116 protein-coding genes, 3 tRNA genes and 1 pseudogene (2 of these 120 cut by a window edge) are annotated in these 114140 nt (G+C 55.4%); 71 read left to right on the top strand and 49 right to left on the bottom strand.

Translation table 11 applies throughout. From position 1 onward, the window contains the following. Nucleotides 1-70, bottom strand: partial view of a serine hydrolase gene (locus tag FZF21_RS13515; RefSeq protein WP_149121290.1) — the start only. The gene continues 1226 nt to the left of window position 1, outside the view; only the first 70 of its 1296 coding nucleotides appear in the window; the start codon lies at nt 68-70; its stop codon lies beyond the left edge, outside the window. Between the two features lie 95 nt (nt 71-165). Between FZF21_RS13515 and FZF21_RS13510 the strand changes: the two genes are divergently transcribed. Next, nucleotides 166-1071 (top strand): LysR family transcriptional regulator, encoded by a 906-nt coding sequence (locus FZF21_RS13510; RefSeq protein ID WP_133982967.1) that lies wholly within the window; start codon nt 166-168, stop codon nt 1069-1071. Here FZF21_RS13510 and fumA read toward each other — a convergent pair. Then, complete coding sequence (gene fumA / locus FZF21_RS13505; protein ID WP_149121291.1) at nt 1060-2709, bottom strand: class I fumarate hydratase FumA; 1650 nt, start codon at nt 2707-2709, stop codon at nt 1060-1062. The two genes, FZF21_RS13510 and fumA, sit on opposite strands and share 12 nt — an antisense overlap. A 55-nt stretch (nt 2710-2764) precedes the next feature. Then, on the bottom strand, nt 2765-4273 hold the full coding sequence (locus FZF21_RS13500) for an anion permease (RefSeq protein WP_017383327.1): 1509 nt from the start codon (nt 4271-4273) through the stop codon (nt 2765-2767). A 607-nt stretch (nt 4274-4880) separates the two neighbouring features. On the opposite strand from FZF21_RS13500, the gene FZF21_RS13495 reads away from it, so the two are divergent. Both FZF21_RS13495 and FZF21_RS13490 read left to right on the top strand, forming a co-directional pair. Then, a complete protein-coding gene (locus FZF21_RS13495) occupies nt 4881-7661 on the top strand; it encodes a flavocytochrome c (protein WP_149121292.1) in 2781 nt (926 codons plus the stop codon). A 58-nt stretch (nt 7662-7719) separates the two neighbouring features. Then, nucleotides 7720-8682: an FAD:protein FMN transferase gene (locus FZF21_RS13490; RefSeq protein ID WP_149121293.1), complete on the top strand. Its 963-nt coding sequence runs from the start codon at nt 7720-7722 to the stop codon at nt 8680-8682. Here the strand turns inward: FZF21_RS13490 and dcuR are convergent. Together dcuR and FZF21_RS13480 are read right to left on the bottom strand one after the other, a co-directional pair. After that, the gene (dcuR, locus tag FZF21_RS13485) at nt 8663-9382 is read right to left on the bottom strand and encodes a two-component system response regulator DcuR (RefSeq protein WP_003859556.1); all 720 of its coding nucleotides are present in this window, start codon (nt 9380-9382) and stop codon (nt 8663-8665) included. The genes FZF21_RS13490 and dcuR overlap by 20 nt on opposite strands. Continuing rightward, nucleotides 9379-10995, bottom strand: a complete 1617-nt coding sequence (locus tag FZF21_RS13480; protein ID WP_023294962.1) for a sensor histidine kinase — start codon at nt 10993-10995, stop codon at nt 9379-9381. The genes dcuR and FZF21_RS13480 overlap by 4 nt, the downstream gene beginning before the upstream one ends. A 153-nt stretch (nt 10996-11148) precedes the next feature. On the opposite strand from FZF21_RS13480, the gene FZF21_RS13475 reads away from it, so the two are divergent. Then, entirely contained in the window at nt 11149-12012 is an 864-nt protein-coding gene (locus FZF21_RS13475) for an N-acetylmuramic acid 6-phosphate etherase (RefSeq protein ID WP_032671692.1), read from the top strand. A 55-nt stretch (nt 12013-12067) separates the two neighbouring features. Here the strand turns inward: FZF21_RS13475 and ompC are convergent, their stop codons facing one another. Continuing rightward, on the bottom strand, nt 12068-13231 hold the full coding sequence (gene ompC / locus FZF21_RS13470) for a porin OmpC (RefSeq protein WP_149121294.1): 1164 nt from the start codon (nt 13229-13231) through the stop codon (nt 12068-12070). Nucleotides 13232-13515: 284 nt separating this feature from the next. Here ompC and FZF21_RS13465 point away from each other — a divergent pair, with 284 nt between their 5' ends. Genes FZF21_RS13465 through FZF21_RS13455 form a run of 3 tightly spaced genes read left to right on the top strand, consistent with a single transcriptional unit; the run spans nt 13516 to nt 16166 of the window. Further along, the gene (locus FZF21_RS13465) at nt 13516-14217 is read left to right on the top strand and encodes a phosphohydrolase (protein WP_149121399.1); all 702 of its coding nucleotides are present in this window, start codon (nt 13516-13518) and stop codon (nt 14215-14217) included. Between the two features lie 43 nt (nt 14218-14260). After that, nucleotides 14261-15694: a DNA cytosine methyltransferase gene (locus tag FZF21_RS13460; RefSeq protein WP_094058366.1), complete on the top strand. Its 1434-nt coding sequence runs from the start codon at nt 14261-14263 to the stop codon at nt 15692-15694. Then, nucleotides 15675-16166 carry a very short patch repair endonuclease gene (locus FZF21_RS13455; RefSeq protein ID WP_017383335.1) on the top strand — a complete coding sequence of 164 codons (492 nt, stop codon included), beginning with the start codon at nt 15675-15677 and terminating at the stop codon, nt 16164-16166. Before FZF21_RS13460 ends, FZF21_RS13455 begins: the two co-directional genes overlap by 20 nt. Here FZF21_RS13455 and yedA read toward each other — a convergent pair. Next, a complete protein-coding gene (yedA, locus tag FZF21_RS13450; protein ID WP_149121295.1) occupies nt 16138-17052 on the bottom strand; it encodes a drug/metabolite exporter YedA in 915 nt (304 codons plus the stop codon). The two genes, FZF21_RS13455 and yedA, sit on opposite strands and share 29 nt — an antisense overlap. Before the next feature lie 178 nt (nt 17053-17230). On the opposite strand from yedA, the gene FZF21_RS13445 reads away from it, so the two are divergent. The 3 genes from FZF21_RS13445 (at nt 17231) to dgcQ (ending at nt 20187) form a co-directional block, all read left to right on the top strand. Beyond that, entirely contained in the window at nt 17231-18142 is a 912-nt protein-coding gene (locus FZF21_RS13445) for a DUF808 domain-containing protein (protein WP_017383336.1), read from the top strand. Between the two features lie 77 nt (nt 18143-18219). Further along, nucleotides 18220-18402 (top strand): DUF2158 domain-containing protein, encoded by a 183-nt coding sequence (locus FZF21_RS13440; protein ID WP_003859574.1) that lies wholly within the window; start codon nt 18220-18222, stop codon nt 18400-18402. An 84-nt stretch (nt 18403-18486) separates the two neighbouring features. Further along, the gene (gene dgcQ / locus FZF21_RS13435) at nt 18487-20187 is read left to right on the top strand and encodes a cellulose biosynthesis regulator diguanylate cyclase DgcQ (RefSeq protein WP_149121296.1); all 1701 of its coding nucleotides are present in this window, start codon (nt 18487-18489) and stop codon (nt 20185-20187) included. On the opposite strand, the gene FZF21_RS13430 is transcribed toward dgcQ, so the two are convergent. Both FZF21_RS13430 and yodD read right to left on the bottom strand, forming a co-directional pair. Further along, complete coding sequence (locus FZF21_RS13430) at nt 20172-20972, bottom strand: mannosyl-3-phosphoglycerate phosphatase-related protein (RefSeq protein WP_063946273.1); 801 nt, start codon at nt 20970-20972, stop codon at nt 20172-20174. The genes dgcQ and FZF21_RS13430 overlap by 16 nt on opposite strands. A 294-nt stretch (nt 20973-21266) precedes the next feature. Beyond that, nucleotides 21267-21494, bottom strand: a complete 228-nt coding sequence (gene yodD, locus FZF21_RS13425) for a YodD family peroxide/acid resistance protein (protein ID WP_017383339.1) — start codon at nt 21492-21494, stop codon at nt 21267-21269. 128 nt (nt 21495-21622) lie between these two features. Here yodD and dsrB point away from each other — a divergent pair, with 128 nt between their 5' ends. Further along, nucleotides 21623-21811 (top strand): protein DsrB, encoded by a 189-nt coding sequence (gene dsrB, locus FZF21_RS13420; RefSeq protein WP_003859583.1) that lies wholly within the window; start codon nt 21623-21625, stop codon nt 21809-21811. A gap of 99 nt (nt 21812-21910) precedes the next feature. Here the strand turns inward: dsrB and rcsA are convergent, their stop codons facing one another. The 14 genes from rcsA to fliF form a co-directional block, all read right to left on the bottom strand. After that, nucleotides 21911-22534, bottom strand: a complete 624-nt coding sequence (gene rcsA / locus FZF21_RS13415; RefSeq protein ID WP_017383340.1) for a transcriptional regulator RcsA — start codon at nt 22532-22534, stop codon at nt 21911-21913. A gap of 297 nt (nt 22535-22831) precedes the next feature. Next, nucleotides 22832-23617 carry a flagellar biosynthetic protein FliR gene (gene fliR / locus FZF21_RS13410; protein ID WP_017383341.1) on the bottom strand — a complete coding sequence of 262 codons (786 nt, stop codon included), beginning with the start codon at nt 23615-23617 and terminating at the stop codon, nt 22832-22834. A 6-nt stretch (nt 23618-23623) separates the two neighbouring features. Further along, a complete protein-coding gene (fliQ, locus tag FZF21_RS13405) occupies nt 23624-23893 on the bottom strand; it encodes a flagellar biosynthesis protein FliQ (RefSeq protein ID WP_003859587.1) in 270 nt (89 codons plus the stop codon). Between the two features lie 10 nt (nt 23894-23903). Beyond that, complete coding sequence (fliP, locus tag FZF21_RS13400) at nt 23904-24641, bottom strand: flagellar type III secretion system pore protein FliP (RefSeq protein ID WP_015572437.1); 738 nt, start codon at nt 24639-24641, stop codon at nt 23904-23906. Beyond that, a complete protein-coding gene (gene fliO, locus FZF21_RS13395; protein WP_149121297.1) occupies nt 24641-25015 on the bottom strand; it encodes a flagellar biosynthetic protein FliO in 375 nt (124 codons plus the stop codon). Before fliO ends, fliP begins: the two co-directional genes overlap by 1 nt. Nucleotides 25016-25017: 2 nt before the next feature. Beyond that, complete coding sequence (fliN, locus tag FZF21_RS13390) at nt 25018-25431, bottom strand: flagellar motor switch protein FliN (protein WP_003859592.1); 414 nt, start codon at nt 25429-25431, stop codon at nt 25018-25020. Next, the gene (gene fliM / locus FZF21_RS13385; RefSeq protein WP_003859594.1) at nt 25428-26432 is read right to left on the bottom strand and encodes a flagellar motor switch protein FliM; all 1005 of its coding nucleotides are present in this window, start codon (nt 26430-26432) and stop codon (nt 25428-25430) included. The genes fliN and fliM overlap by 4 nt, the downstream gene beginning before the upstream one ends. Before the next feature lie 4 nt (nt 26433-26436). After that, nucleotides 26437-26907 carry a flagellar basal body-associated protein FliL gene (fliL, locus tag FZF21_RS13380; protein WP_003859598.1) on the bottom strand — a complete coding sequence of 157 codons (471 nt, stop codon included), beginning with the start codon at nt 26905-26907 and terminating at the stop codon, nt 26437-26439. A 106-nt stretch (nt 26908-27013) separates the two neighbouring features. Then, entirely contained in the window at nt 27014-28228 is a 1215-nt protein-coding gene (gene fliK, locus FZF21_RS13375) for a flagellar hook length control protein FliK (protein WP_149121298.1), read from the bottom strand. Beyond that, nucleotides 28225-28668 (bottom strand): flagellar export protein FliJ, encoded by a 444-nt coding sequence (gene fliJ / locus FZF21_RS13370; protein ID WP_017383343.1) that lies wholly within the window; start codon nt 28666-28668, stop codon nt 28225-28227. The genes fliK and fliJ overlap by 4 nt, the downstream gene beginning before the upstream one ends. A gap of 21 nt (nt 28669-28689) precedes the next feature. Beyond that, the gene (gene fliI, locus FZF21_RS13365) at nt 28690-30060 is read right to left on the bottom strand and encodes a flagellar protein export ATPase FliI (RefSeq protein ID WP_017693144.1); all 1371 of its coding nucleotides are present in this window, start codon (nt 30058-30060) and stop codon (nt 28690-28692) included. Next, complete coding sequence (fliH, locus tag FZF21_RS13360) at nt 30060-30767, bottom strand: flagellar assembly protein FliH (protein WP_032671688.1); 708 nt, start codon at nt 30765-30767, stop codon at nt 30060-30062. Before fliH ends, fliI begins: the two co-directional genes overlap by 1 nt. After that, complete coding sequence (gene fliG, locus FZF21_RS13355; protein ID WP_003859608.1) at nt 30760-31758, bottom strand: flagellar motor switch protein FliG; 999 nt, start codon at nt 31756-31758, stop codon at nt 30760-30762. The genes fliH and fliG overlap by 8 nt, the downstream gene beginning before the upstream one ends. After that, nucleotides 31751-33433 carry a flagellar basal-body MS-ring/collar protein FliF gene (gene fliF, locus FZF21_RS13350; protein WP_023303922.1) on the bottom strand — a complete coding sequence of 561 codons (1683 nt, stop codon included), beginning with the start codon at nt 33431-33433 and terminating at the stop codon, nt 31751-31753. Before fliF ends, fliG begins: the two co-directional genes overlap by 8 nt. Before the next feature lie 228 nt (nt 33434-33661). Between fliF and fliE the strand changes: the two genes are divergently transcribed. Then, nucleotides 33662-33976 carry a flagellar hook-basal body complex protein FliE gene (gene fliE / locus FZF21_RS13345; RefSeq protein ID WP_149121299.1) on the top strand — a complete coding sequence of 105 codons (315 nt, stop codon included), beginning with the start codon at nt 33662-33664 and terminating at the stop codon, nt 33974-33976. A gap of 75 nt (nt 33977-34051) precedes the next feature. Then, nucleotides 34052-34465 carry a lipoprotein YedD gene (gene yedD / locus FZF21_RS13340; protein WP_003859613.1) on the top strand — a complete coding sequence of 138 codons (414 nt, stop codon included), beginning with the start codon at nt 34052-34054 and terminating at the stop codon, nt 34463-34465. Nucleotides 34466-34567: 102 nt separating this feature from the next. Here the strand turns inward: yedD and amyA are convergent, their stop codons facing one another. The 4 genes from amyA to fliD all read right to left on the bottom strand — a co-directional run bounded on the left by amyA (nt 34568) and on the right by fliD (nt 38378). Further along, nucleotides 34568-36055 (bottom strand): alpha-amylase, encoded by a 1488-nt coding sequence (gene amyA / locus FZF21_RS13335; RefSeq protein WP_003859614.1) that lies wholly within the window; start codon nt 36053-36055, stop codon nt 34568-34570. Between the two features lie 98 nt (nt 36056-36153). Continuing rightward, nucleotides 36154-36525 (bottom strand): flagella biosynthesis regulatory protein FliT, encoded by a 372-nt coding sequence (gene fliT, locus FZF21_RS13330; RefSeq protein WP_006811148.1) that lies wholly within the window; start codon nt 36523-36525, stop codon nt 36154-36156. Continuing rightward, on the bottom strand, nt 36525-36935 hold the full coding sequence (fliS, locus tag FZF21_RS13325; protein ID WP_006811147.1) for a flagellar export chaperone FliS: 411 nt from the start codon (nt 36933-36935) through the stop codon (nt 36525-36527). Before fliS ends, fliT begins: the two co-directional genes overlap by 1 nt. 30 nt (nt 36936-36965) lie before the next feature. After that, nucleotides 36966-38378 (bottom strand): flagellar filament capping protein FliD, encoded by a 1413-nt coding sequence (gene fliD / locus FZF21_RS13320; protein WP_006811146.1) that lies wholly within the window; start codon nt 38376-38378, stop codon nt 36966-36968. Nucleotides 38379-38646: 268 nt separating this feature from the next. Here fliD and FZF21_RS13315 point away from each other — a divergent pair, with 268 nt between their 5' ends. The 8 genes from FZF21_RS13315 to sdiA all read left to right on the top strand — a co-directional run bounded on the left by FZF21_RS13315 (nt 38647) and on the right by sdiA (nt 46135). Next, nucleotides 38647-40284, top strand: a complete 1638-nt coding sequence (locus FZF21_RS13315; RefSeq protein ID WP_040117810.1) for a FliC/FljB family flagellin — start codon at nt 38647-38649, stop codon at nt 40282-40284. A 163-nt stretch (nt 40285-40447) separates the two neighbouring features. Then, nucleotides 40448-41167, top strand: coding sequence for an RNA polymerase sigma factor FliA (locus FZF21_RS13310; protein WP_003859623.1), 720 nt, complete (start codon nt 40448-40450; stop codon nt 41165-41167). 54 nt (nt 41168-41221) lie between these two features. Further along, nucleotides 41222-41773 (top strand): flagella biosynthesis regulatory protein FliZ, encoded by a 552-nt coding sequence (gene fliZ / locus FZF21_RS13305; RefSeq protein ID WP_015570235.1) that lies wholly within the window; start codon nt 41222-41224, stop codon nt 41771-41773. Between the two features lie 86 nt (nt 41774-41859). Then, complete coding sequence (tcyJ, locus tag FZF21_RS13300; RefSeq protein ID WP_003859627.1) at nt 41860-42660, top strand: cystine ABC transporter substrate-binding protein; 801 nt, start codon at nt 41860-41862, stop codon at nt 42658-42660. 103 nt (nt 42661-42763) lie between these two features. Then, nucleotides 42764-43750, top strand: coding sequence for a D-cysteine desulfhydrase (gene dcyD, locus FZF21_RS13295; protein WP_017384480.1), 987 nt, complete (start codon nt 42764-42766; stop codon nt 43748-43750). Nucleotides 43751-43771: 21 nt separating this feature from the next. Then, a complete protein-coding gene (gene tcyL, locus FZF21_RS13290) occupies nt 43772-44440 on the top strand; it encodes a cystine ABC transporter permease (RefSeq protein WP_003859632.1) in 669 nt (222 codons plus the stop codon). Continuing rightward, the gene (gene tcyN, locus FZF21_RS13285) at nt 44437-45189 is read left to right on the top strand and encodes an L-cystine ABC transporter ATP-binding protein TcyN (RefSeq protein WP_003859634.1); all 753 of its coding nucleotides are present in this window, start codon (nt 44437-44439) and stop codon (nt 45187-45189) included. Before tcyL ends, tcyN begins: the two co-directional genes overlap by 4 nt. Before the next feature lie 223 nt (nt 45190-45412). Further along, a complete protein-coding gene (gene sdiA, locus FZF21_RS13280) occupies nt 45413-46135 on the top strand; it encodes a transcriptional regulator SdiA (RefSeq protein WP_017384479.1) in 723 nt (240 codons plus the stop codon). Nucleotides 46136-46199: 64 nt separating this feature from the next. Here the strand turns inward: sdiA and FZF21_RS13275 are convergent, their stop codons facing one another. Continuing rightward, nucleotides 46200-46424, bottom strand: a complete 225-nt coding sequence (locus FZF21_RS13275) for a DUF2594 family protein (RefSeq protein WP_003859644.1) — start codon at nt 46422-46424, stop codon at nt 46200-46202. Beyond that, a pseudogene (locus FZF21_RS22320) lies at nt 46421-46522 on the bottom strand (hypothetical protein); the annotation flags it as partial. The pseudogene FZF21_RS22320 and the gene FZF21_RS13275, both read right to left, overlap by 4 nt. Nucleotides 46523-46888: 366 nt before the next feature. Here FZF21_RS22320 and uvrY point away from each other — a divergent pair. From uvrY to FZF21_RS13230, 9 genes are all read left to right on the top strand, one after another. Further along, nucleotides 46889-47545 carry a UvrY/SirA/GacA family response regulator transcription factor gene (gene uvrY, locus FZF21_RS13270; protein ID WP_003859647.1) on the top strand — a complete coding sequence of 219 codons (657 nt, stop codon included), beginning with the start codon at nt 46889-46891 and terminating at the stop codon, nt 47543-47545. Next, nucleotides 47542-49374 carry an excinuclease ABC subunit UvrC gene (gene uvrC, locus FZF21_RS13265; protein WP_017384477.1) on the top strand — a complete coding sequence of 611 codons (1833 nt, stop codon included), beginning with the start codon at nt 47542-47544 and terminating at the stop codon, nt 49372-49374. The genes uvrY and uvrC overlap by 4 nt, the downstream gene beginning before the upstream one ends. A gap of 56 nt (nt 49375-49430) precedes the next feature. Further along, nucleotides 49431-49979 carry a CDP-diacylglycerol--glycerol-3-phosphate 3-phosphatidyltransferase gene (gene pgsA / locus FZF21_RS13260; protein WP_003859652.1) on the top strand — a complete coding sequence of 183 codons (549 nt, stop codon included), beginning with the start codon at nt 49431-49433 and terminating at the stop codon, nt 49977-49979. 163 nt (nt 49980-50142) lie between these two features. Beyond that, nucleotides 50143-50218: transfer RNA gene (locus FZF21_RS13255), tRNA-Gly, on the top strand. A 51-nt stretch (nt 50219-50269) separates the two neighbouring features. Further along, nucleotides 50270-50343, top strand: a tRNA-Cys gene (locus tag FZF21_RS13250). Nucleotides 50344-50354: 11 nt separating this feature from the next. Further along, nucleotides 50355-50441: transfer RNA gene (locus FZF21_RS13245), tRNA-Leu, on the top strand. 547 nt (nt 50442-50988) lie between these two features. After that, complete coding sequence (locus tag FZF21_RS13240; RefSeq protein WP_017384435.1) at nt 50989-51744, top strand: DUF4225 domain-containing protein; 756 nt, start codon at nt 50989-50991, stop codon at nt 51742-51744. A gap of 2 nt (nt 51745-51746) precedes the next feature. Continuing rightward, nucleotides 51747-52070 carry a hypothetical protein gene (locus tag FZF21_RS13235; protein ID WP_017384434.1) on the top strand — a complete coding sequence of 108 codons (324 nt, stop codon included), beginning with the start codon at nt 51747-51749 and terminating at the stop codon, nt 52068-52070. A gap of 29 nt (nt 52071-52099) precedes the next feature. Then, nucleotides 52100-53026, top strand: coding sequence for a LysR substrate-binding domain-containing protein (locus FZF21_RS13230; protein ID WP_045348698.1), 927 nt, complete (start codon nt 52100-52102; stop codon nt 53024-53026). 5 nt (nt 53027-53031) lie between these two features. Here FZF21_RS13230 and FZF21_RS13225 read toward each other — a convergent pair whose 3' ends face one another. The 6 genes from FZF21_RS13225 to FZF21_RS13200 all read right to left on the bottom strand — a co-directional run bounded on the left by FZF21_RS13225 (nt 53032) and on the right by FZF21_RS13200 (nt 58643). Beyond that, the gene (locus FZF21_RS13225; protein WP_045348696.1) at nt 53032-53502 is read right to left on the bottom strand and encodes a hypothetical protein; all 471 of its coding nucleotides are present in this window, start codon (nt 53500-53502) and stop codon (nt 53032-53034) included. A gap of 165 nt (nt 53503-53667) precedes the next feature. Beyond that, nucleotides 53668-54384, bottom strand: coding sequence for an ABC transporter ATP-binding protein (locus FZF21_RS13220; RefSeq protein WP_017384431.1), 717 nt, complete (start codon nt 54382-54384; stop codon nt 53668-53670). Then, nucleotides 54381-55256 carry an ATP-binding cassette domain-containing protein gene (locus FZF21_RS13215; protein ID WP_015570244.1) on the bottom strand — a complete coding sequence of 292 codons (876 nt, stop codon included), beginning with the start codon at nt 55254-55256 and terminating at the stop codon, nt 54381-54383. The genes FZF21_RS13220 and FZF21_RS13215 overlap by 4 nt, the downstream gene beginning before the upstream one ends. Further along, nucleotides 55253-56527, bottom strand: coding sequence for a high-affinity branched-chain amino acid ABC transporter permease LivM (livM, locus tag FZF21_RS13210; RefSeq protein WP_015570245.1), 1275 nt, complete (start codon nt 56525-56527; stop codon nt 55253-55255). The genes FZF21_RS13215 and livM overlap by 4 nt, the downstream gene beginning before the upstream one ends. Nucleotides 56528-56538: 11 nt before the next feature. Further along, entirely contained in the window at nt 56539-57453 is a 915-nt protein-coding gene (locus FZF21_RS13205) for a branched-chain amino acid ABC transporter permease (RefSeq protein WP_003859667.1), read from the bottom strand. A 68-nt stretch (nt 57454-57521) separates the two neighbouring features. Next, entirely contained in the window at nt 57522-58643 is a 1122-nt protein-coding gene (locus FZF21_RS13200) for a branched-chain amino acid ABC transporter substrate-binding protein (RefSeq protein ID WP_003859669.1), read from the bottom strand. 411 nt (nt 58644-59054) lie between these two features. Here FZF21_RS13200 and FZF21_RS13195 point away from each other — a divergent pair, with 411 nt between their 5' ends. Then, nucleotides 59055-59723, top strand: a complete 669-nt coding sequence (locus FZF21_RS13195; RefSeq protein ID WP_003859671.1) for a YecA family protein — start codon at nt 59055-59057, stop codon at nt 59721-59723. 316 nt (nt 59724-60039) lie between these two features. Here the strand turns inward: FZF21_RS13195 and tyrP are convergent, their stop codons facing one another. Beyond that, nucleotides 60040-61251, bottom strand: a complete 1212-nt coding sequence (gene tyrP, locus FZF21_RS13190) for a tyrosine transporter TyrP (RefSeq protein WP_047738877.1) — start codon at nt 61249-61251, stop codon at nt 60040-60042. Nucleotides 61252-61442: 191 nt separating this feature from the next. Here tyrP and FZF21_RS13185 point away from each other — a divergent pair, with 191 nt between their 5' ends. Next, nucleotides 61443-61679: a YecH family metal-binding protein gene (locus FZF21_RS13185; protein WP_003859673.1), complete on the top strand. Its 237-nt coding sequence runs from the start codon at nt 61443-61445 to the stop codon at nt 61677-61679. A gap of 36 nt (nt 61680-61715) precedes the next feature. Here FZF21_RS13185 and ftnA read toward each other — a convergent pair whose 3' ends face one another. Further along, on the bottom strand, nt 61716-62213 hold the full coding sequence (gene ftnA, locus FZF21_RS13180; RefSeq protein WP_003859676.1) for a non-heme ferritin: 498 nt from the start codon (nt 62211-62213) through the stop codon (nt 61716-61718). A gap of 200 nt (nt 62214-62413) precedes the next feature. Continuing rightward, on the bottom strand, nt 62414-62752 hold the full coding sequence (yecR, locus tag FZF21_RS13175; protein ID WP_015570249.1) for a YecR family lipoprotein: 339 nt from the start codon (nt 62750-62752) through the stop codon (nt 62414-62416). A gap of 245 nt (nt 62753-62997) precedes the next feature. On the opposite strand from yecR, the gene FZF21_RS13170 reads away from it, so the two are divergent. Next, on the top strand, nt 62998-63636 hold the full coding sequence (locus FZF21_RS13170) for an RpiB/LacA/LacB family sugar-phosphate isomerase (protein ID WP_003859680.1): 639 nt from the start codon (nt 62998-63000) through the stop codon (nt 63634-63636). Between the two features lie 42 nt (nt 63637-63678). On the opposite strand, the gene FZF21_RS13165 is transcribed toward FZF21_RS13170, so the two are convergent. Further along, complete coding sequence (locus FZF21_RS13165; RefSeq protein ID WP_047738767.1) at nt 63679-65097, bottom strand: MFS transporter; 1419 nt, start codon at nt 65095-65097, stop codon at nt 63679-63681. 214 nt (nt 65098-65311) lie between these two features. On the opposite strand from FZF21_RS13165, the gene azuC reads away from it, so the two are divergent. Continuing rightward, nucleotides 65312-65395 (top strand): stress response protein AzuC, encoded by an 84-nt coding sequence (gene azuC / locus FZF21_RS13160; RefSeq protein ID WP_003859682.1) that lies wholly within the window; start codon nt 65312-65314, stop codon nt 65393-65395. 106 nt (nt 65396-65501) lie between these two features. Further along, on the top strand, nt 65502-65753 hold the full coding sequence (locus FZF21_RS13155) for a DUF2766 family protein (RefSeq protein WP_003859683.1): 252 nt from the start codon (nt 65502-65504) through the stop codon (nt 65751-65753). An 80-nt stretch (nt 65754-65833) separates the two neighbouring features. Here FZF21_RS13155 and FZF21_RS13150 read toward each other — a convergent pair whose 3' ends face one another. After that, on the bottom strand, nt 65834-67177 hold the full coding sequence (locus tag FZF21_RS13150) for an anaerobic C4-dicarboxylate transporter (protein WP_032654011.1): 1344 nt from the start codon (nt 67175-67177) through the stop codon (nt 65834-65836). Between the two features lie 575 nt (nt 67178-67752). Continuing rightward, the gene (locus tag FZF21_RS13145) at nt 67753-68256 is read right to left on the bottom strand and encodes a non-heme ferritin-like protein (protein WP_032654009.1); all 504 of its coding nucleotides are present in this window, start codon (nt 68254-68256) and stop codon (nt 67753-67755) included. A gap of 504 nt (nt 68257-68760) precedes the next feature. Here FZF21_RS13145 and FZF21_RS13140 point away from each other — a divergent pair. The 6 genes from FZF21_RS13140 to otsA all read left to right on the top strand — a co-directional run bounded on the left by FZF21_RS13140 (nt 68761) and on the right by otsA (nt 75562). Beyond that, nucleotides 68761-69318, top strand: a complete 558-nt coding sequence (locus FZF21_RS13140; RefSeq protein WP_047738765.1) for a DJ-1/PfpI family protein — start codon at nt 68761-68763, stop codon at nt 69316-69318. 317 nt (nt 69319-69635) lie between these two features. Further along, on the top strand, nt 69636-70625 hold the full coding sequence (gene araF, locus FZF21_RS13135; protein ID WP_017384422.1) for an arabinose ABC transporter substrate-binding protein AraF: 990 nt from the start codon (nt 69636-69638) through the stop codon (nt 70623-70625). A gap of 71 nt (nt 70626-70696) precedes the next feature. Continuing rightward, nucleotides 70697-72211 (top strand): L-arabinose ABC transporter ATP-binding protein AraG, encoded by a 1515-nt coding sequence (gene araG / locus FZF21_RS13130; RefSeq protein ID WP_003859688.1) that lies wholly within the window; start codon nt 70697-70699, stop codon nt 72209-72211. 14 nt (nt 72212-72225) lie between these two features. Beyond that, on the top strand, nt 72226-73206 hold the full coding sequence (gene araH, locus FZF21_RS13125; protein ID WP_003859689.1) for an arabinose ABC transporter permease AraH: 981 nt from the start codon (nt 72226-72228) through the stop codon (nt 73204-73206). 153 nt (nt 73207-73359) lie between these two features. Further along, nucleotides 73360-74163 carry a trehalose-phosphatase gene (gene otsB, locus FZF21_RS13120; RefSeq protein WP_023303910.1) on the top strand — a complete coding sequence of 268 codons (804 nt, stop codon included), beginning with the start codon at nt 73360-73362 and terminating at the stop codon, nt 74161-74163. Continuing rightward, nucleotides 74138-75562 (top strand): alpha,alpha-trehalose-phosphate synthase, encoded by a 1425-nt coding sequence (otsA, locus tag FZF21_RS13115; RefSeq protein ID WP_015570257.1) that lies wholly within the window; start codon nt 74138-74140, stop codon nt 75560-75562. The genes otsB and otsA overlap by 26 nt, the downstream gene beginning before the upstream one ends. A gap of 15 nt (nt 75563-75577) precedes the next feature. Here otsA and uspC read toward each other — a convergent pair whose 3' ends face one another. Then, the gene (gene uspC, locus FZF21_RS13110) at nt 75578-76006 is read right to left on the bottom strand and encodes a universal stress protein UspC (protein WP_017384418.1); all 429 of its coding nucleotides are present in this window, start codon (nt 76004-76006) and stop codon (nt 75578-75580) included. A 796-nt stretch (nt 76007-76802) separates the two neighbouring features. Here uspC and flhD point away from each other — a divergent pair. From flhD to cheW, 6 genes are all read left to right on the top strand, one after another. Beyond that, nucleotides 76803-77153 (top strand): flagellar transcriptional regulator FlhD, encoded by a 351-nt coding sequence (gene flhD / locus FZF21_RS13105; RefSeq protein ID WP_003859693.1) that lies wholly within the window; start codon nt 76803-76805, stop codon nt 77151-77153. A 2-nt stretch (nt 77154-77155) separates the two neighbouring features. Next, the gene (flhC, locus tag FZF21_RS13100; protein WP_003859695.1) at nt 77156-77734 is read left to right on the top strand and encodes a flagellar transcriptional regulator FlhC; all 579 of its coding nucleotides are present in this window, start codon (nt 77156-77158) and stop codon (nt 77732-77734) included. Nucleotides 77735-77857: 123 nt separating this feature from the next. Next, complete coding sequence (gene motA, locus FZF21_RS13095; protein WP_003859696.1) at nt 77858-78745, top strand: flagellar motor stator protein MotA; 888 nt, start codon at nt 77858-77860, stop codon at nt 78743-78745. Further along, complete coding sequence (gene motB / locus FZF21_RS13090) at nt 78742-79671, top strand: flagellar motor protein MotB (RefSeq protein WP_017693230.1); 930 nt, start codon at nt 78742-78744, stop codon at nt 79669-79671. The genes motA and motB overlap by 4 nt, the downstream gene beginning before the upstream one ends. A gap of 4 nt (nt 79672-79675) precedes the next feature. Next, nucleotides 79676-81685: a chemotaxis protein CheA gene (gene cheA / locus FZF21_RS13085; protein ID WP_017384416.1), complete on the top strand. Its 2010-nt coding sequence runs from the start codon at nt 79676-79678 to the stop codon at nt 81683-81685. A gap of 19 nt (nt 81686-81704) precedes the next feature. Beyond that, nucleotides 81705-82208: a chemotaxis protein CheW gene (gene cheW / locus FZF21_RS13080; protein ID WP_003859699.1), complete on the top strand. Its 504-nt coding sequence runs from the start codon at nt 81705-81707 to the stop codon at nt 82206-82208. 96 nt (nt 82209-82304) lie between these two features. Here cheW and FZF21_RS13075 read toward each other — a convergent pair whose 3' ends face one another. Then, the gene (locus tag FZF21_RS13075; protein ID WP_017384415.1) at nt 82305-83564 is read right to left on the bottom strand and encodes a dicarboxylate/amino acid:cation symporter; all 1260 of its coding nucleotides are present in this window, start codon (nt 83562-83564) and stop codon (nt 82305-82307) included. Nucleotides 83565-83991: 427 nt separating this feature from the next. Between FZF21_RS13075 and FZF21_RS13070 the strand changes: the two genes are divergently transcribed. The 16 genes from FZF21_RS13070 (at nt 83992) to FZF21_RS12995 (ending at nt 102360) form a co-directional block, all read left to right on the top strand. Continuing rightward, complete coding sequence (locus FZF21_RS13070; protein ID WP_017693232.1) at nt 83992-84564, top strand: spore coat protein U domain-containing protein; 573 nt, start codon at nt 83992-83994, stop codon at nt 84562-84564. A 7-nt stretch (nt 84565-84571) separates the two neighbouring features. Then, on the top strand, nt 84572-85120 hold the full coding sequence (locus FZF21_RS13065; RefSeq protein ID WP_017384414.1) for a spore coat U domain-containing protein: 549 nt from the start codon (nt 84572-84574) through the stop codon (nt 85118-85120). 16 nt (nt 85121-85136) lie between these two features. After that, a complete protein-coding gene (locus FZF21_RS13060; RefSeq protein WP_015570266.1) occupies nt 85137-85898 on the top strand; it encodes a molecular chaperone in 762 nt (253 codons plus the stop codon). Beyond that, on the top strand, nt 85874-88258 hold the full coding sequence (locus tag FZF21_RS13055; protein WP_149121300.1) for a fimbria/pilus outer membrane usher protein: 2385 nt from the start codon (nt 85874-85876) through the stop codon (nt 88256-88258). The genes FZF21_RS13060 and FZF21_RS13055 overlap by 25 nt, the downstream gene beginning before the upstream one ends. Continuing rightward, nucleotides 88255-89217: a spore coat U domain-containing protein gene (locus FZF21_RS13050; RefSeq protein ID WP_047738760.1), complete on the top strand. Its 963-nt coding sequence runs from the start codon at nt 88255-88257 to the stop codon at nt 89215-89217. The genes FZF21_RS13055 and FZF21_RS13050 overlap by 4 nt, the downstream gene beginning before the upstream one ends. An 85-nt stretch (nt 89218-89302) precedes the next feature. Beyond that, nucleotides 89303-90970: a methyl-accepting chemotaxis protein II gene (gene tar, locus FZF21_RS13045; RefSeq protein ID WP_017384411.1), complete on the top strand. Its 1668-nt coding sequence runs from the start codon at nt 89303-89305 to the stop codon at nt 90968-90970. 44 nt (nt 90971-91014) lie between these two features. Next, nucleotides 91015-92616 carry a methyl-accepting chemotaxis protein IV gene (gene tap, locus FZF21_RS13040; protein ID WP_017384410.1) on the top strand — a complete coding sequence of 534 codons (1602 nt, stop codon included), beginning with the start codon at nt 91015-91017 and terminating at the stop codon, nt 92614-92616. Between the two features lie 19 nt (nt 92617-92635). Further along, nucleotides 92636-93502, top strand: a complete 867-nt coding sequence (gene cheR, locus FZF21_RS13035; RefSeq protein ID WP_017384409.1) for a protein-glutamate O-methyltransferase CheR — start codon at nt 92636-92638, stop codon at nt 93500-93502. Next, nucleotides 93499-94548, top strand: coding sequence for a chemotaxis response regulator protein-glutamate methylesterase (locus FZF21_RS13030; protein WP_014884341.1), 1050 nt, complete (start codon nt 93499-93501; stop codon nt 94546-94548). Before cheR ends, FZF21_RS13030 begins: the two co-directional genes overlap by 4 nt. A 17-nt stretch (nt 94549-94565) precedes the next feature. Further along, the gene (gene cheY / locus FZF21_RS13025; protein ID WP_000763862.1) at nt 94566-94955 is read left to right on the top strand and encodes a chemotaxis response regulator CheY; all 390 of its coding nucleotides are present in this window, start codon (nt 94566-94568) and stop codon (nt 94953-94955) included. 10 nt (nt 94956-94965) lie between these two features. Then, nucleotides 94966-95610 carry a protein phosphatase CheZ gene (gene cheZ / locus FZF21_RS13020; protein WP_003859718.1) on the top strand — a complete coding sequence of 215 codons (645 nt, stop codon included), beginning with the start codon at nt 94966-94968 and terminating at the stop codon, nt 95608-95610. Nucleotides 95611-95760: 150 nt separating this feature from the next. After that, nucleotides 95761-96909, top strand: a complete 1149-nt coding sequence (gene flhB / locus FZF21_RS13015; RefSeq protein WP_017693236.1) for a flagellar biosynthesis protein FlhB — start codon at nt 95761-95763, stop codon at nt 96907-96909. Next, a complete protein-coding gene (gene flhA / locus FZF21_RS13010; protein WP_149121301.1) occupies nt 96902-98980 on the top strand; it encodes a flagellar biosynthesis protein FlhA in 2079 nt (692 codons plus the stop codon). The genes flhB and flhA overlap by 8 nt, the downstream gene beginning before the upstream one ends. Next, complete coding sequence (locus FZF21_RS13005) at nt 98980-99372, top strand: flagellar protein FlhE (RefSeq protein WP_023303901.1); 393 nt, start codon at nt 98980-98982, stop codon at nt 99370-99372. Before flhA ends, FZF21_RS13005 begins: the two co-directional genes overlap by 1 nt. A 260-nt stretch (nt 99373-99632) precedes the next feature. Next, nucleotides 99633-101216 (top strand): MFS transporter, encoded by a 1584-nt coding sequence (locus FZF21_RS13000; RefSeq protein ID WP_045907557.1) that lies wholly within the window; start codon nt 99633-99635, stop codon nt 101214-101216. Nucleotides 101217-101220: 4 nt separating this feature from the next. Beyond that, on the top strand, nt 101221-102360 hold the full coding sequence (locus tag FZF21_RS12995) for a glycoside hydrolase family 105 protein (protein ID WP_026080697.1): 1140 nt from the start codon (nt 101221-101223) through the stop codon (nt 102358-102360). A 34-nt stretch (nt 102361-102394) separates the two neighbouring features. On the opposite strand, the gene argS is transcribed toward FZF21_RS12995, so the two are convergent. Further along, the gene (gene argS, locus FZF21_RS12990; protein ID WP_023294934.1) at nt 102395-104128 is read right to left on the bottom strand and encodes an arginine--tRNA ligase; all 1734 of its coding nucleotides are present in this window, start codon (nt 104126-104128) and stop codon (nt 102395-102397) included. A 237-nt stretch (nt 104129-104365) separates the two neighbouring features. Here argS and FZF21_RS12985 point away from each other — a divergent pair, with 237 nt between their 5' ends. Then, nucleotides 104366-104926 (top strand): VOC family protein, encoded by a 561-nt coding sequence (locus tag FZF21_RS12985; RefSeq protein WP_015570274.1) that lies wholly within the window; start codon nt 104366-104368, stop codon nt 104924-104926. A gap of 78 nt (nt 104927-105004) precedes the next feature. After that, nucleotides 105005-105748 (top strand): copper homeostasis protein CutC, encoded by a 744-nt coding sequence (cutC, locus tag FZF21_RS12980; protein WP_032669628.1) that lies wholly within the window; start codon nt 105005-105007, stop codon nt 105746-105748. Between the two features lie 174 nt (nt 105749-105922). On the opposite strand, the gene cmoB is transcribed toward cutC, so the two are convergent. Genes cmoB through FZF21_RS12955 form a run of 5 tightly spaced genes read right to left on the bottom strand, consistent with a single transcriptional unit; the run spans nt 105923 to nt 109503 of the window. Further along, on the bottom strand, nt 105923-106894 hold the full coding sequence (gene cmoB / locus FZF21_RS12975) for a tRNA 5-methoxyuridine(34)/uridine 5-oxyacetic acid(34) synthase CmoB (protein WP_015570275.1): 972 nt from the start codon (nt 106892-106894) through the stop codon (nt 105923-105925). Then, nucleotides 106891-107634: a carboxy-S-adenosyl-L-methionine synthase CmoA gene (gene cmoA, locus FZF21_RS12970; protein ID WP_003859735.1), complete on the bottom strand. Its 744-nt coding sequence runs from the start codon at nt 107632-107634 to the stop codon at nt 106891-106893. The genes cmoB and cmoA overlap by 4 nt, the downstream gene beginning before the upstream one ends. 40 nt (nt 107635-107674) lie before the next feature. Next, nucleotides 107675-108070: an MAPEG family protein gene (locus FZF21_RS12965; protein WP_003859737.1), complete on the bottom strand. Its 396-nt coding sequence runs from the start codon at nt 108068-108070 to the stop codon at nt 107675-107677. A 51-nt stretch (nt 108071-108121) separates the two neighbouring features. Next, the gene (locus FZF21_RS12960) at nt 108122-108940 is read right to left on the bottom strand and encodes a DUF72 domain-containing protein (RefSeq protein WP_040117791.1); all 819 of its coding nucleotides are present in this window, start codon (nt 108938-108940) and stop codon (nt 108122-108124) included. Then, nucleotides 108937-109503: a hydrolase gene (locus FZF21_RS12955; RefSeq protein ID WP_015570278.1), complete on the bottom strand. Its 567-nt coding sequence runs from the start codon at nt 109501-109503 to the stop codon at nt 108937-108939. The genes FZF21_RS12960 and FZF21_RS12955 overlap by 4 nt, the downstream gene beginning before the upstream one ends. Nucleotides 109504-109765: 262 nt before the next feature. Here FZF21_RS12955 and aspS point away from each other — a divergent pair, with 262 nt between their 5' ends. The 6 genes from aspS to ruvB form a co-directional block, all read left to right on the top strand. Next, nucleotides 109766-111538, top strand: a complete 1773-nt coding sequence (gene aspS / locus FZF21_RS12950) for an aspartate--tRNA ligase (RefSeq protein WP_017384352.1) — start codon at nt 109766-109768, stop codon at nt 111536-111538. A gap of 1 nt (nt 111539) precedes the next feature. After that, nucleotides 111540-111983 (top strand): dihydroneopterin triphosphate diphosphatase, encoded by a 444-nt coding sequence (nudB, locus tag FZF21_RS12945; protein ID WP_023296808.1) that lies wholly within the window; start codon nt 111540-111542, stop codon nt 111981-111983. 27 nt (nt 111984-112010) lie between these two features. Beyond that, a complete protein-coding gene (locus tag FZF21_RS12940) occupies nt 112011-112751 on the top strand; it encodes a YebC/PmpR family DNA-binding transcriptional regulator (RefSeq protein WP_003859747.1) in 741 nt (246 codons plus the stop codon). Between the two features lie 34 nt (nt 112752-112785). Further along, nucleotides 112786-113307, top strand: coding sequence for a crossover junction endodeoxyribonuclease RuvC (gene ruvC / locus FZF21_RS12935; protein ID WP_003859749.1), 522 nt, complete (start codon nt 112786-112788; stop codon nt 113305-113307). 80 nt (nt 113308-113387) lie between these two features. Then, nucleotides 113388-114002: a Holliday junction branch migration protein RuvA gene (gene ruvA / locus FZF21_RS12930; protein ID WP_003859751.1), complete on the top strand. Its 615-nt coding sequence runs from the start codon at nt 113388-113390 to the stop codon at nt 114000-114002. Nucleotides 114003-114010: 8 nt separating this feature from the next. Continuing rightward, nucleotides 114011-114140: the start of a Holliday junction branch migration DNA helicase RuvB gene (gene ruvB, locus FZF21_RS12925; RefSeq protein WP_003859753.1), read on the top strand. It continues 881 nt past the right edge of the window; the window shows 130 of its 1011 coding nt (coding positions 1-130); the start codon lies at nt 114011-114013; its stop codon lies off the right edge, out of view.

Here is a 114140-nt window from a genome sequence, read left to right as displayed (position 1 = left end):
TAACGGCGGGCGAGAGCAGGCTGCTGACAACCAGCGCCGCGAGCAGCGTGCGGTTTGTTTTGATTTTCATATTTATCTCGTTTGGCTCAGGAAGGACTTCAGTTTAAGAACCTGCGGCCTATAATAAAAAACGCGTTATGGGGGAAAATCCCCCGTAAAAATTGCGTGGAGAATGGCGTGGCATCACTGATCTATTCCTTTGCCCAGCTTGAGGCGTTCACTGCCGTCGCTGAACACGGCAGCCTGATGAAGGCGGCCAGTAAACTCGGCAAAGATCGTACTACCCTGCGGGATCTGATCGATTTCCTTGAGGATGGGCTGGGCTATGCTCTGTTCCTGCGGGAGGGGCGCAGCCTGCGCCTGACGCCGGAGGGGGAGCAGCTTCAGCGGCAGGCGCACCTGCTGATGCGCCAGGTCAAAGCGTTTGAGGCGTTTGCCAGATCGGTACCGGACAGCGCGACGCAGGACATCGCCCTCGCTTACGATCCGTTCACCCCCAGAGCTTTTTTACAGGCGCTGATTGCCACACTGGCGACGAAAAAGATCCGCCTGAGCCTGACCAGCGCATCGCGCGATGAGGCGGAAGCGATGCTGGCAAACGGTCAGGCCGATCTGGGGATCTGCCAGGCGCGCAACCGCAGCGTGGGCAATGAGATGGAGTGGCGGGCGCTGGGGGCGATCGAAATGGATTTTTACGCCGCAACGGCGCTTTTTGCGGAGGTTGCGGCGCCGGTGTCGCTGCTCGATCTCTCTCTGGTGCCACAGGTGATTATGCATCCCGCGTCAGACGAGCCGGTTGCCCGTCGCCTGCAAATTTCAGGGCACACGCTTTTCACTAACGAACTGGAGATGCTGCGCGGCCTGCTGGAACAGGGCTGCGGCTGGGGGTTTTTGCCGACCCATCTTCAGGCAACGCAGTGGAAAAATGTAAAAAGGCTGCCCACCGAAGTGGGCAGCCAGGGGATAAGCCAGACGATGGTCACTATCTGGAAGCCGGGCAGCGACAAGCGCGGGTTGATCAACGATACGCTGTCGCTGCTTCCGGCGTTATGGAAACGTTCAGCGCTGTGAGCACCCTTTGCACTGTTTATTCTGGATCTGCTGGAAGAAGTCGTTGCCTTTGTCATCCACCAGGATAAACGCCGGGAAGTTCTCCACTTCAATTTTCCAGATGGCTTCCATTCCCAGTTCAGGATACGCCACGCACTCCAGGCTCTTGATGCTGTTTTGCGCCAGCACCGCCGCCGGGCCGCCGATGCTGCCGAGGTAGAAGCCGCCGTGCTTATGGCAAGCGTCGGTGACCTGCTGGCTGCGGTTACCTTTCGCCAGCATGATCATGCTCGCGCCGTGGGATTGCAGTAAGTCCACATAGGAGTCCATACGTCCCGCAGTGGTCGGGCCGAGTGAGCCAGACGTGTAACCTTCTGGCGTTTTGGCCGGGCCTGCGTAGTAAATCGGGTGATCTTTAACGTACTGCGGCAGTTCTTCCCCGTTGTCGAGCAGCTCTTTCAGCTTCGCGTGGGCGATATCGCGCGCCACGATGATGGTGCCGTTCAGCGACAGGCGGGTGGAGACCGGGTGCGCGGAAAGCTGCGCCAGGATCTCATTCATCGGCTTGTCGAGATTGATGCTCACCACGTCGCCTTCACCCTGTTGACGCAGGGATTCAGGAATATACTGGCCCGGATTGTGCTCCAGCTTCTCAATCCAGATCCCGTCGCGGTTGATTTTCGCTTTGATATTACGGTCAGCGGAGCAGGAGACCCCCATGCCGATCGGGCAGGAGGCGCCGTGGCGCGGCAGGCGGATTACGCGAATGTCGTGGGCAAAGTATTTGCCGCCAAACTGCGCGCCCAGACCAAGGTTCTGCGCTTCCTGAAGCAGTTCCTGTTCGAGCTGAACATCACGGAACGCCTGGCCGTGTTCGTTGCCTTCGGTTGGCAGCGCATCGTAGTAGCGGGTAGAAGCCAGCTTAACGGTTTTCAGCGTGGCTTCCGCTGAGGTTCCGCCGATAACAAAGGCAATGTGGTACGGCGGGCAGGCTGCGGTACCCAGGGTGCGCATCTTCTCAACCAGGTAGTTTTTCAGCTTCGCCGGAGTGATCAGCGCTTTGGTTTCCTGGTAGAGATAGGTTTTGTTGGCAGAACCGCCGCCTTTCGCCATGCACAGGAATTTATACTCGTCGCCGTCCACGCTGTAGAGGTCAATCTGCGCGGGCAGGTTGGTGCCGGTATTCACCTCTTTATACATATCCAGCGCCGCATTCTGCGAGTAGCGCAGGTTATCTTCAATGTATGTGTTATAGACGCCCTGGCTCAGGGCCGCTTCGTCACCGCCGCCGGTCCAGACGCGCTGGCCTTTTTTGCCCATGATGATCGCGGTGCCGGTATCCTGACAGGTTGGCAGCACGCCTTTTGCGGCGATTTCAGAGTTACGCAGGAACTGGAGGGCAACGTATTTGTCGTTCTGGCTGGCTTCCGGGTCGTTGAGAATGGCGGCAACCTGCTTCTGGTGGGAAGGGCGCAGCATAAACGCGGCATCGTGGAAGGCCTGCTGTGCCAGCAGGGTCAGGGCTTCAGGCTCCACTTTCAGGACTTCCTGACCGTCGAACTCGGCAACGGAAACGTGCTCTTTGGTCAGCAGATAGTATTCGGTGTCATCGTGCGCAAGAGGGAAGGGGTTTTGGTAGATAAACGGTTTGTTTGACATAGCGTATTGCTCCACAAAAATAAAACCGCCGGAGGAGAAGTCCGGCGGTCAGGAATCAGAACATCATGGACATCCACGGATAACCAATCAGCAGCAGGGCCGCAAGGAAGATGGCACCGAAGATGGTGCCGAGGCGCCAGTAGTCTTTGGTTGGCAGGTAGCCGCTACCGTAGTAAATCGGGCTTGGACCGGTACCGTAGGGGGTAATGATCCCCATCACGCCCAGCGAGGTCACCATCAGCAGAACGAACACTTCCATATTCATGCCCGGAATGGTGGAGGCGATGGTCAGCATCGCAGGCAGCAGCGCCGTGGTGTGCGCGGTGGTGCTGGCGAACAGGTAGTGCAGCAGGTAGAACGCCAGCAGCAGCACGATGGTGGCGACACCCGGAGAGATACCGCTCATCAGCAGGCCGCCTTCTTTACCCAGCCAGCTGATAAAACCGGTGGAGGAGAGGCCATCCGCCAGCGCCACCAGGGTGGCGAACCAGACGAAGGTATTCCACGCGGCTTTGTTACCGGTGATATCGTTCCACTCCAGCACGCCGGTCCACAGCATCAGGCCAACGATCAGCAGGGCAGCCATGGCCGGTTCAATCCACGCCGCGGCGAAGATCCACATCAGCAGCGCACAGCACACGAACACCAGCAGCAGGATCTCATTGCGCGACAGTTTGCCCAGTTTTTCCAGTTCACGGGTCGCCCACAGCGGTACTTCGTTATTCACTTTTACTTCCGGCGGGTAGAACCAGTAGGCCAGCAGCGGCATGGTCAGGATCAGCAGGATGCCCAGCGGCAGGAAGGCGAGGAACCAGGTCCCCCAGGAGATATCAATTCCAACCGTGCTTTTTACCAGCGCCAGCGCCAGCAGGTTAGGTGCCAGAGCGGAAAGGAACATCGAGCTGGTGATACAGGCCGCGGTGATGGCTACCCACATCAGATACGAACCGATTTTGCGCGCGCTTGGGTCATTGGGTTTTGAACCGTACAGCGGCGGCAGGTTGGCGATGATCGGGTAGATGGTTCCGCCGCTGCGCGCGGTGTTGGACGGGGTGAACGGGGCCAGCAGCAGATCCGCAAACGTAATGGCGTAACCGAGCGTGAGGCTGCGACGGCCCAGGTACTTCACCAGAATCAGCGCCAGACGTCGGCCGAAGCGGGTTTTGTCGTAGCCTGCGGCGAACATAAAGGCACCGAAAATCAGCCAGACGGTGGAGTTACCAAACCCGCTGACCGCCCATTTAAAGGAGGCGCCCGCCAGCTTGAATTTTGGGTCAGCCAGCTGTTCCGGGCTAAAGAGTACCCACTGGCTGCACAGCGCAATCGCCACGACGCCGGTAAGACCGATCACGGCGCCCGGCAGCGGTTCGAAAATTAAGCCGACGATGACGCCGACAAAGATGGCGAAGTAGTGCCACGCATAAGGCGGCAGCCCTTCCGGAACGGGGACAAACAACAGCAGGACGGCAACAATGACGGGCAAAGCCATCATCAGCAGTCGTTTTGCTGTTCCATTTGATGCCAGATTCGCCGCAGGAGGCGTTACAGCAGTTTTTGTATTCATAGTTTCACGTCTTAAGTTGTCAAAAATTCGTCGCCCGGCGAAAACACAAATTCGATTGAAATATCCTTTTTGCTTTTTTTAGTTATTTAAGGTGCGGATTTGTGTTTTCACTAATAGCGATTTAACGCATTTTGGTTTGCGCTAAATAAAAAATGATGATGTTTTTATATTGCTCTTTTGAATGCCATAACTATTGATCGCGATCAAAAAAACGGAACTGAATGGCTATTTTTATATTTTTTATAATAACCACTCTGAGTAGTGTGGTTATTCGCTAATTTTACGCATTTTATGTATCAAAACTATAACATTTAAATTCTGGTGCTTTTGTTTATCGTTGTTTTATAGGATTTTTTGCTAGATTTGGTGTATTGGTTTGACCTTTTATAATTTAACTTTTTTAAATTCTTGTGAACGAGTGAAACATTCCCGCTAACACCAATGTGTTATTAATGTTATCGAAGGGATTAAATAGTTTATTAACTAACGTAATGACTTTAGAAACTAAAAAAAGCTTTATATTACTATCATGACATCGGCAAAAAACACGAAATAAAAAATCATCCCGATAACGAATTCTTAATTTTTAAAGTTTGGAGTTTCTATTATGAGCACTAACGAACGTATTTTAAGCCCCTTCACATTACCGAATGGTACTGAACTGAAAAACCGTTTGTTAATGGCCCCGATGACAACCTGTACCGGTTATTACGATGGCACCGTGACCAGCGAGCTGGTGGAGTACTACCGCGCCCGCGCGGGCAGCATCGGCACCATCATCGTTGAGTGCTGTTTTGTTGACGATCTCGGCCTGGCGTTCCCGGGCGCAATTGGTATTGATAACGACGAGAAAATCGCCGGGCTGGCAAAAATCGCTGACGCTATCAAGTCCAAAGGCTCCAAAGCCCTGCTGCAAATCTACCACGGCGGCCGCATGGTCGACCCAAAACTGATCGGGGGCCGCACGCCGGTTGGCCCAAGCGCCGTTGCCGCGCCGCGTGACGGTGCCGCCACGCCGGTTGCCCTGACCGCGGAAGAGGTGGAAGGCATGATCGGCAAGTTCGGCGAAGCCGTGCGCCGCGCAATTCAGGCCGGCTTCGACGGCGTCGAAATCCACGGGGCGAATACCTATCTGATCCAGCAGTTCTTCTCCCCGAACTCCAACCAGCGTGACGACGAGTGGGGCGGTAGCCGCGAAAACCGCGCGAAATTCCCGCTGGCGGTGCTGGACATTACCCACAAGATGGTGCGCCAGTACGCGGACGACGCGTTTATCATTGGCTACCGTTTCTCTCCGGAAGAGCTGGAAGTCCCGGGCATCCGCTTTGAGGACACCCTGTATCTGCTGGAAAAACTGGCCGCGCGCGGGGTGGATTATCTCCACTTCTCCCTTGGCGCCGCCCTGCGTCCTTCTATCGTCGATACTCAGGACCCGACGCCACTTATCGAAAAATACTGCGCCATGCGCTCTGACACGCTGGCGCAGGTACCGGTGATGGGCGTTGGCGGCGTGGTGAATGCCACGGATGTGAATGAAGCGCTGGATCACGGTTACGACCTGATTGCCGTTGGCCGCGCCACCATCGCCTATCCGGACTGGACCGATCGCATCGCGGCGGGCGAAAGCCTGGATCTGTTTATGGACAGTACCCGACGCGAAGAACTGAGCATCCCGGAACCGCTGTGGCGCTTCTCGCTGGTGGAAGCGATGATCCGCGACATGAGCATGGGCGAATCGAAATTCAAACCGGGCACCTTTATTGAAAAAGTGCAGGACGATGCCAACGAACTGGTGATTAACGTCAGCCTCGAAACCGACCGCATCGCCGATATCGAACTGGCCTCCGGCCCGAGTGAAGACGTCGAGTTTGTCACCAGCTTCGAAGAGATCCGCACCCGTATTCTGGACGCCAACACCCCGCACGTGGATGCTATCACCGGCGCGACCAGCCAGAGCGAGGCGGTAAAAAAAGCGGTCTCGAAGGCGATGCTGAAATCCAGCAAAGCGCTGGCGGCGGAAGAGGGCGCTGACCCGAATGAGACTAAAAGCGTGGACGTGGTAGTGGTCGGCAGCGGCGGTGCAGGGCTGGCGGCGGCGATCCAGGCGCATGACGAAGGCGCGAGTGTACTGATCGTCGAGAAAATGCCCACCATCGGCGGGAACACCATTAAAGCCTCGGCCGGGATGAACGCGGCGGAGACCCGCTTCCAGCGCGTGAAAGGTATTCAGGACAGCAAAGAGCTGTTCTACCAGGAAAGTCTGAAAGGCGGTGGCAACAAGAACAACCCTGAACTGCTGCGTCGCTTTGTCGAGAACGCGCCGCAGGCCATCGAATGGCTGGCCACGCGCGGCATTATGCTGAACGACATTACCACCACCGGCGGGATGAGCATCGACCGTACGCACCGTCCGAAAGACGGTTCCGCAGTGGGCGGGTATCTGATCAGCGGCCTGGTGCGTAACGTCAACAAGCGTAACATCGAGGTGATGCTGGATACCTCCGTGAGCGACATCATCTTCGAGAACGGCGAAGTGACCGGTGTGCGTCTGACCACCGAAGAGAACGAAACCCTCACCGTGGCAACCAAAAGCGTGATTGTGGCAACGGGCGGCTTCAGCGCCAACAGCCAGATGGTGGTGAAATACCGTCCGGATCTGGCAGGGTTCGTTACCACCAACCACAAAGGGGCGACCGGGGGCGGCATCGCGCTGCTGGAGCGTATCGGTGCGGGCACCGTGGATATGGGCGAAATTCAGATCCACCCAACCGTTGAGCAGAAAACGTCGTATCTGATTTCCGAATCCATCCGCGGCGGCGGGGCGATTCTGGTAAACCAGCAGGGCAACCGCTTCTATAACGAAATGTCGACCCGCGACAAAGTCTCGGCGCAGATCATCGCGCTGCCGGAGAAATACGCTTACATCGTCTTTGACGAGCATGTTCGCGCCAAAAACAAAGCCGCGGATGAGTACATCGCAAAAGGGTTTGTTACCAGCGCCAGCTCGCCAAAAGCCCTGGCGGAAGCGCTGGGGATGGATCACCACCAGTTCCTGGCAACGCTGGAACGCTACAACGGCTTTGTGGAGAAACAGCACGACGATGATTTCGGTCGCACCACCGCGCTGCGTGCGCCAATCAACGAAGGGCCGTTCTACGCCATTCAGATTGCACCGGGCGTTCACCACACCATGGGCGGCGTGACCATTAACACAGAAACCTGCGTGCTGGACAGCAACCACAACGTATTGCCGGGAGCGTTTGCTGCGGGTGAGGTTGTCGGGGGCATCCATGGCGGTAACCGCATCGGCGGTAACGCGGTGGCAGATATCATTATTTTTGGTACGCTTGCAGGACATCAGGCGGCTATGCGTTCGAAAACACGGTAAGGCTCCTGTTTCCCCGGCGGCGCGGTGCCTGCCGGGGCTACATCTGAGGACTCATGAAATGCCTGATAGCCAACGCGTTTACAGCTACTCCGCCGTTCTGATGGGATCGCCCATCCTCCTGAAACTCTTTTCCCATGACGAAGCGCTTGCCTCTCGCGTGTTTCGCCTGATCAAACAGTACGAAGATCTGCTTACCGTTAACCGAGCGCACTCCCAGGTAATGGACATCAACCATGCGGCCGGTCAGCATCCGGTTGCCGTCAGTCGCCCGGTGTTCGAGCTGATCCGCTGCGCGAAAGCGGCCAGCCTGCTTAAAGACAGCGCCTTTAACCTGGCGATCGGCCCGCTGGTGAAATGCTGGAAAATTGGCTTTAAGGGGGACGCTGTACCGCCCGCGGACGAGATCGCCGCCTTGCTGGGCATCACGCATCCTGCGGACGTGGTGCTGGATGAAGCCAACAGCAGCGTGTTCCTTACTCGCCAGGGAATGGAGATCGATCTGGGGGCCATTGCTAAAGGCTATATCGCCGACAGGGTGCGGGATCACCTCCTTAAAGAGGGCGTTGAACTTGGGCTGATCAACCTTGGCGGCAACGTCCAGACGTTAGGCTCGCCGGAGGGCGGCTGGCGCGTCGGCCTGAAAAAACCGTTCGCCGGTGACGCGCTGATTGGCGCCATGACGGTCGAAAACCGGTCGGTGGTGACGTCAGGCACCTATGAGCGCTACTTCGAGCTGAACGGCAAACGTTATCACCACATACTTGACCCACGCACCGGCTACCCGCTGGATAACGAACTGGACAGCGTGACGATTATTTCGCCAGACTCCCTCGACGGCGATATCTGGACCACGCTGATCTACGGCATGGGCGTGGAAAAGGGCTGCACCGCGCTGCGTTCGCGCCCCGATATTGAAGCCATCTTTGTCACCAAAACAAAAGAAGTGGTGATCTCCTCGATGCACCACTTCCGTTTTACTCTTCTGGACGACAGCTACCGAATTACTGGCAGTACTGTTTGAGTAGGCCGACCTGTTCCGGCTGCAAACGGTAGCGATATACCGGCCGGCCGGTAGCGCCGTAGTGAATGCTGGTGAACAGGATATTAATTTGCGCCAGCCAGATCAGGTATTTGCGGCAGGAGACGCGGGAAATGTTGACCGCATTCGCCAGATCGTCGGTGGAAAATTCTATCTCCGGATGGCTGTCGATCCACTGGCAAATGGTGCGCAGCGTCTGCGGCGTCAGGCCTTTCGGTAATTTTTTGCTGTCGGCCAGCTCCGGCGCGCCGCCGTGGATCAGCCTGTCGACGTCGGCCTGTTCATAATACTGATGCGATCCCATCAGGCTGCGCTTTGCCTTCCAGCCGTTCAGCGCCTCTTCAAAACGCGGGAACTGGAACGGTTTAATCAGGTAATCCACCACGCCATAGTGCATTGAGGTCTGGATCGTTGCGGCGTCGGAGGCCGACGAGATCATGATGACATCAATCGGGCGGCCCGATGCGCGGATGATGGGCAGCAGATCCAGCCCGTTATCCTGCTGCATATAGACATCCAGCAGCACCAGATCGATCGGCTGGCCTGGGTTGGCGATCAACGCCTCGGCCTGGTTGAGCGTGGAAGCGACGCCGCAGCAGCTAAAACCCTCAACGCGGTTAACATACAGACGGTTGAGGTCGGCTACCATGGCGTCATCATCGACAATTAACACATTTATCACGCGATATTCCTCTCGCTATCCCAGGGGATCTGAACAAAAAATTGGGTAAATACGCCAGGCTCCGACTCGACGGTAATATCTCCGCCCAGATTCTGGATCTGCTGACGAGCAAGGAACAGCCCAACGCCGCGGTTTTCACCTTTTGTTGAGTAGCCCTTTGTAAAAATAGCCTCCAGCCGCTCGGGATCAATGCCGGGACCGTCATCGCTGACCTCACCGCTCAGCCAGCCGTTCTGATAATGCAGCAGCAGGCCTATCTCGCCTTCCGGCTGGCCTTCCATCGCATCCAGGGCATTTTCGATTAAATTGCCCAGCACGGTGATCAGCACCGCAACCTGCTCTTCATTGGCGGTGTCGGGAAGCTGACTCTCCTCCGCCAGCGTCAGGGTCACTCCGGCCTCTTTAGCGCGGTTAATTTTACCCAGCAGGAAGCCCGCAATGACCGGCGATTTAACTTTGCGCTGTATTGCGCCGATATCCGTCTGATAATTCTGCGCGGTCTGGATGATGTACTCCTCCAGCTTATCGTAGCGCTTCATGTGCAGCAGGCCGAGGATCACGTGCAGCTTGTTCATAAACTCGTGCGTATGAGCGCGCAGGGCATCAACGTAGCTGACCATGCCATCAATACGCTGCATTAACTGGCTGATTTCGGTCTTATCGCGGAACGTGCTGATCGCCCCGATCACCTGATTCTGGCTTTTCACGGGGACCATGTTGCAGAGCAGCAGCCGCCCGTTACAGCCGATCTCCTGATCCTGGCGGGCAATGCCGGTCCTGGATACTTCGCGCAGGCTGGCCAGCAGCGGTTCACTGCTGCTTTCGGAGTGCTGGCCCGAGGTCAGGAGTAATATTTCTCTGGCGGTGTGGTTAATCATCGTCACGCGCCCGTGCATATCCACGGCCATCACGCCTTCGCGCAGGGACTGCAACATGGCCTGGCGCTGCTCAAAGAGGGCTGAGATCTCGTAAGGCTCCAGCCCAAAGAGGATACGTTTCAGAACCCGGACCAGACCCCATATCGCCACTGAGCTCATCAGAACGCTGAATAAAATGGTCCACACGGCGTTGAGCCGCCCGCGGGCAATCTGATCTTCAACTTTATTCAGCGAAATACCCACCACCACCACGCCGATCTGGTCGTGCTGGTCGTCATACACTGGCGTAAAGACGCGCAGCGCTTCCGCGAGCGCGCCGCGGTTAACGGAGACATTCTCTTTCCCTTCCAGGGCGGGCGTCAGATCGTCGCCAATAAAATGCAAACCTAACAGCGCTTCGTTTGGATGGGAATAGCGGATCCCACGCAGGTCGGTGACCACGGTAAACAGCAGGTCGTTGCGCTTCGTCACCGCCTCGGCAATCGGCTGGATGATGCCAGCCTGCGGCGATTCCATCAGGCCACGCTTGATCTCCGGGCTGTCGGCCAGCGTCCGGGCGATACCCAGCGCGGTATCTTTCACGTCATCGCGCGTGGCGCGGGTGATCTGCACAGAGTACAGCGCGAAGACCACCAGCAGCACCGAGCCGATAATCGCGCACACCATCAGCGTAACCAGCGTATTCAGCTTCATAGGGCGCTTGCGCGTCGGGGGGAAGGGCTGCAAATCGCTCATTAACACTCCGCGATGAATAAGAAAGGGCTAATTATCGCTGATGACGGGCGTTTCATAAAGCCATGTAAAGAGAGGCGTTTCGTGAGCCTCCTCTCAGGTGACCTATATAAAACACTTTATAGTGTGAGGGTACTCATAATAAGGAGGCAGTTTATGAGCATTATGCTTACCGGTACGGCCAGGGAAAGACGGCACGCCAGCACCACGAACATCGACAGATTATCGACGCTGGATATGCTTAACGTCATACACCAGGATGACGCGCAAATCTCTTCTGCACTTACCCCTCACTTAAGTATGCTGGCCCGCGTGGTGGATAACGCGGCGGCGACGCTTAGCCACGGCGGACGTCTGGTACTGACCGGCGCGGGCGCGTCCGGACGCGTGGCTGAACAGGCGGCAGAAGCGTTTGCGCCGGGAAAACATCCCGTCATTGCGATGACAGCAGGCGATCACGCCGGTAGCTACGCGCGCGGCGTTGCCGACCTTCAGACGATAGAATTTGGCGAGCATGACATGATGCTGGCGCTGTCCGTCAGCGGCAAAACCCCATGGGTATGGGGCGCGATGCGTCATGCGTGGTCTCTGGGCTCAACGGTTGCGATCATTACGGAGGATGCGCAAAGTGAAGCGGCGCAGCTGGCGAGCATGGTCATTGCTCCCGATCTGGGCGCGGATGTGGTGGCCGGGTATACCAACGCTAAAGCAGGCATTGCGCAAAGCATGATCCTGCATATGATCACCACCGGTCTGGCGGTACGTTCCGGACGGGTGTACAGCAACCTGCGCGTTGATCTGGAGGCAAGCAATACCAGATGGGCCGAACGACAAATTGCCATTGTGATGGAAGCGGGGGGATGTAGCCGGGCTCAGGCGAAGGCCGCGCTGGAAAGCTGCAACCACCAGTGCAAAACGGCGGTACTGATGGTGCTGACGGGGCTGGATGCCTGGAAAGCGCACGAATTGCTGGCGCAGAATAACGGGTTTGTTCGCCTGGCCTTGCAGGAAGCGCCATAACATTTCAGCGTCAAATAAAAAAAGCCCGCATCGCGGGCTTTAATATTGATGGGAATTAGAACTGGTAGGTCATGCCTACGCCAACGATGTCATCGGTAGCAATACCGTTGTCATTGTAGAAGGCATCATCTTCGTCCAGCAGGTTGATTTTATAATCAACGTAGGTGGAGAAGTTTTTGTTGAAGCTGTAGGTCATGCCCACGTCGATGTAGTTAACCAGATCCTGGTCTACATAGTCATAGCCATTGCCTGGGTGATAATCGTTACCGCCCAAATCGATGCCTTTAGAATAGACCCACGCCAGGGATGGACGCAGACCGAAGTCAAACTGGTACTGCGCTACGGCTTCAAAGTTCTGTGTTTTGTTGGCGATGCCATCGTTGCCGTACGGAGTCATGTTACGGGTTTCCGCATACATCATGGCCAGGTAGACATCATTAGCATCGTATTTAGCACCGATTGTCCACGCTTCCGCACGTTCACCGCCAGCATATTTGCTGAAGCGGTTATAGGTGCCAGCGCCGTAAGCGACCTGGTCGTTAGTACGGTCAGAGGAAGAATAAGCCGCACCCAGCGTCAGGCCGAAATCGAAGTCATAGGTGGTAGACATACCGAAGCCGTCGCCGTTCTGGAAACGAACGTCATCATGGCCGTTTTTGGTGCCTTCCTGATTTTCGTTTGGTCCACCTTCATTATTTCCCTGATATTGCAGCGCAAAGTTCAGGCCGTCGACCAGACCAAAGAAATCATTGTTACGGTAGGTCGCCACACCGTTAGTACGGCCAACCATATAGTTATCGGTCCAGGTGTAAGAATCTCCACCAAATACCGGCAGCATATCGGTCCAGGCTTCAACGTCATACACGACGCCGTAATTACGGCCGTAATCAAATGAGCCGTAGTCGCCATATTTCAGGCCAGCGAATGCCAGACGGTTGAAAGATTTATCCCCAGCGCCTTCGGTGTCGTTAGCGTAGGTTTTATATTCCCACTGGCCATAGCCTGTCAGGTCGTTCGTGATCTGCGTTTCGCCTTTGAAACCCACCTGTACATAGGTTTCATCACCGTCGTCGCCTGGGTTGTCGGAGAAGGTATGACGCGCATCAACCTTACCGTACAGGTCAACTTTGTTGCCATTCTTGTTATACATTTCCGCCGCATTTGCTGCGCCAGCCATTAATAACGCGGGTACGAGAATTGCCAGAACTTTTCTTTTCATTATATATTCCCTTTAAATATAAATTGTCTGAATATATGTAATTACCCTCCGTAACTACATGGCTGATACTATTCTATGGATTATTATTTAGGTTCAAAAATAAATGTAATTAAAGTGGTAAAAATATTACAAAATATTTCTTTTTATCTCTTTATTTTTCATATGAATTAATTCATTGAAAATATAGCGGGTAATTATTATTAAGTATTTCGTAATTCTATTTATAAAGGATTTTAATTCGGGTGTATTATAATTCACTCACTTTTGAGCAACAGGACAGGATGATGGAACTTGCGCAGTGGCAACACCGTTTTGAGCGCTGGCTCGACGAAAATCATTTTACTGATGATGCGGCGCACGATATCGCCCATTTTAACCGCGTCTGGATGACGGCGCAGGGTATTATGGCTGACGAGGATAGCGATCCGCTGGTTGTGCTGACCGCATGCTACTTCCATGACATTGTCAGCCTGCCGAAAAATCACCCGGAACGTAGCCACTCCTCGCGGCTGGCAGCGCGAAAAACGCGCGAGATCCTCAGTCGCGACTTTCCTGATTTTCCGCCGGATCGTTATGCAGCCGTTGAGCATGCTATTGAAGCGCACAGCTTCAGTGCCGGTATCGCGCCGCAAAGCCTGGAGGCCAAAATTGTGCAGGATGCCGACCGGCTGGAGGCGTTAGGCGCTATCGGCCTGGCGCGCGTCTTTGCCGTCTCCGGTGCGCTGGGCGCCGCGCTGTTTGATGCCGACGACCCGTTCGCCGGAACACGAGCGCTGGATGATAAAGCCTTCGCGCTCGACCACTTTCAGACCAAACTCCTGCGCCTGCCTGACACCATGCAAACCGCGCGGGGGCGCGAACTTGCGCGTCACAATGCCGATTTTCTGATCCAGTTTATGGCGAAGCTGAGTGCCGAATTACAGGGCGATTACCTCGGAACCGACAGCCAGATATTGACCCATTTCCGTCGCAGTGTGCGATCCTGAACTGTGGTACTCTGTTTTCTGTCTTTATTGTCCGGTTAAGAGAATGCAGGAAAATCGATCAGTGACTGTGCCCGCGCCTGAGCGGGTTGAGAAATCAACGGCAGCCGTGCAGGCACTCCTGCGTCAGCTGCTGGAAATGTATGATGCTAAAACGCTGGCAAACCAGCTGGTGGCCCATGGCGAGAGCCACTGGAGCCCGGCGATACTCAAGCGGCTGCTGATAAGCGACAGGGCAGGGCACCGCCTGAGCGACGGTGAGTTCCGCTATCTGCAAAATTTGCTGCCGCGTCCTCCTGCTGCGCATCCAAATTATGCCTTTCGCTTTATCGATCTCTTTGCCGGTATCGGCGGCATTCGCCATGGCTTTGAAGCTATTGGCGGGCAGTGTGTATTCACCAGTGAATGGAACAAACATGCCGTCCGTACCTATAAAGCCAACTGGTATTGCGATCCCGACGCGCACCAGTTCAACGCGGATATTCGGGATGTCACGCTGAGCCACAAAACCGGCGTCAGCGATGAAGAGGCCGCCGAACACATTCGCAATACCATTCCGGCGCACGATGTGCTGCTGGCGGGCTTTCCGTGTCAGCCGTTCTCGCTGGCAGGCGTGTCGAAGAAGAACGCGCTGGGACGCGCACACGGCTTTGCCTGCGATACGCAGGGCACACTGTTCTTTGATGTTGCCCGGATCATTGATGCCCGCCGCCCGGCAATTTTTGTCCTGGAGAACGTCAAGAATTTAAAGAGTCATGACGGCGGCAAAACCTTCCGCATTATCATGCAAACGCTGGATGAACTGGGTTATGACGTGGCGGATGCAGAGGACATGGGGCCGGACGATCCGAAAATTATCGACGGCAAACACTTCCTGCCGCAGCACCGCGAACGCATCGTGCTGGTGGGCTTCCGCCGCGATCTCAATCTGAAAGGCGATTTTACGCTGCGTGATTTGCCCTCGCTGTATCCGGCGCGCCGCCCGACGGTGGCCGATCTGCTGGAGCCCGCCGTCGATGCGAAATTCATTCTGACCCCGGTGCTGTGGAAATACCTCTATCGCTATGCCAAAAAGCATCAGGCCAAAGGCAATGGCTTTGGGTTTGGCATGGTCAATCCGCTTAATCCTGACAGCGTGACGCGTACGCTGTCGGCGCGCTATTACAAAGATGGTGCGGAAATTCTTATCGATCGCGGCTGGGATAAGGCGCTGGGCGAAAAAGATTTTGACGATCCCCAGAACCAACAGCACCGACCGCGGCGCTTAACGCCGCGCGAGTGCGCCCGCTTAATGGGCTTTGAGACGCCGCAGGGCTACAGTTTTCGCATCCCGGTGTCGGATACCCAGGCCTATCGTCAGTTTGGCAACTCGGTGGTGGTGCCAGCCTTTGCCGCGGTAGCTAAACTGCTGGCCTCACGCATCAGCAAGGCCGTTCAGCTTCGTCAGAGCGAGGCCGTCAATGGCGGACGTTCACAATAAGGCCACGCGCAGTAAAAACATGCGTGCCATCGGCACGCGTGATACCGCGATTGAAAAACGGATCGCGGGCCTTCTGACCGCCGCCGGGTTTGAATTCAGGGTTCAGGATGCCACGCTTGCCGGGCGTCCTGATTTCGTCATCGACGCGTACCAGTGCATCATCTTTACCCACGGCTGTTTCTGGCATCATCACGACTGCTATCTGTTTAAAGTCCCGGCGACACGCACCGACTTCTGGCTGGAGAAGATTGGCAGGAACGTCGAGCGTGATAAACGCGATGTTTCGCAGCTTTACGCTCAGGGCTGGCGGGTGCTGATTGTCTGGGAGTGCGCGCTGCGCGGAAGAATGAAGCTGAATGACGTGGAACTGACGGAGCGGCTGGAAGAGTGGATCTGCGGCGGCGGTCAGGCCGCGCAGATCGATACCCAGGGCATTCACCCGATCACGGTTTCTCCACCTCACACCTCGTGACAATCGGTTTCGCGGGCAGCAAATATTTACCCAGCGTGACCAGTACCACGGCAAAGACAATCACACCCAGCGCCAGCCATTCAATCGTCGACAGCACTTCGCCCGCAAAACCGGTACCCAGCAGCACGGCAACCACCGGGTTAACGTAGGCGTAGCTGGTGGCAACCGCCGGTGAGACGTTGCGAATCAGGTACATATAGGCGTTGATGGCGATAATCGAGCCAAACAGCGCCAGATACCCGACGGCCAGGAAACCTGAAAGGTCTGGCATCGCCGTCAGTTTTTCACCCGTCAACGCGGAGGCCATCAGCAGCACAATGCCCGCCGCGAGCATCTCAATCGCACCTGCCATCATCCCGGAGGGCAGCTCGATGCGTGAACCGTAGACCGAGCCGAAGCCCCAGCTCATGGAGCCGATCATGATCAGAACGGCAGCCCAGGGGTTCCCGCTCAGGTTACCGCCGCTGTTCAGCAGGATGATACCCACAAGCCCAATCGCGATGCCCAGCCATTCGAGCTTACGGGTGCGGATCCCGAAGAGGCGACTAAAGCAGAGCGTAAACAGCGGCACGGTTGCGACGACCACTGCGGCGATGCCCGACGGCACGTTCTGGTGTTCGGCGACGGTTACCGCGCCATTGCCCACCGCCAGCAGCAGCAGGCCAATCAGGGCGGCGTTAAGCAGGGGACGCCGCGGCGGTAGTCTGTGGCCGCGCAGCAATAAAAACGCCATCAGCAGCACGCCGGCCGTAAGGAAACGAATACCGGCCATCATCAGCGGGGGCCAGCTTTCCACGCCTATACGAATGACAAAATAGGTGGACCCCCAGATGATATACAGGGAAAAGAGTGCTCCAATGAGCGGTAATAAATGCCGGAAACGCATAGTCCCTCACGACGAAATAAAAAGTTCGCTCATAGTTAACGCCAAAACTATCAGCCTGGCGAGTGCTTTAATTGTGTTGTTGATGTGAAATTTTTGTTGACGCGAGGTGCCAGTTTCCGGGCGGTGAGTTTTGTTCCATACTATTCACTTAATTAGCAAAAAAAGAAGGAAAGAGATTTTGGCAGGAAGTAGCTTATTAACATTACTGGACGACATCGCCACCTTGCTGGATGACATTTCGGTTATGGGAAAACTGGCGGCGAAAAAGACCGCCGGGGTACTGGGAGATGATTTGTCGCTTAACGCGCAGCAGGTCAGCGGCGTGCGGGCGAACCGTGAGTTGCCGGTGGTGTGGGGCGTTGCGAAAGGGTCCTTTATTAACAAGGTGATCCTCGTTCCGCTGGCGCTGCTGATTAGCGCCTTTATACCCTGGGCCATTACGCCCCTGCTGATGATTGGCGGGGCGTTCCTGTGCTTCGAGGGTGCCGAAAAAGTGTTGCATATGTTCGCTGCACGCAAAGAGAAAGACACCCCGGAAATGCGCCAGCAGCGTCTGGAAGCGCTGGCCGCACAGGATCCAAAAACGTTTGAACGCGATAAGGTCAAAGGCGCGATCCGCACGGACTTCATCCTCTCAGCCGAGATTGTGGCGATTACGCTGGGGATCGTCTCAGATGCCCCTCTGATGAACCAGGTGCTGATCCTGTCCGGCATTGCGATCCTCGTGACGATAGGGGTTTATGGCCTGGTCGGGCTGATCGTCAAGCTGGACGATATCGGCTTCTGGCTGGAAAAAAAATCCAGTGCAATAGCGCGCGGCATCGGGAAAAGCCTGCTGGTGCTGGCGCCGTGGCTGATGAAAACCTTGTCGGTGGTGGGAACCCTGGCGATGTTCCTGGTCGGCGGCGGAATTATCGTGCACGGTGTTGCTTCGCTGCATCACATGATTGAACATTTTGCGTCAGGCCAGGGAGCGGTAGTTGCTGCAATTCTGCCCACACTGCTTAACCTCGTACTGGGCTTTATCGTCGGTCTGATTGTGGTAGCCGTTGTTAAGCTGGTTGAAAAAGTACGCGGGAAATCGCATTAATTATTGCTGACCCCGGATGCAAAAAGACTATTCCTCGTCTAAATTGAAAACGTTTCACCCTGATACAGGAGGCAGGTATGGTCTTTTTGATCAGTGATGAAGTTAAGCCCAAAAATGGTGGTCCAGGTATGATCGTCACCGGGTATTCCAGCGGAATGGTGGAGTGTCGGTGGCATGATGGATACGGCATTAAGCGGGAGGCTTTTCGCGAAGACGAGCTTCAGCCTGCTAATAAAAGGCAAAAACGCGACAAGGCTTAATCACACAACGCCCGGCCTTGCCGGGCGTTTTTACTGGCAGAAGACTTATCATATCGGATGGTGAGCGACAATCAGGGAGTGTGTGTGCAGCACGATACCTTTGTTGTAAAACAATCTTTTTTGCAGTGGCTGCATAAGCGTAGCAATCCCCGTTTGATTGTTAACTTCTGTTTTATCGTTGTCCTGATCTTTTCCACCCTCCTGACCTGGCGCGAGGTTGTGGTACTGGAAGATGCTTATATCTCCAGCCAGCGTAACCATCTGGAAACGGTTGCCAGTGCGCTGGACAGACAGCTTCAGTTCAGCGTCGATAAGATATTGTTTTTTCGCCACAGCATGCGTGATGCGCTGGAAACGCCGCTGGCGTTTGGCGTGCTGCATGATGCGGTAAAGCGTTTTGCGCATTTGCGCACGTCCCCCAGCTGGCAAATTGCGGTTGATAAACAGCGCACGTTACCGATCAACGGTGTTTCGGATGCCTTCGTTGAAAAGACGACCCTTCTGAACCGTGATGATGAGTACCTTGATAATGAACTGTCCGCCGCGCTTGAAGTGGGGTATTTGCTGCGTCTGGCATCCAGCCCTTCCCGCAACGAAGAGCGCGTGATTTATGTCTCTCGCGCCGGATTCTTTCTGGAAACGGATACGCCGGGAAATTCCAGCGATATCGTGCAGCGCTATTACCATCTGGTCACTCAGCCCTGGTTTACCCAACAGTCCGAGCGTGAAAACCGTGCGCGTGCCGTGCGCTGGTTTATCTCGCCGCCTTCCACCTTTGTCGGCAAAAAGCCGCTGATTACCGCCAGCGTGCCGGTTTATTACAATCACGTCTGGTATGGCGTGGTGGCGATGGATTTCACCTTTGCCACCCTGCGTCGCCTGCTGGTGGAAGCCGTGGGCGATAACCCGGAAGGGGAATACCAACTGTATGACAGTCGGCTTACTCAGCTTGCAACGTCTGAATCACCTGCTGCGGACGTTAATCATTTTGACGCGCGCGAATTAGCGCAGATAGCGCACGCGATAGAATCGGATTCCGAAGGCGGCATTCGCCTGGGGAGTCGTTTTGTCAGCTGGGAGCGTCTCGACCATTTTGATGGCATCGTCCTGCGCGTGCACACCCTGGATGAAGGGGTGCGCGGTGATTTCGGCAGCATCAGCATTGTGCTGGCATTGCTTTGGGCGCTGTTCACCGCGATGCTGCTCATCTCATGGCTGGTGATCCGGCGCATGGTCAGTAATATGTATTCGATGCAGAACTCGCTGCAATGGCAGGCCTGGCACGACCCTCTGACCCGGCTGAATAATCGTGGGTCGCTGTTCGAGCAGGCGAAAATGCTGGCGAAGCAGTGTGAACAGCAGTCGCTGCCTTTCTCGGTCATTCAGATCGATCTTGATTGCTTCAAGAGCATCAATGATCGGTTCGGGCATCAGGCGGGTGATAAGGTGTTGTCCCATGCCGCGGGTCTGATTGCCAGCACCCTCCGGACTAAAGATATTGCCGGACGCGTCGGGGGCGAAGAGTTCTGTGTGGTGCTGCCGGGCATGACGCTTGAAGAGGCGGCGGAAGTCGCAGAGCAGATCCGCGAGCGTATCGACAGCAAAGAGATCCTGATTAAGAAAAGTACCACCCTGCGCGTAAGTGCGTCGTTTGGCGTCTCTGGCGCGCAGGAGAAGAGCAATTATCACTTCGAAAATCTGCAATCCACCGCCGATGCGCGTCTGTATGAGGCGAAACAGCGCGGGCGTAACCGGGTCATCTGGCAGGATCACGTCAAAAAGTAATCAAGCCCCTCGCACCAGCCGGTCGGCCCGGTGTGCTGAGTGTGATAAACCCGGGCGGGATCGTTGTTCTTAAGGCTGACGCCCTCCCGGTTGAAGCCTTTCACCACGACGGCAAAGCCTACGCTGTCCAGCAGTGGGGCATCATTCGGGCCGTCGCCCAGGCCCAGCGTCGTCGGTTCGGAACCCTCGTGCAGGCGATACTGGTCCACAAGCCAGTGAACCGCCGCGTCTTTGCCGCAGCAGGTGTCCAGGATATGCCAGAAGCGTGCTCCCTGGACGATCTTCAGCCCCTGCCGGGCGAGTTCGACGGCAAAGCGTTCCATTTGTTCATCACTGTCACGCCAGATCAGCGTCACGGAAGCCTCGTGTTTACGCGCAAGCACTGAGCGGGGACGACTCAGCCCAGTCCATTCGGCGACCACGTGCTCATCCACGTCATCGAAGGTGGTGAATTTAAGATGCATCTCCTGGCGTACCCGGGCAATACACTGCCGGATATCGTCATGCTTCTTTTCTGAGATGAACCGTGCGGCGTTTTCCCACCGTACGTCAGGCTGGATCACCGCGCCGTTTTCCGCAATATAGGGCAACCCGCCAAGCCCCAGCTCCTGCTGGATGTCATCCATCTCGGACGCGGTTTTGCTGCTGCACAGAATGACCGGTACCTGTTCATCCATTAACTTTTCCAGCCAGGGGGCCGCAGGCTGCCAGTCGAGTGTGTGAAAATCCAACAGCGTGCCGTCGAGGTCGGTAAAAACAAGCAGAGTCTCCTCAAACGAAGGCATAACGTCTCCCGGGTGATGATTTCACCTAAGATAAATCTTAAAAAAACAGGCATTGACGCGCCGTTGAAGTGGAAACGATCCCGACAAACCCACACGCGGCGCATGTTTATACTCATAACCAAAATTCACATGTATAAAATATAATATTCGCTAAGAGAATATATGCTTGTAAGACTATTCCGTTGGGGATAATGTCTTACCTGCATCAGATTTCCTGGTGTAACGAATTTACAAGTGCTTCTTGCATAAGCAAGTTTGATCCCGGTCATCCCCATGACCGGGATTTTTTTCGCCTCAGCGGTTCGTCTCCGAGACGCTAAAGTCATGGATATCCAGCTCGAATGCTTCAGCCAGTTCACGGTAGGTATGGTAATCCCTACCATTGACCACGACACGGTCGGAATTATCCTCCGCGCGATGAACTTCGGACTCACTGATTTCATTGATGGCGGCAAGCAGGGCATCGACATCCACTTCAACCTCACGCTTAATGGTGTCGCTGTACTCTTTGTCGGTCTTCATGGCGGGTTCCTCATTTAATCGTCTCAACAGTTAAGTATAGACCGCACACAAAAACGCCATTCGCGCCAGGTGGCGATGCCAGGCAATGCAATTTGTTCTACACTGGCTCAAAACCACAGGAGGAATGTATGAAGGTCAACGATCGGGTAACCGTCAAAACGGACGGTGGGCCGCGCCGCCCGGGCGTGGTGCTGGCTATAGAAGAGTTTAATGAAGGCACAATGTATCTGGTGTCGCTGGAAGATTACCCGCTCGGCATCTGGTTCTTCAACGAACTGGGGCACCCGGATGGGATCTTTGTGGAAACGGCGGAATAGGGCGGCGTCGGGGGCATCTTCTCCCCGGCTCCGGCTACTGAAAAGCAAAATCTCTGGCCAGGCCAGAGATCAAGGTAGGGTACAACATGGCCGTGCAAATTAGCGCATATTAACGAAAATCCCATTCGTCACATTATCTGTCAGGCGTACGACATGGTATATGACTTGCTTATTATGCGTTTTAATTTTCCTTTTAATATTTCCTTTGTGTGACGATACTGTTTTTGCCTTGATATTCATCTGGTCTGAGATCTGAATTGTCCCTTGTCCAGCCATCCACATTCTTAGCATACTTGATTCAGTTCTGCTTAATGATAGGGTGGGTAAGTTAACCGCCCCTACATTCTTAACTTCTTTATTCAAATAATCGCCCAGGATATCATCAAGCGACTCTGGTTTAATCGATTTCGAACTGATTAATAAGTTTTTACGCACCAACAAATACTCATCGAAATGAATATTGGCGATCGCCATAAAAACAATAAACAGGGTCTTAGGATGCTGATTAATGATCTGCTTAATGTGCTGACTGTTAGCGGGGTCGTGAATGAAACAGTCCTCATTAATAAACACCACGCCGGGCTTGTGGGCGTCACAAGCGGCTGCGAGTTCTTCAACGGTGTGTGCATCGTTGATGTCTCTCTTTCTTACCCCTCTGCTTGCTAAGTACCCGGTTAACCCTAGCCGGGTGTAGCTGCATAAATCCATAATGATCGTTGACATGGCATACCCTCACTCAATGCGTAACGATAATTCACCACCTGCCTGAGAGCTCATAAACAGCCATACGGGATGGAAAAAATCTAATAAAACCTGTGAGCATGACAAAGACTTTCAGGCGAACTCACTATCCCGTAAAGTTACGTATAATTTGCCAGGAATCATCTTAAAGTAAAGTAAATATTAAGTATTGTGAGGTGGTTAGAAACATTTAAACCGCGTCAGATATATCCTGGTAGATGTTTTTCGAGATTATTTTTAGGAATATCCTCAGAAAGACATTGCAAACACTGCGGGTTATTATTTGCGTGGAAGTTCGCTGACAATATCCGCTAACAGATTGAATATCTCGCTGAATAAATGCTCGCAGAAGGGGGCTATAAGTGGCATCAATAATGACATTAATAAAAGGCCAACCGTCAAAGTCACCGGAAAGCCGATGACGAATACCGACAGCTGCGGAGCCATTCGGTTGAGTAAACCTAATGCGAGGTTAACGGTGAGCAGCAGGGTAATGATCGGCAGCGCCAGCATCAGCCCGTTGAGGAAGATCAGCCCGGCAGCCCGCACCAGCGCCAGAAACGCGTTGCTGTTTACCGGGTTGTCGCCAATCGGCAGCGTGTGGAAGGTGTCCACCAGCATCGAGATGAGCCACAGGTGGCCGTTGAACGAGAGAAACAACAGCATCGCCAGCAGGTCGATAATACGCGCCAGCACGGGCATATTCAGATGGCTGCCCGGGTCAACGAACGTCGCGAAAGACAGGCCCATCTGCAAACCGATAAGTTCACCCGCCGTTCGTACCGCGGCGAAGGCGAGCTGCATCGTAAACCCGACCGCCACGCCAATCATCACCTGTTGCAGGGCAATCCAGATCGCATTCGGGGAAAAGATCGGGATATCCACCGCTGGTAGGGTAGGGGCAACGATAATCGTGATAACGATGCCCAGCCCAATTTTGACGCGTTTAGGCACCGACTTTTCACTGAGTATGGGGGCGGTGGAGATCAGCGCCATGATGCGCAGCATCGGCCAGAAATAGATCCCGAGCCACTGAACAAACTGATCGCTGGTGAAATGCAGCATCGTCCGTCAGCCGATGATGTAAGGCAGATTGGTGAACAGGTTGCGCATATAGTCCAGCAGCAAATTGAGCATCCATGGCCCGGCAACGATAATCGCCACGAAGACGGCAATGATCTTCGGGATGAACGACAGGGTCATTTCGTTAATCTGCGTGGCGGCCTGGAGAATACTGATAATCAGACCGGTGACCAGCGCAACCAGCAGCAGGGGCGCGGCGACGGCAATCGCGACTTTCATCGCCTCCGTGCCCATCATCATGACCGACTCAGGCGTCATTGCGCGCTCCTCAACTGTAGAAACTCTGCGCCAGCGAGCTGACCAGCAGCTGCCAGCCGTCGACCAGCACGAACAGCATGATCTTAAAGGGCAAGGCAATGGTTGCGGGCGGGACCATCATCATCCCGAGCGCCATCAGGACGCTGGCGATCACCAGGTCAATAATCAGGAACGGAATGAAAATGGTGAAGCCAATCTGGAACGCCGTTTTCAGCTCACTGGTCACATACGCCGGGAGCAGAATACGCATCGGCACCGCTTCCGGCCCCTGTAACTCACCGGTGTTAGCGAGACGGGCAAACAGGGCCAGATCCGCTTCGCGCGTCTGGCGAAGCATAAATTCACGTAATGGCTGCGCGCCCTTTTCCAGGGCAACCTGCATGGAAATTTTATCTTCGCTGAACGGCTGGTAGGCCTCGGTGTAAATCTTGTCGATCACCGGCGACATAATGAAAAAGGTCAGGAACAGGGCTAAACCCAGCAGTACCTGATTGGGCGGCGCGGACGGCGTGCCGAGCGCGTTGCGTAGCAGGCCAAACACAATGATGATGCGGGTGAAGCTGGTCATCATTAGCAGGATCGCCGGGATAAAGGTCAGCGAGGTGATGAATACCAGCGTCTGCACGGACAGGGACCAGCTTTGCCCCCCGTTCGCCAGCGGCGTGGAAACCAGCCCCGGCAGTTGCGCATACACAGAGGGCGCGAACAGGCCCAGGCCTGTCAGCGTAAGGAATAACAAACGGCGCATCAGGATCTCCCGGGACGCTTGAGCAAACTCTTCATTACGGACTGGAAATCCGCAGGGGCCTGGGCGTTAGCTTCCACCGTGACAGGCGCAGGGGGGAGCGTGTGAAGGACGTTAATGCTGGAGGCGGTCACGCCCAGCACCAGTCGTGCATCTTCCACCTCCACAATGACCACGCGCTCGCGCGGTCCTAGCGGGGTGCTGGCGCTGACCTTCAACCCGGGGGTACCGGCCGTTTTCCCCGCCAGACCGAAACGCTTTGCCAGCCAGGCGGCGATAAGGATAAAGGCAATAATACCGAACAGCGCGCCGCTCACCTGGAGCAGCGGTGAGCCGGGTACGGCGGAGGGCGCGGACAGTGTTGCCTGGGTTTTCATACTTAACGACTCAGACGACGCATGCGTTCGGAAGGGGTAATGATGTCGGTGATACGTACGCCGTATTTATCGGCCACCACCACTACTTCGCCCTGTGCAATCAGGTAGCCGTTGATCAGAATATCCAGCGGCTCACCCGCTAAACCGTCAAGCGCCACCACGGAACCCTGCGTCAGGCGCAGCAGCTCTTTAATGGTCATGCGGGTGCGACCCAGCTCAACGGTCAGCTTGACCGGAATGTCCATAATCAGGTCGATGTCCTGCAACGTGCCGCTGACGTCGCCGCCGCCTAACTGCTGAAAGACCGCGTCTGCCGCGCTTTTCGTCGGCGTCGTTTTCTGCTCGTTTAACGCGTCAGCCCACAGATCGTCCAGTGCTCCGCTGTTTTCATCGGACGGATTGTTCATGTCACTCATTTGGGCTGTTCCTCATTCAGCGAATTCAAAATCGGGTTGATCAAGTGCTCAACGCGTAACGCATACTGGCCGTTAATCGTGCCGTACTGGCTTGTCAGCACGGGTACGCCATCCACATGGGCAATAATGCGGTCGGGTTTATCTATCGGCAAAACGTCGCCGGGTTGTAATTTCAGGATCTGCGATAACCGCATGGAGATGTCGGCGAAGTTGGCTACCAGCTCCAGCTGCGAATGCTGCACCTGACGCACCAGGTTTTCACGCCAGTTCTGATCTTCGTGACGTGAGTTCTCCAGCGGCGGGTTCACCAGCAGTTCGCGCAGCGGTTCAATCATGCTGAACGGCAGGCAGATGTTGAACTCGCCCGTCAGGTTGCCGATCTCGACGTGGAACGGGGTGTTCACGACGATGTCATTCGGGGAGGTGGTGATGTTGGTAAACTTCACCTGCATCTCGGAACGCACGTACTCCACTTCCAGCGGGTTAATCGCTTTCCACGCGTCACTGTAGGATTCCAGCGCCAGCTTCAGCATGCGGTTAATCACGCGCTGTTCGGTATGGGTAAACTCGCGGCCTTCCACTTTGGTCGGGAAACGGCCATCGCCACCGAACAGGTTATCCACCGCGATGAACACCAGGCTTGGCGAGAACACAACCAGGCCGGTACCGCGCAGCGGTTTCAGATGGATCAGGTTAAGGTTGGTTGGCACCGGCAGGTTGCGGGCAAACTCATGATACGGCTGAATGCGGATCGCACCGACGGTGATATCCGGGCTACGACGCAGCAGGTTAAACAACCCCATACGGAACTGACGTGCGAAACGCTCGTTGATGATCTCCAGCGCCTGTAAACGCTCGCGCACCACGCGACGCTGGGTATTGGGATCGTAGGGACGAATATTATCGTCGCCGGTCAGACCCGGTTTCGGTTCGTCACTTTTATCGCTGTCGCCGTTGAGCAGCGCATCGATTTCTGCCTGAGAAAGAATACTGTCGCCCATGTCGTTACCGCAGAATGAAGGCTGTATACAGAACGTCAGTGACTTCCTGCTTAGGTTGGCCGTTTACCAGCGGGGTCGCCAGCGTCTGTTTAATGGCATCGACCAGCTTTTGCTTGCCCACATCGGTGGCGAGCGCTGAGGCATCCTGACGAGAAAACAGCAGCAGCAGACGGCTACGCACTTCTGGCAGGTAGTCGTTCAGACGTGCACGGGTCGCTTCATCTTTCAGACGCAGCGTAATACCCACGTAAAGCACGCGATCCGCATCGCCCAGGTTCACGGTGAACGTATCCAGCGGGTAGAAGACCGGCGCCGGTGGAGGCGGCGCTTCAGCTTTGGCGGCCGCGCTGGAGGGTTCTTGCTGCATACGCCAGTAACTGTAGCCTGCGGTGGCGCAGGCCGCGAGGGTAATCAACACCAGCAGCGGGATCCAGATGGAACGCTTGCTTTTTTTGGTGATAGCGGAGTCTGTCATCTGATACGAGCTTCCTGTTTCGGTACAGCTTAATACGGTGATTATCCCGTGTCCGGCTTAGGTCAAAGCGTGGAAAAGACGGGGATAATCACGTTACCTCTGGCGTTTAGGCAAAGATGTCTACGGCACGGCTGCCGCGCGCGGCGGATTGCAGGGCGGCAGGGGCAGGCAATAACTCTTCACTCTCATCGTTAAACCCGCCATGCTGGCCGGAACGCGAAGCGTGCTGTTGCTGCCCGGATGAGGACTGCTGTTGCCCGGCAAAGCCCTCGCTGCCGACGCTGCTTTGGGAAAGCTGAATGCCGTTTTCCGCAAGCTGCGTGCGCAGGATCGGCAGGGCCGCTTCCAGCGCCGCGCGGACGTGGCTGTGGGGCGAAACCATCTGCAACTGCGCCTGGTTGTCATCCAGCTTAAGCGAAATTTGCACCTGACCCAGATCCTCCGGGTGCAGACGCAGCTCTGCGGTCTGCTGTCCCTGCTTTGTGAACAGGGTGATGTGCTGGCTCAGATTCTGCTGCCATTCGTGCGTGCCCAGCGGCTGGCTTAAAACCGGCGCTGTCGCAACGGTAGCGGCAGGCTGTGAAGGCGCCAGGTGACTGACGATCGGGGCCAGCGTCGCGGTTGGGCTGGCGGCAGACGACGCCGCGCTCGCTACGTCCTGCTTCTCCGCGACGGCGGCGACGGCTGGCGTAACGGCTGCCGTGGCGGGCAGCGATGTGTCGCTGTCCTGAACCGGCATTTTTTCCTGACCCGTTAACGCATGGCTAAGCGGCTGATGCTGGCCGTTGTCCGTCTGGGCTAGCGCAGAGGGGAGGGCGGCACGGGGGGCGATCTCCCCGGTGCTCGCAGGCTGCGTCGCTACCGGGATGGTGGTCTGCTGGTGCGGTAACATCGCCATCAGCGCGCTTAACCCGGCCAGCTCCTCTTCTTCAGTCGTGGTCTCGCTGTTTGTTTTCGCCTCCGGCTGGGTCAGCGCCTTCAGCGCATCCGTATTCGCGGCGGGTTTCAGGCCGGAGACGAGGCTTTGCAGGGAGACGGCGGTATCTTCACCAGTCAGGGTCTCCTGACGGGAGAGCAGTTCGGCGATTTTGGCCTGGAGCGTGGTATCACCGTTTTTTTCCTTTGCCGCTGTCGACAGCTTGTTGCCCGCCGCTTTCAGATCCGCCAGCGTCAGCGGGGCATCTTTGCCTTTGCCGGCGGTCTCGGTCAGCGCGCCCGCCAGCAGAGAGAGAAAATCTTGCGCGCCCTCAGCGCCTTTCCCGGTCAGCGTGCCGCCGGACGGGTCGCTGTCGGTCATCAGCAGTTGTTGCAGTGTGATCATTCTGGTTTCCTCATTGATGCGCGCTGGGCAAACTCATCCATTTTTTTCTGATCCAGACGGTTTTCCGCCAGGGTCGAGGCTGCAATCTGCCGGTCCTGTAAGGTTTGCCAGGCTTGCAACCGCTGTTTTTTCTCGCGCCAGAAATTCAGCGCGGTATCGACTTTTTGCGTCCACTGGTTAAGCTGCTGGCGATGCTGCTCAATCGCCTTTTCCAGCGTCTGGATAAACTGCTGATAGTTAATCCAGCGCTGGCTACCAATGCCCTGCGCCATGTCGGTGTTAAGGTTGGTGCGATATTCATGCTGATAGTCGATTAACATCTTCAACTGTTCTTCAGCCTGCTGGCACCCGCGTCGCATTGCGCCAAGCTGCAATGCGGCATCATCAACTTCTTTTTCAGCCAGATCTTTCAGCGTTGATAACGCGCTGTTCTGCGCCATGACCTTCGCCCTCCACCTGTGTTACACCTGCGGGAAAATCAGCTCCAGTGCCTGGAGGGAATCTTCCCAGTCGGCGCGTTCAAAAATACCCTGTTGCAGAAATGCCTCCAGCTGCGGCCACAGGGCAATCGCTTTATCGAGCATCGGGTCGCTGCCTTTGGCGTACGCCCCGACGCTTACCAGATCGCGGTTGCGCTGGAAGCTGGAGAGCAGTTGTTTGAAGTTACGCACGCGGGCGTAGTGTTGCTCGGTGATCAAGGCCGTCATCGCACGGCTGATCGAGGCTTCAATATCAATTGCTGGATAGTGCCCGGCTTCGGCCAGACGGCGCGACAGCACGATATGGCCGTCGAGGATCGCTCGCGCGGAGTCGGCAATCGGGTCCTGCTGGTCATCGCCTTCGGTCAGTACCGTATAGAACGCGGTGATGGAGCCGCCGCCGCTGATGCCGTTCCCCGCGCGCTCAACCAACGCCGGGAGCTTGGCGAAGACCGACGGCGGGTAGCCTTTGGTCGCGGGCGGCTCGCCGATGGCCAGCGCAATCTCACGCTGCGCCATCGCGTAGCGGGTCAGGGAGTCCATAATCAGCAGCACGTGCTGGCCCCGGTCGCGGAAATCTTCCGCAATACGCGTGGCGTAGGCGGCACCCTGCATACGCAGTAGCGGCGACACGTCCGCAGGCGCGGCGATCACCACCGAGCGGGCGCGGCCCTCCGCACCCAGAATGTTTTCGATGAAATCTTTGACTTCGCGACCACGCTCACCAATCAGGCCTACCACGATAACGTCCGCCTGGGTATAACGCGCCATCATGCCGAGCAGGACCGATTTACCCACGCCGGAGCCGGCAAACAGCCCCATACGCTGGCCGCGTCCCACGGTGAGCAGGGCGTTAATCGGCCGCACGCCGGTATCCAGTACGTGCTCGATTGGGGTGCGTTGCAGCGGGTTGAAGGGTTGGGTGATCAGCGCGCCGGTTTCGGTGGTATCAGGGGAGGGCAGGCCATCGAGCGGTTTGCCGCTTCCGTCCAGCACGCGGCCCAGCAGCGCCGGACCGAGCGGCAGCTGTTTGCCGCTTTGCAGGCCGTCACCGCTGATGTTTTTCGCGTAGACGCGGGCGCCGGGCAAAATCCCTTCCACTTCTTCAAGGGGCATCAGAAACAGGCGCTGACCGTTGAACCCGACCACTTCGCTTTCCACTTCACGCGTCTCCCCCCCGTCCTGACGCTCAATCACGCAGGTGGCGCCGAGCGGAAGTTGCAGCCCCGTGGCTTCCAGAACCAGACCGGTGGCGCGCGTCAGGCGTCCATAACGACGAACGGATGGCAGCTGCGCCATCTTCGTTTCAAAATTATCGAGCGTGTTAAGCCAGCGCGTAAGGCGAGCGGTCATCAGACGACTCCCGGTGCCGCCAGGCGGCACAGTTCCTGCCAGCGGGTCGCGACGCTGGCATCCAGATCGCCCTCATCCGCCGAGACCTTACAGCCTCCGTGATGGAGCGACGGATCGCCGCGCAGCCGCCAGCCGTGCAGGCTCAGCGTCGCGCCGAGGCTCTCTTCCACGCGCTGCAAATCATCAGGATGAACGCGCAGCTGTGGTTTGCCGCTGAACAGCGGCTCCTGCTGGAGCAGCCCCTGGATCTGCTTAATCAGCGCGGCGTTATCCACTACCGGCGTCTGGCCGATCACCTGACGGGCCGCCTCCAGCGCCATCTGCATCAGGCGCGAGGCAATCACGCTGTCGAGCGCATCCAGCGTGTGCTGAAACTCGCTCACCAGCTGCTGCATGCGGGCATGCAGCGGCGCCTGCTGCTGGCGCGCCTGCTCGATGCCCTGCTCTAAACCTTTCGCCAGCCCTTCCTGATAACCCTGTGCGTGCCCGGTCTGACGGCCTTCGTTCATCCCGGCGTTGAAGCCCTGCTCGTGCGCCTGCATTTGCATCTGGGCCAGCATCTGGGCGCGCTGTTCCTCTTCACTCAGCTCGAGGATGCCCGCCCCGGCGTCGCCCTCGTCGGACGACACAACGGCAGGGGTGAACTCTGCGGTGGGAGGGGAGAGGTCGTCAGGCGTCCAGCGCTTCCACGACAGTTCATCAGACATAGGTGTCGTCTCCGCTGCCAATCACCATCTCGCCGGTTTCTGCCAGACGACGAACAATAAGCAGGATCGCTTTCTGTTCGTTTTCCACCTGAGACAAACGCACCGGGCCACGGTTGGCCAGGTCGTCGCGCAGGATATCGGCCGCACGCTGGGACATGTTGCGCAGGAACTTCTCGCGCAGCGGCTGCTCGGCGCCTTTGAGGGCGATAAGCAGCGATTCGGAGTCCACCTCCTGGAGCAGGCGCTGGATGCTGCGATCGTCCACTTCGACCAGGTTTTCGAACAGGAACATCTCGTCGATAATTTTCTGCGCCAGCTCGCCGTCGAACTCGCGTACCGCCGTAATAACCGCCTCTTCCTGCTGCGTTTTCATCAGGTTGATGATTTCCGCTGCCGTTCTCACGCCACCCATTTTGCTGCGCTTGAGGTTCTGGCCGTCGAGCAGGTTGTTCAGCACTTCGGTCAGCTCCGCCAGCGCGGCTGGCTGGACGCCGCCGAAGGTGGCGATACGCAGCATCACGTCGTGGCGCAGGCGCTCGTCAAACAGCGCCAGAATATCGGCCGCCTGACCCCGTTTAAGGTGGACCAGAATGGTGGCGATAATCTGCGGGTGCTCGTCGCGAATAAGATCGGCGGCGCTTTGCGGCTCCATAAAGTTGAGCGTTTCGATCCCGCTGGCGGTGTCGCGCGTTTCGAGAATATCTTCCAGCAGGCTGGCGGCGCGCTCTTCGCCCAGCGCCTTAACCAGCACGGAGCGCAGGTATTCGTTGGCGTTGACGTTGAGCGCGGCAAACTGCTCGGCTTCCTGCTCAAACTCCGCCAGCACTTCTGTCAGCTGCTTGTTGGAGATCTGGCGCACGTTGGCCATCGCCGCGCTGAGGATCTGCACTTCTCGCTGGGAGAGGTGTTTAAACACTTCCGCCGCGCGATCTTCGCCAATGGTCATCAGCAGGATGACGCTCTTATCGGTGCCTGTAAGCGTATTACTCATGTTCGTTACCCATCCAACCGCGGATGACCAGCGCGACGACGCGCGGATCGTTATCTGACATTTCGCGAATGCGCTGGCTCATCACCTCTGCGCCCATACGCTGGTTAGCACGGCGCTGCTGCATCTGTTCATCTTTGCTGAGACGAACTTCAACCGCTTCTTCCTCGTCCGGACGCGCGTTCTTCTGTTCCAGCGCGGCTTTCTCGGCTTCAGCACGGCGCTGTAGCTGAGGACGAACGCCCTTACGCCACAGCAGCCACGCGACAATCAGCACCAGCAGCCAGCGGCCTGCGGACATCAGCTGATCGAAGAACGCCTGCTGTTGCCAGAACGGCAGTTCGCCACCGGTCTCATCCACCGGGTTGAACGGTGAGTTCACAACGTTGAGGGTATCGCCACGTTTTTCAGAGAAGCCCATCGCTTCGCGGGTTAAATCTTCGATCTGCTTCATCTGCTCCGCCGTGAGCGGCAGCGGTTTACTGTCCGGCAGCGTTTTGTAGTTCACCACCACGGCAACAGAGAGACGCTGAATATCGCCCGTGTTCAGTTTGGTATGGCGGATAGTCCGGTCGACTTCGTAGTTGGTCGTTTCGTTACGGCTGCTGTTACGCGGGCCGGTACTGTTCGCGGTCGAGGTCGTCTGCTGATTCGTTTGCTGACCGTTCTGCGGGTTTGCCGGCGGGGTGGAGATTGGCGCGGCGTTGGCAGGCGCAGGCTGGTTAGAGAGCGCGCCCGGCACACCGCCAGGATACTGTCCGCCGACCTGTTCCGTCTCATTGATCTGACGCGAGCGTAACACGGCGCGGGAGGCATCCCCGTTCGGAGCGTACTGCTCTTCGGTCTGTTCTTTATTCGAGAAATCAATCTGCGCGGTGACCTGCGCGTGTACGTTGCTGCTGCCGACCACCGGGCCCAGAATCGCTTCGATGCGACGCTGGAGACGGCCTTCCACATCCGCGGCGTATTTCAGCTGGGCGTCATTGAGATCGCGCCCGGCGGTGTTGGACTGCGTCAGCAGATGACCACTCTGATCCACCAGCGTAACGTTACCCGGCGGCAGGCCGGCCACCGCACTGGAGACCAGGTGCGTGACGGCGCTGATCTGCCCTTCATCCAGCGCACGGCCAGGTTCGAGGTTAACGGTCACAGAGGCCGAAGGGGACTTTTGTTCACGGACAAACAGGGACGGCTTAGGCATCGCCAGGTGCACGCGGGCACTTTTCACCGGGCCTAAGGTTTCAATCGTACGGGCCAGCTCACCTTCCAGTGCGCGCTGATAGTTAACCTGCTCGCTGAACTGACTGATGCCGAATTTTTCCTGATCCAGCAGCTCAAAACCAACCGCGCCGCCTTTTGGCAGCCCCTGCTGGGCGAGACGCAGGCGAAGCTCGTGCACTTTATCTGCCGGTACTTCAAGCGCACCACCGTTATCGGCAAAGCGATACGGGATGTTCATCTGGGTTAACTGGGTGACGATGGCACCGCCATCCTGGTCAGAAAGGTTGCTGTAGAGCGTGCGGTAATCCGGGCTTTTTGCCCATAAGACCATCGCGACAACGATCGCAATGGCGGCAGCGCCTGCCACAATCAACGGGATCTTAGGGTTGGCGCGAAGGCGGTTCATCCACTCGAGTGATTTATTCTGTGGCGCTGTCGATGCTGCTGTCGCACTCATTGCGCACCTCTTAAATCCTGGTGGTTTACGTTATTCGTGTAGAGAAACAAAACTGACTCCCGGGTCGGCAAACACGACAAAAGTTCCATACTGATGGCCCTGCCATTATTTGATGATTCGGGATTTTCTATGCGTCAAATAACCTGGTTTTTTAACGCTATTTACCGCCATTATCTTATTGACAAGCTGTTAGTCTTGACCTCGTAAAAAACCATCCAGGGGAGAGTCATGGCTATACAGGGCATTGAAGGGGTACTCAGTCAGTTACAGGCAACGGCGATGACCGCCCGTAATCAGAGCGTGGCTGACCAGCCGTCGGGCGTTAGCTTCGCCGGTCAACTGCATGCGGCGCTGGACCGGATCAGCGACAAGCAAAACGCGGCCCGTACCCAGGCTGAGAGATTTACCCTTGGCGAACCCGGCGTGGCGCTCAACGATGTGATGGCCGATCTGCAAAAAGCGTCGGTGTCATTGCAGATGGGGTTGCAGGTGCGTAACAAGCTGGTGTCGGCATACCAGGAAGTGATGGGGATGCAGGTTTAATCAATACCTATCTTACGCTGGCAGCCTGATGGCTTTAATGCCACAATATTTTTTTCTTCGCATGCAGGAAAGATGATGAAAAAAGTAGCAATTGTGGCTGCGATGCTGACGTTAGCGGGATGTGTTCAGGTAGATAACTATCAGGAAGTGATTAAGCACCCGGTACCTTCGCAACTGGCAGGTTACTGGCAGTCGAAAGGGCCGCAGAGCGCGATGGTGAGCCCGGAAGCGATCGCCACGCTGGTGGTGACGCCAGAGGGGGATACGCTGGATTGCCGTCAGTGGCAGCGCGTTATCGCGGTGCCGGGTAAGATCATGCTGCGTTCAGATGATTATTACAACGTGACGCGTAAGCTGGATGTCTATCCGCTGGAGCGTGATGGGGCGGCGCTGGAGTATGACGGTATGGAACTGTACAAGGTTGACCGTCCAACAGTGGAATGCGCAGATTACCTGAGCAAGAATCCGCTGGAGAGTAAGCTTCCGTAGCGGTAAAAGCAAAACGGCAATCATATTGCCGTTTTTAGGGTTTGCTCCCTCTCCCTGTGGGAGAGGGTCGGGGTGAGGGCATCAGGCCGCACTTTCCCAGCACTACAGCGCGTCCTCAATCACCCAGACGCTGACGCTTCCCCCGTTACAGAAGAACGTCCCTTCGCCATCCGCCGCCGTGGTCACGGTTTCCTCGCGGTTGCCTAAAAAATCACGCCAGGTCTTGTTGCCGTAATTCTCCCCGAGGCAGATCGTCTTCTCGCCGTCATCGCCATTCGACAGCACCACAACACAGCCCGGGTGTTCCTCAGTCCCGCTGCGGCTGAACGCAATGCAGTTTGGATGATCGAAAAACAGCGTCTGCACGCCGTGGGCAAAACGCTGCCGGGCGAGGATCAGCTCGTGGAGCTGTTCAATCACAGGCATATCGATGTGATACGTCTCGCCATCCCCGCCGGTGTCGTCATAGCTGGCGCCAAAAAGATCCGGGTAGAACACGCTCGGCACGCCGTTTTCACGCAGCAGGATGAGCGCGTAGGCCAGCGGTTTGAACCAGGCTTCAACCGGGGCTTCCAGCGCCTGCAAGGGTTGGGTATCGTGGTTGGCAACCAGCGTCACGGCATGGAACGGATCGGCTTCCACCAGCGTACCGGTGAAAATCTGGCTCATATCGTAGTCGCGTCCCTGGCGTGAGGCTTCGTGAAATTTCATTTGCAGTGGCGCATCAAACAGCATGGTTTTACCGTCCACCTGATTGATGTAGTGCTGCAATTTATCCACTTCGTGAGACCAGTATTCCGCCACAATAAACAGCGGCTGCGGGGCCACCTCCTGGACGTGCTCAATCCACTCTTTATAGAACCAGGCCGGGATGTGTTTTACCGCGTCCAGGCGGAAGCCGTCGCAGTGGGTTTGCTCCATCACCCAGCGCGCCCAGTATTTGATCTCCTCCGTCACCGCATGGTTGCGAAAATCGATATTTTCACCCATCAGGTAATCGAAATTGCCCATCTCGTCGTCGACCTGATCGTTCCAGCCTTCGCCGGTGTAGTCGTTCACGATTTTGAAGATACCGTCCTCATTGGGGTTTTCAATGTGGTCGATACCGCTGAAGCATTTGTAATCCCAGATGAACTGCGAATACTGCCCGGCCCGAACGGGGAAGGTGTAACGCGTCCAGGCTTCGCATTCGATGATCTCATCGCTGATTTGGGTGCGATCCTGAGCATCCACACGCTGCACGCGGACGGGTTCCTTTTCATCGGCCCCCATTTTATGGTTGACCACCACGTCCAGAAGCACCGCAATCTGGTTGCTTTTTAAGGCGTTGATGGCCTCCAGCAGCTGGGCTTTATCGCCGTATTTGGTGGCGACGCTGCCTTTCTGGTCAAACTCACCGAGGTCGAAAAGGTCATAAGAGTCATACCCGACGGAATAGCCGCCGGATGCCCCTTTGTATGCCGGCGGTAACCAGACCATATTGATGCCGATTTCGTTCAGGTTGGGGGCTAATGCCGTGACTTCTCGCCACAGTTCACCGCCGGTGGGGTAGTACCAGTGAAAACATTGTAAAAGTGTTGGGTTGCGCATGCACCATCTCCATGAGGTCGCGAAACTCAAGTATGGAGCAGGTTTGGCAGAAATGCCTGGCGAACGAAACGGTTAACGCTCGAACGCCAGTTAAATGGCTAATTAATATCGCTATTACTTTGTGGAACCAGGACATGACCGCCCTGGTTACCGTAGGTGGAGAGAACGGTTTTCTGGATGGAGGATTGCCCAACCAGCTTCGCCAGTTCATCCATTCTGGCTTGCAGCAACGTTTTTACCTGGCCTTCGTTGTCCAGGATCACCCGCAGCGTCGGGCGAAGCTGCTCCTGAATCTGCATCGAAGGTTCACTTTCCTGAGTGAGACGAGCCAGTGAGTGCACCGCATTAACATAGTCGGTTTCACAGATGATCAGATCATCCCATAGTCCCTGCCGGGCCAGTCGCAACATCAACTGGCTCTGCTCAAGGAGTTGCTGATAAAGGGCATAAAGTTGCGGTGCGTTACTCATTAGACGGCGTCCTGGACAAGAGTTGGTATACCTGCTGCCTCCTTCCAGCCATCCGCAATATTGCGCAGTAAATTTTCCACCTCTTCGATGGCACTGGCATCATTGCGAAGGTTGGCCTGAAGCAGGCGACGAACCATATAGGCATAGAGAGCGATCAGGTTTTGTGTTAACTCGTCTTTACTCTCTTCATCCAATCCGACCTTCAGGCCATTTTCGATGATATTAATCGCTTTGGAGAGCGCCAGCCCTTTTGCCTGTATATTACCGTCTGCAAGGAACAGACGTGCCCGTACCAGTGCGCTGAGGGCTCCATCAAATAGCATGATAACCAGCTGCTGCTGGCTGGCGCTCATCACCGCGCTTTCAACTTCTATCTTTGCGTAGGCTTGCGTGCCTTTTGCGCCGTACATGTTATCCCCCTCGGGTCTGATTAGCGTTTACTACTTGTTGCTGGACGTATTTTCGAACTGCTGCGTCAGGTAACTGCTGGTAGAGTTCAGCGAGTTCATCATGACGTCTAATTGCGTAAACTGTTCTTTATAACGCGCTACCATGGTGTCGATACGCTCGCTGGCCGCGTTATATTGCTTAGTTAAATTGTTCAGGGTTTTACTGACGCCATCTTTGGCAGCCTGAATGATGCCGGTGCTGGAGAGCCAACCTGTGAGGTTTGTTCCAACGGTGGTGGTGATACCGGATGTTTTCCCGTCACCGATCAGCAGGTCTTTGATACCAGCCGCGCTGTTTTTCATTGCCGCGCTAAGCTTGTCATCATCCACTTCCAGTTTACCGGTGCTTGGGTCGGTAGTGATGCCAGCTTGAGCAAGGGTCTTGATATTGGAACTGGTGTGAGGGTTATTCAGCACGCTTCTCAACTGAGTCTGAATAGTGCGTAGCGTACTGTCGCCTAATAACGCGCCGTTGCTGGTATTCTGAGCGTCTGAGCCTGCATCCACTGCTGTATATTTTGTCAGGCTGCTAAAGGTGTCTTGCAGTGAGTTATAAGCGGTAACCCAGTCGTTTATCGCTTTGGTTGCTTTGCTGGTGTCGTTGGTGATGGTTAAGGTCTGGTTGCCGCTCGTAATATCATTCAGGTTCAGCGTGATGTCTTCCAGCGCATCGCTGATGGTGTTACTGCTGTTTTCTATGTCGACGTTGTTGACTTTTAGTTTAGCGTTTTGCGCGTTAACGCTTTCTAGCATGCCGTTGCTGGCATCACCTTTCGTGCCGTTGTAACCCATAAAAGATTGCAGCGCCGAATCGCCGCTGACGCTGATGGTCATCGCATTGTCTTCGCCAGTCTCTTTAGAGGTAATGGACAGACGATACTCACCGTTACCAACGTTAATAATACTGGCGCTAACGCCTGCATCCGCTTTATTGATTGCGTCGCGGATGCCTGTCAGAGACGAGTTTGCTGCGCTGATATCAATAGTGACGGGTTTTTTATCGCCGCCCTGCTGAATGGTGATCTTGCTGTCCGCGGTTGCGATCGCCGTTTTGCTGTCGCTTTGAGTTTTTGACGTAGTCAGCGTTTGGGCCTGAGCGAGCTGCGACACACTAATGGTGTATTTACCCGCGATTGCGCTGCCGGTAGTGGTTGCGCTAAACGCCGTTGAGCTGCTAATCGTGGTGGTCGCGGTAAAGAGGTCCGCTTTACTTAACGCAGTATTTGCCGTCTGGAAGGATTCCAGTGCACTTTTCAACGTGCCGTAGGCGCTGAGTTTTGCTGTGTAGGAAGACTGCTGTTTGGTGATTGGCGTTAACTGAGCCTTCTGTGCAGCGGTAAGACTATCCAGAATGTCTCCTAACTGTAGACCTGAGCCGACTCCCAACGTAGAAATACTTGCCATATTTATTCCTTAATGTAACGACACGTAGAACGAATAGTGTGGTTATCGGCCTCAACTCAGGAAAGTTTACGGTTAGGTTCAAATTTTTAATGGCGAGAATAACGCTATTGGAGAAGAGTATTTCTGTGGCTAAAAAAAATGATGCGATCCTGAAAAAAATTCTAAAGGTTGTTTTGGACCAGACGATAACACCTTTGACGGCGATGAAGCCGAAGGGTGGAAACCCAAATCTAATCCACAGATTTGATGAACAACAGGAAACGAAATCATGGCACAAGTCATTAATACCAACAGCCTCTCGCTGATCACTCAGAACAACATCAACAAGAACCAGTCTTCAATGTCTACTGCCATTGAGCGTCTGTCATCCGGTCTGCGTATCAACAGCGCAAAAGATGACGCTGCTGGCCAGGCGATTGCTAACCGCTTCACCTCTAACATCAAAGGTCTGACCCAGGCTGCACGTAACGCCAACGACGGTATCTCCGTTGCGCAGACCACTGAAGGCGCACTGTCTGAGATTAACAACAACTTACAGCGTATCCGTGAGCTGACCGTTCAGTCCTCTACTGGTACTAACTCCCAGTCTGACCTGGACTCTATCCAGGACGAAATCAAATCCCGTCTGGATGAAATTGACCGCGTATCCGGTCAGACCCAGTTCAACGGCGTGAACGTGCTGGCAAAAGACGGCTCCATGAAAATTCAGGTTGGCGCGAACGATGGCCAGACCATCACCATCGACCTGAAACAAATCGACTCTAATACTCTGAAACTGTCCGGCTTTAACGTTAACGGTAAAGGTGGCGTAGCCAACGCAGTTGCAACTGCAGCCGATATGACCGCTGCTGGCTTTACCCTGGCTGGTAATACGTACACAGGTTCTGCAGGATTTAAAGCTGCATCTTCTGCAGATGTATTAGGTAGCCTGGCAAATGGTGACACTGTCCTCAGTGTTGGCACTGTTGCTGATGGTCTCTCAGGAGCAGCAAATACCTACACCTACGATAAAGCAAACGACAAGTTTACTTTCGGTGTAACAGGCGCTACCTCTGCTCAGGTTCTGAGCTACCTGAACCCAGCTGCGGGCGACACTACCTCAGCTACCGTTACTATCGGTACAACTAAACAAGACGTCATCATTGCTAAAGACGGTACTTTAACCGCTAAAGATGATGGTGCTGCTCTGTATCTGGATACTACCGGCAACCTGACCAAAAACAGCGCGGGTACCCCACCTGTTGCAACACTGGCTGGTCTGCAGGCTAACGGCGGTGGTACTGCGATTGCTTCTTCTATTACCACAGCATCTGGCGAAACCCTGACTCTGACAGGCGGTACGGCTGGTACTATCGATGTTGCTAATGCCTCTATCAGCGCTGACAAACTGCAGAGCGGTGCTGCTGCAGGTTATACAACATCTACCGGCTATGCCGTTGACAACGCCGGTGCGGTTAAAAGCGGTGCTGCGGATGTGTATGTTGATAACAACGCTGCATTAACCACCACAAATACAGCTACTTATTTTGTTCAGACTGATGGCTCTATCACCAATGGTTCTGGCAAGGTTGCGCACAAAGATGCGAATGGTAAGATCACCACTGACGCTCAGACTGCTACTACTGCCACTACTGACCCACTGAAAGCCTTGGACGACGCTATCAGCTCCATCGATAAATTCCGTTCTTCTCTGGGTGCGGTACAGAACCGTCTGAGCTCTGCCGTAACCAACCTGAACAACACCACTACCAACCTGTCTGAAGCGCAGTCCCGTATCCAGGACGCCGACTATGCGACCGAAGTGTCAAATATGTCTAAAGCGCAGATCATTCAGCAAGCCGGTAACTCCGTGTTGGCTAAAGCTAACCAGGTTCCTCAGCAGGTTCTGTCTCTGCTGCAAGGCTAATCGCCTGATTACGCTCAAACCCCGCTTCGGCGGGGTTTTTTCTGTCCACGTACATACGTAACCCCCCAAATAACCCCTCATTTCACCCACTATTCACCCGATTAAAACCCCTCCAGAATCGGATAATCATGCCGATAACTCAACTAACGCAGGGCTGTTTATCGTGAATTCACTCTATACCGCTGAAGGTGTAATGGATAAACACTCGCTGTGGCAGCGTTATGTTCCGCTGGTGCGTCACGAAGCATTGCGCCTCCAGGTGCGTTTGCCGGCGAGCGTGGAACTGGACGATCTGCTACAGGCGGGCGGTATCGGGTTATTGAATGCAGTTGACCGGTACGACGCTCTGCAAGGAACGGCATTTACGACTTACGCAGTGCAGCGTATTCGTGGTGCGATGCTGGACGAGCTGCGCAGCCGCGACTGGGTGCCGCGCAGCGTTCGCCGCAACGCGCGCGAAGTGGCGCATGCGATGGGGCAGCTGGAACAGGAGCTGGGGCGCAACGCAACGGAAACCGAAGTAGCGGAGCGTCTGGGCATTCCTGTTGAAGAGTATCGCCAGATGTTGCTCGATACCAATAACAGCCAACTCTTCTCTTATGATGAGTGGCGCGAAGAGCATGGCGATAGCATCGAGCTGGTGACCGATGAACACCAGCAAGAGAACCCGTTACACCATTTACTGGAAGGGAATTTACGCCAGCGCGTGATGGAAGCGATTGAAGCTTTACCGGAACGTGAGCAACTGGTGTTAACCCTCTATTACCAGGAAGAGCTCAATCTCAAAGAGATTGGCGCCGTGCTGGAGGTGGGCGAGTCACGGGTGAGCCAGCTGCACAGCCAGGCCATTAAACGCCTGCGCACAAAACTGGGTAAGTTATAGGTGAGTTATTCGCCTTGGAAATGCCGCACAACGTATTGACAACCAGGAGTTATCATGACGGTGCAGCAATCTAAAAGACGGCCTTTAAGCCGCTACCTGAAAGACTTTAAACACAGCCAGACGCATTGCGCCCACTGTAAAAAATTACTCGACCGCATCACGCTGGTTCGTCGCGGTGAAATCGTGAATAAGATTGCGATTTCCCGCCTCGACACGCTGATGGATGAAGCCGCCTGGCTTGAAGAGCAAAAAGAGTGGGTAGCGCTTTGCCGTTTCTGTGGCGATCTCCATTGCAAAGAGCAAAGCGACTTCTTCGATATTATCGGCTTCAAGCAATTCCTGTTTGAACAAACGGAGATGAGTCACGGCACCGTGCGTGAATACGTGGTTCGCCTGCGCCGCCTGGGTCAGCATTTGACCATGCAAAATATCTCCCGCGATCTGCTGACGACCGGATACCTGGATGAAAATCTGGAACCCTGGTTGCCCGCCACCAGTACCAATAATTACCGCATCGCGCTGCGAAAGTACGCGCAATATAAAGTCCAGATGCCGGGCGTCATAAAGCAGAAAGTCCGCGCCGGAACAACTTCTGATATATATTAAAAAAGAATAAGATGTAGCGCAGCCGCCTTTGACGTTGCAGGCGATTTCTCTACACTACTCAAAAATTCCACTGTATCGGGGTACTTATGAAATTAGCACTTCTGGGTCGTCAGGCGCTGATGGGGATGATGGCCGTTGCGCTGGTCGCGGGGATGAGCGTGAAAACGTTCGCGGCAGAGAATCTGCTCAACAAAGTTAAAGAGCGCGGCACGCTGCTGGTTGGGCTGGAAGGAACCTATCCTCCGTTCAGCTTCCAGGGCGACGACGGTAAACTGACCGGTTTTGAAGTGGAGTTTGCGCAGGAGCTGGCAAAACACCTCGGCGTTAAAGCCTCACTGAAACCCACCAAATGGGACGGGATGCTGGCGTCACTGGATTCCAAACGTATTGACGTGGTGATTAACCAGGTAACCATTTCTGACGAGCGTAAGAAGAAGTATGACTTCTCCACGCCGTACACCGTGTCCGGTATTCAGGCGCTGGTGAAGAAAGGTAACGAAGGCAGTATCAAATCCGCAGCGGATCTGAAAGGTAAGAAAGTCGGCGTCGGTCTGGGCACCAACTACGAAGAGTGGCTGCGCCAGAACGTGCAGGGCGTGGACATCCGTACCTACGATGATGACCCGACGAAATACCAGGATCTACGCGTAGGCCGTATTGACGCCATTCTGGTTGACCGCCTGGCAGCGCTGGATCTGGTGAAGAAAACCAACAATACCCTGGCTGTCGCGGGTGATGCGTTCTCCCGTCAGGAGTCCGGCGTGGCGGTGCGTAAAGGTAACGAGGATCTGCTGAAAGCCATCGACGGCGCCATTGCTGAGATGCAGAAAGACGGCAGCCTGAAGGCGCTTTCTGAGAAGTGGTTCGGCGCAGACGTGACGAAATAAGTCTCTGACTGACAAAAAAAGGCGCTTTTAAAAGCGCCTTTTTTATTTCTCGCGCGTCTGCGTGCATAATGAAATAACAATTGTTTGCGTGACCGGAGGAACCATGTCACTACAGAATTTAACGCGCTTTCCCCGTCTGGAATTTATCGGCGCACCCACGCCGCTGGAGTATCTGCCGCGATTTTCTGACTATCTGGGGCGCGATATATTCATTAAGCGTGACGATGTGACGCCCATGGCGATGGGCGGAAATAAGCTGCGCAAGCTGGAATTTCTCGCCGCCGATGCCCTGCGCGAAGGCGCGGACACGCTGATCACCGCCGGGGCAATTCAGTCTAACCACGTTCGCCAGACGGCGGCAGTGGCGGCGAAGCTGGGACTCCACTGCGTAGCCCTGCTGGAGAACCCGATCGGGACGCAGGCAGAGAATTACCTGACTAACGGTAACCGTTTGCTGCTGGATCTGTTCAACGTGCAGGTTGAAATGGTCGACGCGTTGACCGACCCGGCTGCACAGCTCGACGAGCTGGCGACGCGTCTGGAAGCGCAGGGTTTTCGTCCGTACGTGATCCCGGTTGGCGGCTCGAATGCGCTGGGTGCCCTCGGCTATGTTGAGAGCGCGCTGGAAATCGCTCAGCAGTGCGAAGGCGCGGTGAGTTTATCCTCGGTGGTGGTGGCGTCCGGCAGTGCGGGGACCCATGCTGGTTTAGCGGTCGGGCTTGAGCAACTGATGCCGGAGGTCGAGCTGATTGGCGTGACGGTTTCCAGAAGCGTTGCGGAACAGAAGCCGAAAGTCGTCACCCTGCAACAGGCGGTGGCTGAACAGCTTGCGCTTCAGGCGAAGGCGGAGATATTGCTGTGGGATGACTATTTCGCGCCGGGCTATGGCACCCCCAATGATGAAGGGATGGAGGCCGTTAAGCTGCTGGCCCGTCTCGAAGGTATTCTGCTCGACCCGGTCTATACCGGCAAGGCAATGGCGGGCCTGATCGACGGCATCGCCCGCAAGCGCTTTAAGGATGAAGGACCCATTTTGTTTGTTCATACTGGCGGGGCGCCTGCGCTGTTTGCCTATCATCCTCATGTCTAAAAATCAGGTAGAAAAATAATAATGCAAGAAAGTATTCAACTGGTTATTGATTCGCTGCCGTTCTTGCTTAAGGGCGCGGTGTTTACTTTACAGCTCAGTATCGGCGGGATGTTCTTCGGGCTGGTGCTCGGGTTTGTGCTGGCACTGATGCGCATGTCGAACATCTGGCCGGTGCGGTGGCTGGCGCGGTTTTACATCTCCGTGTTCCGCGGAACGCCGCTTATCGCCCAGCTGTTTATGATTTACTACGGGCTGCCACAGTTTGGTATTGAGCTGGATCCGATCCCGGCGGCGATGATTGGCCTGTCGCTGAATACCGCGGCGTACACCTCTGAAACGCTGCGTGCGGCGATCTCCTCCATCGATAAAGGACAGTGGGAAGCGGCGGCCAGTATCGGGATGACCCCGTGGCAGACGCTGCGCCGGGCGATCCTGCCCCAGGCGGCGCGCGTGGCGCTGCCGCCGCTGAGCAACAGCTTTATCAGCCTGGTGAAAGACACCTCGCTTGCGGCGACCATTCAGGTGCCGGAGCTGTTCCGTCAGGCGCAGCTGATCACCTCGCGCACGCTGGAAGTGTTTACCATGTATCTGGCGGCCTCGCTGATTTACTGGGTGATGGCGACGGTACTGTCCGCTCTGCAAAACTATTTTGAAAACCAGCTTAACCGCCAGGAGCGTGATCCAAAATGAGTGCAATTGACGTCAAAAACCTGGTGAAAAAATTCCATGGACAAACGGTGCTGCATGGCATTGATCTTGAGGTTGAGCAGGGCGAAGTGGTAGCAATTATCGGCCCGAGCGGGTCAGGCAAAACCACGCTGCTGCGCAGCATCAATTTACTGGAGCAGCCCGAAGGCGGGACGATCCGCGTGGGTGATATCACCATTGATACCGGGAAACCCATCAGCCAGCAAAAAGGGCTGATTCGCCGCCTGCGCCAGCATGTCGGCTTCGTGTTCCAGAGCTTTAATCTCTTTCCGCACCGCACGGTGCTGGAAAACATTATTGAAGGGCCGGTCATCGTCAAGGGGGAACCTAAGGAAGACGCGACGGTCCGCGCCCGCGAGCTGCTGGCGAAGGTTGGGCTGGCAGGGAAGGAGACGAGCTATCCGCGTCGCTTATCTGGCGGGCAGCAGCAGCGTGTCGCCATTGCGCGCGCGCTGGCGATGCGCCCGGATGTGATCCTGTTTGACGAACCCACATCCGCGCTCGATCCTGAGCTGGTCGGGGAAGTACTGAACACGATCCGACAGCTGGCGCAGGAGAAACGCACGATGGTGATTGTGACGCATGAAATGAGCTTCGCTCGCGACGTTGCCGATCGGGCTATTTTCATGGATCAGGGGAGAATAGTTGAGCAGGGGCCGGCTAAAGCGCTGTTTGCCAATCCGCAGCAGCCCCGAACCCGTCAGTTCCTTGAAAAATTCTTAATGCAGTAGCATTTTAGCGTTCAATTTGCTCCAGATGCCGCTTCTGGAGCAAATTATCCTCCCTTAAACTCCGTTCTGTTGCTTTTTTATTCCGCCTGATGTGGATAAGCCATCGCCAAATTAAAGATAATCTGCCTGTGGCCGATATTTTATATAAATAATCATGCTTTATGTGTTAGGTTATATTCACCATAATAATGATTATCTTTATCAGAGGCTTCATTCAGTAAGTATGAGGGATATAGACTTTTTCACCTGGCGACGGGAATGCTTCCTCCGGTTTCAGGAAATGACCTGTGCCGAAGAGGTATATCAGGAACTTCAGCGACAAACGCAGGCGCTTGAATTCGATTATTATGCGCTTTGTGTTCGACACCCTGTGCCATTTACCCGCCCGCGAACCTCCGTCCATTCCAGTTATCCGCAACAATGGATGGCGCAATATCAGTCCGAGAATTATTTCGCCATTGACCCGGTGCTGAAGCCGGAGAATTTCATTCAGGGACATTTGCCCTGGACGGATGAATTATTCACGGATGCCCAGCAATTATGGGACGGCGCGCGGGACCACGGTTTACGCAAGGGAATAACGCAGTGTCTGATGATGCCAAATCATGCGCTCGGTTTCCTCTCCGTGTCATGTACCAGCTTACAGGCACACTCGATATCCAGTGAAGAAGTTGAGCTGCGTTTACAAATGCTCGTCCAGATGGCGCTCACTACACTGTTGCGCTTTGAACATGAGACGGTGATGCCGCCTGAAATGAAATTCAGCAAGCGTGAGCGGGAAATTCTGAAGTGGACCGCAGAAGGGAAGACGTCGGCAGAAATCGCCATCATTCTCTCCATCTCGGAAAATACCGTCAATTTCCATCAAAAGAATATGCAGAAGAAATTCAACGCACCGAATAAGATCCAGATAGCGTGTTATGCCGCGGCGACGGGGCTTATCTGACTGATATCACGTTCTGCGTGTCAGACGAGAAAACGGCTGAATGCTTTGCATCCAGCCGTTTTTGTTACTGGCGGTAGGCTTGTTTAATTTGCTTAACCGTATTGGCAAAAACAGCGGATTCCGCCTGGTCTTCCATCTGCGCGATCTGTTTTTCCATTTTAATGATCACACGACCAGCATCAGCCTGGCCCATCGCCTGTAGCATAAGCGTCAGCAGCGACTTCAGGCAGTTTACTTCCTGTGCCAGTTCCTGGTTATTCTCGGCAGTGGCAAATTCAGGTGTGCTCATTTATTTTCCTCATTATAAAACAGCGCATGAGCGCGACGATGAAAGTTAAGGCGGCGGAGTATACCACAAGCTACGGCAAAAAATGCAGTGGTTGTTTTTTATACTTATCGCGCAGTGATTATTGGGCGGCGTGGATTATGAAGGTACCCTGTCCAATATGTTAGCGACAATTAAATGTTTATCCCCGGTTCGCCATTCGTTAATTGTTGTTACAAAAAATCGCGCGCTCTTTTTCGTTTGAGTTAACAACTGTTTTAGTAACTTTTCGAATGTCGATGCTAAAAAATAGCGGTAAAAGCCCGGCGGGCAAGGGTTTTCTTTCCACTTTCTGTACAGCTTAATTTCCAAAAACGAGACCAGAATCGAATAGCCGATTTTTTAGCGTTTTAATCTTGCATGGAAAACCGTTAATATAAACCCAATTAGCAGTCAGTAGCGTTATCCCTATTCTGGAGACATTTCCTTTGATCAACGTCCTTCTTGTTGATGACCACGAACTGGTGCGCGCAGGGATACGACGCATTCTTGAAGATATAAAGGGTATTAAAGTTGCCGGCGAGGCGTGCTGTGGCGAAGATGCCGTCAAATGGTGTCGCGCTAACTCCGCAGACGTGGTGCTGATGGATATGAACATGCCCGGTATTGGCGGGCTTGAAGCCACGCGCAAAATCGCGCGCATGTTCGTTGATACCAAAGTTATCATGCTGACCGTCCATACCGAAAATCCGCTGCCTGCCAGGGTTATGCAGGCGGGGGCTGCCGGGTATCTCAGTAAAGGCGCCGCGCCGCAGGAGGTCGTCAATGCGATCCGCACCGTCTACGCCGGGCAGCGCTACATCGCTTCTGATATTGCTCAACAGATGGCCCTGAGTCAGATTGAACCGGAAAAAACGGAATCTCCGTTTGCCAGTTTGTCTGAGCGCGAATTGCAGATTATGCTGATGATCACTAAAGGTCAGAAGGTGAATGAGATCTCAGAGCAGCTGAATCTCAGCCCGAAAACGGTCAACAGCTATCGCTATCGAATGTTCAGTAAATTGAACATTCACGGTGATGTCGAACTGACTCACCTGGCCATTCGCCATGGTTTGTGCAATGCGGAGTCGTTAATAAGTCAGTGAGTGAAGCGTTCGATTCAAAAGCATTTCTGAAAACCGTCACCAGCCAGCCAGGCGTCTATCGTATGTACGATGCTGGCGGTACGGTTATCTATGTCGGTAAGGCGAAAGATCTGAAGAAACGCCTTTCCAGCTATTTCCGCAGCAACCTTGCCTCCCGTAAAACCGAAGCGCTGGTCGCACTTATTCACAACATTGATGTCACCGTAACGCATACGGAAACGGAAGCGCTGCTCCTTGAGCACAACTACATTAAGTTGTATCAGCCGCGCTACAACGTTCTGCTGCGCGATGACAAGTCCTATCCGTTTATCTTTCTGAGCGGCGACACGCACCCGCGGCTGGCGATGCATCGTGGCGCTAAGCATGCGAAAGGTGAATATTTCGGCCCGTTCCCGAACGGTTATGCCGTGCGGGAAACGCTGGCGCTTTTGCAAAAAATCTTTCCTGTTCGCCAGTGCGAAAATAGCGTTTATCGCAACCGCTCCCGGCCATGCCTGCAATATCAGATTGGCCGCTGCCTGGGGCCGTGCGTTGAAGGGCTGGTGAGCGAAGAAGAGTACGCGCAGCAGGTGGAATATGTCCGCCTGTTTTTAGCCGGGAAAGACGATCAGGTGCTGACGCAACTGATTGCCCGTATGGAAAAAGCCAGCGCGGCGCTGGAATTTGAGGAGGCCGCACGCATCCGCGACCAGATTCAGGCGGTGCGCAGGGTGACCGAGAAGCAGTTTGTTTCCAATACCGGCGACGACCTCGATGTTATCGGCGTAGCCTTTGACGCCGGTCTGGCCTGCGTTCATGTGCTTTTTATTCGTCAGGGCAAAGTGCTCGGCAGCCGCAGCTACTTCCCGAAAGTGCCGGGCGGCACTGAGCTGGGTGAAGTGGTGGAGACCTTCGTCGGCCAGTTTTATTTGCAGGGCAGCCAGATGCGTACGCTGCCCTCGGAGATCCTGCTCGACTTCACGCTCGATGATAAAACCCTGCTGGCGGAGTCGCTTTCAGAGCTGGCAGGCCGCCGGGTGAATGTTCAGACGAAACCGCGCGGCGATCGCGCGCGCTATCTGAAGCTGGCGCGAACCAATGCCGCCACGGCGCTGACCACTAAACTTTCCCAGCAGTCGACTGTCAGCCAGCGTTTAACCGCGCTTGCTACGCTGCTCAAGCTGCCGGAAGTGAAACGCATGGAATGCTTCGACATCAGCCATACGATGGGTGAGCAGACCGTGGCGTCGTGTGTGGTCTTTGATGCCAACGGTCCGCTGCGGGCAGAGTATCGTCGCTATAACATCACCGGCATTACGCCCGGTGACGATTATGCCGCCATGAATCAGGTGCTGCGCCGTCGCTATGGTAAAGCGATTGAAGAGAGCAAAATCCCGGACGTTATCCTTATCGACGGCGGGAAAGGGCAGTTGGGGCAGGCGAAGGCGGTATTTGAATCGCTCGACGTGGAGTGGGATAAGAACCATCCGCTGCTGCTAGGGGTAGCGAAAGGGGCAGATCGTAAGGCTGGCCTGGAAACGCTGTTCTTTGAGCCGGAAGGCGAGGGCTTTAGCCTGCCGCCGGATTCCCCTGCGCTGCATGTGATCCAGCATATCCGCGATGAGTCGCACGATCATGCCATCAGTGGGCACCGTAAAAAACGGGCGAAAGTGAAAAATACCAGTACCCTTGAGACGATTGAAGGCGTCGGGCCAAAACGTCGCCAGATGCTGTTGAAGTATATGGGCGGATTGCAAGGATTACTCAACGCCAGTATGGAAGAAATTGCAAAAGTGCCGGGTATTTCGCAAGGGCTGGCAGAAAAGATCTACTACTCGTTGAAACATTGAGGGCTCTGTAGCAACATAGAGCTAAATTTTACTGACAACAGACAGTTACCGTCATCATGCGATTTAATATCCCTACGTTGCTCACTCTTTTTCGCGTTGTGCTCATTCCGTTCTTCGTCCTGGCATTTTACCTGCCGGTCGTCTGGGCGCCTTTTGCCTGTGCGCTGATTTTCCTGATCGCTGCCGTTACGGACTGGTTTGATGGTTATCTGGCGCGTCGCTGGAACCAGAGTACCCGCTTTGGCGCGTTCCTCGATCCGGTTGCGGATAAGGTGATGGTGGCAATCGCGATGGTGCTGGTGGCGGAACATTATCATACCTGGTGGGTAACGCTGCCTGCCGCGACCATGATTGGCCGTGAGATTATTATCTCTGCCCTGCGCGAGTGGATGGCGGAGCTGGGTAAACGCAGCAGCGTGGCGGTGTCCTGGATCGGTAAAGTTAAAACCACCGCACAGATGGCGGCGCTGGTATGGATGCTGTGGCGTCCGAATGCCTGGGTAGAGTGGGCCGGCATTGGTCTGCTGTGGGTTGCGGCGGTGCTGACGCTGTGGTCAATGCTGCAATATTTGAACGCTGCGCGCGGTGATTTGCTTGAACAGTGATCGTTTCGGCTTAATTTTCAGCAAACGATCCTGAGATGCAAAAAATAACGTTGACTCAAAACGTCATATCAGTAGAATGCAACGCATCGAACGGCGGCACAGTTAGCCGGACGACAATGAAATCAAGTGGTTAGGAAGTAGTTAAATAGTTACTTGATGACATGCGGGAATAGCTCAGTTGGTAGAGCACGACCTTGCCAAGGTCGGGGTCGCGAGTTCGAGTCTCGTTTCCCGCTCCAGATTAATGCATCGGCAGCTTGCGGGTGCAGGTCGAAAGACAACAGATTTAAGGCGCGTTAGCAAAGCGGTTATGTAGCGGATTGCAAATCCGTCTAGTCCGGTTCGACTCCGGAACGCGCCTCCACTTTCTTCCCTGGCCGGATGGTGGAATCGGTAGACACAAGGGATTTAAAATCCCTCGGCGTTCGCGCTGTGTGGGTTCAAGTCCCACTCCGGCTACCATGGGAAAAAGCAGAATAATCAAAGCAATAAGCAGTGTCGTGAAACCACCGAAAGGTGGTTTTTTTGTGCCTGCAATCCCCCCTTCCTGACAACAAATCTTATTTTCCAGCCCGGCACAGGGACAACTTTAACATGGCTCTCCGGCGACAAGCTCTCAAACGTCCAGGATGTGAACTGGTTTTTAAGTGAAAAATAAGCGGAACGGTAGTGAACCGACCAGCGCATAAAAGCTTCTCAGAAAGCTGTGTAGGGAGGTACGCAGAGGGTATGAAAACGGGAATGCCTCGGGCAAAGCGAACGGAAACTGGTACAACAGGTGGACGAACTGAGGCAGTGCCGCCGTACAGCATTGTCACTTACTGCCCAATCATCTGACTGTAAGCGCCGGGTATAAAAGCATGTGGCGATAATGCACTATGTGGCCGTGTGCACTTTGTATAAGAAATTTCACCTCTTAGCTGCTGCAAACGCATATATGTAAACGACTATTGAATGTCGTCTAAACGCATGTAGTATTGATGATCATCATTTGTAACATGGAGGTGGAATGTATAATCATAATCGTGATAAAAGTCATTTTGAGCATAAAATCCGTGAAATTGAGCTGCTCACAGAGCAAATCGCCGCAAAGCATATACTTTATGGCACTTCAAATCTGTTTTTTGAAATCCAACAGCTTGTGGGGAATTTGAAAAGAGAGATTGAATCCCATTGTCTTACCTATTCTGGGGGGACACATATCCTTGATGAACAGATACGGCACCTCCATGAACAGGATGAGCTGCTTACTTTTAACCGAGCGAAGATATACATAGTTGTCGAAAAAAATCGGACGACAACGACAACCATCGCGCTCAAACAGATTGGCTTCGTCGCCGGTGGCGCACAAGTTTATGGGGGCGCTAGTTTATGTGTTGGTTCGCTGGGTCTGGCATGTGCTGCGTACGGCGCCCCTATGATCGCTCATGGTTTAAATAATATGTACGAAAATGGCTATTATCTCCTTTTCCGTGAAGAACAATCAGGAACCCTGAGAGATGCATATAGATTTGCTGCTACGAAGTTAGGTTATGGTAATAACCAGGCAGACTTAGTCTATGGCGTCGTTGATCTCTCTTTATCAGCATATGGTGCGGGCAGAAAAGTTTTGGGCCCCAGAGAAAAGTCCTGGAGTTTATTCCACAATATCCAATCCGATTATATCAGAGGTTGGCAAGAAGCGTCTAAAACCGCAATGGCGCTGGATTTGACCAGTGGAAGTATTACGGGTTGGCAGATGTACCAGATAGCTAAAGAGAATTGATTATGTCACAAGAATTAGAATTTTCGCTTCATCCACCTGTTTGGCCTGCTATCGTGTATTTTGTTGTATCTGTGGCAATTTTTTTCCTGCTTTATCTCGGTAAACTAAAAGTTAACAGGCTGCGTAAATACCCGCTATTTATCGCATATATGGTGTTTGTAATCGCTGTTGCAGCCGTTCAGATAAACATCTTTGCTAATGGCTACGAGTTTGTCCGCAGCTTTTTGCATATCGATTTTGACCCCTATCGATATGACTCGGTATATTGGGGATCATTGTGTTTCTCCATAATTTACTTGCTGGCGTTGCCCCGGAACAAGTTTTAGCATAATGAAATTTTCATTTAAGGGACGCTATGTCTTTACCGCCATTGTATGCACTGCGTGCGTTTGAAGTTGCTGCGCGGTTGAACTCCTTCAGTAAAGCCGCTGAAACGCTCAATATTACGCCGGGCGCGGTCAGCAGACATGTTCGTACCCTTGAACTGTGGTTCGACTGCGAGCTTTTCAAAAGGCAAGGTCCTCGCGTGGAGGTCACTGAAGCCGGGCGAGTGCTTGCCGGGCAGCTGAACGAAAGCTTCACGAGCATTGAATGGGCCTGCCGGGTATTTCGCAGTGAAAACCACCTGCTGCGGTTAAAAGCGCCCAGTACCCTGACCATGAGATGGCTTCTCGACGTGCTGCGATCTTTTCGCAACAACCATGCAAAACCACAGGTTGAGATTGCCAGCGTCTGGATGGACATTGACACCGTTGATTTCAATCTTGAGCCCTACGATTGCGCCATTCTTCTCGGCAATGGGCGTTTTGGTGACACAACGGAAAGCCAACTGCTATTTCATGAATGGCTTATCCCGGTTTGTACTCCATCACTTATCGAACCGGCCCGGCAGCGGCTTCCGCAATGCGATCTGATCCATCCTTCACCGGACAGACGTGACTGGCGGCGCTGGCTGCGAAGAACAGGATTGTTCCCGGGGCTCGATATGAGCAGCGGTATGGTGTTCGATACCCTTGAACAGGGAAGTATTGCCGCGATGAACGGGCACGGCATCGCTATCGCCGACCTGCATCTCACGCTTGATGCCCTGAAAAGTGGCCTGCTGGGCCTGCCTTTCAGGGAAGCTATCGCGACGGGGGATGGCTACTACCTCGTCTGGCCAAAAAATTCACTCAAAAGAGAGAGCATTCAGCATCTTCTGGCCTGGCTGCAAAACCTTACCCCGGTCGTTCCCGCGCTGGATATCGATTATCTGGCATACGATGACAGCCGGATTTATTAATACCGTTATGAATAAGATATATTTGCCATCTTTTTATAACGTTCTGGCAAAGCGCTGTTCAGGTTGAGCACCTTATCCAGAATATAAAATGCTGGCGTGTTTTTCTGTTGCTCAGCGTCAATAATTGCCGCACGTAATAGCGTGGCGGCAGACGAAATCTTGTGAAAATAGTCCTTAGACTCGGGCGTCTGTAATTCACCAGAAGTGGCGTAACGCACGTCCGGCCAGCCAGAGAAGTTGAGCAGCGGGAGAGGGTTGCCTGCTTCGGGCTGACAGGATGAAAGCAACGCAGCTGCTTTTTGGGGATCGCGATAGGCAACTGAAAGCATATACGCGCGCTGCGAAAACGGTAACAGGGCGTCAGAATGATTTTTGGTGGAGATAAGCAGGGTCATAAAATTCGCTAAATCGCCATCTGATGGAATTTCAGATGGCGATATAATTTTCATTAACTGAAATAAAGCATCAAGTGTCATGTTTGCCCCGGTTCCTCTCATTATGACTATTCAGTTTGCGCCTGAATGTTTTAATTGGCCCACCGTCAGGGTAGGTCGAGAGGATAATATTGGAAGGCGTGCGTTTTTGAAAAACGATTAATAATGGCAATCACTGTGAGTTTTTCTCACTATAGCCTTTTCATTTCACACTCCACCCAGATACGCCTTCCTCACCTCCGGATCCTTCAGCAACGCCTCGCCGCTGCCGCTTAACCGAATCTGCCCGTTAACCATCACATAGCCGCGGTCGGACAACTTCAGCGCGTGGTGCGCATTCTGCTCGACCAGAAAAATCGTCATTCCGTTACGGGCCAGTTCGCGCAGCGTCTGGAAAATCTGTTTAACCACGATTGGCGCGAGGCCGAGGCTGGGTTCATCCAGCAGCAGAAGTTTAGGACGGCTCATCAGCGCGCGGGCGATAGCCAGCATCTGCTGTTCACCGCCGGAGAGCGTCATCGCCCGCTGGTTACGTCGCTCCTTGAGGCGGGGGAAGAGGTCGAACATGCTTTGCATATCTTCCGCTGCATGCTGATTGCCGACGGGGATTGTCCCCATCAGCAGGTTCTCTTCTACAGACATATCCGGGAAAATGCGTCGTCCCTCAGGTGCCTGCGCGATGCCACCGGTGGCAACATAGTGGGTGGATTTGTGGCTGATATCCTCGCCGCAGAAGAGGATCTGCCCGTTGCGGATCCGGGGCTGACCAAAGACAGACATCAGTAATGTTGACTTCCCCGCGCCGTTAGCGCCAATCAGGGCCACGGTTTCCCCTTTGTTAACCTCAAGCGAAACCTGCTTCAACGCCTGGATCACCCCGTAGAAAACATCCACATCCTGAAACTGAAGCATCGGTTCGCTCACAGATTTACCTCGCTTTCGTCGGTGCCCAGATACGCGGCAATCACTTTTTCATTGTGCTGGATTTCAGCCGGTTTACCTCTGGCAATCACATCGCCATGATCGAGCACAATGATGTCATCTGAAATGCCCATCACCATCCCCATATCATGCTCGATCAGCAAAACCGTGATGTCATGGTGGTCGCGCAGGAACCGGATGATCTCACTCAGCTTGTGCGTTTCCACCGGGTTCAGGCCGGCAGCAGGTTCATCGAGACAAATCATCTCCGGGCCGGTACACATGGCGCGGGCGATTTCGAGGCGTCGTTGCTGGCCATAGGACATTTCCCCGGCCAGACGGTTCGCGCAATCCACCAGATCCACCACCTCCAGCCAGTAAAACGCCCGGTCCAGCGCATCGTTCTCTGAGCGACGATACGCAGGGGTGTTCAGCACCCCCGCCAGCAGATTGCGGTTGACGCGCATGTGCTGTGCCACCAGCAGGTTTTCCACAACGGACATCTCGCGGAACAGGCGGATGTTCTGAAACGTGCGCGCAAGACCCGCGCGGTTCACCAGATGCGTGCCGCCAAACATCTTATAGAACAGGCGTTGACCAAGCTGCGCCGGGTTGAGCCAGTCGCCCGGCTGGAATTTCTGGCCGAGCACCTGAATGACATTGGTGGTTTTATTTCGTGCATTGAACAGAATGTTGCCGCCGGAGGCCCGGTAGAAACCGGTCAGGCAGTTAAAGACGGTCGTTTTTCCCGCGCCGTTAGGCCCAATGAGTGCGGTAATGGAGCCGCGCTGCACCTCAAGATTGACGTCGTTTAAGGCCTTGATCCCGCCGAAGTGCATCATCAGATGTTCTACACGTAAAATCGTTGCGTTCATGGCGCCACTCCTTTACGCACGGCAAATCCGCTGCGGTTGATGCGGATCAGACCGCGAGGACGCCAGATCATCATCACCACCATCAGCATGCCAAACAGCAGCACGCGATATTCCGCAAAGCTGCGCAGCAGTTCCGGCGTGACGGTCAGCACAAAGGCGGCCAGTACGACGCCGACGGTGGAGCCCATCCCGCCCAGGACCACAATGGCGAGGATCAGGGCCGATTCAAAAAAGGTGAAAGAGGTCGGGTTAACAAACCCCTGGTAGGTGGCAAAAAACACCCCGGCGATACCTGCCGTCGATGCGCCCAGGGTGAAGGCCGAGAGTTTGACCAGAACGTGATTTAGCCCCATTGAACGGCAGGCAATCTCATCCTCACGGAGCGCTTCCCACGCCCGTCCAATGGGCATTCGGGTCAGCCGGTGTTTAATGTACAGCACCAGCATGACTACCAGGAACAGCACCGCATAGATGAAGATAAACTTCAAGTTGGGGTTATAGGTCAGGCCGAAGAACTCGTGGAAGGGGACGCCGCCTTCTTTGGCGCGTCGGCCAAACTCCAGGCCAAAAAAGGTCGGGGCAGGGGCTGAAACGCCGTTAGGCCCGCCGGTGAAGGTGAGCCAGTTGTTCAGCACCAGGCGGATGATCTCGCCAAACCCGAGCGTGACGATGGCGAGATAATCCCCGTGCATGCGCAGCACCGGAAAGCCGAGCAGGGCGCCCGCGCCCGCGGCCATTAGCGCCGCCAGCGGCAGCATGCTCCAGAACCCAAGCCCCAGATACTGATACCCGAGCGCCAGCCCGTAAGCGCCGATGGCATAGAAGGCGACATAACCCAGATCCAGCAGCCCTGCCAGGCCAACAACAATGTTCAGCCCAAGACCGAGCAGGACGTAGATCAGTCCGAGAATGGCAACCGTCAGAACGTATTTAGTGGCCACAAACGGGAAGCAGATCGCCAGCGTGACAATCAGCGGAATGATCCAGCGCATGCGGCTTTTATACGCCGGCGGCCGGACATACACCCCCGCATTGTCGGATTCAAACCGTGCCTGTAAACGTCTTCCGGCCGCCGTAGCTGAAAAGGCGCTCAGTAAAAAGCGTCCCACCATCACCGTGCCTACAATCCACGCCAGCCGCTGGCCGTCAAAGGTAAAGCTGTAACCATCCAGTATCACGCCCGCAATCGGGCCGAAAATAATCAGGGCGATCATTCCGGAAAAAATCGAGTCCAGAATGCAGCGCTTCAGGGAAAAACCGTCAGAGGTCATCGCGTTGTTCCTTACACTTTAGCCACGACGGGGCGGCCCAGCAGCCCCTGAGGACGAAAGATCAGAATTAAGACCAGCAATCCAAACGAGAACACGTCTTTATAATCCGAGTTCACCATCCCGGAGAATTGCGCTTCTGCGACGCCCAGAATCAGCCCGCCAAGCATCGCACCGGGCAGAGAGCCGATGCCGCCCAGCACCGCCGCCGTAAAGGCCTTGATGCCGATAACAAACCCGACGTAAAAATCAAAGGTGCCGTAATTCATGGTGATTAGCACGCCCGCCAGCCCGGCCATGGCTGCGCCGATAACAAACACCAGCGAAATAATTCTGTCGGTGTTGATACCCAGGATGGAGGCCATCTTACGATCCTGCTGTACCGCACGGCACATGCGTCCTAAGCGGGTACGGTTGATAATCCAGGTCAGCACCAGCATGCCCGCGAACGAGGCGATGAGAATAAAGACTTTGGTATAGGTTATCTGGACAAACCCTTCGCCGAGGTGAAAACGCAGCACGCCATCAAGCATGGTGGGCACGCCCTGCTGGCGCGGGCCCTGGCTGAGCTGGACGTAGTTTTGCAGTATCAACGACATCCCGATGGCCGAAATCAGCGGCGCCAGACGCGTCGAGTTGCGTAGCGGCTTATAGGCGATGCGCTCAATCGTCCAGCCATAAACGCCGGTGACCACGATGGTGAAAACCAGCGTCCCCAGGATCAGCAGCGGAAAGGAGTGGAGTCCAAAAAACGCCAGCAGGGCCAGGCCAATGGCCGAGAGATAGGCGGAGATCATATACACTTCGCCGTGGGCGAAATTGATCATACCGATGATGCCGTACACCATGGTGTAGCCGATGGCGATAAGACCGTAGACCGAACCCAGCGTTAAGCCATTAATTAATTGTTGCAGGAAGAATGTACTCATGGTCGCGCACCTGAATAAAGGGTTACGCCGACAGTCAGACCTGCCGGCGCTGAGCAGATTCCGTCCCGTTATGGCACTTCTTTATATTTGCCTTTGTCATCCCACTGATAGACCACGTAGTCAGAGACTTTGAGGTCACCTTTGCTGTCCCAGGCTTTTTTACCCATCACCGTGTCGACAGGGTTGGCCTTCAGCCACTCGCTGGCTTTTGCGGAATCCGTCCCTTTCGTGGCCTTGAATGCCGCCGCGATAGCCTGCACAGACGCGTAGGCGTAGAGGGTGTATCCTTCAGGTTCAAATTTACCGGTGCGGAATTTCTCGATGACGGCTTTTCCGTCCGGGATCAGGCGCGGATCTTTACCGAAGGTCATGTAAATACCGTTGGTGTATTGCGCCCCACCGGCGGCGGTGACCATCTCTTCATTGACGATACAGTCTCCCGAGAAGAACTTCGCCTGCACGCCCTGTTCACGCATCTGGCGAACCAGCGGGCCCGCTTCCGGGTGACAGCCCCCGAAGAACACCACGTCCGGTTTTTGTGCGCCGATTTTGGTCACCAGCGCGTTAAAGTCTTTCTCCCCGCGGGATAACCCTTCGTACATCACCTCCTTCACGCCGCGTTTCGCCAGCGCCGCCTTAGTGGCGTCCGCCAGCCCCTGGCCGTAGGTGTCTTTATCGTGGATGATGACCACCCGTTTGGCTTTCAGCTTATCAAGAATGAAATCGCTGGCGACCTGGCCCTGCTGGTCGTCACGTCCGCACATGCGAAATATATCGCTCATGCCACGTTCGGTAATAAGCGGGTTCGTTGAGCCGGGGGTGATGGAGAGGATCCCGGCATCGCTGTAGACCTCGGAGGCGGGCATGGTCGACGAGGAGCAGAAGTGGCCGACGACCGCTTTCACCTTATCCTGATCGACTAAGCGGTTGGCAACGGCGACGGCCTGTTTGGGCTCGCAGGCGTCGTCGCCCTGAACCAGTTTGATTTTCTCACCGTTGATCCCGCCGGCGGCGTTAATGTCTTCTGCCGCCTGCGTAGCGCCATGCCAGTATTGATCGCCGTAGGTTGCGTTCGGGCCTGTGAACGGCCCGGCCACGCCGATGACGATATCGGCCTGCGCGGAAAAGGCCGTCACCAGACAACCGGCCAGCACCAGGGAGAGGGGAGTTTTGGTAAATTTCAGCGACATTATTATGTTCCTTAGCAAAGAGGTTTTTGCACCAGGTATAAACCCGAACGCCTGATGGCATCGTAAATCCAAAAAGAAGAGCGAGAACAAAATGCACTTTAGAAGCAATCTCATGCTTAATACGGCGAGGATCCCACGCACCGCGAAGCGCGCAGAACATTAAGCAAAAAGGTTGCCAGAATGGTTAATCCCTTGACCGGGTCACAACACGTTGAGTATAGAGCGCCGTTTTATGCGTCTTTGCGGGATGAGATGAATTTACAGCGGAGATCACATCTCCTTAACAACAAAGCCCATAAGTTGTGCAACGGTCACGATTTGCACGTTTTTGCAGCAATAAAGACCTAAACTTCAGATAGGCACGCGCGGCGATCTATGTCAGGATCGTTTTTTTTATCAGGAGTATCAGCAATGGCTGAAGGCCCATTAAATGAAAGCGAGATGGCGTGGCTGGAAGAGACATTAATCTCTTACGGTCACGACGATGCATCCGTGATTGACGTGTCCGAACTGGACGGCATGCTTACCGCAGTACTTTCCGGTCCCGTTGTGGTGGAGCCCGACACCTGGCTGGTGGCGGTCTGGGGTGGTGAGAAATATATTCCGCGCTGGAAAAACGATCGTGAGATGAACCGTTTTATCGATCTCTGCTTTAAGCACATGAACGATATTGCCGAGCGTTTGAGCGAATACCCGGATCAGTTTGAACCGCTGTTTGGCTATAACGACGTTGACGGTCAGAGCTATACCGTGGTGGAAGAGTGGTGCTATGGCTACATGCGCGGCGTGGCGCTGACGGACTGGTCATCCCTGCCGGAAGCGCTGGAAGCGGACCTGGCGGTGATTGCCCTGCACGGGACGGAAGAGAACAGCGAGAAGCTGGATGCGCTGACCGAAGAGGAGTACATGGCCAGCATCGAAAGCATTCAGCCTGCGGCGCTGCGTTTGTATAACTACTGGGTGGCTAACCCGCAGCAGCCGGAAGCGAAAAAGCCGATCGTGAACGGGTCGAAGGTGGGGCGTAACGATCCGTGCCCGTGCGGGAGTGGGAAGAAGTTTAAAAGCTGCTGCCTGCATTAAATCATTAATTACTGTGGCCTGAATGGGGCACGGGTGTTGAGTCCCCGCTAAAATCGGCGAACCGGAGACCAGATGACAAGGGCTGGACGCCATGGATGGCGGCCAGAGGCGAATCGAGACAGGATGTCGAGTTGAGCCGACCGCAGGCAGATGGTCGGGAGGTGAGCGCAGTGCGAAGCACCGATTTTCCGCGGGGCCGCGGGGATTGATAAGGGGGCCGCGGCGGCCCCCTTATCCCGTTCACATGCTGTGAAAAAATTATATTCTGTTGATCTTAAGGTGAACGGAACAGTACCTCAGGACCTGTATAAATAAGTTATCCCACTTCCGGCAGCATCCCCGCTGCAATCAAAATCTGCACCAGAATAATCACCACCCCACAACCAAACACCGCGCAAAGCATTGGCGTACCGCCCGCTACGCGATACCCCTGCTGCGGATGTTGCTGGCGGCTCTTCCACGCCAGCAGGGAAGGCAGCAGCAGGGCCAGTACCGATAACGCCACGCCAGCATACCCCAGCGCCATCACAAACCCGCGCGGGTAAAAGAGCGCGAAGGCCAGCGGAGGCAGGAAGGTCATCGCCCCCGTCTGTAAGCGACCGGCAACGGTATTGCGACGCTGGAACAGATCCGCCATATAGTCAAACAGGCCAAGCGCTACGCCGAGGAAGGACGTTGCCAGCGCCAGGTCTGCAAACAGATGTACCGCCAGCTCCACGTGTGAAGAGGCCACCACGTTACGCAGGGCAACCAGGAATCCATTCAGACCAGAATGCTCTGCCATCAGTCCGATAAAGGTATTGGAATCAATACTGCCCAGCGTCACCAGCTGCCAGAACAGGTAAGCAATCAACGGAATGGCGCTGCCGATAACAAAGACGCGGCGCAGCTTGCGAATATCACCGTTCATATAGCTCACGATGCTCGGCACGCTGCCGTGAAAACCGAAGGAGGTGAAAATAACCGGGATGGCCGAAAGCGCCAGACCTTTCTCCAGCGGGAGGGAGAGCAGGTTAATCTTGTGAACATGCGGTGCCAGCAGCACCAGCATCACAACCAGGAAAAGAATTTTGGCGCTGAACAAAAAACGGTTAAACAGATCGACCAGCGATGTGCCCGCACAAACCACGCCGCCACCGATCAGCGTAAAGACAATGGCGCCTGTTTCCGGTGAAAGTGACGCACCGAAGCCGTCATTGATACTTGACGCAATCAGCTCCCCGGCGCCGCTGATGTAAGCGGCAGTCAGGGCGTACATCAGGAACATCATGCTGAAACCGGTGATCCACTGCCCGTAGCGTCCAAGATAGCGTGCAGCCAGGGAGCCTAAGCCAGTATCGGCAGGGACATGCTGATAAACCTCCAGCAATAATAGCGCGGTGTAACACATCAGGGCCCACAGACCGCCCAGCAGCACTACGGTAACCCCAAACCCGACGCCGGCGGCAGCCAACGGCATGGCCAACATTCCTGCGCCAATTGTCGTTCCGGCGACGATAAAAATACTTCCCAGAGTTCTGTTCTTCACGCTTTCCTCTACAACGCTTCCATACCGCGACTCATTCTGCGGCGCAGAGTAAGGGAAAAGCACCATCTCGTCAAATCACCGTTACATAGGGTGTAATAATTAATTTACAAAAAGAAAAGGGTAACCTGAGCCAGCGCAAAGCGTGCCGTAGAGGGAACGTTTAGTCTGCTTTTTATTTGCGAGAGGTAACCATGTCAATTCACGGACACGACGTGCTGAATATGATGATTGAGTCAGGTGAGCGCTATACGGAGGAGAGTCTGGTTGAGGCGATACATGCCCGCTTTGGCGAAGCGGCGCGTTTCCATACCTGTTCAGCTTCGGAGATGACGGCCGCGGAGCTGGTGGCGTTTCTGGCGGCGCGCGGAAAATTCATTCCAGCAGCAGACGGATTTTCCACTCACGAAAGTAAAATCTGCCGCCATTAAATAATGCGGTGCTGAAAACTCAGCACCGCTTTTCTGTTAATTCTGGGTATCGAGCGTCGACAGCTCTTTATCAATGAAGTACAGACCTTCCCCGGATTTACCTGCCAGAGATAATTTATCCAGCACGGATTTAAACAGCTTCTCTTCTTCGTGCTGTTCAGCCACATACCACTGAAGGAAATTAAAGGTTGGATAATCCTGGCTGGTCATGGCGGCATGAGCCAGTTCATTAATTTTCTGGGTGATCAGCTGTTCATGCTCATAGGTGGCGCGGAACAGTTCATCAAGAGAGCCGTATTCGGCAAAAGGCGATGCCACGTTATCAATGCGCGGCAGGCTGCCGGTGTCCGTCAGGTAATCAAACAGACGCTGCATGTGCGTCATCTCTTCCTGGGCATGACGACGCAGGAAGGCGGCCGCCCCTTCAAAGCTGTGATAGCTGCACCAGGCGCTCATCTGCTGATAAAGCAGGGAAGAAAAAAGCTCAAGATTCATTTGCGCATTGAGCTTGTCGATCATTTCAGTTTTTAACATGGTGCAGCTCCGGTTTATTAATTCTGGTTCACGATGAGCGACACTATAATTTGTTATTTAATTATTTGCAAAAAGTAAAATAAATATTTCTTTATTAAAAATACGAATGGGAATAAAACGCATTGCCGCCATTTATATTTATTAATGAGAATTGTTTTAGTTCTTATTAAATAAACTGCCAGCGTGACTGGCAGTAGCGGTTAATACCACGGATTCTGGCTGGAAGAGGTAACAGCATATCCCTGACATTTATACTGAATGGTCACACTTTCGTTCAGACAGAGTGAACCGCTGATCAGGGTGCAGGTTTTAATTGGCTGCCCGTAGGCTGACGCAGTGGCGTAGCCCATATGTTGACAGGCTTTGGTTGCCGTACCGTTATTAACATACTCATCAGACCAGGCGTTTTGCAACATGGCCTGGCCATAGTCGAGGCGCACAATTCCGTTTGGGGCATCCGTACTGCTGACTTCTGCCTGACGGTTGATACTGCACCCGGCGAGCAACAGGATCGTTCCGGCTATGATTACACGTTTCATGGTTCACTCTGCGTGACGGGAAATACGCCATTGTAACCAACGCGATGGTACGCAATGGCTGGAATAGCCGGAGGATCTGCCCTCTCACTGTGCAACGAGCCGGGCCACCGCGCGAAATTGTGAGCGCATCTTTGTTTTTTAAAACAAGTTTTCACTTAATTTGAAAGTGCGTTTGTTTGATAGTAAGGTTAAGTTGAAAAGGTATCCACAGCGGGATCGCCCGCCATGCATTCAGGAGAGACAAGATGAAAATTGCACTGATGATGGAAAACAGCCAGGCCGCTAAGAATCCCATCATCCTTAATGAGCTGAAAGCCGTTGCTGATGAGAAAGGTTTTCCGGTCTATAACGTCGGTATGAGTGATGAGAACGATCATCATCTCACCTATATTCACCTGGGCATCATGGCGAGCATTCTGCTTAACGCTAAAGCCGTTGATTTTGTTGTTACCGGCTGCGGTACCGGGCAGGGCGCGCTGATGTCCCTGAACATCCATCCGGGTGTGATTTGCGGTTACTGCATCGATCCTGCGGATGCTTTCCTGTTTGCGCAAATCAACAACGGTAACGCGCTTTCTCTGCCGTTTGCGAAGGGCTTCGGCTGGGGGGCAGAACTGAACGTACGCTTTATCTTTGAGAAAGCGTTTACCGGACGCAATGGCGAAGGCTATCCACCAGAGCGTAAAGAGCCGCAGGTGCGTAACGCCGGGATCCTGAACCAGGTGAAAGCGGCGGTGGTGAAAGAAAACTATCTGGATACCCTGCGAGCAATCGATCCTGAGCTGGTTAAAACCGCCGTATCAGGCCAGCGCTTCCAGCAGTGCTTCTTCGAGAACTGCCAGGACAAAGAGATTGAAGCCTTCGTGCGCGGTATTGTTGGCTGATTTACTTTGCCGGGCGGTGCGTTGCCTGCCCGGCAGATAGCGTTACTTTTTCGATGAGACCGCGCTGCCTGCATCTTTGGTCAGACGCAGCGTGTCAACCATTCCCACCAGGCAGATTAGTGCGATCGCCACAAATGCCAGCCGGAAGCTCATTCCCGGCATACCGGCAATCCCCATCGCCTCACTGACTTTTTCCCCGATACGAATACCAATCGCCCCGAGCGTGATCCCAAGCCCCACGGCAAGCTGCGTTGCGGTTGAAAACAGGGTATTGGCATAGCTCATCTGCGCCGATGGCACATCCGCAAAGGCCAGCGTACTGATGGCCGTAAACTGAATCGAACGGAAAACGCCGCCCAGATAAAGGATCAGCATGATGAGCCACGCGGGCGTCTGCGGCGTAAGAAACGCGCAGGCCAGCAACGCCAGGACATTCATTGCACCGTTAATCAGCAACAGCCGCTTAAACCCCAGGCTGCGGATCAGCGGCGTCGTCGCCGGTTTAATGGTGAGATTGCCAACGAAAACCGCCAGCACCAGCAGGCCCGAATGGAACGAGTTCATGCCAAAACCGACCTGGAACATCAGCGGTAGCAGGAACGGAACCGCGCTGATGGAGGCGCGAAACAGCGATCCGCCGTACAGGGTGACGCGAAACGTTGGCACCTGCATCGCATCGAGCCTGATCATCGGCCAGGTTGCCCGCTTAAAGTGACGCAGCGCCAGGCTTAAGGCGACGACACCGACGATAAACAGCGTGGCGGTTAATCCTGTCCGCAGTGGCTCTCCGCCCATCAACTCCATCGCATAAACCAGGCTCACCATGGCAAGGGTGGTGACAACAAAACCCGGTAAATCAAACGGTCGGCGCGTATCTTCATGCAGGTCTGGAATGATGCGCAGTGCCAGCAAAATGGCGATTATCCCCAGCGGCACGTTAATAAAGAAGATCCAGCGCCAGTCGGCATAGCTGGTAATGAACCCACCCAGCGGCGGGCCGATGATCGGCGCGACCAGCGCAGGCCACGTCAGGGTGGCGATTGCCGTGATGAGCTGATGTTTTGGCGTGGTGCGTAGCACGGCCAGGCGACCTACGGGCACCATCAGCGCGCCACCCATGCCCTGGAGGACGCGCATCGCAACGAACTGATCGAGCGTGGTGGACAGGCCGCAAAATACCGAGGCCAGCGTGAAGATCGCCAGCGCGAGGGCAAACACTTTTCGCGCGCCGAAGCGGTCGGCGATCCAGCCGCTGGCGGGGATCAGTACGGCCAGGGTGATCAGATAGGCGCTGATGCCGATATTCAGATCCACCGCCTGGTCGCCGAAGCTTTTTGCCATATCCGGCAACGCGGTGGCGATCACCGTCCCATCCAGAAACTCCATAAAGAAAGCACCGGCCACCAGCAGCGCCGCAGGCGATAATCCACGGCTTTCTTTGCCGGATACGTTTTCACTCATTCTCTTCCTGCCCGCTCAAAAAATTTTATAAACATTTACTAGAATTTATAAGCCTGTAACGTGCGGATTTATCATGGCTTTTTTTAACAAACCAGCAGCACTGAGGGTTTAATAACCGTGACGCAAGTCACAAAATGGTTGATTTTTGTGATGGTGGTCATATTATAAGCGTATTGACAATAACACCTGCATAACACGTTACTGGAGCAACATAATGAAACTGCGCAAAATCCTGAAAAGCATGTGGGCAAACTACTGCACAACGTTTAAAGACGTCCCACCGGGTGCGATGTTCTGATAAAAAAACCTGCTTCGGCAGGTTTTTTTATGTCTGCGGACGACGAGAGGGAGATGGAAGGGCGTCTGTTTTGCTACTATGGCGGCCTTTGAATAAGGAGAACCCCATGTCACAAAACCTGAGCGCCGATCAGGAACTGGTATCTGACGTCGTCGCCTGCCAGCTGGTTATCAAACAAATCCTTGATGTGATTGACGTTATCGCGCCGGTTGAGGTACGCGAAAAGATGTCGACCCAGCTGAAAAACATCGATTTCACCAACCATCCTGCTGCGGCGGACCCGGTTACGCTCCGCGCGATCCAGAAAGCGATTGCGCTGATTGAACTCCGCTTCACACCGCAGGGTGAGTCACACTAAAATAAACCGATGTTTTAAAATTAGAAACTCTTTTCTGCTTTTACGTCGAAGGGCGACAGAGCCTGTCGCCCGCAGAAGGATCAGAAGAACGTCTGCACCAGCAGATAGCTCACCACGCAGGCACAGCTGACGCCAATCAGCCCCGGCAGAATAAAGCTGTGGTTGATGATGAATTTACCGATGCGGGTGGTGCCGGAGCGATCGAACCCGATACAGGCCAGATCGCTCGGATAGGTGGGCAGCACAAAGTAGCCGTAGGATGCCGGGAAGAAGGCCACCAGCATTTTCGGATCGATGCCCAGCATCAACCCCATCGGGGCGACCGCGGTCAAGGCCGCAGCCTGGCTGTTGACCAGTTTTGATACCAGGAACAGGACGATGGCATACGTCCAGGGATGACTTTTCACCACCCCCTCCAGCGCCATTTTCAGCTCGTCGAGATGCGCCTGAAAAAAGGTATCGCTCATCCACGCCACGCCAAACACCGAGAAAATCGCGACCATCCCCGCCTTAAATACCGCCCCGTTTGAAATGGCCGACGCATTCACCTTGCAGGTCATCAGCATGATGGCCCCGGCGATCAGCATCATCATTTGAATAACAAGGTTCATCGACAGGGCTGTCATTTTCCCTTTGATCTCAAACGCCGGACGCAGCTCGGGCAGCGCACCCAGCAGGACCACTACGGCAATCCCGGCGAAGAAGATCCACGTGGACCAGTAGGCCTGTTTCGGGAAACGTTGATCCATCAACGTCTCCGTTCCTCCATAGATAAACTCCCGCTGTTTCGGATCTTTCAGCTTTTCCTGAAATTCAGGATCGTCTGCGAGGTTTTTCCCGCGACGCAAGCTCCACAGTGCCGCAATGGCGACGCCAGACAGTGAGGCCGGTACGGAGACCGCAAGAATTTCAAGGATCCCCCACGCGTGGCCGATACCGTGCTGCGCACCAAGAATCGAGACCAGCGAAACGACGGCCACGGAAACGGGGGAGGCGGTGATCGCCATCTGAGATGCCACCGAGGCCACCGCCATCGGCCGTTCCGGGCGTATGCCTTTTTTCAGGGCGATATCCGCGATAATGGGAAACATGGTGTAGACGACGTGCCCGGTCCCGCACAGGAAGGTCAACATCCAGGTGGTAAACGGTGCGAGAAGGGTGATGTGCTGGGGATGTTTACGCAGCAGGCGCTCTGCAAACTGCATCATTACATTCAGGCCACCGGCGGTCTGTAGCGTGGCCGCACAGCCGATGACGGCGAGGATCGTGAGCATCACGTCAACCGGCGGTTTACCGGGTTGCAGACCAAAGACAAAACTCAAAATAAACAGGCCGATACCGCTTATCAGCCCCAGGCCCATCCCGCCGAAGCGGGTGCCTATCAGCAGGCAGAGGATAATGACAATAAACTCAATGGTGATCATGATGCTCCCTCGTCAATGAATGTAATTAAACAAATCATTACACGATGTGTGGTTATTCATTGGGAGCAAGATCTGATTTGTTAAATGTCAGCAAAAGCAGGGAGTTGGTACCCACTCCCTGACGGGCTGAGGGATCCCCAGTAATTTGAAAGCAAAAGCGATAACGTTGCCTCAGAATAACTGAGGGCTTTCAGCGATGCCTCGGTCCGGCTGTAAATCGCTGAGGCGTTTCCTGTAGGCCGGGGCGAGGCGCAGGGATGCGCCGAGAGGGCGGGCTTTACAGGGATGTTACCTCCGCCCGTCCCCGATAAGCCGGAAGGAATAAGCCGAAGGCACCGCGAAGCGGCGATTTTCCGCCGGAAGCCCGGGTCGCCAGGGTGGTGGCGACTGAGCCACCCTGGCACGTTCACCGGTTATGCCGTGACAGAGTAGCAAGGAACATAAAGTGAACGGAATGACCACCAGAGCCGTATGTTCCCCCTCACCCCAGCCCTCTCCCTCAAGGGAGAGGGGGCCGTCTGTGCAGGCATTATTTTGTGGGGAACTCTCAGCCCTGACGGGAGCGGGTGAAGGACTTAGTGGTGTTGCACGGTCGCAATGTCGAGAAGATGGCGGTCCGTCTGCTCCAGACAAATCCCCGCGCGTTTCGCATTGCGGATTTCATCTGCGAGCGTCTTCAGCAGCATGCCATCCTGCTGCTGCTCTCTGTCCATATCGCGTAAAAACTTGAGGGTAATGATGTCCTGTTGCGCCTTGGCTTCATCAGCCAGTTTGCTCAGCTTCGCACAGCGTTGCTCATACTCTTCAAGCGTTTTCTGGAACAGATCTTCCAGAGAAGTGTAATTATCTTCAATCGTTTCAAGCTCTTTGACGGTAGGGTTTGCCCCGACAGCTTTCAAAAAGTTAAAGACGCGCATCATGTGCGTGACGTTACTTTGCGCCTGAGTACGAAAGAAGGTGGCAGTGCCGTTGAGGCTTTTTCTGGAACACCACGCGCTCAAATGCAGATGCAGATTGGAAGCATAAAACTCCAGGTTCATCTGGGCATTCAGTTTTTGCATCATCGTTTGGGTAGTCATTCTCATATCCTTATTGACTGCGGGACTTGATGTCCGCTACTTAACCTGACCCGGCAGGTATTGACGATTGAATGGCAGAAATAGATTTCTGCAAGGTAAAAAAACTCGAAAATTCACTTCCTGTGTTCGATTTAAATAAGCATACGCTTCTCTTCGACTTAAGAAAACTCTTAATTGGGCTGTGTTTACCATACATTACAAATTTAAATATAGCCCAGAATGAAAAGAGGGTTACGAGATTGTTTTTTATATAATCTGTTGATTTTTATGAACATAAAATTAATTTTGCTCATTTTTATCGTTTCAGGAAACGTTCTTTGGCGGGAAATTCTGTAAAAGTGTTAAATCAGAAATAATATCTGTAAATATATCCTGTTGTATCAAATTTGAGCTAAATCAATTTTCACTCAATATACGGTTCTGTGATCGCGACGCAAGATTGCTATCTGATAATCCGAGAAAATGAAACACTGTTTTACATCGTTTAATTCGTTGAGGTTTATGATGGCTAACGTTGCGGTGCTGCTGGCACCCGGTTTTGAAGAAGCAGAAGCGATTATCACGATTGATATTCTGCGGCGTTTACAGATTGAAGTGGAGACGCTGGCCTGCACGGCGTCCCGTGCGGTAGTGAGTTACCACAATATCCCCATGGTGGCTGACAGTACGTTAACGGAGCGCATTAATACGCTGTATGACGCAGTCGTGTTGCCCGGTGGGCCGCAGGGGAGCGTCAATCTTGCGGCTAACCAGGAGGTGCTCCGCTTTGTTTCCGCCCATGACGAGCAGGGTAAACTTATCTGCCCGATCTGCTCTGCGGCCGCGCGGGTGCTGGGCGGTAACGGGCTACTGAAGGGGCGCCGCTACGTCTGTTCCGGCGACCTCTGGCAGAGCGTTGATGATGGAGTATATGTGGATGCGCCGGTCGTGGTAGATAATAACCTCATCAGCGGCAAGGGGCTGGGGCACGCTTTTGACTTTGCGCTGGCGCTCTCTGCTCGTCTGTTGGGTGACGACGCCCCCGTGCGCGATCATGCTGAACACATCTATTACCGCTGGTAATTTTTTCTGCCGGGCGCTAAGGCGTCCGGGTTACAGGGATTTCTTAGCTGACCTTATGGATAATCCTGCTTAACTCCTTTCCATTTGTAGGACAATTACGTCCTTTTTTATGTCATTTTTCGCTGAATTTATGTACGCAATTACTGTAATTCTGCGGTGTGATGTCGCTCTCTTATGGATGATTAATTTCCCGCTAAAACTATCTCCAGCAATAACGCTTATGACGAGGTAAGCGCTAATGCCTTGTTTTAAGTCCGATTAAATAAGTTGTTCGCCATTATTCCCTACAGATAAGAATGCTAAAGCTGGAGTTTACCATGCACAAATTTACTAAAGCGCTGGCGGCCATCGGCCTGGCTGCCGTTATGTCACAATCCGCTATCGCTGAAAATTTAAAGCTCGGTTTTCTGGTTAAACAGCCGGAAGAGCCGTGGTTCCAGACCGAATGGAAATTTGCTGATAAAGCCGGAAAAGATTTGGGATTTGAGGTAATTAAAATCGCCGTACCTGACGGTGAGAAAACGCTGAACGCCATTGATAGCCTGGCGGCCAGCGGCGCGAAAGGTTTCGTTATCTGTACGCCGGATCCAAAACTGGGGTCAGCGATTGCCGCGAAAGCGCGCGGTTACGACATGAAAGTGATTGCGGTGGACGATCAGTTCGTGAACGCCAAAGGTAAACCGATGGATACCGTTCCGCTGGTAATGATGGCGGCCACTAAAATCGGTGAGCGTCAGGGCCAGGAGCTCTACAAAGAGATGCAAAAACGCGGCTGGGATGTCAAAGAGACCGCCGTGATGGCCATTACCGCTGACGAGCTGGACACCGCCCGTCGTCGTACCACCGGGTCCATGGACGCCCTGAAAGCGGCTGGCTTCCCGGAAAAACAGATCTACAAAGTCCCGACCAAATCCAACGATATTCCGGGCGCCTTTGATGCGGCGAACTCCATGCTCGTCCAGCATCCGGAAGTGAAGCACTGGCTGGTGGTGGGGATGAACGACAACACCGTACTGGGCGGCGTGCGTGCAACGGAAGGCCAGGGCTTTAAAGCACCGGACGTGATCGGGATCGGCATCAACGGCGTTGACGCCGTGAGCGAACTGTCTAAAGCGCAGGCGACCGGTTTCTACGGCTCTCTGCTGCCAAGCCCGGATGTCCACGGCTATAAATCCAGCGAAATGCTCTACAACTGGGTGACCAAAGGGGTTGAGCCGCCGAAATTCACTGAAGTGACCGATGTGGTGCTGATCACTCGCGATAACTTCAAAGAGGAGCTGGCGAAAAAAGGACTGGGCGGTAAGTAATACGCTGTGATTGCGCCCCTCACTCACCGTGAGGGGCCAGACGTACACACTACAGGAATCACGGAGTCGTTATGCAACAGTCTGATCCGTATCTCTCTTTCCGCGGCATCGGTAAAACGTTCCCCGGTGTAAACGCGCTGACCGATATCAGCTTCGACTGCTATGCCGGCCAGGTTCACGCCCTGATGGGGGAGAATGGCGCGGGAAAATCCACGCTGCTAAAAATTCTCAGCGGCAACTACACGCCCACCACCGGCACGCTGGCTATTCGCGGCGAAGAGGTGGCCTTTGCCGACACCACGGCAGCGTTAAATGCGGGCGTCGCTATCATCTATCAGGAGCTGCATCTCATTCCTGAAATGACCGTGGCGGAGAACATCTATCTGGGCCAGCTTCCGCATAAAAGCGGCGTGGTCAACCGCTCGCTGCTCAACTATGAAGCGGGCTTGCAGCTCAAGCACCTTGGGCTGGATGTCGATCCGCAAACGCCCCTTAAGTATCTCTCCATCGGCCAGTGGCAGATGGTGGAAATTGCCAAAGCGCTGGCACGTAACGCCAAAATTATCGCTTTTGACGAGCCAACCAGCTCGCTCTCGGCGCGTGAAATAGAAAATCTCTTTCGCGTGATCCGCGAGCTGCGCAAAGAGGGCCGCATCATTCTGTACGTTTCTCACCGAATGGAAGAGATTTTTGCCTTAAGCGATGCCATCACCGTGTTTAAAGATGGCCGCTACGTGCGCACCTTCACCGATATGCAGCAGGTCAACCATGACCAACTGGTGCAGGCGATGGTCGGACGCGATCTGGGGGATATTTACCACTGGAAACCGCGCGAGTATGGCCCTGAGCGTCTGCGTCTGGATAACGTCAAAGCCCCGGGCGTGCGCACGCCCATTTCACTCTCGGTGCGCAGCGGCGAAATCGTCGGGCTGTTTGGCCTTGTGGGGGCAGGGCGCAGCGAGCTGATGAAAGGGCTGTTTGGCGGCACTCGAATAACCCAGGGCCAGGTTTTCGTCGACGGGAAAAAGGTCGATATTCAGAAGCCTGCGCAGGCGATAAACGCGGGGATTATGCTCTGCCCGGAGGATCGAAAGGCCGAGGGCATTATTCCGGTGCACTCGGTGCGCGACAACATCAACATCTCTGCCCGGCGCAAGTTCATCCGCGCGGGATGTCTGATTAACGACGGCTGGGAGGCGAGCAACGCGGATCACCATATCCGTTCGCTGAACATCAAAACCCCCGGGGCTGAACAGCTGATCATGAACCTGTCCGGCGGCAATCAGCAAAAAGCCATTCTGGGGCGCTGGCTGTCGGAAGATATGAAGGTCATTTTGCTGGATGAGCCAACGCGCGGTATCGACGTGGGGGCGAAACACGAAATCTATAACGTCATCTATGAACTGGCAAAACGCGGTGTGGCGGTCCTGTTCGCCTCCAGCGATCTGCCTGAGGTGCTGGGCGTCGCCGACCGCATTGTTGTGATGCGTGAAGGTGAAATTGCCGGTGAATTGCTGCATGAACAGGCGAATGAACAACAGGCGTTGAGTCTCGCCATGCCTAAAGTTAGCCAGGCTGTCGCCTGAGTAAGGAGTCAATGATGTCCTCTGTTACTACATCCGGAGCGCCGAAGTCGGCTTTCAGTTTTGGCCGCATCTGGGACCAGTACGGCATGCTGGTGGTCTTTGCTGCCCTGTTCGTCGCCTGCGCGATTTTTGTGCCGAATTTCGCCACGTTCATCAATATGAAGGGGCTGGGGCTGGCTATCTCCATGTCCGGCATGGTGGCCTGCGGAATGCTATTCTGCCTGGCCTCCGGCGATTTTGACCTGTCGGTTGCCTCGGTGATTGCCTGTGCAGGCGTCACCACTGCCGTGGTGATCAACATGACCGAAAGCCTGTGGATCGGCGTGCTGGCCGGGCTGCTGCTCGGCGTGCTGAGCGGCCTGGTGAACGGGTTTGTCATTGCGCGCCTGAAGATTAACGCCCTGATTACGACGCTGGCGACCATGCAAATCGTGCGCGGTCTGGCCTATATCATCTCCGACGGGAAAGCCGTGGGGATTGAAGACGAGCGCTTCTTCACGCTGGGCTATGCCAACTGGCTGGGTCTGCCTGCGCCAATCTGGCTGACGGTAGGCTGTTTGATCCTGTTCGGTTTCCTGCTTAACCGCACCACGTTTGGCCGTAACACGCTGGCGATTGGCGGCAATGAAGAGGCGGCGCGTCTGGCGGGTGTCCCGGTCGTACGGACCAAGATCATTATCTTCGTGCTTTCCGGGCTGGTATCGGCGGCGGCGGGGATTATTCTGGCGTCGCGTATGACCAGCGGCCAGCCAATGACCTCCATTGGTTATGAGCTGATCGTCATCTCAGCCTGCGTTTTAGGGGGCGTTTCCCTCAAGGGCGGCATCGGAAAAATCTCATATGTGGTGGCGGGGATCCTGATTCTGGGGACCGTGGAGAACGCCATGAACCTGCTTAATATTTCTCCGTTCTCTCAGTACGTCGTACGCGGCCTGATCCTGCTGGCAGCGGTGATCTTCGACCGTTACAAGCAAAAAGCGAAGCGTACCGTCTGATTTATTTTTAGCCATCAATATGCTCAACTATTAACCATAGTTGACCCCCTGACCGGCCCGCCAGTTTTGCTGACGGGCCGGTTGCCAAATGGCGAGCACCGTCACACTGTCTATACTTACATGGCTGTTTTGTTCACTGTAAGGAGGATTAGGGTGGCTGACTTGTTAACCGCACCGCCTGTACTGCCCGGAAAATTTGCTTTCTTTTTTGACCTCGACGGGACGCTCGCCGGGATTGAACCGCATCCGGATGACGTCGTTGTACCGGACACGGTGTTAGAGAATTTGCAGCAGCTCTCCCGACAGAACGAGGGGGCACTGGCATTGATTTCAGGGCGCTCAATGGCCGAGCTGGACGTGCTCGCCAGTCCTTATCACTTTCCGCTGGCCGGTGTGCACGGAGCGGAGCGCCGCGATATCCATGATCAACTGCATATAGTTTCACTCCCCGACACGCTGATTCAGGCGCTGCATACGCAACTCTCTTCGGCTCTGGAAATGCTTCCCGGTACGGAACTGGAAGCCAAAGGCATGGCCTTTGCGCTGCACTACCGTCAGGCGCCCCATCATGAGGCGGCGATCTTTGCGGTGGCAAGAAGCGTGGCGGAAGCCCATCCGGAGCTGGCGTTACAGCCGGGTAAATGTGTGGTCGAGATTAAACCGGCAGGAATTAATAAAGGCGCTGCCATTGCAGCGTTTATGGCGGAAGCGCCGTTCAAAGGGCGTACGCCAGTCTTTTTTGGGGATGACCTGACCGACGAGGCCGGGTTCAGGGTGGTAAACCAGGCCCAGGGCATGTCTGTCAAGGTTGGATCTGGTGAAACCATTGCCGGATGGCGGCTGGAAAATGTCGCCAGCGTCTGGCAGTGGATATCTGACGTCGCTAACCAGCAACAACAACAAATAGCGCAAAACAACGGGAGAAATCATTATGGGTCGCTTAGTCGTCGTCTCTAATCGCATCGCACCGCCGGATGATAAAAAAGCCAGTGCCGGTGGCCTGGCGGTCGGGGTATTAGGTGCCCTCAAAGCCGCGGGTGGTCTCTGGTTTGGCTGGAGCGGGGAAATCAGTAATGATGAGAAACCGCTAAAAAAGGTGTCACGGGGCAATATCACGTGGGCCTCCTTCGCCCTTAGCGAGAAGGACTACGATGAATATTATTCCGAGTTCTCAAACGCCGTGCTGTGGCCAGCGTTTCACTATCGTCTGGATCTGGTGAAATTCCAGCGTGAATCCTATGAAGGCTACATGCGCGTTAACGCGCTGCTGGCAGATAAACTGCTGCCGCTGATCGAAGAAGACGATATTTTATGGATCCACGATTACCATCTGCTGCCCTTCGCCAGGGAGCTGCGTAAACGGGGTGTGAAGAACCGGATCGGCTTCTTCCTGCATATTCCGTTCCCGACCCCGGAGATCTTTACGGCGCTGCCGCAGCATGATGAAATTCTTGAAGCATTGTCTGATTACGACCTTCTCGGTTTCCAGACGGAAAATGACAGGCTGGCGTTCCTCGACAGCGTGTCGGGTAAAACCCGGCTGGTCACTCACGGCGGCAAATCTCACACCGCGTGGGGACGAAATTTCCATACCGAAGTCTACCCGATTGGTATTGAGCCAGACGAAATCGCCGAGCAGGCCTCTGGTCCGCTGCCACCGAAGCTTGCCCAGCTCAAGGACGAACTCAAGCACGTTAAGAATATCTTTTCGGTTGAACGACTGGATTATTCCAAAGGGTTGCCGGAGCGATTCCTCGCTTATGAAACCTTGCTGGATAAATTCCCGCAGCATCACGGCAAGATCCGCTATACCCAGATAGCGCCGACCTCGCGCGGTGAGGTTCAGGCTTACCAGGATATTCGTCACCAGCTGGAGACCGAAGCAGGGCGCATCAACGGGCGCTATGGTCAGCTTGGCTGGACTCCACTTTTCTATCTGAATCAGCACTTTGAGCGCAAAATCCTGATGAAAGTGTTCCGCTATGCGGACGTCGGGCTGGTCACCCCGCTGCGCGACGGGATGAATCTGGTGGCAAAAGAGTATGTAGCAGCACAAGATCCTGCTGACCCGGGCGTGCTGGTGCTGTCCCAATTTGCCGGTGCGGCAAACGAGTTAACCTCGGCGCTGATTGTGAACCCTTACGATCGCGATGACGTGGCAAATGCCCTGAACCGCGCGTTAACCATGCCGCTTGCGGAACGTATTTCACGTCATTCAGAAATGATGGAGACCATCGTTAAGAATGATATCAACCGCTGGCAGGCGCGTTTTATTGACGATTTGCGCGCGATCCAGCCGCAAACTCAGGAAGGTGATCTGCAAAAAAAGATCGCGACCTTCCCTAAACTCGCCTGATTTTCTCCGGGGGCATTAATTGCCCCCGAGAGGCACCAGCAGGACATCCACCTGGCTTGACGAAACGATGGATTTTGCCGAGCATGCCGCCCGGGAAAAAAAGCTCTGGTTATGATTTCCGCAAATGACCAGGTCAACATTCTGTTTCTGACAAATGTCGAGAATATGTCCACTTAACTCGCCGGTGGCAATCACCGTCTGGTGGACAGGATATTTTGCCCGCTCAACCAGCTCGCGCAGAAATTGCTGCGTTTCCTCCTGAAGAACCTCACGAATATCTTCCAGCATTGGCGCTGCCAGTTGATTATACATTTCGGGTTCAGCAGCCAGGGTAATCAGACTTATGCGGGCATTATTCGGGCGGGCAATGGAAACGGCACGGGCGACGAGTTGATGACTTTCGGGGGAAACAGCAACAGAAACAAGAAGATGGGAGTAACTCATCACACACTCCTTTTATGTCAGAATGACACCTTTCTCAAGCTTTACCGCGAATCTGCCGCTTCTGCAAGAGGCACATGCGACAATAGTGTGAAGCTTATCATAATTATTCATTAATTATTCTTATAAGAAGAATAACGAAATGGGGACGCTAAATGAAAGTAATTAACAACTTAACGTAAATCACACATTTAGCCTTCCGTGCTGTTAAATCGCGTTAACCGATCGTCAACGCAAGCGTGATGGTTACCCATGGAAACTTGTTTCTCGAAAAGAAAACTTAAGCTGCTGTTTTTACTTAATTAACTCCGCCTCTTCTCTGGCGTTCGCGCCCGTTGTAACGCGAAAGGGCAATGCTTCTTCGACGTAGCAATTTTCATACCCGATCCCCTCATCCCTCTGCATGAGTATTCGTTCCATAAGAATATAAACAAGCTTCACTTGCTCAATAAATAGTCAAATTACAAGTCGCGCTGATGGATTTATGGGTTACATTCGCGTAAATTATGTGACGTAGATCACATTTTTTTTAAATTCCAGGGGGGGCTGCATTGTATGTGTCAAAACTGACGAGTAGAGTTTGCGTCGAATTAGGAAAAATCTTAGTTATTTGTAAGAAAAGATAAAATGTGTAACCGACATTTTGGCCATGTTAACCGGTCACGCGCTTTACGACGTACAAACCTAAATTCAACTATGCATTTGGCCTTTTCTTTTTATACCGGGTGATTTCCCGGCGACATCACGGGGTGCGGTCTTTCCGCATAAAAATAATAGTTGGTTATTCGGGATGGGAAAAATGCATACATCCGAGTTGCTAAAACATATTTATGACATCAATTTGTCGTATTTATTGCTCGCGCAGCGTTTGATTAGTCAGGACAAACCGTCAGCGATGTTTCGTCTGGGTGTTAACGAAGAGATGGCAACCATGCTGGGTGGATTAACCCTCCCGCAAATGGTCAAGCTGGCTGAAACCAATCAACTTGTCTGCCAGTTCCGTTTTGATAACCCGCAGACCATTACGCGTCTGACTCAGGAATCCCGCGTGGACGATCTGCAACAGATCCACACCGGTATTCTTCTCTCCACCCGCCTGCTCAACGAAATCAGCCAGCCTGATGACGTAGCCCGGAAGAAAAGGGCTTAACAATGAGCGAAAAAAGCATTGTTCAGGAAGCCCGTGATATCCAGCTGGCGATGGAACTCATCACGCTCGGTGCGCGTTTACAAATGCTGGAAAGCGAGACGCAGCTGAGCCGTGGTCGTCTGATCAAGCTGTACAAAGAATTGCGTGGTAGCCCGCCGCCAAAAGGCATGCTGCCGTTTTCGACTGACTGGTTCATGACCTGGGAGCAGAACATCCATGCTTCCATGTTCTGTAACGCCTGGCAGTACCTGCTTAAAACGGGCTTATGCAGCGGCGTTGATGCCGTGATCAAAGCCTACAAACTTTACCTTGAGCAATGCCCGCAGCAGGAAGAGGGACCCCTGCTGGCGCTGACCCGCGCCTGGACGCTGGTGCGTTTTGTTGAAAGCGGAATGCTTGAATTGTCCCGCTGCAACTGCTGTGACGGCAATTTCATTACCCACGCGCACCAGCCTGCGGGCAGCTTCGCCTGTAGTTTGTGCCAGCCTCCATCCCGAGCCGTAAAAAGACGTAAACTTTCCCGGGATGCTGCCGATATTATTCCACAACTGCTGGATGAACAGATCGAACACGCTGTTTAACCCGAACCTGTGGGCAAGATTCCAGCAGCGGTAAGCGATTACCGCTGCTTTTTTTTACCCTGCGTTCAGGTCATGCGCTCGAAATGAACGTCCTGCCATAGTCACTAGCGGAAGGATGATGTCGTGCTTATCTTATTAGGTTACCTGGTAGTTCTCGGTACAGTTTTCGGCGGTTACATGATGACCGGCGGGCACCTTGGAGCACTCTATCAACCGGCTGAACTTGTCATCATCGGCGGTGCAGGGGTAGGGGCTTTTATCGTTGGTAACAACGGCAAATCGATCAAGGGCACGCTGAAGGCGATTCCGCTGCTGTTTCGTCGCTCGAAATACACCAAAAGCATGTATATGGATCTGCTGGCGCTGCTCTATCGCCTGATGGCGAAGTCACGTCAGCAGGGGATGTTCTCGCTGGAGCGGGACATCGAAAACCCGAAAGAGAGCGAAATTTTCGCCAGCTACCCGCGTATTCTGGCCGACGCGATGATGCTCGATTTTATCGTCGATTACCTGCGACTGATCATCAGCGGCAACATGAACACCTTCGAAATTGAAGCCCTGATGGACGAAGAGATCGAAACCCACGAGAGCGAGTCCGAAGTACCGGCCAACAGCCTGGCGCTGGTGGGCGACTCGCTTCCGGCGTTCGGCATCGTGGCGGCGGTCATGGGCGTCGTTCATGCCCTGGCCTCGGCGGATCGCCCGGCGGCTGAACTGGGGGCGCTGATTGCCCACGCGATGGTGGGGACGTTCCTCGGTATTTTACTGGCCTACGGCTTTATCTCCCCGCTGGCGAGCGTGCTGCGCCAGAAGAGCGCCGAAACCACCAAAATGATGCAGTGCGTGAAAATTACGCTGCTCTCAAACCTCAACGGCTATGCGCCACCGATTGCCGTCGAATTTGGTCGTAAGACGCTTTACTCCAGCGAACGTCCGTCGTTTATCGAACTGGAAGAGCACGTGCGCGCGGTGAAAAACCCTAACCAACAGACGACAACTGAGGACGCATGAAAAACCAGTCCCATCCGATCGTCATCGTAAAAAAGCGCAAGCATAAGGGGCACGGGCACGGTTCTCACGGCTCCTGGAAGATCGCGTACGCCGACTTTATGACCGCCATGATGGCCTTCTTTCTGGTGATGTGGCTAATCTCCATCTCCAGCCCGAAAGAGCTTATTCAGATTGCGGAATATTTCAGAACGCCGCTGGCGACGGCGGTTACCGGCGGGCCGCGCATTTCTAACAGCGACAGCCCGATCCCCGGCGGCGGTGACGATTACACCCAGCAGCAGGGTGAAGTGAAAAAACAGCCTAACATCGACGAGCTGAAAAAAAAGATGGAGCAGGCGCGTCTGAAAAAACTGCGCGGTGACCTGGATCAGCTGATTGAAGCAGACCCTAAGCTGCGCGCGCTGCGTCCGCATCTGAAAATTGACCTGGTACAGGAAGGGCTGCGTATTCAGATCATCGACAGCCAGAACCGGCCGATGTTTAAAACCGGCAGCGCCGACGTGGAGCCCTACATGCGCGATATTCTGCGTGCGATTGCACCGGTGCTGAACGGTATTCCAAACCGCATTAGCCTGTCCGGACACACGGATGATTTCCCGTACGCCACGGGAGAGAAAGGATACAGCAACTGGGAGCTTTCTGCCGATCGCGCCAACGCCTCGCGTCGCGAGCTGGTGGCGGGTGGGCTTGATGATGGCAAGGTCCTGCGCGTGGTCGGCATGGCTGCAACCATGCGCCTTACCGACCGCGGACCGGATGACGCCATCAACCGTCGTATCAGTCTTTTAGTGCTGAACCAGCAGGCGGAGCAGGCCATCCTGCATGAAAACGCCGAAAGTCAGAATGAGTCACTGGACGATTTAAAACAGCCTGGGGCCGTCCCTTCGGCTGCCGTTCCAACATCGCCACCAGCCAATCCGAGGTGATAGCGTGAGCATGGATATTACCGATTTTTACCAGACATTTTTTGATGAAGCCGACGAATTGTTGGCCGATATGGAGCAACATTTGCTGGATCTGGTGCCCGAGGCACCGGACTCAGAACAGCTCAATGCCATCTTCCGTGCGGCGCATTCCATTAAAGGCGGTGCCGGAACGTTTGGATTTACCATTTTGCAGGAAACCACCCATTTAATGGAAAACCTGCTGGATGAAGCACGACGCGGTGAGATGCAGCTCAATACCGACATTATCAACCTGTTTTTGGAAACGAAAGATATTATGCAGGAACAGCTCGACGCCTATAAAAGTTCGGCAGAGCCTGATGCCGCCAGCTTTGAATACATCTGCAACGCGCTGCGTCAGTTAGCGCTGGAAGCCAAAGGTGAGGCGTCTGCGCCCGCTGTCCCTGCGGCAAAACTGAGCGTTGTTGACGCCGTGGCCGAACCCGATACGGCGCCTGACGCGCCCGCAGGAAAACTGCGCGTGGTGCTGTCACGTCTGAAGGAGAACGAGGTCAACCTGCTGGAAGAGGAGCTGGGGAACCTGGCGACGCTCAGCAACGTGGTGAAGGGCAAAGACAGCCTGGCCGCGACGCTCGACGGCGGGATCGGCCAGGATGACATCGTGGCGGTGCTCTGCTTCGTGATTGAAGCGGATCAGATTGCGTTTGAAACCGAGGCGGCGGCCGTTGAAGCGCCTGCTCCGGCAGAGAATACCCCTGCGGTAGTTGCCGCTGCCCCGGCCCTGAAAGCCGTGCCAAAAGAGACGGCCGCTCCGGCCCGCGGTGAAAAACCAGCGGCGCGTTCCAGCGAGTCCACGAGCATTCGCGTGGCGGTGGAGAAAGTGGATCAGCTGATCAACCTGGTGGGTGAACTGGTCATCACCCAGTCGATGCTGGCCCAGCGCTCCAACGAGCTGGACCCGGTGACCCATGGCGATCTCATCACCAGCATGGGCCAGTTACAACGTAACGCCCGCGATTTGCAGGAATCGGTGATGTCCATCCGCATGATGCCGATGGAATATGTCTTCAGCCGCTTCCCGCGCCTGGTGCGCGACCTGGCCGGCAAGCTCAACAAACAGATCGAACTCACGCTGATGGGCAGCTCCACCGAGCTGGACAAGAGCCTGATTGAACGCATTATCGATCCGTTAACGCACCTGGTGCGTAACAGCCTCGACCACGGCATCGAGCTGCCGGAAAACCGCGTAGCAGCTGGAAAATCGCCCGTGGGCAACCTGATCCTGTCAGCGGAACATCAGGGCGGCAACATCTGCATCGAAGTGACCGATGATGGCGCCGGCCTGAACCGCGAGCGCATTCTGGCGAAGGCGATTTCGCAGGGAATGGCGGTTAACGAAAACATGACCGACGAAGAGGTGGGCATGCTGATTTTTGCCCCGGGCTTCTCAACCGCAGAGCAGGTCACCGACGTTTCCGGCCGCGGCGTGGGCATGGACGTGGTGAAACGTAACATTCAGGAGATGGGCGGTCACGTTGAGATCCAGTCTAAGCAGGGCGCGGGCACCACGATTCGTATCCTGTTGCCGCTGACGCTGGCCATTCTTGACGGCATGTCCGTTAAAGTGGCGGACGAAGTCTTTATTCTGCCGCTGAACGCGGTGATGGAGTCCCTCCAGCCGCGTGAAGAAGATCTGCATCCGCTGGCGGGCGGCGAGCGCGTGCTCGAAGTGCGCGGCGAGTACCTGCCGCTGGTGGAACTGTGGAAAGTGTTTGAAGTGGACGGGGCAAAAACCGAGGCCACGCAGGGTATCGTTGTGATCCTGCAAAGCGCCGGACGCCGCTACGCGCTGCTGGTCGATCAGCTGATTGGTCAGCATCAGGTGGTGGTTAAGAACCTGGAAAGTAACTACCGAAAAGTGCCGGGGATCTCTGCTGCCACCATCCTGGGTGATGGTAGCGTCGCGCTGATCGTCGATGTATCGGCACTTCAGGGATTAAATCGTGAACAACGTGTGGCGAACACAGCCGCCTGATTAAGTAAAAGGTAATAACATGACCGGTATGAGTAACGTAACGAAACTGGCGGGCGAGCCATCTGGACAGGAATTCCTGGTTTTCACTTTAGGTGATGAAGAGTACGGTATCGACATCCTGAAAGTGCAGGAAATTCGCGGTTACGACCAGGTAACGCGCATTGCGAACACGCCAGCGTTTATCAAGGGTGTGACCAACCTGCGCGGTGTGATTGTGCCTATCGTGGACCTGCGCGTGAAGTTCAGCCAGGGCGATGTGGAGTACAACGATAACACGGTGGTGATCGTCCTGAATCTGGGGCAGCGCGTGGTGGGGATCGTGGTGGATGGCGTGTCTGATGTACTGTCGCTGACTGCCGATCAAATCCGTCCTGCGCCGGAGTTTGCGGTCACGCTGTCGACGGAATACCTGACGGGGCTGGGTGCGCTTGGCGAGCGTATGCTGATTCTGGTGAATATTGAGAAGCTGCTGAACAGCGAAGAGATGGCGCTGCTGGATATCGCGGCGAATCACGTGGCATAAAATAAAGCCGGGTGGCGCTGACGCTTACCCGGCCTACGTGTTCGAGCCATTCGTAGGCCGGGTAAGGCGAAGCCGCCACCCGGCTCTTTTGTATCCTTACGCCTCCTGCTCCACCAGCGCTGATTCCGCTTCCCGCGCCCCTTCATTCTGCGACAGCATCGCCGTCGCAATCCCGTTCCCCAGCACGTTAATGGCCGATCGTCCCATATCCAGGAAATGGTCAATCCCCATCAGCAGCAGGATCCCGGCCACCGGAATGTTAAAGCTCGGAATAGTTGCCGCCAGCACCACCAGCGACGAGCGCGGTACGCCCGCAATCCCTTTCGAGGCCAGCATCAACGTTAACATTAGCACCGTCACCTCGGTGAAACTCAGGTGAATGTTGTATGCCTGGGCGATAAACATCGAGGCGAACGAGCAGTACACCATGGAGCCGACCAGGTTAAACGAGTAGCCGATCGGCAGGACGAAAGAGGCGATATTACGTGAACAGCCGAAGCGCGCTAACTGCTCCAGCGTTTTCGGGTATGCCGCTTCTGAGCTGCTGGTGGTAAACGCGACCAGCACCGGATCTTTCAGCATCGCCACCAGACGGAAAATCTCTTTTTTCAGTACCATGTAACCTACCGCCAGCAATACCAGACAGGTCAGAAGGATCGCCACATAGTAACCGCCAATGAACGAGGCATAGTTCAGCAAAATGCCCAGACCCTGAGTGGCAATCACGGACGAAATCGCGGCAAAAATGGCCAGCGGCGCAACGTACATCACATAGCCCGTCACTTTCAGCATAATGTGGGAGACCACATCCAGCGCCGCCACCAGCGGGGCGTTGAATTTTTGACCTAATGACGCGCCGCCGATGCCGAAGAACATCGAGAAGACCACAATTTGCAGGATCTCATTGTTCGCCATCGCGCCGGCAATGCTGGTTGGAATGGTGTGTGACAGGAAGGCTTTCAGCGACATCCCGCTAACGGCCAGGCCGGTATCAACCGTCTCTGTCGGAATGCTCAGGTTCAGACCGCTGCCGGGTTGTTCAAGGGTAACAATAAACAGCCCCACCAGAATGGAAAGCACGGATGAGCTGATAAACCACACCATCGCTTTACCCCCGACGCGCCCAATCGTCGACGTTTCACCCAGCTTCATAATGCCCACCGTCAGGGTGCTGAACACCAGCGGGGCAATCACCATCTTAATCAGCCGCAGGAAAATATCGGTCAGCAGGGTGATGTTCTCCGACCAGGCCTGTATCGCGTCGGGCGAAGCATACTCATGGATTGCCGCACCTGAAAGAATGCCCGCCAGCATGAAAATCACGATGAAGAGCGTGAGTTTGTTTGCACTTGCCACAAAAAGATCCTCTATGCGCTAAAAGAGTTTCCTGCGTCAATGCATACAAAATTTTTATTTAAGCGCAGGAAAATATTCGGGGCATAAATTGAAGTAAAGCTGCGTGAGTTACAACTTGTTTTTAATTTTTATGAAATTCGTTGTTTTTACAATGACGATATATTGTGACGCGGATCACATTACAGGCGATATATCCTCAAATTAAGCAAGAATAATGCCCGTTTTATTTTGCTAACTCTTTGTAATGTTTGTTAATAGTCTGTTAATTGGAGGGCGGGTGTCTCACCTTCGTTGAAAGTGGTTGAAGCGTGAACCATAAACTAAATTCTCAGTAACCGCGCCGGGGAATGTTTAAGCGGGGCTAACATACTGAACAGTATGAATAAAATAGGGTAAGCGGACCATTATTTCTTCTGGAGGGTGGTAAATGAAAAGAACACTTCTTTTTATCTGCGCGGGTACACTGCTGACGGCGGCGACTGTCGGTCAGGCGCTGGCAGTCACCAGTAGCGGTACTATCGGGGCGACGCTGACGTTGACGAACGGTTGTTTGATCAACGGCTCGCCAACGCAAAACGGCATTAACTTCGGGACACTCGATTTCGGGACCCATCCTGCGACATTCTCCACCCTGACAACCCAGTTAACCGGGGCCAGCGGCGGAAACACCTTTACCATTCAATGTACCACTGCCAGTTACACGGTGGCGATCACCGGCAACACCAACGCGACCGCACCCGGAACCGTTGTCGGCACCCCCGGCACACCCGCCCGCTATCTGGTGAATACCGCCAATGCGGCACAGGGCGTGGCATACAGCCTCTATAGCGACAGCGGGTACAACAACGTGATCGCTAACAACGCCGCGTTGCCCGTTGCCTCCACGGCGGGCGGGGTGGACAGCTATACCCTCTACGGACGCATAACGGGCGGTGGCAATAGCGTAACGGTTGTACCGGGAACCTATACCGACACGATTAACGTCAGCGTCACCTACTGATTCAGCCATGAAGGCATTGTGTTTATGTCTGCGCGAAAGCGCAGAGGGCGTCGTGCACCCTTTTTTGGCCCTGCTCGTCGGGCTGATGATGATCTGCGACGCCGGGGCGGTGACCTCCCAGTCCTTCAGGGTGAGCGCGACGGTAGTACCAGGGTGCTCGGTGAGTACCGGCACGGGCGGGCGCTTTGGGACGCTGGATTTTGGAACCCGTAACGGCGTGGACAACACGCCGGTCAGCACCAGCTTTGTCGCCGACGGCGCGTTGTCCATCGCCTGCACGCCGGGCGTGGCGCTGAGCATGAGCATTGACGGCGGCCAGAATTACAGCTCGGTGCGACGGATGACGCGTTCAGGCGGGACCGAAGTTGTTGGTTACCGGCTCTACAGCAGCAGCTCTCTGGCGGCGAACAGCGAAATTGGGGTTAACCAGGCCATACCGATTACGTATACCAACAGCAATAACATCGCGCTGCCTCTTTTTGGCGTCGCGCTCCTGACGGGGTTTAGCCTGCCGGGAACATATTCAGATCAACTCACCGTGACCTTGTCATGGTAGGAAAGGGAGAACATCGATGAAGCCATTTTTCAGGCGATCGGGCCTGGTGGGTCTGTTGGGGGCAACGGCTCTGGCAGCGGGCCAGGCGCAGGCAGCGGCAACCATTCTTCTGTGGCCCATCGATCCGTGGCTGTCGGCAGAAGCCAGAGCAACTGAATTGTGGATCCAGAATCAGGGCAACAGCGCCACGACAATGCAGGTGCGTATTGTGCGCTGGAAGCAGGAGGGAGGATATGAGCGTTACACCGCCCAGCAGGATGTGGTTGCCAGCCCGCCGATTGTGACCATCGCCAAAGGCAGTAAACAGCTTATACGCCTCATCAAGCAGGGGACGATCCCGTCGGGGGTTGAGCAGGCCTACCGCATTATTGTGGATGAAATTCCCCAGCCGGATGCCAAAGCGGAACCGTCCATGGGTCTCAAACTGCAAATGCGCTATTCGATTCCCTTATTTGTTTATGGGCAGGGGATCCCCACCCTCAACGAAGGGGCGCACCACGCGCTGGCGAATACTCAACAGCTGAGCTGGCGGGTCGTTCAGGAAGGGGGTAAACCCGCGCTTCAGGTCCGCAATCAGGGGGATGTACACGTCCGGCTCAGCCAGGTTGCGGTTGAGCAGGGCGGGCAAAAACGCACGGTTGCCGAGGGGCTGCTGGGTTATGTGCTGCCAGGCAGCACCCGAAGCTGGCCGCTTCCGGCAGGGATTTATCAGCCGAACCGGATGAGCGCGCAAATTAATGCCAGGGATACGCAATGGCAATCGACGCCCGTCAACTGAAACCGGCGATGATGATCCTGCTTTGCGTCAGTACCAGCGCCTTTGCCGAAACCGGCGACGACAGTTTACCGCCGCCGCCGGATGCACGGACGATAAACGGCGAAGCAGTATTCCAGCTCGCCCTGGTGCTGAACCACTATGACACGGGTCTGGTGGTGCCGGTGACGCAGCGTGAGGGCGCCTGGTTTATTTCGGGCGCGGATTTGCTCCGCGCCGGGCTGCCGCCCGCGCATGTGCCAGCCGGAGAGGTGAATCTCTCGACGCTTACGTCGGTACGCGCAGAGTACGACAGCGCGGCCCAGCGCCTGTTGCTGACGGTCCCCCGGGACTGGGTCGCGGCGCGGGTCACGCCTTTCAGTGAGCAGAGCACGCAAAGCAAACCGCACTATGGCCGCGGCGCGCTGCTCAATTACGACGTTTATACCAACCATTCCGAACACACGGGCGGCCAGGCGTCGGTCTGGCACGAGTTCCGCTATTTCAATGAGGATTATTCATTTTCATCGACGGGTTACGCCCGGCAGAATTTCACCGGTAACAGCGGACAGCAGGAAGGGTACGTGCGTTATGACTCTACGTTACTGATCACCAACGAAGAGGATGCCACCACCTGGTCCGCCGGGGACGTCATCAGCGATGCGCTGAGCTGGAGCACCAGCGTGCGCATGGGCGGGATCAGCTACGGGCGCGACTTCTCCCTGCGTCCGGATCTGGTGACCTGGCCGCTGCCGGCGTTTTCCGGCGAGGCGGCTGTCCCGACCTCGGTCGATCTCTTTATTAACGGCTACCGTTCCGGCTCCACCCGCCTTCAGCCGGGGCCGTTTACCCTCACCAATCTGCCGTATATCAACGGTGCTGGCGATGCAGTACTGGTTACCACTGATGCGCTGGGTCGTCAGGTGAGTACCACGCTGCCGTTTTATGTCAGCAGCGATCTGCTTAAGCAGGGGTTAAGCGACGGCGCCGTGACGCTGGGCAGCCTGCGGCGTAACTACGGTATTGAGAATTTTGACTATGGCCCGGCGGCGGGCAGCGGATCGTACCGCTACGGGGTGACCGACTGGCTGACGCTGGAGGGGCATGCGGAAGGGGCGGAGTCGCTGGCGCTTGGCGGCGCGGGCACGGTACTGAAGCTCGGGCGTTTTGGCGTGGTAAATACCTCGTGGACCCAAAGCCGCATGCGCGGCGATAGCGGCGGCCAGATAAACTGGGGCTATCAATACAACACCAGCGAGTTTAGCGTAGCGACCCAGCATACCCGACGTGATCGTGGTTTTGGCAATCTCGCCCTGTACGATCAGCCCACCGTTTATGATGAAAATGATAACCCCGTTGCCAGCCTGAGCCGCAATACCGACCAGTATTCCTTAACCTTTAACCTCGGCGGATACGGCAATATCGGCGCGGCGTGGATCGGCGTTGAGAGTTTTGACAGCCAGAAAACTGAACTGCTCAACCTCTCCTGGAGCCGTAATCTGTGGGGCTCAAGCAGTATTTATCTGGCTGCCAGCCGTGACCAGCAGCGAGGCGACTGGACGGTTGCGCTGTCGTTGCAGGTTCCCCTCGGCGAACGTGACAGCGCCGCCGTCACCTTTGAAAATACCCCTGACGCAGGCAGCACTCAACGCATTAACTACAACCACTCGATGCCTTCAGACGGCGGCTTTAGCTGGAACATGGCCTGGGCCAACCAGTCGCGGTCGAGTAACTATCAGCAGGCCACGCTCGGCTGGCGGAATAACAACGTGGAGCTACAGGGCGGCGGCTACGGTGAGAAGGGCATGATGACCTGGTGGGGCGAGGCGATGGGCTCTGTCGTGCTGATGGACGGTGAGCTGTTTGCGGCGAACAATATCAACGATGCGTTTGTGGTGATCAGCACCGACGGACATCCGGATGTTCCCGTCAGCTACGAAAACCAGCCGGTCGGAAAAACCAATAACAAAGGCTATCTGCTGGTGGGCGGCGTTTCCGCCTATTACCCGGCAAGTTACCGCATTGATACCCTGAACTTACCTGCGGATACCCGGCTGAAAGAGACCGAGCGTCGGGTGGCGATTCGTCGGCATAACGGTTATCTGGTGGATTTCCCGATGGAGCAGGAGCGGGTTGCCAGCGTGATCCTGCACGATGCGCAGGGCAATGCGATCCCGGTAGGAAGCCAGGTCAGACGCGCGTCCCGCAGCAGCGCGGTTGTCGGCTACGACGGCCTCGCCTGGCTGGAAAACCTCAACGACGTGAATCCGCTCGAGGTCATCACCCCGGAGGGTAAACGCTGTACGGCAACGCTGACCGTTGGCGCAAACCCTGAACATAAGCTGCAAACCTACGGTCCGCTGCCCTGTCGGGAGGCGCCGTGAGACGCCTGTTAATCGCGCTCCTGCTGCTGTGCTCCGGCGGCAGCTGGGCGGCCTGTACCGTCAGTACGGTGAATGCCTCGTTTGGCAGCGTCACCTCGTTCGCACTCAGCGGCACCGGGGAAGTGGAAACGACGGGCACGCTGGTGGTGACCTGCGATACCGTTCTCAACCTGTTAACCAACGACTCGGTGACGCTGAATTACACCTCGGCATCCGTCTTCGCGAATAGCCGGGCGACCATGAAGCGTACGGACAACGCGGCTATTACTGATGTCATCCCTGCGCGGCTGTGCGGGGCGTCCGGCTGCGGCGGAAACAGTGAAATACAAATCAGCAAAGCCTATACCTGGAGCGGAAACACGCTGCTCGGGCTGCTGGGTTCAAGGCGCTACAACATTCCCCTTTATTTCCGGACCGTAATGGGGCAGAACGTCACCGCCGGGCCGTATCAGGTGTTGTTAACGTTCAGCATTAACTACAACGTGTGCGCCGTTGGCGCGGTCGGAGCGTGCCTGACCCCGCAAACCGGTACGGCAACCACCTCGATCCTCCTCAACATGACCGTCACCAACGATTGCAGCACCATGACCACGCCGGACGTCAATTTTTACAGCGCGCCGCTGGTGCAAAATTTTCCTACCGTTTCACAGTCGGTTGCCGTCACCTGCACCAAAGGCAGCACCTACACCATAGGCATTAATAATGGGGCAAATGCCCTGAACAACGTGCGTCGTATGGTCAGCGGCAGCAACTTCATGAGTTACGACATCTACAAAGAGGCGACCAGCAACCGCTGGGGTAGCAGCGGCAGCGAGCGCTGGGCCAGCGCCAGCTCATCGCAGGTCAGTACGGACGGGCTTTTACGTACCTACAACTATACCGCCAAAGTTCTGACCAGCCAGGCCACGCCGCCTGCCGGAACCTACACCGACACGCTGATTGTCGACGTCGCATTCTGACTCCCGCGCTTTTCCCTTTCGCAAATGTAAAGTTCCTGTGGCCTGTGCCGATAACACCGTTAATAAATCTATGAGAAGGTGTTGTATGTTGAACCGTATCCGCGTTGTCACAATGCTTATGATGGTGCTGGTCATTTTCGCACTTCTTCAGCTTACTTCTGGCGGCCTCTTTTTCTCGTCGTTAAAACAGAACCAGGACAGCTTCGCGGCCTCGAACGATTTGCGAATGCAGCAAAGCGAACTGACCACGACCTGGGATCTGATGTTGCAGACGCGTATCAACCTGAGCCGCTCGTCTGCCCGCATGATGATGGACCCTAATAACCAGCAGAGCAGCGCAAAAACGGAACTGCTGAAGAATGCGCGCGCCACGCTGGCAGACGCGGCGAAACATTACGACGCCTTCAAAAAAATCGCCCCTCAGCCGGCAATGGCGCAGGCGAGCGCGAACATAGATGAAAAATATCAGGCCTACTTCGCCGGCCTCACGGAGCTGGTGCAGTTCCTGGAGAAGGGCAATATGGACGCCTATTTCGCGCAGCCGACCCAGGGAATGCAGAACGCCCTCGGCGCGGCGCTCGGCGAGTACGCCAAAGCCAGCGGCGAGCTTTATCACTCCGCATTCACGCAAAGCCAGAACGACTACCGTTTCGCTAAATGGCAGATGGCGGTTCTCGCCCTCGCGCTGGTCATCGTACTGGTGGCCGTGTGGTACGGCATTCGTCATATCCTTCTTAACCCGCTTGGCCGCGTCATTGCCCATATCCGTGATATTGGCCGGGGCGATCTCACGAAAACGCTGACTGTTTCTGGGCGCAATGAGATCACCGAGCTGGCAACCAGCGTCGACCATATGCAGCGTTCGCTGATTGATACCGTCGCTAACGTGCGCGAGGGGGCGGATGCCATCTATACCGGCACGAGTGAAATCGCGATGGGCAACAACGATCTCTCGTCCCGTACCGAACAGCAGGCGTCCGCTCTGGAAGAGACGGCGGCCAGCATGGAGCAGCTCACCGCGACCGTGAAGCAGAATGCCGACAACGCCCGCCAGGCGTCGCAGCTTGCAGAAAGCGCGTCCGACACCGCCCAGCGCGGAGGGCGGGTGGTCGACGGCGTGGTGAAAACCATGCATGACATTGCAGACAGCTCGAAGAAAATCGCCGACATCATCAGCGTAATCGACGGCATCGCCTTCCAGACCAATATCCTGGCGCTGAACGCGGCCGTTGAAGCGGCGCGTGCGGGCGAGCAGGGGCGCGGGTTTGCCGTGGTCGCTGGCGAAGTGCGTAACCTCGCCAGCCGCAGCGCCAATGCGGCGAAAGAGATCAAAGCCCTGATTGAAGACTCTGTTTCACGCGTGGATACCGGCTCGGTGCTGGTGGAAAGTGCGGGTGAAACCATGAATGACATCGTGAATGCCGTGACGCGCGTGACGGACATCATGGGTGAAATCGCCTCTGCATCGGATGAGCAGAGTCGTGGTATTGACCAGGTCGCCCTGGCGGTATCGGAAATGGATCGTGTGACGCAGCAAAACGCCGCCCTGGTGCAGGAGTCCGCTGCCGCGGCCGCTGCGCTGGAGGACCAGGCGAGCCGCCTGAAAATGGCCGTCTCGGCGTTCCGTCTTACTTCAAAAACGACAAATACGGTCAGCTCGCGGTCGGCGTACAGCGAAGCAACCCCGGCGCCCGTGACAACACGTACGCGCGCAGCGGTGACCGGACAAGATGAAAACTGGGAAACATTTTGACTGACAATTAAACCGCGGCTGCTTGCCGCTTGATGGGAGCGTGGATGTTAAATCGTATTCGTATCTCGACCACACTGTTTTTGATTCTGATCCTGTGTGGGGTTTTGCAGGTTGGCAGTAACGGGTTGTCTTTCTGGGCGTTTCGCGATGGCTATCAGAATTTGCAGGAAGTTGAGACGAGTAATCAGCAGCGCTCCGCACTGGCACAAACGCGTGCCGTGCTGTTGCAGGCAAGCACGGCGCTGAACAAAGCAGGGACGTTAACCGCGCTGAGCTATCCGCCGGAGGATATTAAGGCGCTGATGGTCGTGGCCCGCAGCAGCCTGAAGCAGGCCGACGCGCAGTTTAAGGCCTTTACGGCGCAGGAGGCGGTCAGTGAGAAAGAGAAAGCGCTGAAAGTCGCCATGAAAAAGACCTTTGATGTGTGGTACGGCGATCTCGACCATCAGGCGACGTGGCTGGAGAACAACCAGCTTTCTGACTTCCTGACCGCGCCGGTGCAGGCGTCTCAGGCGGCGTTCGACGATAGCTTTAACGCCTGGCAGCAGGATATTAACCAGTTTGTGGCGCGTGCCGGTGCGGACAGCCGTACCAGCTACCGCATGTCAGGGGCGATTTTCCTGACCATGGTGATCCTGGCCGCCCTGCTGACCGGCGGCTCGCTGTGGTGGTCGCGCAAAATGATCGTCCAGCCGCTGGCCATCGTCAGAAGCCACTTCGACAGTATGGCGAAGGGCGATCTGGCGCGTCCGGTGGCCGTGTATGGCAGGAATGAAATATCAGCGATTTTCGCCAGCCTGAAGGCGATGCAGGGGTCGCTGCGGGAAACGGTAAGCAACGTTCGCCAGGGCAGTTACGCCATGCATACCGGGATCTCCGAGATTGCGGCAGGCAATAACGATCTCTCATCCCGCACCGAACAGCAGGCGGCATCGCTGGCGCAGACGGCGGCCAGCATGGAGCAGCTGACCGCGACGGTAAGCCAGAACGCCGATAACGCGCGTCAGGCGTCCGACTTGTCAAAACAGGCGGCGATGACGGCGAAACGTGGGGGCGATCAGGCCTCTCACGTCGCCAGCACGATGCAGGAGATTGCCGCCAGCTCGCAGAAAATTGGCGACATTATCAGCGTCATCGACGGTATCGCGTTCCAGACCAATATTCTGGCGCTGAACGCGGCCGTTGAAGCGGCGCGTGCCGGGGAGCAGGGGCGCGGGTTCGCGGTGGTTGCCGGTGAAGTCCGAAACCTCGCCAGCCGCAGCGCCAATGCGGCGAAAGAGATCAAAGGGCTGATAGAAGAGTCGGTCTCCCGCGTTCAGCAGGGCTCCGCGCTGGTGGATACCGCCGCGCAGACCATGCACGAGATTGTCACCTCCGTGACGCGGGTTAACGACATTATGGGCGAGATTGCCTCGGCGTCTGATGAACAACGCCGTGGTATTGAGCAGGTGGCGCAGGCCGTTACACAGATGGATCAGGTTACGCAGCAGAACGCCTCACTGGTGGAAGAGGCGGCGGCGGCTACCGATCAGCTGGCAAACCAGGCGGATCACCTTACCGGGTTGGTCGCCGTATTTAATGTGAAAGAGCACGTTGAAGCAGTAACAGAAGTCGGACGGTCACAGGCCGTGCCCGTTGTATCCTGAATGTGATTAAGAAGGCGCTATGACATCACCCATGCCCTCAGGGCAAACGTCATTATTGTTGCAGATGACACAGCGCCTCGCGCTGTCCGACGCGCATTTTCGTCGGATATGTCAGTTAATCTACCAGCGTGCGGGGATCGTGCTTGCGGACCATAAGCGAGACATGGTCTACAACCGGCTGGTGCGGCGCTTGCGTACGCTGGGGCTGGATGATTTTGGCCGCTATCTGAGCATGCTCGAAGCGAACCAGAACAGCGCCGAATGGCAGGCATTTATCAACTCATTAACCACCAACCTGACCGCGTTTTTCCGCGAGGCGCATCACTTCCCGGTGCTGGCGGAACACGCCCGTCGCCGTAGCGGAGAGTATCGCGTCTGGAGCGCGGCGGCCTCTACCGGGGAAGAACCGTACTCGCTGGCCATCACCCTGGCGGACACCCTGGGCATGGCGCCGGGCCGCTGGAAAGTGTACGCCAGCGACATCGATACCGAAGTGCTGGAAAAAGCCCGTAACGGCGTTTATCGCCAGGATGAGCTTAAAACGCTGTCTCCTCAGCAGCTACAGCGTTACTTCATGCGCGGTACCGGCCCGCATGAAGGACTGGTGCGCGTACGCCAGGAGCTGGCGAACTGCGTGGAATTTGCTCCCGTTAATTTACTGGATAAGCAGTACAACGTGCCGGGGCCATTCGACGCCATTTTTTGCCGTAACGTGATGATCTATTTTGATAAAACGACGCAACAGGACATCCTGCGTCGCTTTGTTCCGTTGCTCAAGCCTGACGGTTTACTGTTTGCCGGGCACTCGGAAAACTTCAGCAACCTCGTGCGTGAGTTTAGCCTGCGTGGGCAAACGGTATATGCGCTGAGTAAGGAAAAAGCATGAGTAAAATCAGGGTATTGTCTGTCGATGATTCGGCGCTGATGCGTCAGATCATGACCGAAATCATCAATAGCCACAGCGATATGGAGATGGTGGCGACAGCACCCGATCCGCTGGTCGCGCGGGATTTAATCAAAAAATATAACCCCGACGTGCTGACGCTGGATGTTGAAATGCCGCGCATGGATGGCATCGATTTCCTGGAAAAATTAATGCGCCTGCGCCCGATGCCGGTGGTGATGGTGTCATCTCTGACCGGTAAAGGTTCAGAAATCACCCTGCGCGCGCTGGAGCTGGGGGCGGTGGATTTTGTCACCAAGCCGCAGCTCGGCATTCGCGAGGGGATGCTGGCGTACAGCGAGATGATCGCCGAGAAAATCCGTACCGCGTCGCGCGCAAAACTCGCGGCCCACAAGCCGATGGCAGCTCCGGCAACCCTGAAGGCAGGGCCGTTACTCAGCTCGGAAAAGTTGCTGGTCATTGGGGCGTCAACCGGAGGAACAGAGGCAATTCGCCATGTACTCCAGCCATTGCCGCTCTCAAGCCCGGGTATTCTGATCACGCAACATATGCCGCCAGGGTTTACCCGTTCGTTCGCGGAGCGCCTGAATAAGCTGTGCCAGATCAGCGTGAAAGAGGCGGAAGACGGCGAGCGCGTGCTGCCGGGTCACGCCTATATCGCCCCGGGTGACAAGCACATGGAGCTGGCGCGCAGCGGGGCGAACTATCAAATCAAAATTCATGACGGGCCGCCGGTTAACCGGCACCGTCCGTCGGTGGATGTGCTGTTTCATTCGGTGGCGAAACATGCGGGGCGCAACGCCGTTGGGGTGATCCTGACGGGGATGGGCAACGACGGCGCCGCCGGAATGCTTGCGATGCACCAGGCTGGTGCCTGGACGATTGCGCAGAATGAAGCAAGTTGTGTGGTGTTCGGCATGCCGCGCGAGGCCATCAATATGGGTGGCGTAAGCGAAGTGGTCGATCTTAGCCAGGTAAGCCAGCAGATGCTGGCGAAAATCAGTGCCGGACAGGCAATACGTATTTGACTCAGGAGTATTATTTTATGGCGGATAAAGAGCTTAAGTTTTTGGTTGTGGATGACTTTTCCACCATGCGTCGCATTGTGCGCAACCTGCTGAAAGAGCTGGGCTTCAACAATGTTGAAGAAGCAGAAGACGGGGTGGATGCGCTGAACAAACTCCAGGCTGGCGGGTTTGGTTTTGTGATTTCCGACTGGAACATGCCGAACATGGACGGTCTCGAACTGCTGAAAACCATCCGCGCGGATGCGGGCATGGCCTCTTTGCCGGTGCTGATGGTGACCGCAGAAGCGAAGAAAGAGAACATTATTGCCGCTGCACAGGCGGGCGCAAGCGGCTACGTGGTGAAGCCATTCACCGCGGCGACTCTGGAAGAGAAGCTCGGGAAGATCTTCGAGAAACTCGGCATGTGAGGTGATGGATATGTTGCAACCTGCTATGAAACCCGTTGAAGAACATTCGCCGAGCGACATTATTGCCCGCATTGGTAGCCTGACCCGCATGCTGCGCGACAGCCTGCGCGAGCTGGGGCTGGACCAGGCTATCGCCGAAGCGGCGGAAGCCATCCCTGACGCGCGCGACCGTCTGGACTACGTCGTACAGATGACCGCGCAGGCGGCCGAGCGTGCGCTGAACAGCGTTGAAGCCTCGCAGCCGCACCAGGATGCGATGGAGAAGGGTGCGAAAGCGCTGAGCAAACGCTGGGATGAGTGGTTTGAGAACCCTATTGAGCTGGCGGATGCCCGCGAACTGGTAACGGATACCCGTCAGTACCTGGGTGACGTGCCGGGGCACACCAGCTTCACCAATGCCCAACTGCTGGACATCATGATGGCACAGGATTTCCAGGACCTCACCGGCCAGGTGATCAAGCGCATGATGGATGTGATTCAGGAGATTGAACGTCAGCTGCTGATGGTGCTGCTGGAGAACATACCGGAACCGGCTGCCCGTCCGAAACGCGAGAACGAAAGCCTGCTCAATGGTCCACAGCTTGACACCAGCAAAGCGGGCGTGGTGGCAAGCCAGGATCAGGTGGACGATCTGCTGGACAGTCTTGGTTTCTGATTGCCCGTTTTGCCTCAGGTCGTTAACGCGGCCTGAGGCAGCTCAGAATAAAAACAGCGAAAAGAGCCCGAATAAACGGGCTTTTCCCGCCATTGGATTTTCTCTGCGCTGGCATGATACCCGTGAATTAATGGGCTGCGAGCAGGCACAGTGGCAGAAGAGAACGACGACAAAACAGAAGCCCCCACACCCCACCGACTTGAAAAAGCCCGTGAGGATGGGCAGATCCCCCGATCCCGAGAGCTGACATCCCTGCTGATCCTGGTGGTGGGCGTCTGCATAATCTGGTGGGGCGGGGAGATGCTCGCCCGCAGACTGGCGGGAATGCTCTCGGCTGGCTTACGTTTTGATCACAGCATGGTCAATGACCCCAATCTGATCCTCATTCAGATCATCAACCTTGTGAAAAGCGCGATGCTCGCCTTGCTGCCGCTGATCGCGGGCGTGGTCATCGTGGCCCTGGTTTCGCCGGTCATGCTCGGTGGCCTGGTGTTCAGCGGAAAATCGCTGCAACCGAAATTCTCTAAGCTCAATCCGTTCCCCGGCATTGCGAAAATGTTTTCCGCGCAAACCGGGGCTGAGCTTCTTAAAGCGATCCTGAAATCGCTTCTTATGGGCAGTACCGCCGGGTTTTTTCTGTGGCACCACTGGCCGGAGATGATGCGCCTCATCAGCGAGTCCCCGATGACGGCGATGAAGAATGCCCTGAACCTGGTCGGGTTATGCTCGCTGCTGGTGGTACTCAGCATTATTCCGATGGTGGCGTTCGACGTTATCTTCCAGATCTATTCCCATATCAAAAAGCTGCGAATGTCGCGTCAGGACATCCGCGATGAATATAAACAGATGGAAGGCGACCCGCACGTTAAGGGCCGTATCCGCCAGATGCAGCGCGCCGCCGCGCGTCGGCGCATGATGGAAGATGTGCCGAAAGCCGACGTCATCGTCACCAACCCGACCCACTACTCCGTGGCGCTTCAGTACGACGAAAACAAAATGAGCGCGCCGAAAGTGGTGGCGAAAGGGGCCGGACTGATTGCGCTGCGCATTCGTGAAATCGCCACGGAAAACCGTGTGCCGATCCTGGAAGCACCGCCGCTGGCTCGCGCGCTGTATCGCCACGCGGAAATTGGACAACAGATCCCGGGCCAGCTCTACGCCGCTGTCGCAGAGGTGCTGGCCTGGGTGTGGCAACTGAAACGCTGGCGTTTAGCGGGCGGTCAACGACCTGTAAAACCTGAGAACCTTCCGGTGCCTGAAGCACTGGATTTTTTGAACGAGAAGGACACTGATGGCTAATCTGGTGGCAATGTTGCGCCTGCCCGGCAACCTGAAATCGACGCAATGGCAGATCCTTGCCGGACCGATTCTGATCCTGCTAATTCTGTCGATGATGGTGCTGCCGTTACCGGCATTTATCCTCGACCTGCTTTTCACCTTCAACATTGCGTTGTCCATCATGGTGTTGCTGGTGGCGATGTTCACCCAGCGCACGCTGGAGTTCGCCGCGTTTCCAACGATCCTGCTGTTCACCACGCTGCTGCGCCTGGCGCTGAACGTTGCCTCCACGCGTATCATCCTGATGGAAGGGCACACCGGCGCGGCGGCGGCGGGCAAGGTGGTCGAAGCCTTCGGTCACTTCCTGGTGGGCGGCAACTTCGCCATCGGTATCGTGGTGTTCGTCATTCTGGTGATTATTAACTTCATGGTTATCACTAAAGGGGCGGGGCGTATCGCAGAAGTGGGCGCGCGCTTCGTGCTCGACGGGATGCCGGGCAAGCAGATGGCCATCGACGCGGACCTGAATGCCGGGCTGATCGCGGAAGATGAAGCGAAAAAACGCCGTGCTGAAGTGACCCAGGAGGCAGATTTCTACGGCTCCATGGACGGTGCGAGTAAGTTTGTGCGCGGTGACGCCATCGCGGGCATTCTGATCATGGTGATTAACGTCGTCGGCGGCCTGCTTGTCGGCGTGCTGCAACACGGCATGGACATGGGCCACGCAGCGGAAAGCTATACGCTGCTGACCATTGGTGATGGTCTGGTGGCGCAGATCCCGGCGCTGGTGATCTCCACCGCGGCGGGCGTGATTGTGACTCGCGTCAGTACCGATCAGGACGTGGGCGAGCAGATGGTGGGGCAGCTCTTCAGCAACCCGCGCGTTATGCTGCTCTCCGCGGCGGTGCTGGGCCTGCTCGGTATGGTGCCGGGCATGCCAAACCTGGTATTCCTGCTGTTCACCGCTGCGCTGCTGGGGCTTGCCTGGTGGATGCGTGGCCGGGAAACGCAGCCTAAGGCAGAGCCTGCGCCGGTCAAAATGCCTGAGAACACCCAGGCGGTGGAAGCCACCTGGAACGACGTACAGCTCGAAGATTCGCTGGGGATGGAAGTGGGGTACCGCCTGATCCCGATGGTGGATTTCCAGCAGGATGGTGAGCTGCTTGGCCGTATCCGCAGCATTCGTAAAAAATTCGCCCAGGATATGGGCTTCCTGCCGCCGGTGGTCCACATCCGGGACAATATGGATCTCCCGCCCGCGCGCTACCGCATCCTGATGAAAGGGGTGGAAATCGGCAGCGGTGATGCGTACCCCGGCCGCTGGCTGGCGATTAACCCGGGCACCGCCGCAGGCACGCTGCCGGGTGAGCAGACGACCGACCCGGCCTTTGGTCTGGCGGCAATCTGGATTGAGAGCGCCCTGAAAGAGCAGGCCCAGATTCAGGGTTACACGGTCGTTGAGGCCAGTACCGTGGTGGCGACGCACCTCAACCACCTGATTGGCCAGTTCTCCGCGGAACTGTTTGGACGTCAGGAGGCGCAGCAGCTGCTCGACCGCGTAACGCAGGAGATGCCGAAGCTGACCGAAGATTTGGTGCCGGGCATACTGACCTTAACCACCCTGCACAAAGTGCTGCAAAATCTGCTCGATGAGAAGGTGCCCATTCGCGATATGCGTACCATCCTTGAGACGCTGGCCGAACATGCGCCGCTGCAAAGCGATCCGCACGAACTGACGGCGGTGGTGCGCGTGGCGCTCGGACGCGCCATTACCCAGCAATGGTTCCCGGGAACCGGCGAAGTGCAGGTCATTGGCCTGGACACGCCGCTGGAACGTCTGCTGCTTCAGGCGTTGCAGGGCGGTGGCGGGCTGGAGCCGGGTCTGGCGGACAGATTACTGGCGCAAACCCAGGAGGCGCTGGCGCGTCAGGAGATGCTGGGCGCGCCGCCGGTGCTGCTGGTGAATCACGCGCTGCGTCCGTTGCTGTCGCGCTTCCTGCGCCGGAGCCTGAACCAGCTGGTAGTGCTGTCGAATATGGAGCTGTCCGATAACCGCAATATTCGCATGACGGCGACCATAGGAGGGAAATAATGCGTAAGTGGCTGTGGATCTTACTTTTCCCGCTGGCGGCGCAGGCCGCAGGCGAGGGGGCATGGCAGGCCAGCAGTATCGGCTTGACGCTCAACCATCGGGGTGAGTCGATCTCCTCCCGTCCGCTGTCCGCCTCTGAGCCCGTGTCCGGGCAGATGACGCTGGTGGCCTGGAATTACACCCTGACGGGACCCACACCGGCCGGGTTGCGGGTGCGGCTGTGCTCGCTGACCCGCTGCGCGGAAATCGAGGGTCAACGTGGCACTACCCAGGCCTTCAACGGGGTGTCTGCTCAGGAGCCTTTACGCTTTATCTGGGAAGTGCCAGGCGGTGGACGTCTGATCCCGGCGCTGAAGGTTCAGCGCAACGAGGTGCTCGTCAACTACCGCTAACTGCCCGCCTTTTCGCCAGTCTCCAGGCATTTCTGAAGGCTGGCTCGCAAAAATGACCTTCCCTTTTGATACAAAAGAAACGCTGTTTTATAAATCAGTGACACGCGTATTGACACTCTTTGCGTTTTTGCCATTCACCACTTTGTGATGGCAGAAACAGAAAGGTATCAACAGGTCGATACTTTTACTGTAGCCGTGTAAAAACTCCCGGACGAGGTTGCTTACAGGGAGTCTCCCAAAACTGATTAGGGTTGACGGCAATGAAAACACGTAAAATTGGACTCGCAAATTATTTTGCTTACGGGTCAGGGGACTTCCTCGGGGCGGGGACTACCGCCCTGACGGCCGCCTGGCTTTTGTATTTTTATACCACCTTCTGTGGACTCACACCGATTGAAGCAACCTTTATCTTCGCTGCCGCAAGGGTGCTGGATGCGGTTGTCAGCCCGTTAATGGGCTTTTTAACCGATAACTTTGGCACCACCTGGCTGGGCAAGCGTTTTGGCCGTCGTAAGTTCTTCATCCTGCTCGGTATTCCCTGCGTTTTCAGCTACTCGCTGATGTGGGTAGGGGACATGAGTTTCTGGTACTACCTGCTGACCTATCTGATCTTTGATATCGTCTACACCATGATCCTGGTGCCGTACGAAACGCTGGTGCCGGAGATGACGGACGATTTCAAACAGAAAACAAAATTCTCCGGGGCGCGTATCTCTATGGCGCAGATGTCCGCCATTCTGGCCTCCTTCCTGCCGGGGATCCTGCTCACGCATTTCGGCAAAGACAACGCGATCTCCTTCTTCTATGCAAGCCTGGTCTTCTCCGTACTCTGCGCGCTGATGCTTACTTTCGTCTGGTTCTTCACCTGGGAGCGTCCGCGGGAAGAGTGGTCTGAAGCGGCCCTGCGTGCCGAGGAAGAGAAGAAAAAGCTGACCCTGGGCCAGAGCCTGAACCGTCTTTTTGTCGAATTAAGTTCGACGCTGCGCATCAAGATTTTCCGGCAGCATCTGGGGATGTACCTTGGCGGCTACATCGCCCAGGACGTCTTTAATGCGGTGTTCACCTATTACGTGGTATTTGTGCTGATGCAGGAGGCGTCAATGGCGTCCAACCTGCTGGGCACGATGGCCATCTTCCAGTTCCTCGCCGTGATCGGCATGATCCCGCTGTGCATTCGCTTCGGACCTGCGCCGTCTTACCGCATGGTGGTCGTGCTGTTTGGTCTGGCCTCGCTCTCTTACGCGGTGCTTTATTACGCGGGCCTGAGCGACGTTTACGCTCTGCTGCTGCTGATCTCTGCGGTTGCCGGTCTTGGCCGCGGGGGTATCAACTACGTACCGTGGAATACCTACACCTACATTGCTGACGTGGACGAAGTGATCACCGGTCAGCGTCGCGAAGGGATCTTCGCGGGCATCATGACGCTGACCCGTAAAGCGTCTCAGGCCGGTGCGGTGATGCTGGTGGGGATCGTAATGCAGATGTCGGGCTTTGTCAGCGGGCAAAAAGTACAGCCTGCGGAAGTGAGCCACACCATTCTGATGATCCTGAGCGTTGGCACTATTCTGGTGCTGTTCTGCGGCTTCCTTGTCTCCCTGCGCTTCAAACTCAATTTGCAGACTCACAGCACCCTGCGTGAAGAGACCGCGAAAATGCGCGAGTCCGGCCATGCGATGCCAGAGGCGGTGACCCCGCAGGCCCGCGCTACCGTGGAGATTCTGGCGGGAATGCCGTATGAATCCCTGTGGGGCAACAACAACATCGGTTATCTGAATCGCAATAAGCCGGCGGCCCCTTCGCTGAAGGATCGCGCGGTACTGAATTCGACATACAACAGAGGTTAAGATGATGAAAGTTTGGCCTGTCAAACATAGCCCGTTACTGCGTCAGCCTGAGCGCTTTATCGCCAGGGATGAGCTGAAATCGCTGATTCAAAAGGTGACGCATAACCTGGTCAATATCCACGACAAAACGGGTGAGTTTTTGCTGCGGCTGGACGACGGGCGCGTGATCGACACCAAAGGCTGGGCCGGATGGGAATGGACCCACGGCGTCGGTTTATACGGTATCTGGCAGTATTACTGCCAGACCGGTGACGAAGGCATGCGCGAGATTATCGACAGCTGGTTTGCTGACCGTTTCGCTGAAGGCGCAACCACCAAAAACGTGAATACCATGTCGCCGTTCCTGACGCTGGCGTATCGCTACGAAGAGACCAAAAACCCGGCCTGGCTGCCGTGGCTGGAAAGTTGGGCGGAATGGGCGATGAATGAGATGCCGCGCACCGAACATGGCGGCATGCAGCACATCACCCTGGCGGAAGAGAACCATCAGCAGATGTGGGATGACACGCTGATGATGACGGTGCTGCCGCTGGCGAAAATCGGCAAGCTGCTGAACAAGCCGGAGTACGTCGAGGAGGCGATCTATCAGTTCCTGCTCCACGTACAGAATCTGATGGATCGGGAGACCGGGCTGTGGTTCCACGGCTGGAATTACGACGGCAATCACAACTTTGCCCGGGCCCGCTGGGCGCGCGGCAACAGCTGGCTGACCATCGTGATCCCGGATTTCCTCGAGCTGGTGGATCTGCCGGAAAACAACGCCGTTCGTCGCTATCTGGTGCAGGTACTGAACGCGCAGATCGCCGCACTGGCAAAATGTCAGGACGAGAGCGGATTGTGGCATACGCTGCTGGACGATCCTGATTCTTATCTGGAGGCGTCGGCCACGGCAGGGTTTGCTTACGGCATTCTGAAAGCCGTGCGCAAGCGTTATGTCGGCGCAGAGTACGCAGAGGTGGCGGAGAAAGCGATTCGCGGCATCGTGCAAAACATCTCGCCGGAAGGGGAGCTGCTGCAAACGTCCTTCGGGACGGGGATGGGGAGCGATCTGGCGTTTTACCGCCAGATACCGCTGACCTCGATGCCGTATGGCCAGGCAATGGCGATTCTGTGTCTGACGGAATATTTGCGGAAATATTTCTGATAATAAAAAACCCGGCGCTCGCCGGGTTTCTTTTTTACATACGTTCTACGGTTTCGATACCCAGGGTATCCAGACCGAGCTTCAGTGTCTTCGCCGTCAGCTGCGCCAGCTTCAGGCGGCTGTGACGCACCGCTTCGCTCTCGGCAGAGAGGATAGGGCAGTGTTCGTAGAAGCCAGAGAACAGACCGGCCAGATCGTACAGGTAAGCACACATAACGTGCGGCGTACCGTCACGCGCGACCACGGAGAGCGTCTCTTCGAACTGAAGCAGGCGGGCAGCCAGCTGTGCTTCACGATCTTCGGTAAGGGTCACCGTGGCATTCGCCAGCACGCTTTCGTCGATATTGGCTTTACGGAAGACGGAGAGTACGCGGGTATAAGCGTACTGCATATATGGCGCCGTGTTGCCTTCAAACGCCAGCATGTTGTCCCAGTCGAAGATATAGTCGGTGGTACGGTTCTTGGAGAGATCCGCGTATTTCACCGCGCCGATCCCAACCGCGTTAGCCAGTTTCTCCAGCTCGTCAGCAGGCATATCCGGGTTCTTCTCGGCCACCAGGCGACGCGCGCGTTCCAGCGCTTCATCCAGCAGATCGGAAAGCTTCACGGTGCCGCCCGCACGGGTTTTGAACGGCTTACCGTCTTTACCCAGCATCATGCCGAACATGTGATGTTCCAGCGGCACGGAATCCGGCACATAACCCGCTTTACGCACGATAGTCCACGCCTGCATCAGGTGCTGGTGCTGACGGGAGTCGATGTAATACAGCACGCGATCCGCATGCAGGGTTTCGTAACGGTATTTCGCACAGGCGATGTCGGTGGTGGTGTAGAGATAGCCGCCATCCTTTTTCTGGACGATTACACCCATCGGTTCGCCTTCCTTGTTTTTATACTCATCAAGGAACACCACCGTTGCGCCTTCGCTTTCCACCGCCAGATTTTTAGCTTTCAGGTCCGCCACAATGCCTGGCAGCATCGGGTTATACAGGCTTTCACCCATCACGTCGTCACGGGTCAGGGTCACGTTCAGACGGTTATAGGTGAGCTGATTCTGGGACATGGTAATGTCCACCAGCTTGCGCCACATCTCGAGGAAGTACGGGTCGCCGCCTTGAAGTTTCACCACGTAGCTGCGCGCGCGCTCGGCGAAGGCTTCATCTTCGTCATAGTGCTTTTTGGCTTCACGGTAGAAACCTTCCAGGTCTGCCAGCGCCATTTCGCCTGCGTTTTCCTGCTGCTGCTTTTCCAGATACGCGATCAGCATGCCGAACTGCGTGCCCCAGTCGCCTACGTGGTTAGCGCGGATCACCTTGTGACCAAGGAACTCCAGGGTACGCACCGCCGCGTCACCGATGATGGTGGAGCGCAGGTGACCGACGTGCATCTCTTTCGCCACGTTTGGCGCGGAGTAGTCAACCACCACGGTCTGCGCTTCTGGCTGAGCCACGCCCAGGCGGTCAGACTTCAGCGCCGCGTCAACGTGGCTTGCGAGGAATGCAGGCTCAAGGAAAATGTTGATAAAGCCTGGACCGGCGATTTCGGTTTTGCTGGCGATGCCGGTGAGATCCAGATGCGTCAGTACCTGCTCAGCGAGCTGTCGCGGCGGCATGCCCAGTTTTTTAGCCACTGCCATCACGCCATTAGCCTGATAGTCGCCAAACTGTACTTTCGCTGACTGACGAACCTGGGGTTCGCAATCCGCAGGCGCACCTGCGGCAATCAGTGCCTGACTGACTTTTTCTGAGAGAAGAGCCTGAATATTCACCTGGATACCTTACGTTTTTGATGCGGGTAAAAAACACCCACGCCAGTTTAAGAATTTAGGGCGGGAGTATACTGCAAATGCCTTCGGGCGTCAGCCCTGCGGGGGGCGAAGATCGCTCAGAATTCAGGCGAAGACGGTATGCATAATCATGCAGTCGAAAAATCGTGATTCTGCGGTTGGTCGACAGAGGGCAACAGAGTAAATTAGCGGCTTTGCGACACGAAACGAGACTGACCTATGGCGAACTGGCATACCATTGACGAACTGCATGATATTTCCGCAGATTTACCGCGCTTCACTCAGGCGTTCACAGAACTTGCCACCCGTCTCGGGCTGGATATCGCGCCGCTTGAGGCCGATCACATCTCTTTGCGCTGCCACCAGAATGCCACCGCCGAACGCTGGCGGCGTGGCTTTGAGCAGTGCGGAGAACTGCTGTCGGAGAATATCATTAACGGTCGCCCGATCTGCCTGTTCAAACTTCACGCGCCGGTAACGGTGGCGCACTGGCAATTCACCGTTGTGGAACTGCCCTGGCCAGGAGAGAAGCGTTATCCGCACGAAGGCTGGGAGCATATCGAAATTGTTCTGCCTGGGGAGCCCGAGACGCTGAACGCCCGTGCGCTGGCGCTGCTTTCCGACGAGGGGTTAAGCCAGCCGGGTATTTTCGTCAAAACCAGCTCGCCAAAAGGGGAGCGCGAACGCTTACCGAACCCTACGCTTGCCGTAACGGACGGCAACGTGACGGTGAAATTCCATCCCTGGACTATCGAGCAGATCGTCGCCAGCGAAGCGTAAGCATTGTGAGCGTCGATCCAGACACCAATCGGGCAACGTGCCACGATGGTACGTTGAGTGAAATTTAAGGAGGATGACATGGCGCTGCTGGAAATTTGTTGTTACAGCGTGGAGTGTGCCGTCACTGCGCAACGGCAGGGGGCCGATCGCATCGAGCTATGCGCGGCACCGAAAGAAGGAGGATTAACCCCGTCCTTTGGCGTGCTGAAATCAGCCCGTCAGGCCATCACTATTCCGGTGCACCCGATTATTCGCCCGCGCGGCGGTGATTTTTGTTATACGGCGGGTGAGTTCAGTGCCATGCTTGAGGATATCGCCCTCGTCCGTGATTCCGGTTTTCCGGGGCTGGTGATCGGTGTGCTGGACGAAGACGGCAACATCGATCTTCCGCGTATGCGTCAGGTCATGCGCGCCGCCCGGGGGATGGCGGTCACTTTTCATCGTGCGTTCGATATGTGTCAGGATCCGATACAAGCCTTTGATACGCTGGCAGAACTGGGCGTGGCGCGCGTTCTGACGTCGGGCCAGCAGTCTTCGGCTGAAAAAGGACTGAAATTAATTACGGAACTAAAAGCACATTCCGGTGTTCCAATAATCATGGCGGGCGCAGGAGTACGCGCCAGCAATCTGGAACTGTTTTTAAACGCAGGGGTGGAAGAGCTGCACAGCTCGGCGGGTAAATGGATACCTTCACCCATGCGTTATCGCAATACAGGGTTGTCAATGTCGACGGATGCTGAAGCGGATGAGTACTCGCGCTACGGTGTGGATGGAGAGTCGGTTGCGGTAATGAAATCGTTGATTGAACGTCATCACGTGTAGCAACGTACCGATTTTTACCGCGCATCATGTCGCCCAATATGATGCTTGCTTGTACCAGGCCCCTGCAAATTACACAGGGGCCTTTTTTTCTTTTTTGCCCGGTGGCGCTGCGCTTACCGGGCCTACGAAATCACGCGTAGGCCGGGTAAGGCGCAGCCGCCACCCGGCTAAAGGCTACGGCTTGGTCGCAATCAATACCGCACGCATCGGGGCCGGATAGCCTTCGATGGTTTTACTGTGATCGTCCGGGTCGAGGAATTGCTCCAGCGATTCGGTGATCATCCAGTCGGTGCGGCGCTGTTCCTCAACCGACGTCACGCACACATCGGCGATGCGTACATCGACAAATCCACATTTCTCCAGCCAGTTCTTCAGCGCCAGCGCGGAAGGGATGAAGTAAACGTTGCGCATCTGCGCATAGCGATCGCCCGGCACCAGAACGGCATGTTCATCGCCTTCGATGACCAGCGTTTCCAGCACCAGTTCGCCGCCGCTGACCAGCTGATCTTTCAACTGCCAGAGATGCTCCAGCGGGGAACGACGGTGGTACAGCACGCCCATCGAGAAAACGGTATCAAACGCTTTCAGGGCAGGGAGTTGCTCGATACCCAGCGGCAGCAGGTGCGCACGCTGGTCGTTACCCAGCAGCTTACGCACCGCTTCAAACTGGCACAGGAACAGCTGCATCGGATCGATACCGACGGCCAGATGCGCGCCTGCGCCGATCATGCGCCACATGTGATAGCCGCTACCGCAGCCCACGTCCAGAATGGTGCGCCCGGTCAGGTCGGATAAATGCGGCAGAACGCGATCCCACTTCCAGTCGGAACGCCACTCGGTGTTGATGTTTACGCCGTACAGCGAGAACGGCCCTTTGCGCCACGGCATCAGGTTACGCATCAGCGTTTCGATGCGGTTGATCTGCCCGGCCGGGAGCGGCTCTTCGCTCTCCGCCGTCACGCTGTGCAGCAAATCCAGACGATGAGGCGTCAGTTCAGGCAGAAACTCCACGGCGTTGGACCACTGCTTCAACAGACCATGCTGCTGATCGCGCTGCCAGGTGGCAATTTGCGCAGGCAGGGTTTCCAGCCAGTGGGAAAGGTGGTTTTTGGCAATCAGCTGATAGAAATTACCGAACTCGATCATGCTGCGTCTCCGGCTTTAAGCGCCACCAGAGAACCAAAGTTAAAGCACTGGAACCACAGTTCGCTGTGTTCAAATCCGGCTTTGCGCAGGCGCGCTTTGTGGGTTTCTACGGAATCCGTCAGCATGACGTTTTCAAGCATGCTGCGCTTCTGGCTGATCTCCAGCTCGCTGTAGCCATTTGCACGCTTGAAATCATGGTGCATGTTGAACAGCAGTTCGCCCACGCTGGCGTCTTCAAAGCTGAATTTCTCAGACAGCACCAGCGCGCCGCCCGGGTTCAGGCCCTGATAAATTTTATCCAGCAACCGCTGACGATCGTCCGGCACCAGGAACTGAAGGGTAAAGTTCAGTACCACCATCGAGGCGTTCTGGATGTCGATATCGCGGATATCGCCTTCTACCACCTCCACAGGCGTAGGGGCTTTATACGCATCAATGTGGCGACGGCAGCGTTCGACCATGGCCGGTGAGTTATCGACAGCCACAATCTTGCAGCCTTCGTGATGAACGTTACGACGAATGGACAGCGTTGCCGCTCCCAGCGAACAGCCCAGGTCATAGACCTGCGTGCCGGGTTGAACAAAACGCTCCGCCAGCATGCCGATCATGGAGATAATATTGGAATAACCGGGAACAGAGCGCTGGATCATATCCGGGAAGACTTCGGCTACCCGTTCATCAAAGGTCCAGTCGCCCAGGCTGGCGATAGGCGCGGAAAAAAGCGTGTCGCGATCTGACATAACGTAAAAATCCGGGAAAAATAAAGGGGCATATTGTGCGCTAATGGAAGGAGAAAACCAACTCCCACGGCATATACCAAAGGTTAGCCAGCACCATCAGCAAAAGCGAGCACCAGGTCGCGCTCATGCCGGAACGACGCCAGCGGATCAGACGGTGGTGAAAACCATAATAATGCATCAAACGCCCTGCTATCAGCAGCAGTCCACAGACGTGCACCATCCAGGTTTCAGCGCCATCCATCTCCATTAACAGCAGTAAAATTAACGCGACGGGAATGTACTCGACCGCGTTGCCGTGGATGCGGATTGCGCTTTGTAGCTCAGAAAAGCCCCCGTCACCGTACGAGACGCGGTACTGCATTCTCAGGCGCACAACATCAAATGAAAACTTAATCAGCAGTAATGCACCTAACACCGCATACAGCGCGCTGACCATACTAACTCCCTGTTTTTGGCAGATGGCACGTCTCTATGATAGGGGGTGATTTCAGAAAAGAGAAGATTGTTGTGGGATGGACGGCGCGGGGCCAACCGACGGAACCGCCTGCTGCAAGGCTTGCCAGAGAGCATCGACCAGTTCAGGTGCCTGTGCGATATCCGGCGTATGTAAAAAAAGGTACGGCGTGGTGGTGTGCTCCCATTTCGCCAGCGTTTGCAGCCAGACGGCGAACATCTCCTCATTTTGCTGCATGTTATCGCTGCCGATAAACCGGACCATCGGGTTCTGTGCCGTTACGATCGCGTGGACGGGCACTTTCGGTTTTTTGCGCTGGGCATCAACAACGGCTTCGCTGTGCGGGATTGCGCTATGTACGGGGCGGCTGTCGAGGATCACGCGGTTGACCGATCGTTCATGCAGGCCGCGATTGAGCGCTTTCTCCGCGTCGCCCTTGGCAAAGAATTCCGGATGCCTTACTTCTACGCCGTAGGTGAAGCCATGCGGCAGGGCGTCGAGAAACTGCCAGAGGGCAGGCAGGTCGCGCGGGCCAAACGTGGCGGGAAGCTGGAGCCAGTACTGGCCAATACGGTTGGCCAGAGGCGACATCCGGGTGAAAAACTCGTGGGTTAAATCATCGCAGTTGCGCAGCGCGGCGTTGTGGGAGATGGTCGCCGGGAATTTAAAGCAAAAGCGGAAGTCGTCGGTGGTTTGCTCGCGCCAGCGTTCGACGATCTCCGCGCGGGGCAGAGCGTACAGCGTGGTATTGCCCTCAACGCAGTTAAAGTGTCGGGCATACTCTTCAAGGCTGGTAATACCCAGGCGCACCCATTTCGGGTGCGACCACTGGGGCAGGCCCACGTACATCATAGCGCGCTGAGGATCTCATCCGTGCTGCGCACGCGACCGATACGCGGGAAGATATGGGTCATGCTGCCCTGGTGCTGATCCGCAGAGGCTGCGCTGCACGCATCTTCCGCGATCACCAGGTTAAAGCCCAGCTCCCAGGCGTTACGGGCGGTGGATTCCACACCGATGTTGGTGGAGATCCCGCACAGAATAATCGTGTCGATCCCGCGACGGCGCAGCTGGAGCTCCAGGTCGGTGCCGTAGAATGCGCCCCACTGGCGTTTGGTGACTTCTATATCGCTGTCGCGTTTACCGAGCGAGACAGGATATGTCCACCAGTTGTCCGGCAGCGCCTGCGCCGGGGCCTTGGCATCAACCGGCTGTTTTAACGCTTCGGCGAAATCAGCGGACCAGCCGACGCGCACCATAACAACAGGCGAGCCGCTGGCGCGGCATTTTTCTGCCAGGCGCGCAGCGCGGCTGACCACATCGTCAGCGGTGTGCGGACCACCGGCAAAAGGCAGAATGCCTTCCTGTAAATCAATGACCACAAGGGCGGTTTTGGTGGCATCAAGTGTAAACATCGTCACTCCCGTCAAATGATTGCTTTTCTACACCTTACGACGTGATGGCCTGTTATCGGTCGGATAATTTTGTTAATTTTTGTGAGAATAGGCAATAAGAGTTCAGCAAACGCGCGTCAGGCCGTGCTTCGCTCTTATCGTGCGGCAGAATTTCCAGTATAATAGCCGCCTTTTTTCATCCAGTTGTGACATACAGAAAGCTGCGACATCGTAGCCTGCGAGACAGGCGACAATCAGCCTGCGGCTAATTAAGGGATATCTCATGCGTACAGAATATTGCGGGCAGCTGCGTCAGTCCCACGTCGGGCAGCAGGTCACCCTGTGTGGTTGGGTCAATCGTCGTCGCGATCTTGGTAGCCTTATCTTTATTGATATGCGTGACCGCGAAGGTATCGTTCAGGTGTTCTTCGATCCGGATCGCGCTGATGCGTTGAAGCTGGCTTCTGAGCTGCGCAATGAGTTCTGCATTCAGGTGACGGGCACCGTGCGTGCGCGTGACGAGAAAAACGTCAACGCCGACATGGCGACCGGCGCTATCGAAGTGCTGGCGTCCGATCTGACGATCATCAACCGCGCGGAAGCGTTGCCGCTGGACTCCAACCACGTCAACACCGAAGAAGCGCGTCTGAAATACCGCTACCTGGATCTGCGTCGTCCGGAAATGGCTCAGCGCCTGAAAACCCGTGCGAAAATCACCAGCCTGGTGCGCCGTTTTATGGATGACCACGGTTTCCTTGATATCGAAACCCCGATGCTGACCAAAGCCACGCCGGAAGGCGCGCGCGACTACCTGGTGCCATCCCGCGTCCATAAAGGCAAATTCTACGCGCTGCCGCAGTCACCACAGCTTTTCAAACAGCTGCTGATGATGTCCGGCTTCGATCGCTACTATCAGATCGTGAAATGCTTCCGCGACGAAGACCTGCGCGCTGACCGTCAGCCAGAATTTACCCAGATCGATGTGGAAACCTCCTTCATGACCGCTGAGCAGGTGCGTGAGGTGATGGAAGCCCTGGTGCGTAGCCTGTGGAACGACGTGAAAGGCGTTGAGCTGGGCGATTTCCCTGTCATGACCTTCGCGGAAGCCGAGCGTCGCTACGGTTCCGACAAACCAGACCTGCGTAACCCGATGGAGCTGGTGGACGTGGCAGACCTGGTGAAAGCCGTTGAGTTCGCGGTCTTTGCTGGCCCGGCTAACGATCCGAAAGGCCGCGTGGCTGCCCTGCGCGTTCCGGGCGGTGCTGCCCTGAGCCGTAAGCAGATTGACGACTACGGCAACTTCATCAAGATCTACGGCGCGAAAGGTCTGGCCTATATTAAAGTAACCGAGCGTGCAAAAGGTCTGGAAGGCATCACCAGCCCGGTGGCGAAATTCCTGAATGCGGACATCGTGGAAGCGATCCTTGAGCGCACCGGCGCGCAGGACGGCGACATGATCTTCTTCGGTGCAGACAACAAGAAAGTGGTTGCGGATGCGATGGGCGCGCTGCGTCTGAAGCTTGGCAAAGACCTGAACCTGACCGACGAAAGCAAATGGGCGCCGCTGTGGGTAATCGACTTCCCGATGTTTGAAGACGACGGTGAAGGCGGCCTGACCGCGATGCACCACCCGTTCACCTCGCCAAAAGAGATGACGGCGGCAGAGCTGAAAGCAGCGCCGGAAGACGCGGTGGCAAACGCCTACGATATGGTCATCAACGGCTACGAAGTGGGCGGCGGTTCCGTGCGTATTCACAGCGGTGAAATGCAGCAGACCGTGTTCGGCATTCTGGGCATTAACGAGCAGGAGCAGCGCGAGAAGTTTGGCTTCCTGCTGGACGCCCTGAAGTACGGTACCCCTCCGCACGCGGGTCTGGCCTTCGGTCTTGACCGTCTGACCATGCTGCTGACCGGCACCGACAACATCCGTGATGTGATCGCCTTCCCGAAAACCACCGCAGCGGCGTGTCTGATGACTGAAGCGCCAAGCTTTGCCAACCCGGCCGCGCTGGCTGAGCTGGGCATTGAGGTGGTGAAGAAGGAAGAGAAAAACTGATATGGCATATAAGCGTCCCGTTTCGGTTCTGGTGGTCATTTATGCAGAAGACACGAAGCGGGTGCTGATGTTGCAGCGTCGCGACGATCCGGATTTCTGGCAGTCGGTTACCGGCAGCCTGGAAGAAGGAGAGACCGCGCCGCAGGCCGCCGCGCGTGAAGTAAAGGAAGAGGTCGCCATTGATGTTGCTTACGAGCAACTGACCCTGAAGGACTGTCAGCGCACGGTGGAGTTTGAAATTTTTAGCCATTTACGTCATCGCTATGCACCGGGCATTGAGCGCAATACGGAATCGTGGTTCTGCCTTGCGCTTCCCCATGAGCGGGAGATCGTGTTCACGGAACACCTGACCTACCGCTGGGTGAATGCGGCGGATGCCGCCGCACTGACCAAGTCGTGGAGCAACCGGCAGGCGATTGAAGAATTTGTAATTAACGCTGCCTGAGAAGGCGCGATTTTTGGAGAACTTTTTATGGCAGGTCATAGTAAGTGGGCCAACACCAAACACCGCAAAGCGGCACAGGATGCCAAACGCGGTAAAATCTTTACCAAAATCATTCGTGAGCTGGTGACAGCGGCGCGTCTGGGCGGCGGCGATCCGGCCTCTAACCCACGTCTGCGCGCAGCGGTGGATAAAGCCCTGTCTAACAACATGACGCGTGACACCCTGAACCGTGCCATCGCACGTGGCGTGGGCGGTGATGAAGACGCGAACATGGAAACCATCATTTATGAAGGTTACGGTCCTGGCGGTACGGCGGTGATGGTTGAGTGTCTGTCCGACAACCGTAATCGTACCGTTGCGGAAGTGCGTCACGCGTTCACCAAAACCGGCGGCAACCTGGGCACTGACGGTTCTGTAGCGTACCTGTTCAGCAAAAAAGGCGTCATCTCCTTCGAGAAAGGCGACGAAGATGCGATCATGGAAGCGGCGCTGGAAGCCGGTGCGGAAGACGTGGTGACCTATGACGACGGTGCTATTGATGTTTACACCGCATGGGAAGAGATGGGTGCCGTGCGCGATGCGCTGGAAGCGGCTGGCCTGAAGGCGGATAACGCTGAAGTCTCCATGATCCCGTCTACCAAAGCGGACATGGATGCGGAAACCGCACCGAAACTGCTGCGTCTGATCGACATGCTCGAAGACTGCGACGACGTGCAGGAAGTGTATCACAACGGTGAAATCTCTGATGAGGTTGCAGCGACTCTCTGATGAGAGCCTGTAAACCGTTTACGGGAGACGCGTGATGTCGATTATTCTCGGGATTGACCCCGGCTCACGCGTCACCGGCTATGGCGTTATCCGTCAGGTGGGACGCCAGCTAACCTACCTCGGCAGCGGCTGTATTCGCACCAAAGTGGACGATCTGCCGTCGCGCCTGAAGCTCATCTATGCGGGCGTGTCGGAGATCATCACCCAGTTTCAGCCGGACTATTTCGCCATCGAGCAGGTCTTTATGGCGAAGAACGCTGACTCGGCGTTAAAGCTCGGTCAGGCGCGCGGCGTGGCGATTGTTGCCGCCGTGAACCAGGATCTGCCGGTGTTTGAGTACGCGGCCCGACAGGTTAAGCAGACGGTGGTGGGCATTGGTAGCGCGGAGAAAAGCCAGGTGCAGCACATGGTGCGTACCCTGCTGAAGCTCCCTGCGAACCCGCAGGCCGACGCCGCGGATGCGCTGGCCATTGCGATTACCCACTGTCACGTCAGCCAGAATGCGATGCAAATGAGCGAGTCGCGGCTCAATCTGGCGCGAGGCAGGTTACGATAATGACAAATCAGGCTGGATGTTTATCCAGCCTTTTTTTATTATGTCGGCAGTTAATTTCTTCCAGAACGCAGGAGCGTTACGTGATAGGCAGACTCAGAGGCATCATCATTGAAAAACAACCCCCGTTAGTACTGCTGGAAGTGGGTGGCGTGGGCTATGAAGTCCATATGCCAATGACCTGCTTCTATGAGCTGCCGGAGGCGGGCAAAGAGGCGGTTGTCTTTACCCAGTTTGTGGTGCGTGAAGACGCTCAGCTGCTGTACGGCTTCAATAACAAACAGGAACGCACCCTGTTCCGCGAATTGATTAAAACCAACGGCGTCGGGCCGAAGCTGGCCCTGGCGATTCTGTCCGGTATGTCAGCGCCACAGTTTGTGAACGCCGTTGAGCGTGAAGATCCGGCTGCGTTAATTAAACTTCCTGGCATCGGGAAGAAAACCGCCGAGCGTTTGATTGTCGAGATGAAGGACCGCTTCAAAGGTCTGCATGGCGATCTGTTCACGCCGGCAGCCGATCTGGTGCTGACTTCCCCGGGCGCGCCTGCATCTGATGATGATGCCGAGCAGGAAGCGGTTGCCGCGCTGGTGGCGCTGGGCTATAAACCTCAGGAGGCCAGCCGGATGGTGAGCAAAATTGCTAAACCGGATGCCAGCAGTGAAACCCTGATTCGTGAAGCGCTGCGCGCTGCATTGTGAGGTAAAGGATGATTGAAGCAGACCGCCTGGTATCGGCAGGCACCATTCAGCCAGATGACGTGGTGGATCGCGCGATCCGTCCCAAACTGCTGGATGAGTACATCGGCCAGCCGCAGGTTCGTTCTCAGATGGAGATTT

Source organism: Enterobacter sp. LU1, from assembly GCF_008271405.2.
Classification (GTDB): Bacteria; Pseudomonadota; Gammaproteobacteria; order Enterobacterales; family Enterobacteriaceae; genus Enterobacter; species Enterobacter hormaechei_C.
Note: the sequence above shows the minus strand (reverse complement) of the source record. Positions and strands in the feature narration are given on the sequence as shown.

Coding starts and splice junctions, on each gene's coding strand:
- fumA (WP_149121291.1), bottom strand. CDS start 2,709: ATGTCAAACAAACCGTTTATCTACCAAAACCCCTTCCCTCTTGCGCAC.
- FZF21_RS13500 (WP_017383327.1), bottom strand. CDS start 4,273: ATGAATACAAAAACTGCTGTAACGCCTCCTGCGGCGAATCTGGCATCA.
- FZF21_RS13495 (WP_149121292.1), top strand. CDS start 4,881: ATGAGCACTAACGAACGTATTTTAAGCCCCTTCACATTACCGAATGGT.
- FZF21_RS13490 (WP_149121293.1), top strand. CDS start 7,720: ATGCCTGATAGCCAACGCGTTTACAGCTACTCCGCCGTTCTGATGGGA.
- FZF21_RS13480 (WP_023294962.1), bottom strand. CDS start 10,995: ATGAGCGATTTGCAGCCCTTCCCCCCGACGCGCAAGCGCCCTATGAAG.
- FZF21_RS13475 (WP_032671692.1), top strand. CDS start 11,149: ATGAGCATTATGCTTACCGGTACGGCCAGGGAAAGACGGCACGCCAGC.
- ompC (WP_149121294.1), bottom strand. CDS start 13,231: ATGAAAAGAAAAGTTCTGGCAATTCTCGTACCCGCGTTATTAATGGCT.
- FZF21_RS13465 (WP_149121399.1), top strand. CDS start 13,516: ATGGAACTTGCGCAGTGGCAACACCGTTTTGAGCGCTGGCTCGACGAA.
- FZF21_RS13460 (WP_094058366.1), top strand. CDS start 14,261: ATGCAGGAAAATCGATCAGTGACTGTGCCCGCGCCTGAGCGGGTTGAG.
- FZF21_RS13455 (WP_017383335.1), top strand. CDS start 15,675: ATGGCGGACGTTCACAATAAGGCCACGCGCAGTAAAAACATGCGTGCC.
- yedA (WP_149121295.1), bottom strand. CDS start 17,052: ATGCGTTTCCGGCATTTATTACCGCTCATTGGAGCACTCTTTTCCCTG.
- FZF21_RS13440 (WP_003859574.1), top strand. CDS start 18,220: ATGGTCTTTTTGATCAGTGATGAAGTTAAGCCCAAAAATGGTGGTCCA.
- FZF21_RS13430 (WP_063946273.1), bottom strand. CDS start 20,972: ATGCCTTCGTTTGAGGAGACTCTGCTTGTTTTTACCGACCTCGACGGC.
- yodD (WP_017383339.1), bottom strand. CDS start 21,494: ATGAAGACCGACAAAGAGTACAGCGACACCATTAAGCGTGAGGTTGAA.
- dsrB (WP_003859583.1), top strand. CDS start 21,623: ATGAAGGTCAACGATCGGGTAACCGTCAAAACGGACGGTGGGCCGCGC.
- rcsA (WP_017383340.1), bottom strand. CDS start 22,534: ATGTCAACGATCATTATGGATTTATGCAGCTACACCCGGCTAGGGTTA.
- fliR (WP_017383341.1), bottom strand. CDS start 23,617: ATGCTGCATTTCACCAGCGATCAGTTTGTTCAGTGGCTCGGGATCTAT.
- fliQ (WP_003859587.1), bottom strand. CDS start 23,893: ATGACGCCTGAGTCGGTCATGATGATGGGCACGGAGGCGATGAAAGTC.
- fliP (WP_015572437.1), bottom strand. CDS start 24,641: ATGCGCCGTTTGTTATTCCTTACGCTGACAGGCCTGGGCCTGTTCGCG.
- fliO (WP_149121297.1), bottom strand. CDS start 25,015: ATGAAAACCCAGGCAACACTGTCCGCGCCCTCCGCCGTACCCGGCTCA.
- fliN (WP_003859592.1), bottom strand. CDS start 25,431: ATGAGTGACATGAACAATCCGTCCGATGAAAACAGCGGAGCACTGGAC.
- fliM (WP_003859594.1), bottom strand. CDS start 26,432: ATGGGCGACAGTATTCTTTCTCAGGCAGAAATCGATGCGCTGCTCAAC.
- fliL (WP_003859598.1), bottom strand. CDS start 26,907: ATGACAGACTCCGCTATCACCAAAAAAAGCAAGCGTTCCATCTGGATC.
- fliK (WP_149121298.1), bottom strand. CDS start 28,228: ATGATCACACTGCAACAACTGCTGATGACCGACAGCGACCCGTCCGGC.
- fliJ (WP_017383343.1), bottom strand. CDS start 28,668: ATGGCGCAGAACAGCGCGTTATCAACGCTGAAAGATCTGGCTGAAAAA.
- fliI (WP_017693144.1), bottom strand. CDS start 30,060: ATGACCGCTCGCCTTACGCGCTGGCTTAACACGCTCGATAATTTTGAA.
- fliH (WP_032671688.1), bottom strand. CDS start 30,767: ATGTCTGATGAACTGTCGTGGAAGCGCTGGACGCCTGACGACCTCTCC.
- fliG (WP_003859608.1), bottom strand. CDS start 31,758: ATGAGTAATACGCTTACAGGCACCGATAAGAGCGTCATCCTGCTGATG.
- fliF (WP_023303922.1), bottom strand. CDS start 33,433: ATGAGTGCGACAGCAGCATCGACAGCGCCACAGAATAAATCACTCGAG.
- fliE (WP_149121299.1), top strand. CDS start 33,662: ATGGCTATACAGGGCATTGAAGGGGTACTCAGTCAGTTACAGGCAACG.
- yedD (WP_003859613.1), top strand. CDS start 34,052: ATGAAAAAAGTAGCAATTGTGGCTGCGATGCTGACGTTAGCGGGATGT.
- amyA (WP_003859614.1), bottom strand. CDS start 36,055: ATGCGCAACCCAACACTTTTACAATGTTTTCACTGGTACTACCCCACC.
- fliT (WP_006811148.1), bottom strand. CDS start 36,525: ATGAGTAACGCACCGCAACTTTATGCCCTTTATCAGCAACTCCTTGAG.
- fliS (WP_006811147.1), bottom strand. CDS start 36,935: ATGTACGGCGCAAAAGGCACGCAAGCCTACGCAAAGATAGAAGTTGAA.
- fliD (WP_006811146.1), bottom strand. CDS start 38,378: ATGGCAAGTATTTCTACGTTGGGAGTCGGCTCAGGTCTACAGTTAGGA.
- FZF21_RS13315 (WP_040117810.1), top strand. CDS start 38,647: ATGGCACAAGTCATTAATACCAACAGCCTCTCGCTGATCACTCAGAAC.
- fliZ (WP_015570235.1), top strand. CDS start 41,222: ATGACGGTGCAGCAATCTAAAAGACGGCCTTTAAGCCGCTACCTGAAA.
- tcyJ (WP_003859627.1), top strand. CDS start 41,860: ATGAAATTAGCACTTCTGGGTCGTCAGGCGCTGATGGGGATGATGGCC.
- dcyD (WP_017384480.1), top strand. CDS start 42,764: ATGTCACTACAGAATTTAACGCGCTTTCCCCGTCTGGAATTTATCGGC.
- tcyL (WP_003859632.1), top strand. CDS start 43,772: ATGCAAGAAAGTATTCAACTGGTTATTGATTCGCTGCCGTTCTTGCTT.
- tcyN (WP_003859634.1), top strand. CDS start 44,437: ATGAGTGCAATTGACGTCAAAAACCTGGTGAAAAAATTCCATGGACAA.
- sdiA (WP_017384479.1), top strand. CDS start 45,413: ATGAGGGATATAGACTTTTTCACCTGGCGACGGGAATGCTTCCTCCGG.
- FZF21_RS13275 (WP_003859644.1), bottom strand. CDS start 46,424: ATGAGCACACCTGAATTTGCCACTGCCGAGAATAACCAGGAACTGGCA.
- pgsA (WP_003859652.1), top strand. CDS start 49,431: ATGCGATTTAATATCCCTACGTTGCTCACTCTTTTTCGCGTTGTGCTC.
- FZF21_RS13240 (WP_017384435.1), top strand. CDS start 50,989: ATGTATAATCATAATCGTGATAAAAGTCATTTTGAGCATAAAATCCGT.
- FZF21_RS13235 (WP_017384434.1), top strand. CDS start 51,747: ATGTCACAAGAATTAGAATTTTCGCTTCATCCACCTGTTTGGCCTGCT.
- FZF21_RS13230 (WP_045348698.1), top strand. CDS start 52,100: ATGTCTTTACCGCCATTGTATGCACTGCGTGCGTTTGAAGTTGCTGCG.
- FZF21_RS13225 (WP_045348696.1), bottom strand. CDS start 53,502: ATGACACTTGATGCTTTATTTCAGTTAATGAAAATTATATCGCCATCT.
- FZF21_RS13215 (WP_015570244.1), bottom strand. CDS start 55,256: ATGAACGCAACGATTTTACGTGTAGAACATCTGATGATGCACTTCGGC.
- livM (WP_015570245.1), bottom strand. CDS start 56,527: ATGACCTCTGACGGTTTTTCCCTGAAGCGCTGCATTCTGGACTCGATT.
- FZF21_RS13205 (WP_003859667.1), bottom strand. CDS start 57,453: ATGAGTACATTCTTCCTGCAACAATTAATTAATGGCTTAACGCTGGGT.
- FZF21_RS13200 (WP_003859669.1), bottom strand. CDS start 58,643: ATGTCGCTGAAATTTACCAAAACTCCCCTCTCCCTGGTGCTGGCCGGT.
- FZF21_RS13195 (WP_003859671.1), top strand. CDS start 59,055: ATGGCTGAAGGCCCATTAAATGAAAGCGAGATGGCGTGGCTGGAAGAG.
- FZF21_RS13185 (WP_003859673.1), top strand. CDS start 61,443: ATGTCAATTCACGGACACGACGTGCTGAATATGATGATTGAGTCAGGT.
- ftnA (WP_003859676.1), bottom strand. CDS start 62,213: ATGTTAAAAACTGAAATGATCGACAAGCTCAATGCGCAAATGAATCTT.
- yecR (WP_015570249.1), bottom strand. CDS start 62,752: ATGAAACGTGTAATCATAGCCGGAACGATCCTGTTGCTCGCCGGGTGC.
- FZF21_RS13170 (WP_003859680.1), top strand. CDS start 62,998: ATGAAAATTGCACTGATGATGGAAAACAGCCAGGCCGCTAAGAATCCC.
- FZF21_RS13165 (WP_047738767.1), bottom strand. CDS start 65,097: ATGAGTGAAAACGTATCCGGCAAAGAAAGCCGTGGATTATCGCCTGCG.
- azuC (WP_003859682.1), top strand. CDS start 65,312: ATGAAACTGCGCAAAATCCTGAAAAGCATGTGGGCAAACTACTGCACA.
- FZF21_RS13155 (WP_003859683.1), top strand. CDS start 65,502: ATGTCACAAAACCTGAGCGCCGATCAGGAACTGGTATCTGACGTCGTC.
- FZF21_RS13150 (WP_032654011.1), bottom strand. CDS start 67,177: ATGATCACCATTGAGTTTATTGTCATTATCCTCTGCCTGCTGATAGGC.
- FZF21_RS13145 (WP_032654009.1), bottom strand. CDS start 68,256: ATGACTACCCAAACGATGATGCAAAAACTGAATGCCCAGATGAACCTG.
- FZF21_RS13140 (WP_047738765.1), top strand. CDS start 68,761: ATGGCTAACGTTGCGGTGCTGCTGGCACCCGGTTTTGAAGAAGCAGAA.
- araF (WP_017384422.1), top strand. CDS start 69,636: ATGCACAAATTTACTAAAGCGCTGGCGGCCATCGGCCTGGCTGCCGTT.
- araG (WP_003859688.1), top strand. CDS start 70,697: ATGCAACAGTCTGATCCGTATCTCTCTTTCCGCGGCATCGGTAAAACG.
- araH (WP_003859689.1), top strand. CDS start 72,226: ATGTCCTCTGTTACTACATCCGGAGCGCCGAAGTCGGCTTTCAGTTTT.
- otsA (WP_015570257.1), top strand. CDS start 74,138: ATGGGTCGCTTAGTCGTCGTCTCTAATCGCATCGCACCGCCGGATGAT.
- uspC (WP_017384418.1), bottom strand. CDS start 76,006: ATGAGTTACTCCCATCTTCTTGTTTCTGTTGCTGTTTCCCCCGAAAGT.
- flhD (WP_003859693.1), top strand. CDS start 76,803: ATGCATACATCCGAGTTGCTAAAACATATTTATGACATCAATTTGTCG.
- flhC (WP_003859695.1), top strand. CDS start 77,156: ATGAGCGAAAAAAGCATTGTTCAGGAAGCCCGTGATATCCAGCTGGCG.
- motB (WP_017693230.1), top strand. CDS start 78,742: ATGAAAAACCAGTCCCATCCGATCGTCATCGTAAAAAAGCGCAAGCAT.
- cheW (WP_003859699.1), top strand. CDS start 81,705: ATGACCGGTATGAGTAACGTAACGAAACTGGCGGGCGAGCCATCTGGA.
- FZF21_RS13070 (WP_017693232.1), top strand. CDS start 83,992: ATGAAAAGAACACTTCTTTTTATCTGCGCGGGTACACTGCTGACGGCG.
- FZF21_RS13065 (WP_017384414.1), top strand. CDS start 84,572: ATGAAGGCATTGTGTTTATGTCTGCGCGAAAGCGCAGAGGGCGTCGTG.
- FZF21_RS13060 (WP_015570266.1), top strand. CDS start 85,137: ATGAAGCCATTTTTCAGGCGATCGGGCCTGGTGGGTCTGTTGGGGGCA.
- FZF21_RS13055 (WP_149121300.1), top strand. CDS start 85,874: ATGGCAATCGACGCCCGTCAACTGAAACCGGCGATGATGATCCTGCTT.
- tar (WP_017384411.1), top strand. CDS start 89,303: ATGTTGAACCGTATCCGCGTTGTCACAATGCTTATGATGGTGCTGGTC.
- tap (WP_017384410.1), top strand. CDS start 91,015: ATGTTAAATCGTATTCGTATCTCGACCACACTGTTTTTGATTCTGATC.
- cheR (WP_017384409.1), top strand. CDS start 92,636: ATGACATCACCCATGCCCTCAGGGCAAACGTCATTATTGTTGCAGATG.
- FZF21_RS13030 (WP_014884341.1), top strand. CDS start 93,499: ATGAGTAAAATCAGGGTATTGTCTGTCGATGATTCGGCGCTGATGCGT.
- cheY (WP_000763862.1), top strand. CDS start 94,566: ATGGCGGATAAAGAGCTTAAGTTTTTGGTTGTGGATGACTTTTCCACC.
- cheZ (WP_003859718.1), top strand. CDS start 94,966: ATGTTGCAACCTGCTATGAAACCCGTTGAAGAACATTCGCCGAGCGAC.
- flhA (WP_149121301.1), top strand. CDS start 96,902: ATGGCTAATCTGGTGGCAATGTTGCGCCTGCCCGGCAACCTGAAATCG.
- FZF21_RS13005 (WP_023303901.1), top strand. CDS start 98,980: ATGCGTAAGTGGCTGTGGATCTTACTTTTCCCGCTGGCGGCGCAGGCC.
- FZF21_RS13000 (WP_045907557.1), top strand. CDS start 99,633: ATGAAAACACGTAAAATTGGACTCGCAAATTATTTTGCTTACGGGTCA.
- FZF21_RS12995 (WP_026080697.1), top strand. CDS start 101,221: ATGAAAGTTTGGCCTGTCAAACATAGCCCGTTACTGCGTCAGCCTGAG.
- FZF21_RS12985 (WP_015570274.1), top strand. CDS start 104,366: ATGGCGAACTGGCATACCATTGACGAACTGCATGATATTTCCGCAGAT.
- cutC (WP_032669628.1), top strand. CDS start 105,005: ATGGCGCTGCTGGAAATTTGTTGTTACAGCGTGGAGTGTGCCGTCACT.
- cmoB (WP_015570275.1), bottom strand. CDS start 106,894: ATGATCGAGTTCGGTAATTTCTATCAGCTGATTGCCAAAAACCACCTT.
- cmoA (WP_003859735.1), bottom strand. CDS start 107,634: ATGTCAGATCGCGACACGCTTTTTTCCGCGCCTATCGCCAGCCTGGGC.
- FZF21_RS12965 (WP_003859737.1), bottom strand. CDS start 108,070: ATGGTCAGCGCGCTGTATGCGGTGTTAGGTGCATTACTGCTGATTAAG.
- FZF21_RS12960 (WP_040117791.1), bottom strand. CDS start 108,940: ATGATGTACGTGGGCCTGCCCCAGTGGTCGCACCCGAAATGGGTGCGC.
- FZF21_RS12955 (WP_015570278.1), bottom strand. CDS start 109,503: ATGTTTACACTTGATGCCACCAAAACCGCCCTTGTGGTCATTGATTTA.
- aspS (WP_017384352.1), top strand. CDS start 109,766: ATGCGTACAGAATATTGCGGGCAGCTGCGTCAGTCCCACGTCGGGCAG.
- nudB (WP_023296808.1), top strand. CDS start 111,540: ATGGCATATAAGCGTCCCGTTTCGGTTCTGGTGGTCATTTATGCAGAA.
- FZF21_RS12940 (WP_003859747.1), top strand. CDS start 112,011: ATGGCAGGTCATAGTAAGTGGGCCAACACCAAACACCGCAAAGCGGCA.
- ruvC (WP_003859749.1), top strand. CDS start 112,786: ATGTCGATTATTCTCGGGATTGACCCCGGCTCACGCGTCACCGGCTAT.